We start from the raw sequence: 114,843 nt of genomic DNA on the forward strand, positions 1-114,843 counted from the left end.
CGGGGCACCGTGGTGGGCGTGACCGAATCCAGGAAGTCGGACAGCATCGCCGCCGCGGTGGAGCGGGAGTACGCGGACCTGTCGCCGCTTCAGGTGAGGATGGCCACCCACACGCAGTTCAGTGAGCGGCCGGACGATCCGGCCGGCCGGGTGATGCACCTGCTGGGCCTGCCCTCGGGGCGGTCGTTGGTCGATGTGGGCTGCGGCACCGGGTACTTCCTGCGGCTCCTGGCGGAGAACGGCCATCAGGGGCGGTTGATCGGGGTGGATCTCTCCCCTGCGGCCGTGGACGAAGTGGCCCGCATTCCGGGGGTGCAGGGGGTGCCGGGTAACGCTGAGCAGCTGCCGCTGCCCGCTGACGGCGTGCAGCTGTGCACTGCCCTCTACATGCTCTACCACGTGCCCGACCCGGTGGCTGCGCTACGCGAGTTCGCCCGGGTCACCGAGCCCGGCGGGCAGGTGGCGGTGTTGGTCAATCACCATCGAACGACGGCGCGCACGATGGACTGGGTGCGGGAGATCGCTGAGCGTCATGGCGCGGACCTCGCCGACTCCGGCCTGAACGGCGTCACTTCCGACACCCTGCCGGGTCTGATGGAAGAGGTCTTCGGGGAGGGTGCGGTCCGCACCACGCAGGTGGACAACGCGCTGGTCATCCCCCGGCCCGCAGCCGCTGATCGACTTCGCTGTGGCCGCTCTGACCTTCTGCGGTGTGTCGCCCAGCTTCCCCGGGCGCGAAGCGGTGATCCGGGACATAGCCGCGGAGGCCCACGCGTGGTTCTCAACTCCCGGCCGGGTGTGGCGCGACCCCAAGGGGTACGTGGTCTGCGTCGCGAACGTAGGCTGACGCCGCATGAGTGGAGAAGCGCTGCACTTCAACGCCTTCGTCTGGCCGAACGGCTATCACGAGTCGGCCTGGCGGGTGGTGCCGGACGAGGTGCGCGGGGTGCTGGGGCTGCCGTACTACGCCGACATCGCCACCACCGCCGAGCGCGGGCTGATGGACGCGGTGTTCCTGGCCGACAACCTGGCCATCGCCGAGTACCGGGTCACGCACCTGCCCCAGACCCAGTTCGACCCGGTCGCGGTGCTGTCGGCGCTGGCCGGGCTGACCTCTCGGATCGGGCTGATCGGCACCGGCTCGACCACCTACTCCCCGCCCTGGGAGCTGGCCCGGCGCTTCGCCACGCTCGATCATCTCAGCGCCGGCCGGGCCGGCTGGAACGTGGTCACCACCGTAACCCCGCTCGCCGCAGCGGCCTTCGGGGCCAGCAGCCATCCGGCGCCGGAAGAACGCTACCGCCGCGCCGACGAGTTCGTGCGGGTGGTGCAGCGGGTGTGGGACAGCTGGGCTGACGATGCGGTGGTGGGCGACCGGGAACGTGGGGTCTGGGCCGAGCGCGCCGCCCTGCGTGATCCGGCGTTCCACGGTGAGTTCTTCGACGTTGCAGGCATTCAGCCGTTTCCGCGCTCACCTCAGGGCCGTCCGGTGCTGGTGCAGGCCGGGCAGTCCGGCCCTGGGGTCGCTCTGGCCGCCCGGCACGCCGAGGTCGTGTTCTCCGGACCGCCGTCCTTGACTGCGGCCGTCGAGTTCCGCAGCAACCTCAGAGCCCAGGCGGTCGCGGCCGGGCGGGACCCGGGCCAGCTCCTGGTGCTGCCCGCCCTGATGATCACCCTGGGAAGTACCGAGGCCGAGGCACGCGGGCGGGCCGAACGGCTCGAAGAGCTGGCCAGTCCGGAGTTCCGCTGGCAGAACGCCCTTTACACGGCCGGTCTGGACCCCGACGGCTTCGACCCCGACCGCCCTCTGCTGAGCCAGCTGGATCCGGACGCACCGCCGCCCTCCAGCCGCGCCGAGAAGCTGATCGCCGAGGCGCATCGGCGCCCACAGGCGTCCTTAAGCGAGATCGCCCAGCAGGTCAGTGGGGGTGCCGGCCAGATGCACTTCGTCGGGACCCCGGAACAGCTGGCCGATCTGGCGATCGAGTGGCAGGACGCGGGGGCGGCCGACGGGTTCACCGTGATGGGCTCGACACTGCCCTACGAACTGCGCACGTTCGTCGACGAGGTCGTGCCCATCCTGCAGCAGCGCGGGCGCTACCGCGAGGCCTACACCGGCACCACCCTGCGGGAGCATCTCGGGCTGGCGCGGCCCTCGGACGTCTGAGGTGTCCTGACCGGCCGCTAGTCGGCTCCGCCGAACCGCTCCACCTTCTCGATCGTGCCGACCACCAGGATCAGGTCGCCGTAGGCAAGAACCGTGTCCGGGGTGGCGTAGGTGAACCCGGGGCCACTGCGCGGGCCGGGGTTCTCCGGCTTGACCGCGACCACCGTCACGCCCCAGCGGCTGCGCAGCTTGGACTCGCGCAGCGGCATACCGACCACGGCCCGCGGCGGCTTCATCTTGATCACCGCGAAGTCGGCGTCCAGCTCCACGTAGTCGAGCAGCCGCCCGGACAGCAGGTGGGCCACCCGCTCACCCATCTCGTGCTCGGGGAAGACCACGTGGTGGGCGCCGACCCGGGACAGGATGCTGGCGTGCTGCTGGTTGGTGGCCTTGGCCCAGATGTTCGGGATCTCCAGGTCGGCCAGCAGCGAGGTGGACAGGATGCTGGCCTGGATGTCGCTGCCGATCGCCACCACCGCGCTGGAAGTCGCCGATGCCGAGCTGCTCGAAGACCTCCGGGTCGGTGGTGTCGGCCGCGACCACGTGCGGCAGCCGGCCGGACAGGCTCTGCACGGTCTTCGGGTTGCGGTCGATCGCCAGCACCTCGGTGCCGCGTTCCACCAGCTCCAGGGCCAGGGCGGTACCGAAGCGGCCGAGGCCGATCACGACGACCGGCTCACCTGAGATGTCAGCCAACGATGGTCCTTTCCTCGGGCAGGTCGTAACGGCGGTTGCGCTCGCGCAGGGCCAGGGCCGAGGCGAGGGTGAGCGGGCCGATCCGGCCGGCGAACATCAGCACGACCAGCAGCACGTGGCCCTGCACGGGCAGGTCGGCGGTGATCCCGGTGGACAGGCCCACGGTGGCGAAGGCCGAGATCACCTCGAACAGCACCTCGTCCAGGGTGTAGGCGGTCATCAGCATCAGCGCGAAGGTGGCGCCGACCACCGCGCCGATGCTCAGCAGGGCGATCGCCAGGGCCTGGCGCTGGTTGGTGGCCGGGATGCGCCGGCGGCCGGCGTTGACGTGCGGTTCGCCGCGGATCTCCGACCACAGCATGTAGGCCAGCACCCCGAAGGTGGTCACCTTGATCCCACCCGCGGTGCCCGCGCTGCCGCCGCCGATGAACATCAGGATGTCGGTGATCAGCAGGCTCTCGGGGCGCAGGGCGCCGATGTCGACGCTGTTGAACCCGGACGAGCGGGCCATCGTGGCGGCGAAGAAGCCGTTGAGCACGCGGTCGCCCGGTGCCAGGGCGCCGAGCGTGCCGCGGTTGGTCCACTCGGTCGCGGTCAGGACGAGGGTGCCCAGCGCCAGCAGCACCGCCGACAGGTACACGGTGATCCGGGTCATCAGCGACCACCGGCTCGGCCGCCGCCAGTTCTTGGCCAGCTCGAACACCACCGGGAAGCCGAGCCCGCCGACGATCACCGCGGCCGCCACCGACAGGCAGACCACCGGGTCGGAGGAGTAGCGGGTCAGGCTGTCGGCGTGCAGGGCGAAGCCCGCGTTGTTGAAGGCCGAGACGGCGTGGAAGACGCCGCTGTACAGCGCCTCCAGCGGGGCCTGCCCGTGACTGAGGTACAGCCGCAGCGCCAGGACCAGGGCCACCAGGGTCTCGGTGGCCAGGCTGAACAGCACGATGCGGCGGATCAGGCCGCGCAGGTCCTGCAGGTTCAGGCTCTTGGTCTCGGCCTGGGCCAGGAACCGGGCGCGCAGCCGGAGCCGGCGCGACAGCAGCAGGGTGAGCACCGTGGCCATCGTCATGATGCCCAGGCCGCCGATCTGGATCAGGGCCAGGATGACCGTCTCACCGAAGGGCGACCAGTGGCCGGAGGTGTCGACCATGACCAGACCGGTCAGGCACACCGCGGAGGTGGCGGTGAACAGGGCATGGGTCAGCGTGGCGGGCGAGCCTTCCTCGGTGGCCCAGGGCAGGTACAGCAGCACCGTGCCCACCGCGACCGCCACTCCGAAGCCCACCGCGATGACCCGAGCCGGGTGCTGGAACCGGTCGGCGCCGCGCCACCTCGAACCCCGGGCCGGCCCGCCGGGCGTCGCGCCGATCACGGCGCGCCCCCGCCGACGGGCCGATCAAGCCGGGTCGTACTGGTCCCACCAGGGATCACGGACATTCCTCACCGACCCGACCTTCCGACAGAGCCCGGTGAGGTTACCAGCGAGAACCGTGCGCGGTTCGGTGCACCTGGAGGCAGACCCTCATTCGTACGAATAGAACCCCTGCCCGCTCTTGCGCCCGAGCAGCCCCGCCTCGACCATGCGCAGCAGCAGCGGGGGCGGCGCGTACAGCGGCTCCTTGAACTCCTCGTACAGCGACCGGGCGACCGCCGCCGTGGTGTCCAGCCCGATCAGGTCGGCCAGCCGCAACGGCCCCTGCGGGTGCGCCGCCCCGCGCACCAGCGCCTCGTCGATGTCCTCGGCGGAGGCGAAACCCGACTCGACCATCCGCACCGCGGAGAGCACGAACGGGATCAGCAGCGCGTTGACCACGAAGCCGGCCCGGTCGGCGCTGCGCACAGCGTGCTTGCCCAGCACGTCCTGGGCGAAGGCGGTGGCCCGCTGGACGGTCTCGTCCGCGGTACGCAGGCCGGGCACGATCTCGACCAGGGACAGCACCGGCACCGGGTTGAAGAAGTGCACGCCGACCACGCTCGCGGGCCGCTGGGTGGCGGCGGCCAGGCGGGTGATCGGAATTGAGGACGTGTTGCTCGCCAGGATCGCGTCGGTGGCCGTCACGATGCGGTCGAGCTGGGTGAAGAGCGCGGTCTTGAGCTCCTCGTCCTCCACGATCGCCTCGATCACGATCTCACGGTCGGCCAAAGCGCCGAGGTCGTCCACCACCTGGATGCGCCGAAGCACCTCGGCGGCGGAGTCGATCTTGCCCTTGGCCTCGGCCCTCTCCAGCGAGGCGCGCAGCCGGTCCAGCCCGGCCTGCACCCGGTGCTGGTCGGACTCCACCACGACCACGTCCTGGCCGGCCCGGGCCGACACCTCCGCGATCCCCGCCCCCATCAAGCCGCATCCGACCACACCGACGCGCATCCGACGTCCTCCCGTTCGTGTTCGCTGGTGCGCCCACCGTTCCAAACCGGAGGGCGGGCGTCCATGCCTGTTACTGGGACGGCCGTCACGAGTCTCGACAGGTACCCGGTGCCGGTCGTAGCCTGCTTGGGCATCCAATAGTTGGACGTCCAAGTTTATCCGGAGGCAGCGACGTGGTCGGTCTCAGCAGTCAGGGCACCCCGGTCCGCTTCGTCACCGCCGCCAGCCTGTTCGACGGGCACGACGCCTCGATCAACATCATGCGCCGCATCCTGCAGGCCCAGGGCTGCGAGGTCATCCACCTGGGGCACGACCGCTCGGTCGACTCGGTGGTGGCCGCGGCCGTGCAGGAGGACGTGCACGGCGTCGCGATCAGCTCGTACCAGGGCGGGCACCTGGAGTACTTCGGCTACCTGGTCGACCTGCTGGCCGAGCGGGGCGCGCCGGACGTGCGGGTGTTCGGGGGCGGCGGCGGGGTGATCGTGCCGGACGAGATCAAGCAGCTGCGCGAGAAGGGCGTGCTGATCTTCTCCCCCGAGGACGGGCAGCGTCTGGGCCTGGCCGGGATGATCAGCTCGGTGGTCGCGGCCGCCGACCGGGACCTCACCACCTCCGCGCCCGACCTGGCCTCGGTCCGCTCCGGCGACGACCAGGCCCTGGCCCGGGCCATCTCGGTGATCGAGGCGGGCAAGGCCGAGAGCACGTGGCTGAGCGCCGTGCGGGAGCACGGTGGAACCGCCCAGGTTCCGGTGCTGGGGATCACCGGCACCGGGGGCTCGGGCAAGTCGTCGCTCACCGACGAGCTGATCCGCCGCCTGCGCACCGACCAGCAGGACAAGCTCCGGATCGCGGTGATCGCCGTCGACCCCAGCCGGCGCCGCGGCGGAGGGGCCCTACTGGGTGACCGGATCCGGATGAACTCGCTGCAGCCGGGACGCACCTTCTTCCGCTCACTGGCCACACGCGGCGCCGGCGGCCAGGTGCCGCAGTACCTGCCCGACGTGGTGAACGCCTGCCAGGCAGCCGGTTACGACTTGGTGATCGTGGAGACGCCCGGGATCGGGCAGGGCGACTCCGGCATCGTGGACCTGGCCGACGTGTCGCTGTACGTGATGACACCGGAGTTCGGCGCCGCCTCGCAGCTCGAGAAGATCGACATGCTCGACTACGCCGATGTGGTGGCGATCAACAAGTTCGAGCGGCGCGGGGCGCAGGACGCCCTGCGGGACGTGTCGAAACAGGTTGCCCGTAATCGCGAGGCCTTCGGGGTGCCGTGGGAGCAGATGCCGGTGTTCGGCACCAGCGCCGCCCAGTTCAACGACGACGGGGTCACGGCGCTGTACCAGCATCTGCGGGGCCTGCTGGCCGAGCGCGGGCTGGCCGTGTCGGAGGGCGTGCTGCCCGCGGTCTCGGTCCGGATGTCGTCGCACTCGGCGGCCGTCGTGCCTGCCGATCGGGTGCGGTATCTGGCCGAGATCGCCGAGACGACGAGGAGGTACCGGCGGCAGACCAGCGAGATGGCTGCGGCCGCCCGCAAGGCCCAGCACCTCAGCACCGCCCTGGCCGAACTCGCCGAACTCGCCGAATCCGGCGAACCGCACGAAACTCTTCGAGCGCTCGCCGAGACCGCCGGGCAATCGGTGCCCACCGACGTCCGCAAGCAGTTGACCGAATGGCCCGAGACCGTCAAAGCCTACGCACAGGAACAGTTCACCACCGACGTCCGTGGCCGCCAGATCGTGACCGGGCTGCGCCGCACCACCTTGTCGGGCACCGGCGTCCGCCGCGTGTCCCTGCCCAGGACCACCGACCACGGCGACCTCGTGCACTACTTCCGCGAAGAAAACCTCCCCGGCGTCTTCCCCTTCACCGCAGGTGTTTTCCGCTTCAAGCGCGACGCCGAGTCGCCGGCCCGGATGTTCGCCGGCGAAGGCGACGCGATGCGCACCAACCGGCGCTTCCACCTGCTCGCCAAGGGCCAGCCCGCCACCCGCCTCTCCACCGCGTTCGACTCGGTCACGCTGTACGGCCGCAACCCCGACCTGCGCCCGGACATCTACGGCAAGGTCGGCACGTCGGGCGTGAGCATCGCCACGCTCGACGACATGAAGGACCTGTACGCAGGTTTCGACCTGTGCGCACCCACCACGTCGGTGTCGATGACCATCAACGGCCCGGCCCCGGCCATTCTGGCGATGTTCCTGAACACCGCGATCGACCAGCAGCTCCAGGCCCATCCGGACGAGGACCCGGCCGCAGTGAGGGCCCGGGTGCTGCAGACCGTGCGGGGCACCGTCCAGGCCGACATCCTGAAGGAGGACCAGGGGCAGAACACCTGCATCTTCAGCACCGAGTTCGCGCTGCGGGCGATGGCCGACGTGCAGGAGTGGTTCATCAGCAACCGGGTGCGCAACTTCTACTCCGTCTCGATCAGCGGCTACCACATCGCCGAGGCCGGGGCCAACCCGATCAGCCAGCTCGCCTTCACCCTGGCCAACGGATTCACCTACGTGGAGAGCTATCTCGCCCGCGGCATGGCGATCGACGACTTCGCCCCCAACCTGTCGTTCTTCTTCAGCAACGGCATGGACGCCGAGTACACCGTGCTCGGCCGGGTGGCCCGCCGGATCTGGGCGGTGGCGATGCGCGAACGCTACGGCGCGGGTGAGCGCAGCCAGAAGCTGAAGTACCACGTGCAGACCTCGGGCCGCTCGCTGCACGCCCAGGAGATGAACTTCAACGACATCCGGACCACCCTGCAGGCCCTGTGCGCGCTCTACGACAACGCGAACTCGCTGCACACCAACGCCTACGACGAGGCGGTGACCACCCCCACCGAGCAGTCGGTGCGCCGGGCCCTGGCGATCCAGCTGATCATCGACGCCGAGTGGGGCCTGTCGATGAACGAGAACCCGCTGCAGGGCTCCTACGTGGTGTCCGAACTGACCGACCTGGTGGAGGAGGCGGTGCTGGCCGAGTTCGAGCGGATCAGCGAACGCGGCGGGGTGCTGGGCGCGATGGAGACCGGTTACCAGCGCGGGAAGATCCAGGACGAGTCCATGCTGTACGAGCAGCGCAAGCACGACGGTTCGCTGCGGCTGATCGGGGTGAACACGTTCCTGCCGCCCGAGGACGAGGTCGCCGAGGTGGGCCCGGCCGGCCTGATCCGGGCCACCGAGGCCGAGAAACGCTCACAGCTGGAGCGGCTCAGCACCTTCCACGAGCGGCACCGCGAGCAGGCACCGGCCGCGCTGGAGCAGCTGCGCCGGACGGCGGCCGAGGGCGGCAACGTGTTCGAGGCCCTGATGCAGGCCGTACGCTGCTGCTCCCTCGGCCAGATCACCGAGGCCTTCTTCGAGGTCGGCGGCCAGTACCGCCGCAATGTGTAAGGGGTTACGAGGTTGGCCAAGCTGCCGTTCGATCCGATTGCCGAGGCCCGGCGCAACTGGGAAGAGCACGGCTGGCACCAGGCCGCGCCGGGGATGGCCGCCGTCACCTCGGTCGTGCGGGCCCAGCAGATCATGATGGCCCGGGTGGAGGAGACGCTGCGCCCGCACGACCTGACTTTCGCCCGCTACGAACTGCTGCAGCTACTGGCCTTCACCCGTACCGGCGCCCTGCCCCTTTCGCGCATCGGCGACCGGCTGCAGGTGCACCCCGCCAGCGTGACCAACGCCGTGGACCGGTGCGAACAGCGCGACCTGGTGCGGCGCGTCCGCCACCCCACCGACCGCCGCACCACGCTGGCCGAGATCACCGACGCCGGAAGGGAACTGGTGACGAAGGCCACCGACAGCCTGAACCGGGAGGTCTTCACCGCGCTGGGGCTGGCGGCCGAGGATCTCGACGTGCTCAACGACGTGCTGCGGCGGTTCCGGAAGGCGCACGGCGACTACGACGAAGCCTGAACGTGGTCTTGCCCGCCGTTGGCTCGAAGCCGGGGCCGTGCGGGCCGGTCCTTGATGTGTACAACGTGTACACATGGGACACAACGACTCCGGGTGCATTCGACATCCCTTGGCCGGCTGTCCGTCTGGCGCGCTACACTCGAACACATGTTCGAAGCCGGTCGTCCGCTGCTGCACGCCGATGCGGACTGCTTCTTCGCCTCGGTGGCCCTGCGCCGTCGGCCCGACCTGCGGGCCCGCCCGGTCGCGGTGGTCAATCACGTGTTCGTTGCCAGCGCCAACTACCCGGCGCGGGCGGGCGGCGTGCGCTCGGCCATGCTGGTTCAGGAGGCTCGGCACCGCTGCCCCGAACTGGTGGTGCTGGACGTTCCGTACGCCGAGGTCGAGGAGGTGGGCGATGCGCTCTTCGAGATCTTCCATCGCTTCGCCCCGGCCGTGGAGCCCGGCTCCGTGGAAGAGGCCTTTCTCGATGTCGGTGCCGAGGACTGGCCGGCGGCGCTGGACACGGCCCAGGCTTTACGTAAGCAGGTGCAGCAGGAACTGGGCATCACGGTCAGCGTCGGGGTCGGGCGTACCAAGCTGATGGCCAAGCTGGCCTCCCGCGCAGCCAAGCCCGATGGCCTGTATTCCATTGCGCTGCAGGACGAGCCGCAGCTGCGGGCGGATCTGCCGATCGGCCAGGTCTGGGGCGTGGGCCAGAAGACGTTCGCCCGCCTGGAGAATCTGGACGTGCAGCGCCTGGCCGATCTGGACCGCATCCCCCGCGCCCAGCTGCAGCAGGTCTGCGGCACCACCATGGCTCGCCGCCTGTGGCAGATCCGGGCCGGCACCGACGACGCCCGCGTGCGGCCGGTGCGGCACCGCGACTCACTCAGCGCCGAGTCGTCGATCGCCGGCTACGGGCGGCCCGACCACAGCCCCGAGCAGTTGCTGACGCTTTGTCTCGACCGGGTGCTGCACCGCGCTGAGAAGGCTGGGCTGGTGGCTGAGGGTCTGGCCCTCACGCTGCAGCCGGCCGGTGAGGAGTTGCCGTTGCGGCGAAAACAGTCCGGGTTCACGGCCACCGCCGACCGCTCGGCGTTGCGGTCCGCCGCCGACCGGTTGCTGCATGCGGGGCCGGTGCCGCCGCTGGCCGGGTTGCGGGTCACGCTCACCGGGCTGCTTCCGGCCGATCAGGTGCCGCAGACCTTGTTCTGAACGGCGACCATGCGCCGACGTAAATGCTGGCAGACCGGTGGGGGCACCGGTCTTGGCCGACGTAAATGCAGGGCTGTGACTGGCTGCGACACCGGGCAGGACCCGACAGCGACACAAGGCCTGGCCCCGAGGCCACACCCCAGCCGGGCCTACGGCGATGCAGAGCCGGACTATCGGTGACACTGGGCCGGACCATCGGCGACACTGGGCCGGACCATCGGCGACGCATGCCGGGCTCAGCGCCGGTCCCAGGCCGTGCTGCCGTGCTGCCGTGCTGCCGTGCTGCCGTGCTGCCGTGCTGCCGTGCTGCCGTGCTGCCGTGCTGCCTTACGTGTGCCCCCAGACGGATTTGAACCGCCGACCTTCTCGTTCGTAGCGAGACGCGCTCTCCAGCTGCGCCATGGGGGCCTGCCTTGCGCTTCCGGCCGAGGACTCGAACCTCGATCAACGGGTTCAGAGCCCGTCGTGCTGCCTGTTGCACCAGCCGGAAAGGGAAATCGCGTGCGGGCGGAGGGAGTCGAACCCCCACAGCCGAGGCGGCGGCTTTACAGGCCGTTGGGCTCAACCACATGCCCAGTGCGCCCGCTCGGTGAACATCTTGACGAGTCACCCGGCCGGCTTCCGCACTCCACGAGAAAGCGCCGCCGCCGGGCGATCCCGGCGACGGCGCTCTGCGTGCTCCTGATCTGTGCTCAGGACACGGAAAGGCCTCGTCGGGAACGGGTTCGACGATACGACCGGTAACGGTCGCGGCGCTGCCCGGACGGCTGGCGCACGGTCTGCTGCGACATCGTCCCGCTCCTCTCAGATCGTTCGAACTGGCCGGAACTCCCGGCGCTGGAACAGCATGGCATTCGATCCTTACTGCGCGCCAGGGATTATCCGCCCGGCGAGCTGCTGCACTCCCGGGCCGCGCAGATCTTCCAGGTAGGCCGCCCGCCCGGCCATCACCATGACCAGCGCCGTGGTCGAACCGGTCACCAGCGGCCCCTCCCCCACGGCGAACGCGCTGTCTTCGGCCTCCAGCCGCAACCCACGCCGCACGGTGGCCCCCTTCACCGTGAAATCCCGCGCGGCGTAACACCGGGCCACCTCGGCTGCCGCCGCCGGCGAGGGCATGGTGGTCAGCCCGAGCGGCCGGCGGATGTCCTGCGCGTGCACTATCACCTCGCCCAGCCACATGCCGGTCTCGCCCCAGGTGGACGTGGTGCTGTCGACCACCTGGCGGAACTGCGCCAGGGTGCTGGTCTCGTCCGGCCCCAGCCGTTCGGTCAGCCGGCGACGGTTGTGCAGGTCGAAGTCGAAGCGGGCCCCGAGCACGCTGGCCAGCCACCGCCAGGGACCGGTGCTGGCCGCGGCGGTCAGGTGCGCGACCGTCTCGCGGACCGTCCACTCCCCGCACAGCGACCGGGTGTTCCAGGCCGCCCGGTCGAGGGTGGCGAGATCAGCGGCGAGAGAACGGCGTTCAGCAGCGGCCAGGGCCCAGACGTCGATGCTGGAGAGCGGGGAGGTCGTCATACCGGTTCCGACTGCGGCCGAACGCCGAACTCATCGGCCGAGAACGTTTCGTTCCGGCCTGAAGTGTTCCGGCGGCATGCTGACTGCCATGCGAACCGTGCCCTCCGAGGTCCTCGACGACCCCCGCTTCACTGTTCCCAGCGCCTCGGCGGCCCAGGGCGTCGGATGGTTGCGCGCACACTCGCCCCGCTTCACCGACGGAGCCGCTCACCGACGTCCTCAAACAGCTGTTGCCCAGGTACTGAACACCCTTGGCCCCCTGCCGAACGCCCCCTCCCCCACGCATTCGTTGCTACGGGCCCTTGGTCTGCCCGACCGTTGGGAGACCGAAGTAAGGACGGTCGCGGCGGCCTGGCAGCCGCACTCGCCTCAGTCTGCGGAGGCCGATGCGGCGGCCGACCAATTGGTGGACGTGTGTGGTGGCCGCACTGAGGTAGGTGCGGCCACGGCTTGTCTGCTGGTTCAGGCGCACATCCCCACCGCCGAACTGGCCCGCAATCCGGAGTCGGCGCCGGTGCCGTTCACCCGGCGGGTGGGGCCGGACGGTGATGAGGTGCTGGTGGACCTGACGGATGCCTGGTTCGGCCGGGGGCCGCACGCCTGCCCCGGCGAACACCTCGCCCGCGCCCTGGCCGCCACCAGCGTCCCCGCATTCGCCGCCCTGCACCGCCCCGGGCAGCCATTCGTTCTGCCCAACGCCTGGGACGTTGCCTCGGCCGTATTACTGGCTCAGGCCGGATTCGCTGCCGTAGGAACGACCAGCCTCGGTATCGCCGCGGCCCACGGCCTGCCCGACGCCACCCGGGCCGGGAGAGAGCACACCCTGAGCCTGGCCCGGCAGATCACGACACTGGGCCTGACCATGCTGACCGTCGACCTGGAAGACGGTTTCACCGATGATCCGGCCGAGCTCGCCGACCTGGCCGCGGAACTGGCCGGGTTGGGCGTGCGCGGGATCAACCTGGAAGACGCCACGGCCGGTGAACTGGTCGATCCGCGACTCCATGCCGCCAAGATCGCCGCAGTGAAGGCCACAGCCCCGGACCTGTTCGTCAATGCCCGCACCGACACGTTCTGGCTGGGAATGGAACGTTCCTCCACCACGGCCCGACTGCAGGCGTATCAGGACGCCGGGGCCGACGGGGTGTTCGTGCCCGGCCCACTGACCGACGGCGACATTGCCGCCCTGGTGAAGGGCCAGCCGCTGAACGTACTGGCCTCGCCCCGGCACACCCGGACCCGCCTGGCCGAGCTCGGGGTTGCACGGATCAGCACCGGCTCGCTGCTGTACCGCCAGGCGCTGAGCGCGGCCCTCGACACGGCCCGCGATCTGGCCCAGGACCGGCCTGCGCCGGATGTTGCCATCGGCTATGGCCAGGTTGCGGATGTGATGAGCATTCAGCCGGGCGGGTAGGGCCTGACCGGCTCGGGGCGGGGCCGGGATAGTCTGCCGGGGCCAGAACGAGTCCGGGACCAGGTGCATGGAGGCTGAAGTGGGTGGCAGCGCCGAACCCGCTGACGAGCCGGCTACCGAACCGGCTAATGAACCGGCTGACGAGACGACGGCCGAGAAGGCCCTGAGGACCGCTGCCGGGCCCGGGGCGCTGCTCGACGCCGAGCGGATCGAGTTCTTCCGCCGGATGCGCGACGACTTCACCCGTTTCGAGATGGAGTACCGCTGGGCCGTGCAGGAGATCCTGACCAAGGTCTCGATCCTGCGCGAGGAGTTCCTGCAGCTGCACCGCTACAACCCGATCGAGCACGTCAACTCCCGGGTGAAGTCCCCGGCCAGCATCCTGGACAAGGCCGCCCGGCGCGGGGTGCCGCCCAGCCTGCCCGCGATCCGCAAGCACATCACCGACATCGCCGGCGTGCGGATCACCTGCAGCTTCCGGGCCGACACCTACCGCATGCTGGAGACCCTGACCTCGCAGGACGACGTGCGGCTGATCCAGGTGAAGGACTACATCGCCGAGCCGAAGCCGAACGGGTACAAGAGCCTGCACGCGATCGTCGAGATCCCGGTGTTCCTGTCCACCGGCCCGGTCCCGGTGATCGTCGAGCTGCAGCTGCGCACCATCGCGATGGACTTCTGGGCCAGCCTGGAGCACAAGATCTTCTACAAGTACGACCGGGAGGTGCCCGGCCACCTGCGGGACGACCTGAAGCAGGCCGCGGACGCGGCCGAGCAGCTCGATCTGCGGATGGAGCAGCTGCACCACGAGGTGCACGGCGTGCACGGCCGCTCCGACCTGCCGGTGGGCCCGGACATCGACAACGACCTGCTGGAGCGGCTCTGGCAGCTGTCGCTGGAGACCCGGCCCGAGACCGGCTGAAGCCCGCCGCTCCTGGTCGGAGGAACGACGGGCTCCGGTTTCGGGACCGCGTGGAGCAGGACCGCTCAGCGACCGTAGCCGGCCGGGTCGGCCACGTGGCGGTGGTCGACCTCGTCGTCGTCGCCCTCGACGTCCTGGGCGAACAGGGCCGAGCCGGCGGCCCAGATCACCGCGCCGATCAGGGCGACCCAGACGCCGTACTGCACCTCGAGGTTCTCACCCCGCTCGAGGGCGCCCATCGGGTCGATCGCGAAGGCCAGGGACTGCAGGGCGGCCGCGACGGCGACGGCCAGGGACACCAGGGTCAGACCGCGGTGCTGATTGCGGTGGGCCCGCTGGTAGGCCAGGCCGAGGGCGACGAGCAGGCCGATGCCCAGGTAGGCGATGAACGGGATCAGCGAGTCCGTCTCGTAACCGCTGTAAACCGTTGCATCGTCGGTGTTCTCGACCCAGTCGAGGAACGGCGACACGTTGAGCACGACGATGCCGAGCGCGGCCACGGCCAGACCGGTGGGCCGGGCCTTGCGGGTACGGAAGGTGGTGGGCAGGCCGGAATCCGAGGTCATGATGTGAGGGACCTTTCGAGCTGCAGGAACGGTCGGCCGGTAGAGGCGGTGACCGTTGTCTCCCCTTTGTTCGAGGTGAGGAAATCCTGTCAGTTCGTCCGGCGACCACCACTCGAAAGGGCCCCGTCCGGTCCGGAGTGCAGCGAAGCGGCCGGATCCGGGCAGTTCAGCCGACCGCGCAGAGCATCTGCAGCTTCTCGTAACTGTCGGTGCCGGGCGCGGCCGTGTACACCAGCAGCGTCTGGTGCTGCTCGGGGTCGACCAGGGTCTGGCACTGCAGGTCGAGCACGCCGAGTTGCGGGTGGGCGAAACGCTTTCCGTCGTAGCCCAGGCCCACCTCGTGATCAGCCCAGTACGCGGCGAACTCTGGGCTGCACTCCAGCAGCTCTTCGACGTATTCGGCCACCCGCGGCAACTTTCGCCCGTACAGCTCCCGCATACCCGCCGCATACGTACGGCTGTGCATTTCGTGGTCTTCCGGTGGATAGATGCGCCGGGCCTCGGGTTCGGTGAACCAGCGGTAGCCCAGGCTGCGGGCCTTGCCCACCCAGCGGGTGTCGTCGCCGATCAGGGCGATCGCGGGCCGGGTCTGCCGCAGCGTCTCGCCCAGGTGGTTCAGCACCTGGGCCGGAGTGTCCTCCAGCCGGTCGAGGATCCGCATCAGCCCGGGCGTGATGTGGTCGCCCCGCAGTTGGCGCTGCGGCACGGGATGCCCACCGACCTGGAACAGGTGGTCGCGCTCGGCCAGGGACAGGTGCAGGCCGCGGGCCAGCGCGGCGAGCATCTGGGCCGAGGGCTGAGGGCCGCGCTGCTGCTCGATCCGGCTGTAGTAGTCGGCCGAGATACCGCACAGCGCAGCCACTTCCTCACGACGCAGCCCGTCGGTGCGCCGGCGCTGGCCACGCGGCAGGCCGACATCTTCGGGTTGCAGGGCCTCCCGCCGTTTGCGCAGGAAGTCGGCCAACTGGGCGCGGTCCATGTCTGCCAGTCTCCTCGATCAGAGGCCGGCCTTCGAGACCGAGGGGAACGACACCCCGGCGAGCTGCTCGGAGACCTCCCAGATGCGAGCCGCCTCGGCCTCACTGCGCAGGGGACGGTAGAGCTTCTGCTCAGCCGGCGCCCCGGAGAGGTGACAGAGCCCTCGAGGCCCGTACATCCGTCCTCCATCGGATTCTGGGCCGACCGCCGCCATGAGGGCGGGCAGCCCGGCGGAGTCGATGGTGCCGACCAGCAGCCCTCGCTCGGACAGGGCCTGGATCATCCGCCCGCCGAAGGTGGCCTGCGGGCGGCCGATCTCCGGGCGGGCCTTGAGCAGGTTGGTCGGGGCGATGCCGGGGTGGGCGATGTTGCTGGTGATTCCCCAGCCCTGGGCCTGCGAGCGCCGGTGCAGCTCCAGCCCGAACAGGCCGAACGCGATCTTGGACTGCCCGTAGGAACGCTGCCCGTGGTACGAGCGCTCCCAGTTCAGGTCGTCCCAGTTGATCCGGCCCCGCTGCGCGGCGACGCTGGTCTGCGAGGTGACCCGGGCGTGTCCGGCCCGCAGCAGCGGCATCAGCCCGGCGACCAGGGCGAAGTGGCCCAGATGGTTGCTGCCGAACTGCAGTTCGAAGCCGTCGGCGGTGGTCTGCCGGTCGGGCGGGGTCATCACGCCGGCGTTGTTGATCAGGAGGTGGATCGGCCGGCCCTCCTGGTTCAGCCCGGCCGCGAGCGCGGCCACCGACTCCAGCGACGACAGGTCCAGGTCACGCAGACCGAGGACGGCTCGTGGCTGGGTCTTCCGGATCCGGGCGATCGCGGCCTCGCCCTTGCGTCGATTGCGGACGGGCATGAGGACTTCGGCTCCCGCGGCGGCCAGGCGGGTGGCCAGTCCCAGACCGACGCCGTCGCTGGCGCCGGTGACCACGGCGAGACGTCCGGAGAGGCTGGGGAGGGTGAGGTCGGGGCGGCTGCGGGCCATCAGGGGTTCCTCGCTTGTCGTCGGGCTGTTCGTGCTTGCCCTTCGAGTCTGCTGGCCCGCCCGGCCGGTTATCCACGGTCAGTCGATCCCTGTCTAGGGCCCACCTAGAGCACGACCGCTCCCACCAGCGCCGCGCCGATCACCACGGCCCAGGGCGGTGCGGCCCAGCGGGTCAGCAGCACGTAGGCGGCCACGGCCAGGGCCAGAGCCCGCACCGAGGTGATACCTTCGGTGAAGACCGGGTCGTACAGGGCGGCCGCGAGCAGGCCGACCACCCCGGCGTTCACGCCCATCAGGGCCGAGCGGGCGTTCGGAAGCCGGCGCAGCGACGTCCAGAACGGCAGGGCGCCGACCACGAGCAGGGCCGCGGGCAGGAAGATGGCCACGATGGCCACCAGCACGCCGGGCAGGCCGTCGGTGAGGGCGCCCAGGTAGGCTGCGAAGGTGAACAGCGGACCCGGAACGGCCTGCGCGGCACCGTATCCGGCGAGGAACTCGTCGTGCCCGACCAGCCCGGTGGGCACGAGCTCGGATTCCAGCAGCGGGAGCACCACGTGGCCGCCACCGAACACCAGAGCCCCGGCGCGGTAGAAGATCTCGGCCAGGCGCAGCAGGCCGCCGTTGGCCAGTAGGGGCAGCACGATCAGGAGCGCCCCGAAGAGGGCCAGGCAGGTCAGCGCGACCGGGCGGGAAACCTTCACTTCGAGCGCGTTCTCGTCGCCGGGCGAGACTTCGGCGGCCTCGCGCCGCAGCCAGGCCAGGCCCAGACCGGCGGCCACGGCGATGATGACGATCTGTGCCCAGGGGCCGGTGACCAGCAGGGCCGCGATGGTGGCGGCCCCGGCCACGGTGGCCCGCTTGCGGTCGGGGGCGAGCGAGCCGGCCATTCCCATCACCGCCTGGGCGACCACCGCCACGGCGGCCGCCTTCAGGCCCAGGATCCAGCCCGCGTCGGCCAGGTCGCCGAACTCGGTCACTGCGTAGGCGAAGACGGCCAGGACGAGCGCCGAGGGCAGGGTGAAGGCCACCCAGGCGGCTAGCATTCCGGCGTATCCGGCCCGCTGCAGGCCCAGCGCCATGCCGACCTGGCTGGAGGCGGGGCCGGGCAGGAACTGACACAGCGCCACCACGTCGGCGTAGGCCTGCTCGGTGAGCCACTTGCGGCGCACCACCAGCGCCTCACGGAAGTAGCCCAGGTGAGCTACCGGCCCGCCGAACGAGGTCAGGCCCAGCTGCAGGAAGGCGGCGAACACCTCGCCGGGAGTACCCGGATGCCTACGCAGCTCGGGCTCGATGGGCGGGTCGGACAGGTCGGGCCGGTCGGTCATGGCGTGCAGCTTGACCGCTGGAAATGGTTCAGTCAATCTTGAACCAATGTCCATCGAGCAAACATCACGGCAGCTCCGGGCCCGGCGCCACGCCGCCCTGGGCGATGTCACCCGCCTGTACATCGTCGACCTGCTGGCGGTGGGCGACCGGTCGGCCGGGCAGGTCCGGGCCGAGCTCGGCATCCCGGCCAACCTGCTCACCCACCACCTGAACGTGCTCGGTCAGGCCGGCCTGATCGGTGAGAACCGTTCTGAGGGCGATGGGCGGCGCAAGTACCTTCATCTGACCCCGGAGGCCCTGGAGGCCGGAGAGCTCCCCGCGCCGATCCGGGCCCGGCGCCTGCTGTTCGTGTGCACCGGCAACACCGCCCGCTCACCCCTGGCCGCCGCCCTCTGGCAACAGCTCAGCCCGGTTCCCGCCACCTCGGCCGGGGTCGTCCCGGCTCCCCGGGTGTCCGAGGACTTTCTGGCCGTGGCAGCCGGGCACGGGCTCAGCCTCGAGCAGCACCGGCCCCGGGCCATCGACGAGGTCACCGAAACCGGCGACCTCGTCGTGACCCTGTGCGACCGGGCCCACGAGAAGCTGGGGCTGCAGACCGGCCTGCACTGGTCGGTGCCCAACCCCAGCCCGGCCGGAACCCGCCAGGCCTACGAGACGGCCTACGCCGAGATCGACCGCCGCGTGCGGGTTCTGCTGCCGCACCTGCAGGCCGCCTGAGCGCTCAGGCCATGCTCACGAACTCGTCCCAGAAGCGGATCACCACCAGACAGAACACGGTGAGGTACCAGACCACCAAGGGCACGGCCGGCACCGTCGCGAGAGCCGAAACCCACGTGGACCGGCGATTTCCCGCTTTGCCGACCACCGACGTCCTCAAATTGTGCAGAGTGACGAACCAGAAGACGGGTGCGGTCACCGCCCACACCACCATGCAGTAGGGGCACAGGGCACCGATTTCGTAGAGCGTTTGATAGATCAGCCAGTGCACGAAGGCGAAACCGGCCGTGACTCCGGCCTGTAGGCCGATCCAGAACCAGGCCCGCACCTGGGCCCCGGCCAGAAGGGCCGCGCCGGTGGCGATCAGCAGCGGGAACCCGGCGATGCCGAGCAGGGGGTTGGGGAAGCCGAATGCGGCGGCCTGCTCGCTGGACATCACCGGCCCGCAGCTGAGCACCGCATTGACACTGCAACTGGGCACGTAGCCGGGATCGGTGAGCAGGTGCACCTTTTCCACCATCAGGGTGAAGGAGGCGGCCAGCCCGATCGATCCACCGACCAGGAGCAGCAGGGCCAGGTTCCGGGTCTCAGTTCGCATCGGCCAGGGCCTGGTCGATGGCGGCCCGGAAGGCCTCGATGCTGTCGGGCTCGAAGGGCTCACCGTTCAGGAAGAACGAGGGCGTGCCCTGGAGGCCGAGGTCCGTGCCGTCCTGCACGTCCTGGTCGATCCGCTTCTGGGTGGCCGGATCCTTGACCGCCGCGTCGTACTCGGCCAGGTCGAGGCCCAACTCGTCGGCATACGTGCGGAACAGCGGCGCCTGGTCCGCGGTGCCGTTGCCCCACTGCCCCTGGGTCTCGAAAAGCCGCTTGTACATGGCCTCGAACTGCCCCTGATCGGCCGCCGCCTCGGCTGCGCGGGCCGCGTTCTGGGCGTTGGCGTGCATGGGCAGGGGGAACTGGCGCACCACGAAGGTCACCTGTCCGGCGTAGGCCTGGCGCAGGTCTTCGATGTACGGGTGGAAGGCCCCGCAGGAGGGGCACTCGAAGTCGAGGAACTCGACCAGGGTCACCTCGGTCCGGCCGGGTTCGCCCAGTACATGCGAGGTGTCGCGGACGACCTGCCCCTGACCGGTGCTGGTGGCGGCCTGGGACGGCTCGCTGCGCGAGGCCGACCAGACGAAGGCGGAGACGACGAACAGAAGGACGACGGCGACCAGGGCACCGGAAAGCTTGAGGTTGCGGGACATGACTTTTCCTTCCGTACCCGGAATCCGGGCAGGACGAAGTTCGATGTGGCGAGAAGAGGAAAGACGGCTGCGTGAGCGGAAACGCGGTCTACAGACCGAGGGCCGGCGCCATCGGTGGACCGCGCCGCGGCGTGGAACGAACCAGCCTCTCCAGCGCCTGGGCCCGGCGGGCGCGGCACGAAACCAGCTGCCGCAGGCCGAAGATGCGCGACTGCACGCGCGGCGCGAGGGCGCAGACCACGAACCGCTCGAGCGCCTGCCGGGTCTGCCGCAGGGCGAGCACCACCAAGAGGGCGATCAGCACCCGCAGGCCGACCACCACGAGCCCGCGCCAGCCGAGATCACCGGCACAGCCGAGGATTCCGTCGGGTGCCGTACAGCCCCGGGGAAGCTGCACCCCGGCCCGGCCGAGCACCTCGAGCCCGTGGTGCAGCCCGTACTGGGCCGAGCCGAGCACCATGGCCTCGACCGCCAGCCAGGGGCCGCGCCGGTCGCTGATCAGCAGCAGCACGCAGACGCTGATCAGGCCCACGGCCAGGGAGGCGAACAGCGGGGAGGCCAGCGAGGCGCACAGATAGCCCACGGCCAGCAGTCCGAGCACGCCCGGGATCACGAAACGGGCAGGGCTGAGCGCGGCTCCAGGTCGGGCCCCGCTCTTCACAGCCGCATGATAGCCACGCCCCCTGTGAAAGAGGGGATCAACGGGAGGGGTAGCGGCGCAGGAAGGCCGCGCCCAGGCGGGCGTCCCGCTCGAGAATCACGGCGCTCACGACCATGAACACGATGAACAGAACAGTGAAGGTGATCCGTCGCGGACCGGGATCGTCGAAGGCACCGAACCCTTGCACTACAGCCAGAGGCAGGAAGTTGAGCACGAGACCGCGCTGCGATCTCAGCGTCATCGCCGCCAGCCGCAGTTCGCCCACCTCAGTCGCGTCCTCGCTCTTGCCGGGATCACGCAGCAGTGCCCGGATCCGGGCCTTCCGGGCTCGGTTCGGGGTCACGTCCCGGGTCTGCAGACCCAGAGCCAAGCGTTCGCGGTCGATCTCCCGGTTGCTCCGGGCCGCCCGGACTATGCCGTACACGGCCAGAGCCACTGCGGCGACCAGCACCACCGCATGGGCCGCGATCAGCAGACCCTCAGAGCTCACATTGCCGGGCAAACCGTCCATCTGCGTAGTTCACCGCAAGATCAACTGCCCGCAACCTGAGAAACAGCACAGGACGACAACTGTTGTTTATCGCCGCAGGTCAGGCGTGTGCGATCATGTGCGGTCACCCGTGCAGCAAACCGCGGGATCCACCACGACCTGCAGTAACCGCTCAGAGAGGACCGCCCCCACGTGGCGTCCCAAACCCGTTCCCGTGTCCCGGTCGTCCTGCTCGTCGAGGACGACCCCGGCGACGTACTGATGATCACCGAAGCTCTCGAACGCGCGAGCACCCCACCGGACCTGCACGTCGCCGGTGACGGGCAGGCCGCGCTGGAGTTCCTGCGGCGCGAGGGCCCGCACACCGGCGCCCCCCGGCCGGACCTGATCCTGCTGGACCTGAACATGCCCCGGCTCGACGGCCGTGAGGCTCTGACCGCGATCAAGGCCGAGGAACGCCTGCGGGCCATCCCGGTGGTCGTCTTCACCACCTCGGACGCCGAGTCCGACGTCCTGGCCAGCTACCACCGGCACGCGAGCGCGTTCGTGACCAAGCCGCTGGACCTGGACAAGCTGGAGGCCGTGGTCGAGCAGATCAACCACTTCTACACCGGCGTCTCCACCGTTCTGCCGCACGACCCCCGGCACGCCTGAGGCTGCGGGCCGGTGCCCCGACCTCACCGGCCCCCAGCCCGGCGGACCATCCGGACAACCAGATCGGCACCGAGCGCGTTTGAGGGAACACACACCGCCGTCGTAGTGGGGGTTCCCGATCATGGACGCACGTGCGCACCTACGCCGAACCGGTCTCGTTGTCATCCTGCTGGCACTGATCACCGGGGCGGGCCCGGCCTCGACCGCCGCCTCGCGCGGGGGCGACTGGGGGCAGACCGATCACGACGCCGCCCGCAGCCGCAGCAGCACCGCTCCCTCCCAGCTCACCCCCTCCACCGTCACCGGGGTACGGGCTCAGCAGAAGTTCACCGGTGGCCCGGTGGCCTGCGAGACGGAGAAGGGCTTCGAAGGCGCCCCCGTGGTCCGCGGCAACCGCCTCTACGCCCTGCGCACCCGGCAGATCTCCGGCACCGTCACCGTCTGGCTGACCGCCCGCAGTCTCCGCTCCGGCGCCCTGATCTGGCAGAAACAGGTAGACGCCACCGGCGACAACACCCATTGGGGCGAACTGACCGTCAGCGGCGACCGACTCCTGGCGGTCGGCCTGAACTGCCGCCCACCCATAGCCACGCAGGGCCGGGTGCACGCCTTCTCCACCAGTGACGGCCGCCGGCTCTGGCAGAGCAGCGAACCGGGCCCCTGGTCGTGGCTCTCGGTCTCCGGGCGGCACGTCGTGACTACCGGAAGCAGCGCGGAGGGCGGCTATTCGGCCGTCCTCGACGTGCGCGACGGCTCCACCTCATGGGCGAAGTTCAGCCCCGGCTGCGGAGCCGGCCTACCCGTGGTGGTCCGTTCCGCGCTGATCATGACGCACTGCCGCGCATCCGGCCCTCCCGCCGTGGCCTCCCGCCGGCTCAGCGACGGGCGGATCCTCTGGAAGAACACCGGCCGGGTGCCACTCGTCCCGATCCGGGCCGCAGCCGACGGTTCGGTCGTCGTCACCGGCGACAGCCGCTTCCTCCCGGTCACCGTGGCCGCCCTCAACGCCCGGACCGGCGCCCTCCGGTACCGGCTGAAGGCCGAGGCCGTGCTCGCGGTCGGTCCGGAACTGCTGTTCACCCGTTGTGGCAACGCGGTGTGCGCTCATGCCCGGCTCAGCGGCGAACGGGTCTGGCAGACCCGGCTACCCGCAGCGGCGAGCGAAGCAGCGGCCGTGGCCGCGGGCGTCCTCTATCTGGCCGACGGAACCGTGATCGACGCCGACAGCGGGGCGGTCCTGGGTGACCTGTGGAAGGGCACCGCCGACGAGCTCACGGTCGCCCGCGACCGGGTGGTGGTCACGACCGGCGCCACAATGACGGTGTACGGCCGGTGACCCGCGGCTAAAGGTCGCCTTCCTGGCTCCTTTTCCGGAAGGCGATCATGTTCATCCGGTTGCCGCAGCGCACACTGCAGAAGCGTTTGGAGCCGTTGCGCGAGAGGTCGAGCAGCAGCCCGGTGCAGTCTCCGGCCGCGCACACCCGCAGCCGGCCGCCTGCATCGGTCCGGATCACGTCGACGAAGGCCAGCGCCGCCTCCACCTGCATGCGCACGGCCAGGGGCGCCTGCGGGTCGACGCCGTGCAGGTGCCAGTCGGAACCGCCGTGGCGAACCAGTTGCGGTAGGGCCCCGGCCTCGCGCAGCAGCCGGTTGACCTCGGCGACAGCAGCGTCGCGTTCCAGCATCCAGAGCCGGCGCAGCTGCGTGCGGGTCTCGCGCACGGCCTGCAGCTCGGCCTCGTCGCGGTCGAAGCGGCCGGAGAACACGTAGCGCCCGAGGATCGCGGCCAGGTCGGCCACCGTGGCCAGTTCGTCGTGCCCGCTGCGGCTGGCGCCCGGATCGGTGTTGCCGAGCTCGACGAGGAACTCCAGCGCCTCCTCGGTGTCAGGGGCAAAATGCAAGTTGACTCCTTACCGGACGACTCCTAGCGTCATGAGCATAAGGCTCTTCGCTCCTGACCATCCCAGTCGAGCTCCGGTGAGGAGACTCCATGAAGTCCACGTCCTCCGGCCTGTTCTGCGCACTGCTGGCCGCCGCCGCGTTCGGCACCTCCGGCACCCTGGCCAAACCGCTGCTCGAGGCGGGCTGGTCGCCGGTCGCGGCGGTCACCGCGCGGGCCCTGACCGGCGGGCTCCTGCTGCTGCCGCTCGCCGTGCTCGCCCTGCGCGGGCGCTGGGCGGTGCTGTGGCAGGCCCGGGGGCGGGTGCTGATGATGGGCATGGCCGGGGTGGCCTGCACCCAGCTCGCCTACTACGCGGCGATCCAGACCATCCCGGTCTCGACGGCGCTGCTGATCGAGTTCCTGGCACCGCTGCTCCTGGTCGGTCACGCCTGGGCGCGAACCCGCAGGATCCCCGCCCCCACCGTGCTTTTCGGATCGGTGCTGGCGATCGCCGGCCTGCTGCTGGTGATCGGGCCGGGCGCCCTGCAGCCGGTCGACCCGGTCGGGCTGCTGTTCGCGTTCTGCGCCGCGGTCGGCTGCGCGGTGTATTTCCTGATCGCCGCCCGTACCGGTGACGGCCTGCCCCCGGTCGCCCTGGCCGCCTCCGGCCTGCTGGTCGGCGGCGTGACCCTGGCCGCGATCGGCGCCACCGGACTGCTTACCGTGACAACCAGTTTCGGCGAGCTCGACATGTTCGGCATCAACGCGCCCTGGTGGGTTCCCCTGCTCCTGCTCGCGGTGGTGGCCACCTCCCTGGCCTACGCGGTCGGAGTCACCGCCTCGGAGGCCCTGGGCTCGCGCCTGGCCTCGTTCGTCGGTCTGCTGGAGGTGGCCTTCGCCGCACTGTTCGCCTGGCTGCTGCTCGACGAGAAGCTCGGTGCACTGCAGATTCTGGGCGGCGTGTTCATTCTGGCCGGTATTGCCGCGGTCCGGGCCGAGAAGTCCGAGGTGCCCCCGCCCCAGCCGCTGGTCACTGATATTTCCGGGGAACCTGCCAGTGCCGTCCGAACTCAGTATTGAACGACTCGGGATCGAAAGGGCTGTCGCCCCCGGCCGGATAGCTGGTCAGCTCACCGAAAACAATGCGGTCGGGCAGGTGGTACAGGTCGACCCGCACGAAATCGGTCTCGCTGCCAAGCTTCTCGGCGATACCGATCATCTCGTCCAGCCGGGCCGGCGGGCCGGGCTCCGGATCGGCCCAGGCCGGCCCGCCACTTAGAGGCAGGTGCTTCCAGTCGGCGGTGAAGAAGTCGTGGGTACGCTCGGCGAAGCGCCCGGCGTCGACCTGCACGTACTGGCAGGTGCCGTGGAAGACGAAGAACTTGTAGTCGTCGGGGATGCCACCGTGCGCGTCGGTGAGCATCTCCTCCACGATCACCCGGGGCCGGATCTGACTGTAGGCCCATTCCCGGTTGGGGCCCTGGCCGTACAGCTTGCCCAGCCAGCCGCGCGCAATGGCGATCACCTCGCCCATCGGGGCGGCTTCGGGCCGCACGTGCCGGTACACCCAGCCCCACTGCGCCGACGGCAGGGTCGCCTCGGCCGGTGCCTGGGGTGAGACGACCAGCGCCACCCCGCTGCCGTGGGTGGGCTTGACCACGTAGCTCTCGGGCAGGTCGAGCCGCTCGAGATCCGCCGGGTCGTCGAGGATCCCGAACGATCCGGGCAGGTACTGCTCCCCCACGCGCGAGGCCACGTAGTCACGCACGGCCGCCTTGTCGGCGAAAGTGACCACCAGAGGACGATGGTCACGAAGCATCTTGTAACGCACCTTCTCGGTGAAGGTGGTTGGGCGGCGAGTGCGCAGCAGTCTCAGGCCGCGCACGAGAGTACTGCGTTCACGCCATTTCGGGCGTGCCGGAGCGGTCGTGGGCGCAGAGCCGAGAGAACTGCCGGTGCGGGTGGCGGATTCCACGCCCCCTGTTCTCCCACGCCCGCCGCGACCCGGCCACTCGCGGGGGCACCGGCTAACCCTCGGCGCGGTCCAGCAGTTCGGTGAGGGTGGTGAGCATGCCCTGCTCGGTGTTGGCCGGGGCGATCGCCGCGGCCCGGGCCAGCACCTCCGGGTGGGCGTTGGCCATCGCGAACGACCAGGTGGCGGTGTCGAGCATCTCCAGGTCGTTCAGGTAGTCGCCGAAGGCCACGGTCTGCTCGCGGGTGATGCCCAGGCGCTGCTGCAGCTGCTGCACCGCGGCGCCCTTGTTGGCACCCGAGGCCATGATGTCGACCCAGTGGTGGTTGGAGATCACGACCTGGCTGGCCTCGCGGAACCGGTCCAGCCGGGGCCCGGCCCCGGTCTCGGCGTCACCGAAGTCGAACACCGCGATCTTGAGCACCTCGTCGTCGGGCACCAGCAGGTCGTCGACGACCTCCAGCGCGGCGTAGTATTTGCGCACCTCCGACACGAACGGCTCGTCCGCCCGCTCGACATAGGCCGAGCGCTTGCCGCACAGCACCACGCCGAGCTCCAGCTCGGTGCGGCCCAGCTCCCGCAGGTAGGTGATGGCCTCCACCACGATCGCCCGCGCCAGCGTGGTCGAGGCCAGCTCGAGGCCGTCCTTGACCAGGTAGGTGCCGTTCTCGGCGACGTAGGGGGTGTCGGCCGGGGCGCGCTCGAACAGGCGGCTCAGGGTGGCGTACTGCCGCCCGCTGGCGGGTACGAAGACGATCCCCCGGCTGTGCATCCGCTCCAGCAGCGGCCAGAACCCCTCGGGGATGCGACCCTCGCCGTCCAGCAGGGTGCCGTCCATGTCCGCCACCACCAGCCGCGGGTCGAACTCTTCGCGGCCGGCCCGGACCTGCGGGGTGGTCGGGGCGGACTCGGCGGTGCTGGACAAACCTGGCTCCTTGCAGTGAGGGGACACAGCCAATCTAGTTGCTGCATCAACCACGGTCGCGGGCCCGAGTGCTCGGACGTGAGGCAGGTCACCGGATGCCTACCATGCCGGACATGACCGAGGTGAATGACGCAGTCGTGGCCGACCTGCCCGACCTGGTGCACCTGCGCACCCAGATGTTCGTCGCGATGGGCCCGACGGAGACGGTGCCGGGCTGGCCGGAGCACGCCGAGCGCTGGTTCGCCGCCCTGATCGGCAGCACCGAGCACTGCATCAAGGTGATCCGGGTCGAGGGACGGGTGGTCTCGGGTGCGCTGGGATCGCTGAGTCGGTCCCAGCCGAGCCCGTCCCGGCCCTTCGGCCAGGACCTCTACATCAGCAATGTGTGCACGCTGCCCGAGTTCCGGGGCCGCGGCTACGCCACTGCGGTGTTCGAAGCGGTGCTGGACTGGGGACGGCAGCTGCCACCCCCGGTGCGGGCGAGGCTGTTCGCCACGGCGGAGGGTCACGGGATGTACCAGCGGGCGGGATTCGTGCCGAACACCTGGCCCGTGCTCGGGGTCGATCTGTAGCTGTGAGGTGGCCCTCCTCTGCATCTCGGTGGGCATGTCGGCCGGGCGGGGGCGGTTGCCCCAGTGGTGAACTCCGATTCCCGTCTGCACGGTGAGTACAAGGTCTCCGGCGGCAAGCTGGTGGTGGCCGACCTGACGGTGCGTCAGGGCCGGCTGGCCGACGTGGTGCTGTCCGGCGACTTCTTCCTCGAGCCGGACGAGGCCCTGGGCCGCATCAGCGACGCCCTCGAGGGCGTCTCCGCCTCCGCCCCGCTGTCCACGCTGGTGGAGGCGGTGGAGTCCGGCCGGCAGGACGCGGTGATGGTCGGCTTCGACCCGCCCGCCGTGGGCCTGGCCGTGCTGCGGGCCCTCGGGCGCTCGACGGCCTGGCGCGACCACCGGTTCGAGCTGCTCGACACCGGCCGGCAGCACCCGCACATGCAGATGGCGCTGGACGAGGTGATCGCCCGCCAGGTCGGGGCCGGGGAGCGCCCGCCGACCCTGCGGGTGTGGGACTGGGCCTCGAACGCGGTGATCATCGGCTCGTTCCAGTCGCTGTCGAACGAGGTCGACCGGGAGGCCGCCGAACGGCACGAGGCCACCGTGGTGCGCCGCATCTCCGGCGGTGGGGCCATGTTCGTCGAGCCCGGTAACACCATCACCTACTCGCTCTACGTTCCGGCCACCCTGGTCGAGGGCCTGAGCTTCGCCGACTCGTACGCGTTCCTGGACGCCTGGGTGATCCGCGCCCTGCGCGAGCTCGGCGTGGACGCCAGTTACGTGCCGCTCAACGACATCGCCTCACCGGCCGGCAAGATCGGCGGCGCCGCGCAGAAGCGCCTGGCCTCGGGCGCGGTGCTGCACCACGTGACCATGTCCTACGACATCGACGCGGCCAAGATGCTCGACATCATCCGGATCGGCCGGGAGAAGCTGGCCGACAAGGGCATCCGCAGCGCGGTCAAGCGGGTCGACCCGATCCGCTCGCAGACCGGCCTGCCCCGCGAGAAGGTGATCGAGGCGATGCTGGAGCACTTCCGCACCAGCTACGGCCTGGAACCGGCCCAGCTGGACGGGGCCACCCGGGCCGAGGCCGAGCAGCTGGCCGAGAGCAAGTACCGCGACCCGGCCTGGCTGGCCCGCGTGCCCTGATGTCGCAAAGTGAGACGCCCGGCCCGTCCGGTCGCCCTGACACTGGCCCGGAGGCGGCCGCCGTCGGCCGCGCCCGGGCGAGAGAAGGAGCCGGCCATGAAGGCGTTCGTCTACCACAGCGCGGGGAACGGCACCTGGCAGGACGTTCCTGATCCGGTCCTGCTCGAACCCACCGACGCGGTCGTCCGGGTCGACACCACCACGATCTGCGGCACCGACCTGCACATCCTGCAGGGCGACGTGCCGGCCGTCACCGAGGGCCGGATCCTCGGGCACGAGGCGGTCGGCACGGTCACCGCGGTCGGCCCGGCCGTCGCCGGGTTCGCCGTGGGCGACCGGGTCCTGGTGCCGGCGGTCACCCGGTGCGGCCGCTGCGGCTACTGCCAGCAGGGCATGCCCTCGCACTGCCAGAGCGTCGGCGGCATCGGCTGGATCCTCGGCCACCTGATCGACGGCACCCAGGCCGAGTTCGTGCGGGTGCCCTACGCCGACACCTCGCTGTACGCCGTGCCGGAGTCGGTCAGTGACGAGCAGGCGATCTTCCTGGCCGACTCGCTGCCCACCGGGTACGAGGTCGGGGTGCTGGCCGGTGACGTGCGCCCGGGCGACACCGTGGCCGTGATCGGGGCCGGCGCCGTCGGGCTGGCGGCGGTGCTCACCACCGGCCTGTGGGGCGCCTCCCGGGTGATCGCGGTCGACTCCAACAAGTTCCGGCTGGAGAAGGCGCTGGAGTTCGGTGCCACCGACACGGTCGAGGCCGGGCCCGGCACGGTGGCCGAGATCCTGGCCCTGACCGACGGTCTCGGCGTCGACGTGGCGATCGAGGCGGTCGGCTACCCGCAGACGCTGCTGACCGCCGTCGCGGTGACCCGCCCCGGCGGCACGATCGCCAACGTGGGCGTGCACGGCGCGCCGGTCGAGCTGCCGGTGCAGGACCTGTGGATCCGCAACATCACGCTGCGGATGGGCCTGGTGGACACCGTCTCGATCCCCACCCTGCTGAGAATGGTCGCCAGTGGCCGGATCCCGGCCGAGAAGATGGGAACCCACCGCTTCCACCTCGGGCAGATGGCCGAGGCGTACCAGACCTTCGCCGACGCCGCCGCCCACCAGGCGCTGAAAGTCGTGATCCGGCCGAGCTGACCGGCTTCAGCGCCCCTGTTCGCCGAGCCAGTCCCAGGCCTCCCCCAGCGTGCCGTCGAGGTCGCTGCCCCGCAGTTCGTCGACCACCGCCTCGGGGATCGGATAGCGGGTGCCCTCGCTGCGGGAGGCCAGCAGGGCGGCGAACAGGGCGTTCTCGCCCAGCGCGCGGCGCAGCGCCGGCACCACCTCGTCGTACTGGTTGCGGGCCAGGTCCTCCAGGGCCTCCACCGCCCAGCGCTCCGAGGGACCGGTGGTCTCGATCGGGGCGTCGAAGGTGGCGTCGGCCCCGGCGTGCACGCCGATCCAGAACGGCTCGGCCCGCGGGAAGGCACCCACCAGGGCCGCGGCCGGGAACCGGTACTGCTCCTCGGACGCGCCCACCCCGAAGACCTGGTGGTGGAACAGCGACCGCAGCTTGTGCAGGGCCAGCACCGAGGCCACGCAGCGCACGTGCTCGACCTGGCTGCGCCGGCGCACCAGGCCCTTCTCGTCCAGCACCGACCACAGGAACACCAGCAGGTCGTCCTCCGGCCCGGCGTCCCAGGTGGGCGGCAGCTCGGGCAGCAGCTGCGCCAGCTCGCCGAGGACCTCCTGCTCGTCGAGAGGCTCGAAGTCGTCCTCCTCGTCCTGGTCCGGCAGGGCCAGCGAGGGCAGCTCGGGCGTCACCGCCTCGTCCGGGCCCAGGCGCAGGTAGGCCAGGCTGCGCGCGACCAGGATGTCGTGCACGTCCTCGTCCAGCCCGACGAAGTCGACGATCCGTCGCAGGGCCGGCATCCACCAGCCGGTCAGGCGCTCCCCCAGCTTGTCGGCGGTGAAGCCGACCGGCAGGGCACTGCGCACCACCGTGCTCAGTCCCGGGTCCTGCTTGTCGAGGAACGCGAACCAGTAGGGGAACTGGGCGTCCAGGTGCTGCAGGTAGGTGCGCACCTCGGCGATCTCCCACAGTTGGGCCGACCGGCCGCCGTAGCCCTCGACGCTCAGGGTCACCGACTCCACGCTGCGCCGGGCCAGCAGGGGGTTGGCCAGCAGCGGGGCGAGCAGGGCGAGCACCCCGGACACGTCCCGGGCCCGCACCTCCTCCGGGGAGACGGTCAGCTCCCAGCGGGTCTGCCCGGAGGCGAGCATGCGGGTGGCGGTGGCGTCGGAGGTCTCGAAGGGCACCAGGGTCTCGACGTCGTGCAGCGCCTCGTCGCAGGCGCGGACCACGGCGGTGCCGAGCGTCCGGGCGTCCTGGGCGCTGGTGGTGCGCAGCTCGATGAACCGCCCGTTGGCGCACTCCACGTCGGCGCGGTGACCTATCCCGTCCTGGGTCAGCTCGGCGCGCACCACCATCCGCACCTCGAACTGGGCGGCGACGGCCTGCTTGCGCCGGTCGAAGCTGATGCAGCGCTGCTGGGTGACCACGTGCAGGCGGCGCTGGGCGTGGTCCTCGGCCACGACGGCCCGGATCTTCTCACCGGCGCGCAGCATCGGCTGGATCAGGAGGGTGATGACTCCCGCCGCCATCGGGTCGAGCGTGGCCCCGGTGACCACGGCCGGGCCCGGGGGTGGCGTTTCGTCCCTTCCGCCCCCGTCGGACATGCCTTCGCGAACAATTTCCACACATGTGACCCTATGCAACGCGTGGGCCCGGAGAGGGGACCGCCCCGCCTACTTGCCCTTCGGGTCCTTCAATGGGTCGTGGCCCCAGTTCATCAGGGAGTAGCGCCAGGCGGTGTCGGTGACGTCGCCGGAGGGGCGCTGCGCCGAGTGCCGCCGTACGTAGCCGACCACCTTGGTCATGTGCTTGTCGTCGGCCTCGGTCAGGTCGGCCTGCTTCTTCTGCAGGATCGAGACGATGTGCCGGCCGGAGGAGTGCCCGGTGGACTCACCACCGTCCTTCTTCTGCCCCACCGACTTCGACTCCTCGGTGTCCAGCCACTTCTCCAGCTGCCTGGGCGTCATGTTCACGACTTCGCCGAACTCGCGACGGGTGTCTTCCGACTCACTCATGGTGACCAGTGATACCCCCGGGCGCCGGGCCGCGCAGTTCCGGACGGCAGCTCAGGACGGCAGTTCAGGTGCGCCGCAGCACCGAGACCACCTTGCCCAGGATCCGGGCCTGGTCGCCGTCGATGTCGGCGTACGCCGGGTTGCGGGGTTCCAGGACCACGTGCCCGTTGCGGCGGCGGAACACCTTGACGGTGGCCTCGTCGTCGATCAGGGCGGCGACGATCTCGCCGTTGTAGGCCTCCGGCTGCTGCTTGACCACCACGATGTCGCCGTCGCAGATGGCCGCGTCGATCATCGAGTCACCGCGCACCCGCAACCCGAACAGCGTGCCCTTGCCGACCAGGTCGCGGGGCAGGGGCAGGATCTCGTCGGAGATCTCCTGGGCCAGGATGGGCTGCCCTGCGGCGATGTCGCCGAGCACCGGCACACCGATGGTGCCTGGCCGTTCCGGTTCCGGCGCCGAGGGCTCGGCCAGGAACATCCGCACGTCGACCGGGCGGGTGGCCCGGCCCCGGCGCAGGAACCCCAGGTCCTCCAGGCGGCGCAGGTGCCGGCTGACCGTGGAGGCCGAGGCCAGCCCGGCCGCGTCGGCGATCTCGCGGGTGGTCGGCGAGTAGCCGTTGCGCAGCGCCGACTTCTGGATGATGCCCAGGATCTGCCGCTGCCGGTCGTTCAGGACTGATGTGTCCAAATCCTCCAGCACGCCGGGATTCTGTCAGACGTCGTTCGCCCTCAGTTCAGCAGTGTCGTGCTGGGGTGCACGCCGTACAGGCGCCGGTAGGCGGTGGCGAACCGGCCCGGGTTGCTGAACCCCCAGCGCCGGGCGATCTCGGTCACCGTGTCGCCGTAGGTGGGATCGGCCGCTCGCAGGTCCCGGTGCGCCTGTTCGAGCCGGATGCCCTGCAGGTACTTCATCGGGGTGCTGCCGTAGTGCCGGGTGAAGGCCTTCTGCAGGGCCCGGGAGCTGACCCCCGCGGCCTGGGCGATCTGGCCGAGGGTCAGGGGTTGGGCGCTGTAGGCGTACATGTGGGCCACCGCCCGCCGCAGCGTGGCCGGCCCGACGTGGCCGCCGTCGCTGAGGTACTGGCTGGTCATGATCGTGTTGGGGAACACGTTCAGGGCCGCGGTGGTCAGGGTGCGCACCAGGTGGGCCCGGATCAGCGGGCTGGCCAGGCAGGACTGCGCGGCCGTGGACTCCCGGTAGGTCATCCGCACGAGGTCGGCCCAGTAGCGGCCGGAGGCCCGGTCGAGCGGCACGTTGTCGAGGAACCGGACGTCGGTGGCCGGGGCGTCGGTCATCGAACCGGCGGCCTCGGCGATGCTGGCCAGCGGCAGGTGCAGGGTCATGAAGGTGGAGTGCGGCGTCCAGGTGGCGTGGGTGGCCTGCACGGTGTCGCTGCGCCACACCTCGCCCGGGCCGAGGGTGAGGTCCGGGCGGCCGGACCGGGCCTGGGTCATCGAGCCGTCGCCGACCAGGACGGTGGCGAAGGTGCTGAGCGGCTCGGACACCGAGCGCCCGGTGAACCCCCACCGCTGCACCCCGCAGGCCAGCTCACCGGTCTCGGCCCGCACCACCCGGAACTGGAACTCGCTGTCGACGGCGTCCAGGTCCAGCCGGGTGCGGGCGAAGATCCGCCCGATCAGCTGGGCCGCCACCTCCGGCCGGTCGGTCACCACCGACGAGGTCCGCACCGCGCCGCCCTCAGGATCCGCCATCGCAGCTTCCCCCGTCCTCCCGAGATCTAACTGCGCGTCACTGTATAGCTACGGACAGATGACGAAGCAGCCATTCCGAAAGCGAACTCCGGGCCGGCCGGACTGGGCGCCGAGCGGTCGCGGCCGGTAGGCAGTACGGGCCCGCTCCTCCCTGCGGGTCGTCATAACCTGCCGGGCCGCACCGCCCAGGACCCCCTCCACCGGAGTGGTGCGGCCTGGCAGTAGACCGCTAGATTTGATTCATTCAAATCTGGGGGTCTATTGTCGGGGGACGACCCGTTCGGTTGGGAGGTCCGATGAACGACCACGATCTCGTCGACACCGGCGAGATGTACCTGAAGGCCGTCCTCGAGCTCGAGGAGGAGGGTGTCGCCGCCCTGCGCGCCCGGCTGGTGGAGCGCTTCGGCCATTCCGGCCCCACGGTCAGCCAGACCGTCGACCGCCTGCGCCGCGACCAGCTGCTCGACCTGGGCGCCGACCGCCGCATCACGCTGACCGTCACCGGGCGCACCACGGCCGGCGCCGTGATGCGCAAGCACCGGCTCACCGAGGTGTTCCTGCAGCAGGTGGTCGGCCTGGAGTGGCCGCTGCTGCACACCGAGGCCTGCCGCTGGGAGCACGTGGTCAGCGACCACACCGAGAGCTTGATCGACAAGCTGCTCGGGCACCCGCGACTGTCGCCCTACGGCAACCCGATCGCCGCCGGGCAGGCCGGGCCGGTGGAGAACCTGGCCCGCCTCGCGGCCTCGGCCGGCCGGACCGGCAGTGAACACCCGGCCCGCACGATCGCCTGGATCGGCGAGCCCCTCCAGGCCGACCCGGACGCGCTGCAGGAACTGCTCGACCTCGGCCTGACTCCCGGCGCCGCGATCGCCGCCCCCCGGGCCCAGGCCGCCACCGTGACCCTGACCCGGGGCGACGAGCACGAGGTGAGCCTGCCCGAACGGCTGGCCCGGCACCTGTTCGTCAGCACCGAGGCCCCGGGCCACCCCGGTCCGGAGCCGCTCGGCGCCGAGCTGGCCGGGGCCGGTACGGCCGGGTGAGCCGCCCCGGGCAGCAGCCGCTCTACAGGTAGAACGGCTGCTGTTCGGCCGGGTCGGCCTTGACCACGTCGAGCCGGGGCTCGGCCAGGAGGTCCTGCAGGGCGGCCTCGCCCGCCCCCACCCCGATCCAGTGCTGGTCCACGTCCTTGGCCACGCACCAGGCCCGGTCGGCCGGCCAGACGAAGGCCGGCACCAGATCCGACTCCGGCGTCTGCGACGTTGCGGGCAGCTGCCACTGCCCGACCTCCCGCAGCGGGCCCTCGAACAGGTAGTACGCCCGGTGCGGGATGCGCACCATCGGCTTGAAGCCGGGGATGGGTGTGTCCCAGCCGTCCCACAGGCAGAAGAAGGCTTCTTCCGGGGTGCCGGTGTGAGCGGCCAGGATCTGTACCACCAGCCGCATCTGCTCACCGTCGCCGAGCGCCTCCGGCGACGGTGTCACGTCGTTCTCGCTCTGGAACGGCCGCTCGGGGTCGGGCAGGATCCGCACCCGCACGTACCCGGGCAGGCCGGCCGGGCCGAAACCGGCCAGCTGGGTCCAGTCCTCCTCGGCCTCGGTGATCCACGACGCGGCCGGTAGATAGGACGAGGTCTTCACAGTCACCGCGTCATCCTGGCATCCCCGGGCGAACCCGGCCTCAGTCGAGGTAGCGCCACAGCGGCTGGGCGGCGGTGCGCTCGCGGCGCGGGCGCAGCAGCAGCGGGCGCAAGGCCGCGGTGTCCAGCGCCACCTCGTCGGCGACCAGGATCAGCGGATGGGCCGCCGCCAGGGTGACGATCTCCTCGTGGGTGGCGTCCTCCCAGCAGGGGTCGTCGACCACCGACACGTCGACCGCGGCGCCGCCGGGCTCCGGCTGCAGGAGCACGCCGCACAGGTCCTCCCACCGCTGGGGCCGGGAGTAGTCGGTGCGGATCAGGATCGGGCCGGGGATTTCCGGTTCAGGCATGTGCGGGGACTCCTACAACCACAGGTCTGGTCATCGATGCTTGCGCTCCTTAGATGTCCGGACCGGCGGAAAAGGTCGCACAATTCTCGCGGCGGCTCTCAGCGGGCTCTCAGCCGGACCGGCCCTGAGCCCGTCGGGCCGCCCGGCGCTCCACGTAGCGGCGTGACTTCACGGCATTGCCGCAGTCGCCCATCGAGCACCAGCGGCGGCTGCCGTTGCGGCTGCGGTCGATGAAGACCCAGTGGCAGGCACCGCAGTGCTTGAGCCGCTCCAGGTCCGCCGGGTCAGCGGTGAGCAGCACGAACGCCCCGTGCGCGAGCGGCCAGAGCATGGCCTGCGCCGCCTCGGCGGGCCACCGCAGCCCGTGCCCGTGCAGCTCGGCGTGCTCGATGGCCTCGACCACGTAGGGCTGCAGCTGCGGCCAGGACCCGACGGGAGCCCCGGCGGTGACCGCGGTGAAGGTCTCGATCAGCACCTCGCGCAGTTCCTGAACGCGCTGCACCGCCCGCTGGGCCGCCGACGGGGAGACCGACCCGAGCAGAGCGTCCGTCTCGGCCTGGCTCAGCACGCCCACCCGCCGGGACCAGTCGAGGAGCTCGGGATACGTGGCCAGATGGTCGTACGGCGGGTGGCCGTCGGGCCGGTCCACCGTGTTCACCAGGTCGACGGCCGGGTGCCCACCCACGACAACCAGAGGACGGGGTGCTCGCCGGGGATTCTCAGCTGCGGTTTCCATCAAACGCGACTTTACCGGTTGAGCCTCGGGCCGGGCCATGGTTCAGTTACCGGTATGAGGCCGTTGAGTGGTAACACCAGGGCTGATCATCGCGGCGCGGCCGTCGCGGTGGTGTGCGCGGCCCAGTTCGCCGTGGTTCTCGACGTCACCATCGTCACCACCGCCCTGCCCGCCATCGGCGCCGACCTGGGCTTCTCCCCCGCCGCCCTGCCCTGGGTGTCCACCGCCTACGCCCTGGTGCTGGGCGGCCTGCTGGTGCCCGGCGGGCGGGTGGCCGACCTGCTCGGCCCCCGGCGCCTGTTCGGGCTCGGCACCGCCCTGTTCGCCCTGGCCTCGGTGGCCTGCGCGCTCGCCTGGTCGCCGGCCGTGCTCATCGCCGCCCGGATCGTGCAGGGCATCGGCTCGGCCCTGCTCTCGCCGGCCGCACTGTCGCTGCTCACCCAGGTCAGCGGGCCGGGAGCGGCGCGGCGGCGGGCCGTGGGGTGGTGGACGGCGGCCGCCGCCGGAGGCGGGGCCAGCGGGTGGGTGCTCGGCGGGGTACTGACCGAATACCTGGGCTGGCGCGCGGTTTTCGGGGCGGTCGCCGCGGTGGCGGCCGTGGTGCTGCTGGGCCTGGGCCGGGTGCCGGCCGGATCCCGGGTGCGGGACCGGGCCCTCGACGCACCGGGCGCCGTCCTGATCGCGACCGGGCTGGGCCTTCTGGGCTGGGGGCTGGCCCAGACCGGCGAGCACGGCCCCCTCCACCTCACCGCCGGGGCCCCGGTGCTGGCGGGCACGGCCGTGCTGGCCCTGTTCGCCCGCCACCTGCGCCGGGCGAAGGATCCCCTGATCCCACCGGGCCTGCTGCGCTCTCCCGGCACCGCGGGCGCCAACCTCACCGCCGTCGCCCTGACCGCCTCGACGTCACCGGCCATGTTCCTGGCCACCCTCTACGTGCAGCGGGTGCTCGGCCTCTCCCCCGGTCAGGCCGCCCTGCTGTTCCCCGTCTTCAACGTGGCCGTGATCGCAGGGTCGCTGGGTGGCCCGCCGCTGGTCCTGCGTCTGGGAGCCCGGCTCACGGCCCTGGCCGGATTCGCCGCCCTGGCGGCGGGCACCGCCGGAGCCACAGCGCTACCGGGTGGCGGTCGGCCGATCGTGCCCGTACTGCTGGTTTTCGCGCTGATGGGGGTGGGGCTGGGCGTCGCCTCGGTCGCCTCCACCCACACCGGCACCGAGGCAGCTGACCCGAAGACGCGCGGAGCCGCCTCGGGCGTCCTGAACTCCACCGCTCAGCTGGGCACCGCGCTCGGGCTCGCGGTGCTGACCCCCTTGGCGGTCTCCGCCCCGGCGGGCAGCATGACCGGCTACCGGCTGGGTTTCGCCGGCACCCTGCTGATCACCCTGGCCGGGGCGGCCGCCTGCCTGCTCATCCCGGCCCGGTCCGCACCCGCGCCGGTCGCCGCGACCGGAGGAACGATCAGCTCGGGACGCCGGTGGTGAGGTTGGCCCGCACCGGCAGGACCCGCCCGGTGCCGAGCTCGTAGGTCGCGGCCAGCACGCCAAGCCCCTTCTGCTGCACTGCGTCGCCGAGGATCTGCGAGCGCTGCTTCAGCAGCTGACTGGTGGAGTCGGCGTGCCACTGGGTCAGCTCGTCCAGGCCCACCAGGCCGGCGTTCTGGCCGTGGGCCATGTCGACGGTCAACCGGGCCACGACCTCGCGGATGTAGCCGCCGGGCACGGCGCCGGTCTCCAGCGTCTGGGCGGCCGCCTTGATCGCCCCGCACTTCTCGTGGCCGAGCACCAGGACCAGGTCCACGCCGAGCACCGCGACGGCGTACTCCAGCGAGCCCAGCACGGCGTCGTCGACCGCGTGCCCGGCCGTCCGGATCACGAACAGGTCGCCCAGGCCCTGGTCGAACAGGATCTCCGGGGGCACCCGGGAGTCGGAGCAGCTGAGCACGGCGGCGAACGGCGTCTGCCCGTCGACGAGCTCGGCCCGGCGGTGCGCGTCGCGCCCCGCCGCGGCACTGCTGCGGCCGCTGGACCAGCGCCGGTTGCCCTCCTGCAGGCGGGTCCAGGCCTCGCCGGAGCGGCTCGGGGCCGGCTTGCGCTGGCCGGGGATCCCCTTGAGGGTGAAGCGGGACGGCAGGGAAAGGCCGAAAAGATTGCTCACGGTGCTTCTTTCGTTGTCGGTGAACACGGGTTGCCTCAGCCGAGGACGGCGCGGGTGACGCCGGCCTGGTCGGCCAGCACGCCCTGGATCAGCTGCTGGGTCTGGTTGATCTCGTCGACCGCGTGCTGGATGCCGGCCAGCGAACCGGTGACCGCCTCGACCCGGCTCTGGATCGCGTTCACCCGGTCGCTGACGTCGGTGGTGGCCCGCTCGGTCTGCCCGGACAGCTGCTTGACCTCCTCGGCGACCACCGCGAAGCCCTTGCCCGACTCCCCGGCCCGGGCCGCCTCGATGGTCGCGTTGAGGGCCAGCAGCTTGGTCTGGGCGGCGATCGTCTGGATGTCCTGGACCACCTTGTTGATCTCCGAGCTGGCCTCGCCGAGCGCGGCGACCTGGGCGTTGGCCTCCGCGCTGAGCCGGCCCCCGCGGGAGGCCACGTCCGCGGCGGAGGTGACGTTGCGCTCGACCTCGCCGATCGAGTCCATCAGCTGTTCCCCGGCCTGGCGCAACGCCGCCCGGGAGCCCAGACGCTCCAGGGCCTGGCCGATCAGGAAAGCGGTGTTGCGCAGCGCCGACTCGCGGCTGCGGGACATCACCAGGGTGCGGGTGGCGAAGAAGTCGATGGTGCCGACGAAGCGCCCGTTCACGGTGATCGGCAGGCACACCCCCGACTTCACCCCGGCCCGCTGGGCGGCCGGGCGGCGCACGCAGTCGGTCAGCTCGCCCAGGTCCTCCACGAACACCAGGTCGTTGCGGGCCCAGGCCCGCCCGGACAGGCCGACGCCCCGGGCGAACGACGCCGAGAGGGTCACCTCGCGGAACTCGGGGTTCACGTCGCCGGACTCCTCGGCGAAGCGCAGCGCCCCGGCCGCCTCGTCCAGCCGCCAGAACGAGCCGTACTGCCAGTCGAAGTCGCGCCGGATCGTCTCCATCGCCAGCCGCAGCGCCTCGTCCTCGCTGCCGGCCGTGGTCAGTTCGCGGATCACGGTGGAGACCGCGTCCACGTCCTGCGCGGCCTTCTCCTGCCGGACCGTCTCGTGCAGCCGCTCCAGCGCCGAGGAGACCAGGACGCCGATCGCCCGCAGCACCGCCATCCGGTCGGCGGAGAGGGTCAGGACCTCGGTGGTGAAGAAGTCCATGGTCCCGATCACCTCGCCCTGCTCCAGGATCGGGAAGCAGATCCCGCTGCGCACGCCCTGCCGGGTCGCGACCGGGGCCCGCACGCAGTCGGTCACCGAGCCGATGTCCTCGACGAAGACCAGGTCGCGCTGCCGCCAGGCGCGGCCGGAGAGGCCCACCCCCTCGGCGAAGGTGGCCTCCAGGGTCACCGCCCGGAACTCCGGGCCGACGTCACCGCTGTCGACCCCGAACCGCAGCACGTCCTGCCCCCGGTCTCGCTCCCAGTAGGAGCCGTAGGCCCAGCCGAAGTGCTCACGCACCGACTCCAGCGACGCCTTCACCGCCTGCTCGATGCTGGTGGCCCGGCCGAGCTTGGCCACCACGTCGGTCACTGCGACCACGTCGGCGTGAGCGGCGGCCACCTGGTCCCGCACGGCCAGGTCCGGCTGGTTCCGTCGTCCGAACATCGATCACTCCACCTCGTCGGCCTGCACTGCCCGACCCTTCGGCGGCCGCAGCCCACGTGTGAGCGAAGAGTGACGTCTTCCCCCGGACGGTTGCCCGCCGTTCGGGAGGTCACGTCACTGCGCGCAGAGCGATGAGTTCTGGCCCCCGGCCCGGTCAGAGCCGGCATGTATGAGATTCCCGTGGCCTCCCGTCCCCCGCAGACCACGAAGTCGGCCGACGGCACCACCATCGCCTTCGACGTGTACGCACCCGAAAGTGCCGAGGGGCCGGTGGTGGTCGTGATCGGCGGCGCCACCGCGCAGCGGCTCGACGGCACCGGCCTGGCCCAGGCCCTGGCCGCCGAGGGCTGCCTGGGCGTGGTCTACGACCGGCGGGGCCGCGGCGACAGCACCGACACCGCGCCCTACGCCGTGCAGCGTGAGGTGGAGGACATCGAGGCGGTCATCGAGGCGGTGCGCCCGGGCGGCCGCGCCGTGCTGGCGGGCTTCTCCTCCGGGGCCGCGCTGGCCCTGCAGGCAGCGGCGGCGGGGGCGCCGGTCAGCGGCGTGGCACCCTTCGAACCGCCCTACCGGCTGGCCGACTCACCGCCCCTGCCCGCGGACTACACCACCACGCTGGAGCGCCTCACCGCGGCCGGCGACAACGACGGCGCCTTCGAGTACTTCCAGCTCAAGGCCGTGGGCCTGCCCCAGGAGACGGTCGAAGAGTTCCGGGCCAGCCCGATGTGGGCGCACTTCACCGCCGTGGCCCCCACCCTCGCCTACGACGGGCACTGCCTCGGCGGTGACGACCACTCGTTGCCGACCGACCTGATCGGGCGCATCGACGTGCCCCTCCTGGCCCTGGCCAGCACCGGCAGCCCGCCGTTCCTGCGCAAGCCCGCCGCGGCAGTGGCCGAGGCCGCCGCGCAGGGATCGTTCGAACTGCTCGAAGGCGAGTTCCACACCGCCCCCGACGCGACCATCGCGGCCCGGCTGGCCACGTTCGTCACCGGACTCCCCGGATAGGTCTCAGAACGGGAAGGGCCCGCGCGGCGTGTGGGTGCGGCAGATCAGCGCCCACTCGTCCAGGCCCAGCATGTAGACCGAGGTCACGAAGGCCTGGTAGCCGGGCAGCCACTCGGCGTCCAGGCCGACCTCGTAGTGGATCACCAGGTTGCCGCCCTCCATCAGGGTGAAGGCGGGCTCCGAGAGCGTCCAGGTGCGGATGGCCGGACGGTCCTTCCAGCCGCTGATCAGGTCGTCGCGGGAGGCCACCCGGTTCGGCAGCACGATGAACCCGTCCGACGCCATGTACTTGGCGAACCACCCCCGCACGTCACCGTTCGCCGAGTTCTCCCAGAACTCCTGCTCGATCTGCCAAGCGCGGTCCATCGATCGCCCATCGTCGTGGAAGACATCCGTCCTGTCCGGGGCATGCTAGCCAGATCGGGGCCTTCGGGACGCGAGTGTCCACGGCGGCCCCCGGCCCACCCCTCAGGCGACCCCGGTGAGCAGGAACGCCGGAGCCGACCAGTAGTCGTACAGCGCACGCACCTGCACGTCCCGGAAGCCGGCCGCCGAGACCTGCTCCTGCCAGCGTCCACTGCTCTGTTCCCAGGTGACCCGCGGCGCGCCCGGGCTCAGCTGCCCCACCAGCACCGGCATCAGGAAGCCCTGGGCCACCAGGTCGAACTGCTCGGCGTCGTGCGCGTACTCGGCCAACCCCTGCTCGTAGGTGCGGGCCAGGCGGGCCAGCTGCTCCGGGCCACCAGGAACCTCGTCCGGCACGTCGAACTCGACGATGGCCAGGCGGCCCACGCGGGTGCGGAGCCGGGCCAGCGCCTCCGAACGTTCGTCTGGAGGCAGCGTGTGCAGGGCGAACGTGGACTCGGCCAGCGACCACCGCACACCCTGGGGAAGGTCGGCGAGCGCGGCCTGGAGCGAACTGGGGTGGGTGTGCACCTCCACCGCGGCGGGCACCTGCGGCAGCACCTGCTCCAGCAGGGCCGCCGAGGGTTCCACCAGGTCCAGCCGGGCGGGCCGGTGCGAGGACTGCTGCAGCGCCGGGAGCAGGGCCCGGCCGTTGCCGCAGCCGATGTCCACCAGCGAGTCCGGCCGGTGCTGCTCGTACAGCCCGGCCAGAGCGGCACTGGTCTTCTCGTAGAGCGGGAGGTTGCCGCCGCCGGAGATGAAGGCCTCGAAGCCCGCCGGGGTGGCGTAGACCCCACCCTGTGCACCGCTCTCGAGGTAACGGGTCAGGGCGGGGCCGAGCAGGCTCCCGCCCTGGGCCGCCACCACCGCCCGGAAGGCCTCGACGGTCACGACTGCGAGCCCAGGAGTTCGGCCATGTCCGGCAGGTCGAAGAACTCGGCGATCTGCACCGCCGAGGGATCCCCGGCATGCGGGTCGGCCCCCGCCGCGAGCAGCGTCTGCACGATCGCCACTTCGCGGCGGAACGTGGCTGCGCCCAGCGCGGTCTGACCCCGGTCGTTCACCCGGGCCGGGTCGGCCCCACGCTCCAGCAACAGCTCCACCGTCGCCGGCTGCTTGTAGTAGGCAGCCAGGATCAGCAGGGTGTCGCCCGAGCCGTTGGTCAGGTTCACCGGCACTCCGGCCGCCAGCCGCTCGCCCAGGGCGCCGGTGTCGCCGCTGCGGGCCAGGTCGAAGGTCGCCTGCAGGAACTCCAGCTCGGCCTCGGTCAGGGCGCTGCCTACCGATGTCACGGGCTCACCTCCGTCGCGATGACGGGCCGGCCCCGTCCGGACCGACCGTAGCCAATCGCCGGAAGTTCGCACCGGCACCGGGCCACCCGATCCGGCCTACGCACTACACCTCGGCCCCCGACCGGCCGATGGGCAGGCACAGGAACCCGGGGGGAGCGTGCGGTGCCAGAGTCACGGGGGTGGCAGCGGTACACGGCGATCTGCGCCGTGGCCGCGCTCGTCTACCTGCTCATCCCCTGGCCGGTGGTGCAGGCCGTCTACTCCACCCTGCTGCACACCTCCGCGTTCGTCGCGATCGTCGTCGGCGTGCACCGCCACCGGCCGTCGGTGCGCTGGCCCTGGTACCTGCTGGCCGCCCGGGTGGGCCTGTTCGCAGCCGGTGACGTCGTGTACTGGGTGCAGACGGTCTGGTTCGAGGAGGACGTGTTCCCCTCGATCGCCGACGCCCTGTTCGTGCCCTCCAACCTGGCCATCATCGCCGCCCTGATCGGCTTCACGATGGCCCGGCACACCGGCTGGGACCGCCCCGGCATGCTCGACGCCGCCGTCCTGTCGATCGGCGCCGGCATGCTGTTCTGGCTCTACCTGATCGCTCCCTCCGCCGACGACTCCCTGTCCCTGTTCGCCCAGGTCGTCTCGCTGGCCTACCCCGTGCTGGACCTGCTGGCGCTGGCCGTGCTGGTGCGCCTGACCATCACCGCCGGCGACCGCTCGACCGCCTACCGCCTGCTGGTCGGCGGGGTCGCCTGCCTGCTGGTCACCGACGTCCTCTACACGTTCATGGAACTGGAGGGCATCTACCTGTCCGGCAGCCCGCTGGACGTCGGCTGGATGGCCAATCACGTGCTCCTGGCGGCCGCCGCCCTGCACCCCTCCATGCCCGCGATCTCCCAGTCCGCCGAGCCCGCCCGGGTCTCGGTGATCGGCCGTCGCCGCCTCTACGGCCTGGCCGCCGCCAGCCTGATGGCGCCGCTGGTCCTGCTGATCGAGTGGCTGCGCGGCGGCCCGATCGACGCCCCACTGATCGCCTTCGGCTGCATCGCCCTGTACCTGCTGGTCCTGGCCCGGCTGCAGGGAGTGGTGGGGCAGCTGGGCGAACTGCTGCAGACGGCCCAGTCGCAGGCCAACACCGACCAGCTCACCGGTCTGGCCAACCGCCGGCTCTTCCACAACCACTGGGAGAAGAACCTCACCGACCGCCCCGGACCGACCGCCCTGCTGTACGTCGACCTGGACGGCTTCAAGGCGATCAACGACACCCTCGGCCACGAGAGCGGCGACGCGGTGCTGCGCACCGTAGCCCAGCGGATCGTCGCGGTGGTGCGCTCCGGGGACGTGGTCGCCCGGCTCGGCGGCGACGAGTTCGCGGTGATCCTGCCGGGTGCCAGCGACGACCAGGCCGACGACATCGCGGCCCGCATCCTGGCCACGGTCAGCCGCCCGATCGACATCGACGGCAACCGGGTCGGGGTGGGCGCCAGCATCGGCGTGGTCCTGGCCCCGCAGGGCGCCGACCCCGAGCAGGAGATCAAACGCGCCGATACAGCCATGTACGCCGCCAAAACCGGCGGCCGGGGGCAGGTCCGACGGGTCTGAGAGGGGGTGTAGCCCGCCCCGGAGTGCTTACTTGCCAACCTTTGGCAATAAGGTGCGGCGGGTGACCTCGAGCCCGCCGATCCGCACCCCCACCCCGCTGGAGGGGCTGCGGCTGATGTGGCCCCTGGCCCGCCACGGCCGCCGCTACTTCCTCGCCTCGGCGGCACTCGCGCTGGCCGGCACGCTCTGCCAGCTGGTGCCCTACTGGGCCGTCTACCACGCGCTCGAGGCCGTGGTCGCCGGCACCACCGACTCCAGAGCAGTGCTTTTGGACGGGGTACTCGCCTTGGTCGGTGTCGTCGGGATGGCCGGGTTGCTGGGTGCGTCGACCTGGACCTCCCACCGGGCCGCCTTCGCCACCCTGGAGCACCTGCGCCTGAAGATCGGCGAGCGGCTGGGACAGGTGCCCCTGGGGCATCTCACCCGCCGCCGCTCCGGGGAGATCCAGCGCATCCTCAACGACGACGTGGAACGGCTGGAGTCCTACCTCGCCCACGCCGTACCCGACCTGATCTCCACCGCCGGCGTCCTGTTCGGCACCACGGCCTGGCTGCTGTGGGTGGACTGGCGGATGGGCCTGGTCTCCCTGTCGGTGGTGGTCGTCTCCCTGCCGCTGATGCTGCGCGGCGCTGCCCTGGGGGCCGAGCAGACCCAGGACTACGGCGCCGCGATGGCCACCATGAACGGCTCGATGGTCGAGTTCGTGCGGGGTCTGCCGGTGATCCGGACCTTCCACCGACGCGGCGACGACGCCGACCCGTTCGCCGAGACATCTGCCGCGATCCGGGCCGCCACCGGATTCCAGGCCGAGTGGGGACGCCGGCTGGTGCCCACCTACACGCTCTTCTACACGTTGCTGGCCAGCAACGTGGTGGTGATCCTGCCGGCCGGGCTGCTGCTGTGGCAGGGCGGCCGCCTGGGCACTGCCGACCTGCTGTTCTTCCTGGTGGTCGGGCTCGGCTACACCTCGTCGCTGATGAAGCTCATGCAGCTGACCACCCAGCTGGGCCGGCTCGGCCTGGGCGCCGCCCAGATCGTCGACCTGGGCCGCACGCCGGTGCTGCCGCAGCCGGAGCAGGACGCCGACCTGGGCGAGCCCTCGGTGCAGATGCACGACGTCCACTTCGCCCACACCGACCTGGACGGCCGCGCGCACCCGGCGCTCTCCGGCGTCTCGTTCCGCGCCCTTCCGGGAACGATGACCGCGGTCGTCGGCCCCTCCGGCGCCGGCAAGTCCACCCTGGCCTCGCTGATCTGCCGCTTCTGGGACGTGGACGAAGGACGCGTGGAGGTCGGCGGGGTGGACGTGCGCCGGATGCCCTTCCGGCAGCTGATGTCGCAGGTCGCCTTCGTCCTGCAGGACACCTTCCTGTTCGACGACACGATCGAGGCCAACCTGCGCCTGGCCCGCCCCGACGCCACCACCGAGGAACTGCACGCCGCCGCCCGCGCGGCCCGCGCCCACGAGTTCGTCAGCGCCCTGCCCGAGGGCTACCACACCCGCATCGGCACCCGCGGGGCCCGGCTGTCCGGCGGTGAGCAGCAGCGCCTGTCGATCGCCCGGGCCCTGCTGAAGAACGCCCCGATCATCGTGCTCGACGAGGCCACCGCCTACGTCGACCCGGAGAACGAGGCCGCCCTGCAGGACGCCCTGTCCAGCCTGGTGCGCGGGCGCACCCTGATCGTGGTCGCGCACCGGCTCTCCACCGTGGTCGGCGCCGACCAGATCCTGGTGCTCGACCAGGGCCGGATCGCCGAGCGCGGCCGGCACAGCGAACTCCTCGCCGCTGACGGGCTCTACGCCCGCCTCTGGACCGCCTTCGAAGGCGGGCCCGACCTGCCCTCGGCCGAACTCCAGGAGCAGGCCCGATGAGCGCCCTCGGCACCCACGAGCACCGCCACATCTCCCCCACGCCAGAGACTGCCGAGGCGCCCGGAGTCTCCCCGATCCGGGCCCTCTGGTCCGTCTTCGGTGACCGCCGGCGTCCATTGGTTCTGGCGGTCGTCCTGCGCGCCCTGGCCGCCGCCTGCATGGGTGTGCCGGTGGCGGTGATCGCCTGGAGCGTCGAGCAGATCCGCACCGAAAACCTCACCCAGAACGACGCACTCGGCGCGAGCGCGGTGGTGGTCGCCGCCGTGGCCGGGCAGTACCTGCTCTGGTTCGGGGCCAACCACCTGGCCTGGGTGAGCACCTTCCACGCGGTCGGCGAGGGCCGCATCGACGCCCTGCGCCACGTGGAGCGACTACCGGTCGGCACGGTGGCCGCCCGTGGCTCGGGCGACATCAGCGCGGTGCTGGGCGCCGACCACGAGCAGATCGCCCTGTTCGCCCACGCCGGCCTGATGAACCTGGTCGGCGGGGCCGCCCTGCCGGTGGCCACCCTGGCCGGGCTGGCCGTGGTCGACCCCCTGCTGGCCGGGGTGACGGCGCTCAGCATCGTCGCCGCCGCCCCGGTGTTCGTCCTGGTCAACCGCGCCTTCGCCGAGCAGTCGCTGAGCCGCGCCGACACCCTGGCCGAGGCCAACGGCCGGATCGTCAAGTACGTCCAGGGCATCGCCACCGCCCGCTCCTTCCACCAGGTCGGGCCCCGGCTGATCTGGTACCGCGAGGCGGTGGCCCGGATGCGCGCGGTCAACGACGCGCTCGCGGTGAGGATCACCCCGCTGGCCTACGTCTCGATCGGGGTGGTGTTCCTGGGCGTGCCGCTGGTCGTCGCCGGGTGCGGGTACGGCTTGCTCGGCGGTCAGGTGGACGCCTTCACCGCCGTGGTCTTCCTGGTCGTGGTGCTGCGCGTGTACACCCCGCTGGTGCAGGTGGCCGTGGAGGCCGAGGCCCTCCGGCTGACCGATGCCTCGCTGCAGCGCATCGCCCGGCTGCGATCCCTGGCCCCGCAGTCTTTTCCCGCCCGCGAGACGGCCTGGCCGGTGGGTCACGAACTGACCTTCGAAAAGGTGCGTTTCGGCTACCGCGCCGACCAGCCGGTGCTCAGCGACATCGATTTCGCCGCCGCTCCCGGCACCACCACGGCCCTGGTCGGGCCCTCCGGCGCCGGGAAGTCCACGCTGCTGGCCCTGGCCGCGCGGTTCCACGACCCGGACGCCGGCACCGTGCGCCTGGGCGGCGTACCGCTGACCGACCTCACCCAGGACCAGCTGTTCGACGCGGTCACCGTGGTGTTCCAGGACGTGTACCTGTTCCAGGGCACCATCCGCGACAACATCGCCCTGGGCCGGCCCGAGGCCACCGACGAGGAGGTTCAGGCGGCGGCCCGGGCGGCCCGCTGCCACGACTTCGTCAGCGCCCTGCCCGACGGCTACGCCACCCGGATCGGCGAAGGCGGGCAGACCCTTTCCGGCGGCGAACGTCAGCGTCTGTCGATCGCCCGGGCCATCCTCAAGAACGCGCCGGTGGTGCTGCTGGACGAGCCCACCTCCGCCCTGGACCCCCTGAACGAGCAGGCGATCCAGGCTGCGCTCGGTGAACTGACCGCCGGGCGAACGGTTCTGGTGGTGGCGCACCGGCTGAGCACGATCCGCGACGCGGACCAGATCCTGGTGCTCGACTCCGGCCGGATCGCCCAGCGCGGCCGCCACGAGCACCTGCTGAGCCGGCCGGGGATGTACCGGCGGTTGTGGAGCGAACGTGAGCGGGCAGCCAACTGGCGGCTGAACACCTAGGCCGAACTCAGTGTGAGCTCTCCGGGGTGCGCGCCGCCCGGGGGCCCGGCACCGTGGGTCCTTCCCCCGGCCTCTCGGCGGGCCCGAGCACGGTCTGGGCGTACTGTCCGGCGGTCAGCGGGCGCGAGAACAGGTACCCCTGGCCGTAGTGAATACCCAGCTCCAGCAACTGGTCCCGCTGATCGGGGGTCTCGATGCCCTCGGCCAGGATCTCCAGGTCCAGGGTGGCCGCCATCGCGCTGACCGCGGCCACCAGCTGCACCTGACCGCTGTCCAGCGAGGTCACCACCGAGCGGTCGAGCTTGAGCATGTGCACCGGGAAGCGGTGCAGGTAGTCCAGCGAGGTGTAGCCGGTGCCGTAGTCGTCCAGGTAGACCAGCACCCCGGCGGCGTCGAGCACCGCCAGCGTGTGCTGGGCCGGGGTCTCCGCCGAGAGCTGGTCGTGCTCGGTGATCTCCAGGCGCAGCGCGCTGGTGGGCAGGCCGAGCGCCGACAGGGCGGCCAGCACCCGGTCGGCCAGGCGCGGGTCCTCCAGGCTGTCGCGGGTCAGGTTCACGCTGATCGGCAGGATCGGCAGCCCCTGATCGCGCCAGCGGGCCAGCTGGGTGAGCACGTCGTGCAGCACCGCGGCGTCGAGTTCGGCGTCCAGGTTGTTGCTGTTCACCAGCCCCAGGAAGGCGTCCGGAGCCAGCAGCCCGTGGTCGGGGTGCTGCCAGCGCACCAGCGCCTCACCACCGACCATCTCCCCCGTGCGCAGGTCCACCAGCGGCTGGTACTTGATCTCCAGCCGTCCCACATCGGGGTTGTCGTTGCCCAGCAGCTGGCGGATCTGGCTGCTCAGGGTGAAGCACCGGGCCACCTCGATCCGCATCTGCGGATGGAACACCATGGCCCGGGAACCACCGGCGGCCTTGGCCGCGTACATCGCCACGTCGGCGTGGGTGAGCAGCTCGGCCAGGGGCATGTCCTCGCTCGCCTCGGCGATACCGACGCTGGCTCCGGTGCGCAGCACCAGACCCTCGACCACCACCGGGTCCTGCAGCGAGTTCAGGAACCGCTCGGCCACCCCGGCCGCCTCGGAGGCCGGCGCCAGCACCACGAACTCGTCCCCGCCCAGCCGGGCGGCCAGACCCGAGCTGCCGGTGGCCCGCACCAGCCGGTCGCGCAGCTGCAGCAGCAGCGCATCCCCTACGTCGTGCCCGTGGGTGTCGTTGACCTGCTTGAACTCGTCGATGTCGATCAGCAGCAGGCTCAGGTCGCGGCCGGCCGGCGTCTCCTCGAACGCCCGGGCCAGCCCGCGCCGGTTGGCCAGATCGGTCAGCGGATCGTGCTCGGCCAGGTACTCGCTGGAGCGCAGCGCATCACTGCCGCGCAGCAGGCACAGTCCCGCGATCACCGCCCCGGCCCCCGGCACCATCCACGGCGGCAGATTCTCCGCCCCGCTGGCGTCCGCCACCCAGGCCACGCCCGAGGGCACCAGCACGAGCGGCAGCAGACCCAGAAGAGCCGTCGAAGGACGTCGGCGGCGGGCGAACGTACCTGAGCCGAACGCGTCCACCATCGACGGGTGGAGCGCGGCCGCCCCGAACATGAGCATGAACACGACCGCCAGGATCTGGCTGGTCTCCCCGGGCAGGGCCACCCGCCGCCCCTGCACGGCCGAGCTCAGGTCGTAGACGATCGCGACGAACGCGGCCGCCAGCACCAGCAGACTGGCCGGGCCCATCACCCGGCGCGACACCGCGAACCGCACCAGCATGCTCATCAGCGCGACGTCGACGCTGGCCACCACCACCGTGGTCCAGTTCGTGCTCCCGATCGTCTCCGCCGCCACGATCTGCACGCCCACCAGCAGGCCCACCGTGGCGATCAGGACCCCGTCCAGCCACGCCGTCGACGACCGCCCGGTCTGCTTCTCCCCGGTCACCACCGCGTGCACGGTGACCGCGGCGGCAATGGCCTGACCGAACCACACCAGCGCCACCGCCGGTGTCTCGATGCGTCCCTGCGCGTAGACCAGGACCGCGCTCACCGTCCAGGCCGCGATCATCAGGGCCAGGAAGGGCCAGGCCAGGGCCTTCGGACGGTGCCAGGCCACCCCGAGCAGGATCGCGCCGACCGACAGCACCCCCGCGGTCACGGTCGCCACCGAACGCAGCTGCGGCTGCAGGGCCAGCACGACGGCGGTGGCCAGGGTGAGGGCCAGGAGCAGCCACGCCGCGCCCGTGCGGGATGCAACGGGGCCCGAGGTCACCCTTCTGAGTCGGCCGCCGCAGCGGCCTTCTTGAGCCGTGGCACTCGTCCACAATGGGCGGATGGTCACGCTGCCGGAAGAACTGCTGAAGACCGCTGCCAACGCTGACGAGAAGTTCCGGGCCTGGGCCCTGGACCTGCCGTCGGTGGTGGCCGGCTACGCGGCCCGGTGGGACCTGCGGCTGGGCGAGCCCTACCAGCCGGGTGGGGCGAACTCGTGGGTCGCGCCGGCCAGTGACCAGAACGACCGGGCGCTGGTGCTGAAGGTCAGCTGGCGGCACTACGAAGCAGAGGACGAGGCCGCGGCCCTGGGTGCCTGGGCGGGCCGTGGGGCGGTGCGCGTGTTTGCACACGACACCTCGGCCACCACCACCGCGCTCCTGCTCGAACGCTGCGACCCGGGCACCCCGCTACGGGAACTGCCCGAGCCCGAGCAGGACGAGGTGCTGACCGGGGTGCTGCGGCAGCTGTGGCAGATGCCCACCGGCGAGCACGAGTTCCGGCCTTTGAGCCAGATGTGCCAGGCCTGGACCGCCGGCAGCGAGGCCAAGTTCGCCCGGACGCCGGGCCTGCTCGACGCCGGACTGGTCCGGGACGGTCTGGCCCTTTTCCGCCAGTTGCCCGCCGAACCCGTCGAATCCGTCTTGCTGTGCACCGACCTGCACGCCGGCAACGTGCTGGCCGCGCAACGCCGGCCGTGGCTGGTGATCGACCCCAAGCCGTACCGGGGCGACCCCTGCTACGACGTGCTGCAGCACCTGCTCAACTGCGAACGGCTGTTCACCGACCCCCGCGAACTGGTCCGCCGGGTGGCCGGGTTGGCCGGGCTCGACGCCGACCGGGTACAGACCTGGTTGTTCGCCCGCTGCGTGCACGAAGCAGCCGAACAACCGGCCCTGCGCCCGGTCGCCGCCGAACTGGCGCCCTAGCCCTCCAGCGGGGGCAACTCACCGCTCTTGACCACCTGGCTGTACCACTGGCCGGAGTCCTTCACCGTGCGCACCTGCGTGTCGTAGTCGACGTGCACCAGCCCGAAACGCTTGCCGTAGCCGTAGGACCACTCGAAGTTGTCCATCAGCGACCAGGCGAAGTAGCCGCGCACGTTCGCCCCCGCGTCCAGGGCCCGGCCCACCGCCTCGAGGTGGGAGTGCAGGTACGCCGTGCGGCGCTCGTCGTGCACCGCACCGTCCGCGCTGACCACGTCGTCGATCGCCGCCCCGTTCTCGGTGATGTACAGCGGCAGGCCGGGCCGGCGCTGGTGGATCTCCAGCAGCAGGTCGGTCAGGCCCTGCGGGTCGACCAGCCAGCCCATCTCGGTGTACTCGCCCTCCGGCCGCACCCGCATCACGCCGTCGACCAGGGTGGGCTGGAACGGGTCGCGGTCCGGGTCGTTCCCGGCCCGCACGGTGGCGGTGGAGTAGTAGTTCAGGCCGAGCGCGTCGAGCGGGGCGCTGATGATCTCCAGGTCGCCGTCCTGCACGAACGACCAGTCGGTGAACGCGGCCGTGGCCTCGAACAGGCCCTCGGGGTAGGCGCCGTCGAGCTGCGGGCCGAGCAGGATCTCGTTGTTGACCAGGTCGAGCTTGTGCTTCACGGCGACGTCTTCGGGCGCGTCGGTGTACGCCTTGTTCACCTGGAGGTTGTGCGAGATGGCGACCTTCGCCTGGCTGCCGGCCTTCTCGCGGATCGCGGCCGCGCCCAGGCCGTGGGCCAGGTTGAGGGTGTGCACCGAGGCCAGGGCCTGGGCCGGGTCCTTGATGCCGGGGGCGTGCTCACCCGAGAGGTAGCCGAGGTAGGCCGCGCACCAGGTCTCGTTCAGGGTGATCCAGAGGTCGATCCGGTCGCCCAGGGCCTCGGCCACCAGCCCGGAGTACTCGGCGAAACGGTAGGCGGTGTCGCGGTTCGGCCAGCCCCCGGCGTCCTGCAGCGGCTGCGGCAGGTCCCAGTGGTAGAGCGTGAGCGCCGGGGCGATCCCGGCGTCGAGCAGCTGGTCGGTCAGGCGCTTGTAGAAGTCCAGACCGGCCTGGTTGGCCGGGCCCGAGCCGGTCGGCTGGATGCGGGGCCAGGCCACCGAGAACCGGTAGGCGTTCAGCCCCAGGCCGGCCATCAGCTTCACGTCGTCGGCGAGGCGGTTGTAGTGGTCGATCGCGACGTCGCCGTTCTCACCGTTCACCACGGCGCCGGGCACGCGGGAGAACGTGTCCCAGATGGACGGCCCGCGGCCGTCCGCGTCGACCGCCCCCTCGATCTGGTACGACGAAGTCGCGGCACCCCAGAGGAAGTCGGCGGGAAAGTTCCGGGTCATGAGTTCTCCTGAACAGCATCGGTCGGGGTAGCTGGTGTCGCTGGTGCAGCAGTCGGGTCGGTCGCGGGGTTGCCGCTCGGCCGGATCGGCGCGGCCGGCCGGACGCCCACCGCGCGAAGGTCGTTGGCCGAACGCAGCACTCGGGCGCTGGTCAGCTCGGCCGGGTCGAGCTCGGCCGTGGTGCTGACGAAGAAGCTGACCTGGGCGCCGGCGGGCAGGCTGACCACGCCGTCGTCCACCGTGGCGTCGGGCGCCAGGCGGTCGGGGTGCACCGTGACGTCGGCGGCGAAGCTGCGGGCCCGCACGTCGAGCCGGTAGCCCCCCTCGGTCTTCTCCACCGTTGCCTCCAGCGGAGCCGGGTCCAGCTGCAGGGCAACGTCTTCGGCGAAGGTGTGCACGGCCCTCAGCCCGTCGGACTCGGCCACCAGCACCTCGGCGGACGCGTCCTTGGCCGTGCTCAGGTCGGCCTCCAGCGGCACGACCTGGACCGACCGGGCGGGCACCTCGAGCGCCGGGGAGGACTCGGCGTAGCGCTCACCGGCGAAGGTCTCGCGGCGCACCTCAGCGGTGGCACCCCAGATCTCGTCGGTGTCGTTGACCGCGACCAGGCTGAGCACACCGTCTCGCGGGGCCAGGTACAGGGCCCGCGGAGCCGAGGCGCGGCGCAGGGCGAACCAGACCGGCTTGGGACGCTCGGCGTGGTCGACCAGGGCCCAGGAGACCACCGGCCAGCAGTCGTTCAGCTGCCAGACGATCCAGCCCGCGGTACGGGGCCACCAGGAGCGGTAGTGCTGCACGGCGTGGCGCACGGCCCGGGCCTGGTTGAGCTGGGCCGCCCAGTGCCAGTCCTCGAAGTCGCGGGGCACACCGGTGTGCGGCTCCATGCCGCGGTCGAGCTTGCCGGTGCCGTCGTCGGCCTTCTGGTGGATCAGGAAGACCGGGTCGGCGCAGGGCTCCTCGAGCGCGGTCAGCGGACCGCCGTCGGCCGCGTGCACGTGATCGGTCAGCGTGCGCCAGGCCGGCGGGCCCTGGAAGCCGAACTCCGAGCAGAACCGCGGGATCTCGTTGCTGTAGGCGCTCCAGTCGATCCGGTTCCACACGTCCCACTGGTGGTGGGTGCCGCGGTCGGCGTCGTTGGGGTGCGCCTGCTCGGGCGTGCGCCGGGGCGTGAACGGGCTGTTGGCCGAGTAGGGACGGGTGGGGTCGAGTTCGGCGACGATGTCGGCGAACAGCTTCTCGGCGTACTCCTGGCCCCAGGTGAGCTCGCCCAGCCGCTCCTTCCAGCCCCAGTCCTCGTGGCCCCAGAGGTTCTCGTTGCCGCCGTTCCACAGCACCAGCGACGGGTGCGTCATCAGCCGCACCACGTTCTCGCGGGCCTCGGCCTCGAACTCGGAGCGCAGCGGCTCCTCCTCGGCGTAGGCGGCGCAGGCCAGCAGGAAGTCCTGCCAGACCAGAAGGCCGCGCTCGTCGGCCAGTTCGTAGAAGTCGTCGGACTCGTAGATGCCGCCGCCCCAGACCCGCAACAGGTTCAGGTTCGCCCCGAGCGCCTGGTCGAACCGGCGCCCGAGCCGCTCGCGGGTGATCCGGGTGAGGAAGTGGTCGTCGGGGATCCAGTTCGCCCCCCGCACCTCGATCGGCCGGCCGTTGACCACGATCGTGAACTTGCTGCCGTGCTCGTCGTCGCCGGTGTCGATCTCGACGGTGCGGAAACCGATCCGGCGACTCCACCCGTCCAGAAGCTGTTCTTCGTGGCGCAGTTCCACGCTCAGCTCGGCCAGCGGCTGCTCGCCGTGCCCGACCGGCCACCACAGCGGGGCGTCGGGCACGCGCAGGGTGAGCACCGCGCCGTCCTCGTCCGCCGGAATGGTCGCCGTGCCTTCGACTCCCGACACCGAGACGCGAACCTGCACGGGGGTGGCGGACTCTCGGCCGGAGCGCTCGATGTTTACATGTACGGCAGCGGTTCCGGCGCCGTCGGCAGCCACCCCGACCAGAGGACGTACCTGGGCCAGCCGGGCGGTGGTCCAGCGCTCGATCCGCACCGGCTTCCACAGCCCGACGGTACGCAGGTCGGGACCCCAGTCCCAGCCGAACGAACAGGCCATCTTGCGAACGAAGTTGAACGGGCGCGGCGAGTAGGCGCCGGGCCGGTCGCCGAGCCGGTCGCGCAGGGCCTCGGCCCAGGTGGTGGCCGAGGTGAGGTCCACCGTCAACGGCAGCTCGGAGCCGGCGAGAAGGTCGGTGACGTCGAACCGGTAACCGCGGTGCATGTTCGCGGTCTCGCCCAGCAGCGTCTCGCCCAGCCGGATCGCGGCGACCGTGTCCACGCCCTCGAACACCAGGTCCACCCGCTCACCCGGCGCCGCCGGGTCAGCCTGGGCCGGGGTGATCGTGGTGGCGTAACGCCAGTCGGTGCGGTGGAACCACTCCAGAGCGCTCTCGTTGGCGTCATCGTACGGGTCGTCGATGGCGCCCACGGCCAGCAGATCCGTATGGACGCTTCCGGGCACCGTTGCGGCGAAGGTTCCCTGGGCGGTCACCGGCACCGAGCCGGCCGTCGCGGTGACCGTCCAGCCGGCGGTCACACTCTCGTGCTTCACAAAGCCCTCCCAGGCGTGATGGTTTGGTTCTCGCGCACGACCAGCACTCCCCCGGCGGGCACGGTCGCAGTCGGGCCGACCTTCTCGTCGGTCAGCAGGTCCACCCCGGCGGCCTCGACGTCTACCGCGTCGTCCCGGTGGTTGATCAGGAACAGGTACGACGCCTCAGGGCCGATGCGGCGCACGGCCTCCAGACCCGGCGGCGCCACAACGGTGCGCGGCAGCCCGGTCTCGTCGATCAGCCGGTCGACGATCGTCTCGATGCTGCTCTCCGGCAGGGCGGCCGACACGTACCAGGCCGCTCCGGAGCCCACCGCTCTCCGGGTCACGGCCGGGCCACCCGCCAGCGAACTGGTGGTGTAACTGAGCACCGTCTCGGCCCCGTCCAGAAACACCCGCTCCGTCCAGTCCCGAACGAGACCACCGTCGTCCAAAAGCACGTGTTCGTCGCTCTGGAGGGGGTAGAACTCGTCGGTCCAGGCGCCCAGGACGTCGCGGAAGGCGCCCGGGTAGCCACCGGTACGCACCCGCCCGGTCGGTTCACAGATGCCCGAGAGGTAGGTGACCAGCAGCGTGCCGCCCCGCGCGGGCACCGCCGAAAGGTGTTCGGCCACCTCGTCCTCGACCAGCATCAGCGTGGGCGCCAGCACCAGGTCGTACCCGTCCAGCTCGGCGTGCGGCGGAACCAGGTCGAGCAGCACCTGACGCTGCCACAGCGCCTTGTGCCAGGCCCGCAGCTCCCGCCCGTAACGCAGCCCCCGGTGCGGCTTCAGGCCGTGCTGCAGGTACCAGCCCGACTCGTCGTCCACCACCATCGCCGCCCGGGCCGGCTCCACCGGCGAGCCGGCCACCTCGCCCAGTGCCCTCAGGTGCCCACCGAGCTCGACCACTTCCCGCCAGATACGCGAACGCTTCCCGCTGTGCGGCAGCATCGCCGAGTGGAACTGCTCGGCCCCGGCGGTGGAGGCCCGCCACTGGAAGAACATCGCCCCGTCCGAACCCCGCGCCACGTGGGCCAGGGCGTTACGGGCGATCTCCCCCGGATCCTTGGCCCGGTTGCGCTGCTGCCAGCTCGGCCCGCCGGTGGAGTGCTCCATCAGCAGCCAGGGCCGGCGCCCGGCCGACATCCCGCGCATCCGGTCGCCCGCGCAGGCCAGCTCGATCGCCCGGTCCGGGTCGTCGACCAGGGTGTAGTGGTCGTTGGCGACGATGTCGGTGTGCGGGGCCCAGCGGGCGTAGTCGACGATCTGGGCGCCCGGCCCGACCATCAGGTTCGTGGTGACCGGGCGGTCCGAGAACTGCTGCACCACCTGACGTTCGGCCTGGTAGTGCTTCAGCAGGGCATCGGAGGAGTAGCGCTCGTAGTCGAGGAACAGGCCCGGGTTGGGTGCGCCGTGCTTGCCGCGCGGGGGCAGAATTTCAGCCCACTCGCCGAACCGGTGACCCCAGAAGGCGCTTCCCCACGCCTGGTTCACCGCCTCGACGGTGCCGTACCGCTCGGCCAGCCACTCCCGGAAGGCCTGGGCCGAGACGTCGCAGTAGCAGCGGGCATTGCCGCCACCCAGCTCGTTACCCACATGCCACAGCCGCACCGCCGGGTGCCGGCCGTAGCGCTGGGCCAGCTGCTCGGCGATGCGCAGGGCGTAGAAGCGGAACACCGGTGAGCTCGGGCACCAGGCGTTGCGCCCGCCGGGTGGCTCCTGGTAGAGGTCGGCCAGGCGCGGCAGGATCTCCGGGTGGGCGGTGTGCAGCCAGCTCGGCGGTGACGCGGTCGGGGTGGCCAGGTTGATCCCGATGCCGTTCTCGTGCAGCAGCCCGACGATCTCGTCGAGCCAGCCGAAGTCGAACACACCGTCGGCCGTCTCGATCAGCCCCCAGGAGAACACCCCGAGCGTGACCAGGTTGACCCCGGCCTCGCGCATGAGCTCCACGTCCTCGAGCCAGGTCTGGCGCGTCCACTGCTCGGGGTTGTAGTCACCCCCGTAGACCAGCCCTTCGGCCAGATTCATGCGGCCGCCTCCTGGGTGCCGGTGGGCACCCATTCGCCCAGATGGTGGTCGTAGCCCACCGAGTCGTCGATCGAGTCGCGGTCGGGGGCGGTGGAGCGCACCACCCCGCCCACCCGGTTGGGGTCGGGGGCGGACAGGGCGAGCAGCTTGGTGTAGTCGTGGTGCGGGTCGAGGATGACCGCGTCGGACGGACCGCGTTCCACCACCCGGCCGTGGTGCAGCACCAGGATCTCGTCGGAGAAGTGCCGGGCGGTGGCCAGGTCGTGGGTGATGTACAGCACGGCGAGCTGGCTTTCGCGCTGCAGCCGGCCCAGCAGGTTCAGCACGCCCAGCCGGATCGAGACGTCCAGCATGGAAACCGGTTCGTCGGCGATCAGCACCTGCGCCCCCGGAGCCAGGGCCCGGGCGATGGCCACCCGCTGGCGCTGACCGCCGGACAGCTCGTGCGGCCGGCGCTCGGCCATGTCCTCGGCCGGGGTGAGGTTGACCCGCTCGAGCATGGCCAGAACCTCGTTGTGCGTGGCCGCAGCGCCTTTCGTGCGGCGGTGCAGGCGCAACGGGCGGGCGATGTGATGGGCGACCGAGTGGAACGGGTTCAGCGAGGCGAACGGGTCCTGGAAGACCATCTGCACCTCGCGGCGGTAGGCCGAACCCTCGACCAGGTTCCCGTCGTCGGTACGCACCTCGATCCGGCCCGACGTCGGGCTCTCCAGCTTGTTGAGAAGCTTGGCGATGGTCGACTTCCCGGAGCCGGACTCGCCCACCAGGGCCACCGTGCGCCCCGGCGTCAGGTCGAAACTCACGTTGTTGACCGCCCGCAGCCGGCGCCGGCGCAGACCGTCGCGGATCAGGTAGTCCTTGGTCAGGTCGGTGACGTGCACGCTGCTCACGCGGCGCCCTCCTCGGTGCGGCCCATCCGGACGAAGTCGCTGCGCTCACCGGTCAGGCTCGGGAAGGAGCCGAGGAGCTTGCGCGTGTAGGGGTGCTGCGCGCCCTTGTGCACCTGCTCGGCGGTGTCCAGCTCGACGATCTCACCGCGGTACATCACCGCGATCCGGTCGGCGATCTCCAGCAGCAGCGGCAGGTCGTGGGTGATGAAGACGACGGCGAAGTCGAGTTCGTCGCGCAGCCGGACGATCTCGCGCAGGATCTCGCGCTGCACCACCACGTCCAGGGCGGTGGTCGGCTCATCCATGATCATGATCTGCGGCTGCAGCAGCATGGCCATCGCGATCATCACCCGCTGCCGCATACCGCCGGACAGCTCGTGCGGGTAGGAGCGCAGCCGCACCGGGTCGACCCCGACCCGGGTGAGCACCTCGGCCGAGCGCTCGCGGCGCCGGGCCTTCGACATCTTGGAATCGTGCGCCTTCAGCGTGTCGTCGAGCTGGTAGCCGATCGTGCGCACCGGGTTCAGCGAGTTCATCGCCCCCTGGAACACCATCGACAACTGCGACCAGCGGAACTGGCGCAGCTCCTCGTTCTGCAGGGCCAGCAGGTCGATGTCGCCGCCGTCGCGGTCGTGGAAGACCACCGAGCCCCCGGCGATCCGGGCCGGCGGCTGGTGCAGCCGGTTGATCGCGTAGGCCAGGGTGGTCTTGCCGCAGCCGGACTCGCCGGCCAGGCCGAGGATCTCGCCCCGGCCCAGCTGCAGCGAGGCGGAACGGACCGCGGTGACCGGCTGCTCGGTCTCGTAGACGACGGTCAGGTCGGTGACGGTGAGAACCGGACGCCGGTCGGTCGCCTTCGCGGCCGCCTGGTCGGCAGTGATCGTCATCAGGCTTCCTTCCTGAGCCGGGCGGCCGCCTTGCGGGCCCGCTTCCGGGCGGTGCGGGCGTTCTTCAGCCGGGGGTCGATGATCTCGTCGATCGAGAAGTTGATCAGCGACAGGCCCATCCCGAACAGGGCGATGATCAGGCCCGGCGGCACGAACCACCACCAGGCGCCGACCGGCAGCGCGAAACCGTTCTGGGCGTAGAACAACATGGTGCCCAGGGTGGAGGAGTTCGAGGCGCCCAGGCCGAGGAACGACAGGCCGGCCTCGCCCAGGATGGCGGCGATCACCGCGTAGACGAACTGCGAGGCCAGCACCGGCAGCAGGTTCGGCAGGATCTCCACCCCGATCACCCGCCAGGGCCGCTCCCCCGACAGCTGCGCGGCCGCCACGTAGTCGCGGTTGCGCACCGAGAGCGTCTGCGCCCGCAGCACCCGGGCCGAGGCGGCCCAGCTGGTCAGGGCCAGCACCAGGGCGATGGTCCACAGGCCCCGGCTCTCCGGCGGCACGAACCCGGAGATCACGATCACCAGCGGCAGGCCGGGGATGACCAGGAACACGTTGGACAGCAGGGAGAACGCCTCGTCGGCGAACCCGCCCAGATAGGCGCCGTAGATGCCGAAGAACGCCGACAGCACGGTGGCCAGGACCCCGACCAGCAGCCCGATCTGCAGCGAGCCGCGGGTGGCGTAGGCCAGCTGGGCCAGCACGTCCTGACCGGTCTGGGTGGTGCCCAGGAGGAAGTCGCCGGACGGGCCGGACAGGCCGATGTTGTTGATCGCGTCCGGGTCACCGACCAGGAACGGGCCGAACAACCCGAAAAGGCTGATCGCGGCGACCAGTCCGAGGCCCACCGCCAGCCAGGGGGTCATCGTCGGCAGCAGGGCCCGCCAGCCGCGACGGCGGGGCTGGGCGGCCGGGACGGCGGCCGGGGTGGGCGGCGGCGAGGCCAGCGGCCCGCCCGGGCCGGTGGCCGCGGCCGGCGCGGCGGGAGTCTCCTGGACGATCAGGGCCGCATCGGTGGTGGAACCCCCGGTGGGCCGGGCCTGCTCGGCCGGCGCCGGGGGCTGGACTCCTGCGGAGGCCGGGGTCTCGGAGTGCGAGGTACTCATCCGGTACTCCTCTCAGGCGTTCGCGCGGGTGCGCGGATCGATCAGGCCGTAGAGCAGGTCGACGACCAGGTTGGCGCCGAGCACGGCCAGGGTGATGTACAGGAAGATGCCCTGCATCAGGGCGTAGTCGTTGTTCTGCACCGCCGAGAGCAGTTTCGAGCCGATGCCCGGGTAGGAGAACACCTGCTCGGTGACCACCGAGCCGGAGACCACGAAGCCCAGCGAGATGGCGAAACCGGCGATCGAGGGCAGGACCGCGTTGCGGGCGGCGTAGTTGCGCAGGATCGTGCGCTCCGGCAGGCCCTTGGCCCGGGCGGTCAGCACGTAGTCCTCGGACAGCGTGGAGACCATCATGTTGCGCATCCCCAGCAGCCAGCCGCCGACCGAGGCCAGCACGATGGTCAGCGCCGGAACGAAGCCGTAGCGGATCGCCGACTCGATGAACGGGGCGTTGAAGCCGGGGTTGAGCACCACGTCGTAGCCGCCCTGGGAGGGGAACCAGCCCAGCACCCGGGCCAGGAAGTAGACCAGCACCAGGGCCAGCCAGAAGTACGGCACCGCGGCCAGGATGGTGGTGGCCGGAACGGCCGAGTCCAGCCAGGTCCCGGGCTTCCAGCCGACGATCGCGCCCAGCCCCACGCCGAGCACGGCCGCGATCACGGTGGCGATGCCGACCAGGGCGATGGTCCACGGCATCGAGGTGGAGATGACCTCGGTGACCGGCGCCGGGAAGTAGGTCACCGACGCCCCCAGGTCACCGTGCACCAGGTTGACCAGGTAGTCCCAGTACTGCACCAGCAGCGGGTCCTTGTTGTCGCCGCCGAGCAGGGCCACGAACGCGGCCCGCGACTCGGGGGTGACGGTGCCGCCCCGGGCCTGCAGCTTGTTCAGCAGGATGTCGACCGGGTTGCCGGGCAGCAGACGCGGGATCGCGAAGTTCAGGGTGATCGCGGCCCAGACTGCCACCGCGTAGAAGAGCAGCTTGCGCAGGACGTAGTTCATCTCGGAGGAACCGCCTTCCGGTGGACGAGGGGGGTCGCCCGGGCCCGGTGCTCAGGTCAGCACCGGGCCCGGGCCGCGAAAGGCGTTCTCAGGAGACCGGCTTGAGGTTCTTCAGGATGATGGTGAAGTCGTTGCGCGACCACACCGCCGGCACCGCGTACAGGTTGTCCTGGGTGGGCCAGCCGGTGAACTTCTTGACGTTCCACTCACTGGTGGTGCCACCGGTCAGGATCGGGATGTAGGGCATGTCCTCGACGATCGCCTTCTGGATCACGTCCAGGTGCGGCTGCCGGGCGGCCGTGTCGTCCAGGGCCAGACCGCGCAGGGCCTTGATCGCCTTGTCCACGTCCGGGTTCGAGAACCGGGAGACGTTGTTGCCCGCCATCTTCCCGACCTTGGCCGTGCCGGCCGAGTCGAAGAAGTTGTTGTACACGTAGTACGGGTCGGGCGCCGAGCCCTGGTAGAGCGAGTCGATGGCCAGCTGGAACTTGCCCTGGGCCTTCTTCTCGGTCCACTCGTTCCAGGACGACTGGGCCACCTTCAGGTCGATCCCGGCCGGCTTGAGCTGCTGGGCCATGGTCTGCACCGCGGTGATGTAGTCGGTCCAGCCGGTGACCACCTCGACCGTGACCGAGAGCTTGTCGCCACCCTTGGCGTAGATGCCGTCGCTGCCCTTGGCCCAGCCCGCACCCTCGAGCTCGGCGGAGGCGGCCGCCAGGTCCGGGGTGTTGGCGGTGACCGGCTCGGACACCGAGGAGGAGATCATCTCCTTCTGGTTGGTGGGCAGGGCGAAGGTCGGCGAGATCTCGCTGGCCGTGCCCTGGAACGCCAGCGCGTTCAGCTGCTCGCGGTCGAGGGCGCGGTAGATCGCCCGGCGCACGGCCGGGTCGGTCTGCGGCCCGGTGCACCCCAGCTCCTCGTTGGAGCAGGTGAGCAGCGCCATCTGGCTCTGGTTGACGGTGACCGCGTCGTAGCCGGGGTAGGTCTCGGGCACGTTCTGGATGTTCGGCACCGGGCCGGTCTGCCAGTCGATCGTGCCGGCCGAGATGCCGTCGGCGCCGGCCTGGTTGCCCGACAGCGACAGGAACCGGACGGTCTTGATCGCCGGGACCTCGCCCCAGTAGTCCTCGTTGGCGACGTAGGTGAACGCCTGGGCCTTGAACTCACCGAGCTTGTAGGGCCCGGTGCCGACCGGCTTCTCGTTGACGAAGGTCTCCGGGTCCACGTCGGCCCACAGGTGCTCGGGCACCATGTAGGTGTTGCCGAGGATGTCCGGGCCGAGGGTGAAGGCCGGCTCGGCGAAGGTGAACTTCACGGTGCCGTCGTCGACCGCCTCGGCCTCACCGTCGTAACCGATGTTGTTGTACGCGGTGGTCTTCTTCAGCAGGTCGAAGGTGAAGGCGACGTCCTTGGCCGTGAACGGCTTGCCGTCGGTCCACTTCACGTCGGTGCGGAGCTTGACGGTGAGCTCGGTGCCCTCGTCGTTCCACTCGTACTCGGTGCCCAGCAACGGTTCCGGATCACCGGAACCGGCCTTGTTGATGAAGAACAGCTGTTCGTAGACCGCCCCACCGCCGCCGATCTGCGAAGGCGAGAAGGGGTTGAAGTTGATCTGGTAGTCACCGGCCTGACCGGTGTAGGCGACCAGGGTAGTGGTTCCCCCGCCGCCCGATCCCTCGCTGCTGCCACTGCTGCCGGAGCAGCCCGCCACCAGCATCCCCAGGGCGACCATTCCGGCCGACACCTGCAGCACCCGGGCCCGCTTCGACTGAGAGCGAGCCCTTTTCGCCGTAAGGAACATCCTTGGTCCTTCCCGTTGACCGCCTGCCTGACCGGCGGCTCGTCTCCCGCAACTTTGCGGTGGCGCAATTCTTACGTTGCTAAATTTAGTGTGTCAATATAGTCCTGGGACATCGCGACGGTGCTTGTTCACAGGCCTGGCCGTGCTCCCTGACCTGCGCCTTTGAACTCACTGACTGCGAGGGAGCGCTTTGGCGACACCGACACTCGCCCTCGTCCTCGACCTGATCCGGACCGCCGGCCCGATCAGCCGGGTGGAGCTGGCGGCCCACACCGGGCTCACCCCCGCGACCATCACCAACACCGTGCGCGACCTGCTGGCCGGGGGTCTCGTACGGGAGACCGGGCGCCGACCGGTGGCGGTCGGCTCCCCCCGTCGGCTGCTGGATCTGGACCCGGACGCCTGGTACGCCGTGGGCGTCCAGCTGTCCCGTTCCGCCATCACCACGGTGGTCACCGACTTCACCGGCCGCCGTCTGGTCAGCGCCCAGTCGCCCGGGGTCGGCGACGGAACGCCCCAGGCCACCCTGACCACGCTGGCCGCGCACGTGGAGCACCTCCTGGCCTCGGCCGCCGTGCCCCGCGAGCGGGTGCTCGGCCTGGGCCTGGTCAGTCACGGGCCTCAGGACCGGGAACGCGGAATGATCCTCACCGCGCAACCGACCCCGGCCTGGCAACGTTTCCCCCTCACCTCCACCCTGGCCGAACTGCTGGCCCTGCCCGTGCTTCTGGAGAACGACGCCACTGCGGCGGCGGTCAGTGAGCAGTGGACAGGAGCGCTGGACGTGGACACGTTCGGCGTGGTCTGGGTGGGTGGGGGTATTGGCGGCGGCGTAGTGGTCGGCGGGGAGACCTTCGGCGGGCCGATCGCCAATCCCGTGGAGATCGGTCACGTGCCCCTCGACCCCGCCTCGACCGTGTGCGCCTGCGGAAATCGGGGCTGCGTGGAGGTGACCGCCGGGCCCGGCGCGGTGGTGGCCCAGGCCATGACCGAGCCGCTGGAGCGCGGGCGGCTGCGCCTCTCCGGCCGCCCTGAGGACACGCTGAACGACTTCGAGCGGCTGGCGGTGGCGGCCGACCGGGGCGACCGCTGGGCGAAAAGTCTGCTCGTAAGCTCGGCGGAGCGTCTGGCCGACGCGGTGGTGACCCTGATGAACCTGTTCGACCTGGACACCGTGGTGCTGTCCGGGCCGGCCATGGTGACCGCCGGGCCGCTCTACGCCGAAGCCGCCACCCGGGCCGCCGGGCGCGGGGCCCTGGCCCGATTACTGCGCCCGGTGCGGGTCCTGGTGTCTCCGGACGCCGGTACCGCCGCAGCCGTGGGCGGGGCGCTGGTCGTGCTGCGTTCCCCGTTGGCCCATGCGGAACCGGTCACCGCGGCCGGCACCAAGGTCGCACCCCTGACCGCCACCTGAACCCTGCCGCACCACCAGCCGAACCGCGGCATCGCCAGGCGAACCCGCGCGGCACCGCCAACCAAACCCGCAGCACCGCCAATCAAACCCGAGGCACCGCGAGCCGAACCCGCAGCACCACCAACCAATCCCGAAGCACCGCGAGCCCAACCCGCGGCACCGCCAACTAAACCCGCGGCGTCGCTGGCCGAACCCGCGGCACCGCTAGCTGAACCCCCGCTGCGCGCCGGCCCACCGAGCCGGCCGCACCCGACATCCCGTCAAGGAGCACCGTGGCTCTCTCACCCACCCGGCCCGCCGTCGAGACCGAGTTCGCCCCGGCGTCCGTGATCCGGCGCGACGGAGTCGCCGTCGTGGTGCGGCACCCCGCCGACGCACCGCCGATCGTGCAGCACTGGGGCGCCGACCTAGGTCCGCTCGACCCCGACGACCTGCTTGCCCTGACCGATGCCGACGAGCGCCAGACCCGGCCGGGCACCCTGGACGCCGCCTGGCGTCCAGGGGTGCTGCCGACCGAACCGGACGGCTGGCCGGGCCGCCCCGGTCTGCTGCTGGTGCGGGCCGGGGTGCCCCTGGTCCCCCGCTGGCAGGCGGTCGACGTCACCGTCACCGACCACGCAATGGTCTCGGAAGTGGCCGACGCCGAGGCCGGGCTGGTCCTGACCACCCGGCTGCACCTGGAACCCGGCGGCCTGCTGGGCGTGAAGCACACGCTCACGGCCGAGCACGAACCGGTCGAGGTGCACTGGCTGGAAGCCGTTCTCCCGGTACCCACCCGGGCCGACGACGTCACCACCTTCTCGGGCCGCTGGACCCGCGAGAAGGCGCCGCAGACCTCACCTCTGGGCCGCGGCTCCCTGGCCCGCCAGACCCGCCGCGGGCGGCCGGGCCACGACCAGCCCTGGCTGCTGGCGCTGTCCGAGGGCACCGCGAAGGCCCGCACGGGCGAGGTCTGGGCCGTTCACCTGGCCTGGAGCGCCGACGTCACCTACCGCACCGACCGCCTGCCGGACAATCCCACCCTGCTGGGAGCCGGGGAACTGCTGCGCCCGGGCGAGATCGTGCTGGGGGCAGGCGAGTCCTACTCCTCCCCGACCGCCTGGTTCGCCTGGTCCCCGGCCGGTCTGGACGGGGTGAGCGCAAAGTTCCACACCTACCTACGTTCCCGTCCCCACCATCCCGGCACCCCTCGTCCTCTGGTTCTGAACACTTGGGAGGCGGTCTACTTCAACCACGACCCGGCCACGGTGGAGCGCCTGGCCGAGCGGGCGGCCGCCATCGGGGTGGAGCGGTTCGTGCTCGACGACGGCTGGTTCCTGGCCCGGCGGGACGACACCCGGGGTCTGGGCGACTGGGAGGTGGACCGCAGCGTCTGGCCGGAGGGCCTGCAGCCGCTGGCCGAGCGGGTGCGCGCGCTGGGGATGCAGTTCGGCCTGTGGTTCGAGCCCGAAATGGTCAGCCTGGACTCCGATCTGGCCCGCGCCCACCCGGACTGGCTGCTGCACGACGCGGCCCAGGTGCCCTCTCCGGCCGACCTCTCCTGGCGCACCCAGTTCGTGCTCGACCTGGCCCGTCCCGGGGCGTACGAGCACGTGCTGAACCAGATGAGCACCCTCGTGGCGGATCTCGGCCTGGCCTTCATCAAGTGGGACCACAACCGTGACCTGGTCGACGCCCGGCACGAGGGCCGGCCGGGGGTCCACGCCCAGACCCTGGGCGCCCTGCGGCTGATGGCCGAGCTCAAGGCCCGCCATCCCGGGCTGGAGATCGAGTCCTGTTCCTCCGGCGGGGCCCGCAGCGACCTGGGCGTGCTCGAGGTGGCCGACCGGGTCTGGGCCAGCGACTCCAACGACGCCCTGGAACGGCAGGACATCCAGCGCTGGACCGAACTGCTGCTGCCGCCCGAGCTGATCGGCGCCCACGTGGGCCCGCCGACCGCGCACAGCTCGGGGCGCACCCTGGACCTGTCCTACCGTCTGGCCACGAGCCTGACCGGGTCGTCCGGATTCGAGTGGGACATCCTGCAGTGCGACGATCAGGAGACCGAGCAGTTGCGCCGGTTCGGCGAGCTCTACCGGGAACTGCGGGGCCTGCTGCATTCCGGCACGGTGGTGCACGGCGACGTGCGTGATCCGGCGTTGCGGGTGCGGGGCGTGGTGGCGAACGATCTGAGCGCCGGGGTGTGGACGGTGGCCACGGTGGCCTCGCTGGAAGACGCACGGCCCGAACCGGTCCGCCTGCAGGGTCTGGCTCCCGAGCGCCGTTACCGGGTGCGGGTGCGCGAGGAGGTGGGGCAGGCTCGCTGGGGCTGGATCACGCCGGGCTGGCTCTCCAAGGGCGAAGTTGTGCTGCCCGGAAAGGTTCTCGAGACGGTCGGGCTGCAGCTGCCCGCGCTCTGGCCGCAGCAGGCGCTGGTGCTGCACGCCACCGCGGTCTAACTGGTGGGTGAACTGGGCGAACTCAGCGCACCGAGGTGAGCGGGGGGCCGGTGGAGGCGCGGGCGACGACCTGGGCGCCGGGCGAGGTCTGCACCACCGGCTCTTCCCCCCGCACGGCCCGCAGCAGCACCCCGGCGGTGATCACGCCCAGCTCGTGCACGTCCCGGCTGACCACTGACAGGGGCGGGTGGCAGATCCGGCTGTTCGCCGAGTCGTCCCAGGCCAGGATCGAAAGGTCTTGTGGCACAGCCAGACCCTGCTCCTGGGCGGCGGCCAGGCCGGCCACCGCCATCAGGTCGTTGTCGTACACCAGGGCGGTGGGCCGGGGGTCGAGGGCGAGCAGCTCGACGGTCAGGCCGCTGCCGGAGGCCGCGCCGTAGTCGCCCTCGCGCCGCACCCCCTCTCCCCCGGCTGCGGTGACGGTTTCGGTGAACGCGCCGGCCCGGGCCTGGGTGTGGCGGTAACGGTCGGGCCCGGAGACCCAGCCGATGTGCTGATGGCCCAGCCGGGTGAGGTATTCCACGGCCGAGCGCATCGCTGCGGCGTTGTCGTAGTCGACCACCCACGCCCCCGAGCCGGCCTCACCGCCGATGTGCACGGCGGGCAGCCCGAGCTCGGCGCACACCGCCGGCCGCGGGTCGCCCTCCACCAGGTCGGAGACCACCACCACGTCGACCAGGCCCTCGGCCACCCAGCGCCGGTAGGCCAGGATCTCGGCCTCCAGGTCGGGCACGATCTGCAGGAACACGGTGCCGCCGAAGCGGTCCAGCTCCTCCTCCAGCCCGGCCAGCAGACTGGCGTAGAAGGGCTCCAGGCCACCACCGTCGTCCATCGACAGGAGAGCCATCCCGACCCGTGGGCCTCCGCGGGGCGCCACCGCTGCAGTCATACCGTCCGGCATCCCGCCAATATGGCACGCGCCGGAAACCGGTGCGTCGGTGGACCGGCCGCGTGCCATGCTTGCCTGCGTGCACGGAGCGGATGCGGGACCTGAGACGCAGAAACGAGCGCGCCGGGCCCTGCGCACGCCGACCCGGCGGCTGGTGCTCGACCTGATCCGGACCCGGGCCCCGATCAGCCGGGTCCAGCTCGCCGAGATCACCGGTCTCACTCCGGCCTCGATCACCCACGCGGTGCGTTCGCTGCTCGACGAGGGGCTGGTGCAGGAGAGCGGCCTGCGCGAGCAGACCGGCGGCAAACCCCGGGTGATGCTGACCATCTCGGCCCGGGCCCGGTGCACGGTGGGGGTCCAGCTGGGCGCCGACTGGATCGTGGTGGTCCTCACCGACGCCCGCGGAGCGGTGATCGGGCGGATCCGGGTGCGCGGCGCCCGGCAGGACGAGCCGGCCGAGGTGATCGGGGTGGTCGCCGTGCACGTCGGCACCCTGCTGCGGGCCACCGCGATCGGCCCCGACCAGCTGATCGGGGCCGGCCTGGCGGTGCCGGGAACGATAGATCCGGAACTGGGGACGATCCGGGTGTCGCCGTCCCTGCCCCGCTGGAGCGGTTTTCCGGTGCGCACGGCGTTGTCCGAGGCGTTGGGTGTGCCGGTGGTGATGGACACCGACGCCACTGCGGCCGCCGTGGGCGAGTACTGGAGCGGGCGCCTGGCCGGGGCCGACGCGCACTGCACCCTCTACATGGGGGCCGGCATCGGGGCCGGGTTCGTCCTGGCCGGGGTGGTGCACCGCGGCGCCGGTGGCAATCCCGGCCCGCTGGGGCGACTGCACCTGCACCGCACCGGAAGGGAGCCCGGTCCGGCCCTGGAAGACCTGGCCGCACCGCATGCGGTGGCCCGGCGGGCCCGGCGGGCCCTGGATGACGGACGGGTGTCGGCCATCGCGCTGACCGAGGACGAGGATCCCTTCCGGGACTTCGGGACGATCGCCTCGGCCGCCGTGCACGACGACCCCCTGGCGCTGGAACTGGTCGAGGAGTCGGCGCACTACCTCGCCGATGCCGTGGTCACGGTGGCCGACCTGCTCGACATCGACTCCCTGGCACTGGCCGGGCCGTCGTTCAGCACGGCCGGTGCTCTCTACGTGGCGGTGCTCGAGCAACGGCTGCAGCCCGGGCGCGACCGGGTGAACGTCACCCTGGCCGCGCACGTGGCCGATGCGGCCGCGGTCGGCGCGGCCGCCCTGGTCTTCCACGAAGACCCGGTGAGCGCTCCCCCGTCGGTGCCCACCGACGTCCGTAATGTGCCGTCGGTCTACCAGGTACCTACGTCCTGATCCCCGCAAGAGCCTGCGCGATGATCTGCGCCGCCTCGGGGAAGCGCTCCGGATCGGGACCGCAGTAGTTGAGTCGTACGTAGGCGCCGGACGGCTCGGCGGGAAACCACTCGTCCCCCGAAGCGATGACCACTCCCCGCACCTCGCACGCCCGCACCAGCTCGTTCGGATCAGTCCCGTCGGGCAGACGCAGCCACAGGGACAGTCCGCCCAGCGGCACCTGCTCGAGGTGGGCGTCCGGAATGTGTTTATGGACGACCGCGGCCAGCTGGTCACGCCGGTGCCGCAGTTGTTGGCGCATCTGCCGTAAATGAGTACGCCAGGAAGGCTGAGTCACCACGTCCAGGGCCGCGTTCTGCAGAAGCCCACTGACGTACATGGTTTCGGTTCCCCGGTCGGCCGTGATCCGACCGTAGGCAGGACCCCGGGCTATGAGCGCGGCCACCCGTAACGCCGGGGAGACGCTTTTGGTCAGCGAGCGCAGGTAGATGACGTGTCCCGCGTCGTCCTGGGCGACCAACGGGCTGGGGTCGGCGTCGATGGCCAGGTCATGGGCCCAGTCGTCCTCGATCAGGAAGGCGTTGTAGGTATGCATCAGCTCCAGCACCGTGCGGCGCAGTTCGCCGGACCACTGCCCGCCGGTGGGATTGGCGAACGTGGGCTGTGCATAGAAAGCCTTGGCACCCGTGCGTTGTAGCGCCTCCTCGATCTCCGCCGGGTCCGGACCGTGGGGACCGACGGCAACCGGTACCAACTGCACGCCGGTCTGGGCGGCAGCGACGATTGCCCCCCAGTAGGTCGGGGACTCGATCAGCATCGGCTCCCCCGTCCCCACCACCGCCCGGAAGATGGAGCTCAGGCCGCTCTGACTGCCGGGCAGGATCAGGACGTCACGCGCGCGGGGCGGCTGTACCCCGGGCGGGGTGTGCTGGGCCACCTCTCCCGCGAACCAGGCCTGAAGGGCGGGTTCTCCGTGCGCGTGCGAACGGGTGACCGCAGCCTCCGACCGGGCAGCACGGGTGATCGCCGCGCGCACCTGCCGTTCGGGGAGCAGTTCACGGTCGGGGTAGCCGGAATGCAGGATGATCGCGTCCGGGGCTGCCGCCCGCTGCGTCGACGACGTCAGCGGCAGACGGCGTTGCAGAGCACCAAGAGTGGACGTTTGCCAGCTGTAGTCGGCGGGTGGGTGTTCGCGTGCCATCCTCACGAACGTGCCTACCCCCGGGCGGCTCTCGATCAGCCCGGCCGAGGTCAGCGCGCGCATGGCCTTCTGCACCGTCAGGGGGCTGGCCGCATGCTGGGCACACAGGGCCCGGCTGGAGGGCACCCGGGTCCCCGGGGGCACGGTGGCGATCCATGCGCGCAGGTCGGCGACGATGCGCTCGCTGCTATCCTGACTCATGTCAGCAGACAGTAGCGTTATCGCTTCCCCGGCCCCGGTGCTATTGCCGGTGAGCGGCCTGCGGTGGGGGTTCGCCGGGGTGGTCGCGTTCTCCTTCACGGTGATCTTCACCCGGATAGCCGTGCGCGGGCTGCCGCCGCTGTTCATCGGGGCGGGCCGGGCCGTGGTCGCCGCCGTCCTGGCCGCCCTGGTCCTGTCCATCGCTACGCGTTACCAGCCCCGTTCCCAGTCTCGTTCCCGGCCACGTGGTCGGCAGTGGGCGCAGCTGGCGGTGGTCGCCGCCGGGGTGGTCCTGGGCTTCCCGGTACTCACCTCGTACGCGCTCAGCGAGGTCCCGGCCGGGCACGGAGCGGTGGTGATCGCGATCCTGCCGGCCGCCACCGCCGTGGCCGTGGTGGTGCGGACGGGTGAGCGGCCGGCCCGCTCGTTCTGGGTCTTCGCCCTGGTCGGGGCGGTCGCGGCGATCGGATTCGCCGCGCTGGGTTCCGGCGGGCTGGGCGAGCTGCACGGGGCCGACCTGCTGCTGTTCGGGGCGGTGGTGGCCGGAGCAGTCGGTTACGCCGAGGGCGGGCTGCTCTCGCGCCGGCTCGGCTCGTGGCAGACCATCTCGTGGGCCCTGGTGGTGGCGGCGCCGGTGATGCTCGCCCTGACCGGTCTGTCGATCGCCCAGCAGGACCCGCAGGCCCAGCAGATCACGCAGGCCACGGCCGGGCAGTGGGCGGCCTTTGGCTACCTCAGCGTGGTCAGCATGTTCCTGGGCTTCTTCGCCTGGTACCGGGGGCTCGCGATCGGGCCCATGGCGCAGGTCAGTCAGGTGCAGCTGGCGCAACCGGTGCTCACCCTGGCCTGGGCGGCCCTGCTGCTGGGCGAGACCCTGACCGCTCCGACCCTGGCCGGCGGCCTGGCCGTGGTGGGCTGTGCGGCGCTGGCCGTGCGCACCCGCCTTTCTCCCTCTTCCGGGTGACTGCGGCCGCAAGGTCTCGCCTGGTCCCGGCTCCGGCCGACAGCAGACGGGGTGCAGAAGCCGCCCACGTTGTGCCGGTGCGGCTCGAGAGACGGTTGACTGATGGTTGTCGGATGGGGGCTTCTGGCCACCGCGCTGTTGTTGTGCACGGCTCCCGTGCGCAGCAGTCGGGCGCGGCGGGAGGACTTCCAGCGCTGGCTCACGGCCGGCGCCGCCACGATCGTCGTCTCGGTCCTGCTCGCCTGTGTCCTCACCGGCCTGGTGGACTCCCGCCGGGCCGCGCTGGTGCTCTCGGTGGGCACCGGGCTGGCCTGCGGACTGCTGTACCAGGCGATGATCTCCTGGCTGCTGGCCCGCACCGGGATGCGGGCCAGCACCGAGAACGCCAACACGGCCGGCGCCCTGCTGGTGCTGATGGCGATCGGCAACCTTGTCCACGACCACCCCGCGGGGCCCTCGTCGCTGGCGTTCTGGCAGTTGCAGGCCGACATGTTCGCCGGCGGAACGGCCGTGACCGCCCTGGGCACGGCTCTGTGGATCGCCGTGCTGGCCCGTCTGGGCCGCGAGCGGCGGATGCGGCTCACGGTCTGGACCCTGACCTTCCTCAGCACCGTGAGCACCGTCAATCTGCTCTCGTCCGGCTTCGATCCGGTGCGGGCCGCGCCGGCCTGGCTGCTGGCCGCGGCCCTGCTCCTGATCGCCGCCCGGATGAAGGCCCCCGCCTGCTCGGCCGAGCCGGCCGTACCGCTGACCCGCTCCTCGATCTTCGGCTCGCTGATCGTGCTCTTCGCCGGAACCCTCACCCTGGCCGCGCAGATCGTGGTGGGCGGCGACGCCGGAGTGGCCGTGATCGTCCTCGTGGTCGGTGGCACCCTGCTGGCCGGGCAGCGCATGGTCGCGATGGTCGGCGAACTGACCGACCTCACCCGATCCCGCCACCAGGCCCTGACCGACGAGCTCACCGGCATCGCCAACCGGCGTTCGCTGCTGGCCGCGGTGGACGAGGCGGTCGAGCAGGGCGGCGCGGTGGCGCTGATGATCATCGACCTGGACCGGTTCAAGGAGGTGAACGACCGCTACGGGCACGCCACCGGCGACCAGGTCCTGCGGCACGCCACCCAGACCTTCGAACGCCGCCTGCCGCCGGAGGCGCTACTGGCCCGACTCGGAGGCGACGAGTTCGCGGTGCTCGTACCCGACACCCACCTGACCCCGGCCGTCGAGGTGGCCGAGCAGCTGCTCGCCGCGCTGACCCCGCTGCAGGACGACGGGCGACTGCTGGAGGTGGGCGCCAGCATCGGGGTGGCCCGCCTGGAGCCGGGCCTGATGAGCGGCGGAGAACTGCTGCGGCGGGCCGACGTGGCGATGTACCAGGCCAAGGTCTCGGGCCTGGGCGTGCGCGCCTACGACCGCGGGCTCGACGCCGCCGCCCGCGAGCGCCGCGAACTCCTGGAAGACCTGGGCGTGGCCCTGCGCGGCCCCGCCGACAACGGGCAGATCGTGCTGCACTTCCAGCCCCAGATGGACGTCTGGACGGGAGCGGTCGTCGGGGTCGAGGCCCTGGTGCGCTGGCAGCACCCCCGGCTCGGCCTGCTGTCACCGGACCGGTTCCTGGACATCGTCGAGAACAACGACCTCATGCCCGCCCTGACCGGCCGGGTGATGCGGATGGCGGTCGAGCACGGCCGTCACTGGCAGCAGGACGGCCGCCAGCTACGGATCTCGGTCAACCTCTCGGCCAGCTGCCTGACCGAGCCGGCCCTGCTGCCCACCGTCGACGAGATCCTCCTGGCCGGTCACGTCCGCCCCCAGGACCTGCTGATCGAGGTCACGGAGACCTCGCTGATGACCAACCGCGAGGACGCCCTGGCCGCCCTGCAGGCGATCAGCGCCCGCGGGGTGGGCCTGAGCATCGACGACTACGGCACCGGCTACTCCTCACTGAGCTACATGAACATCCTGCCCGCCACCGAACTCAAGATCGACCGCTCCTTCACCCGCAGGGTGGTCGAGGACGAGCGCACAGCGGCAATCGTCGCCGGCACCGCCGAACTGGCCCACCGCCTGGGCATGCGGCTGGTGGCCGAGGGTACGGAGGACGAGGCCGCACTGCGCCGGGTCCGGGAACTGGGCTGCGACATCAGCCAGGGCTACCTCCACAGCCGCCCCCTCCCACCAGAGGCCTTCGGCCAGTGGCTGACCGACCAGTCCAACCTCACCCAGGCCGCCGCCTACCCCAACGCAATAGCCCAGTAGCACGCTCGCACCAGCCACCAGCCACCAGCCACCAGCCACCAGCCACGAGCACCAGCGACGAGCACCCAGCCGCCAGCACCAGCCACCAGCACCAGCCACCAGCACCAGCACCAGCGACGAGCACCAGCGACAAGCCACGAGCCACGAGCCGAGCCACGAGCCGAGCCACGAGCTATCAGCCGACAAAACCGCCGACGTCGAAGCAGTCGCGACTCCCATGCTGCCCATTACGTTCTGCACCGAGGGTAATCCTGGGTGATCGCAGCCAAGACAACGGGAAGGCTTTGCGAGGGCGGTACGATCCGTAATGTGCAGTGGGGGATGTTTTATGGATCGTCCAGCCCAGCGCTAATGCTTGGCCCTTGCGATCCCGTGACCGGCACGATGAGCTTGCTCCGGCCCCGATCGGAGGTCTATCCGGGGTTCCGGGCGGCCGGGTCCTGGGCACTGCGCTTCGAGGCGTTCGATCACGTGCAGATCTGGGCCGTGGAGCGGGGCGAGTGCTGGCTGGAGTTCGAGGACGACCACGGGATCGCGCTCCTGAACGAGGGCGATGTCTTCCTGCTGGTCAACCCTCCGGCGTATCGGCTGTCCAGTTCTCTGACCGTGGAATCACTGCCGACGCAGGCTGTGTGGGAGAGCGCAGCGAACGGCCAGGTGTGTATCGGGTCCGAGGCGGATGTGGATTTCGGCCTGTTCGGTGGGCAGATCCGGTTCGACGAGGCCAATGCCGCAGTGCTGACCAACGTGCTGCCCCGACTGGTACACGTCCGGGCCGACGACGGGCGCAATGAGCAACTCGCCCAAGTGGCCGAGCTGTTCAGCACCGAAGTGAAGAACTGCAGCGTCGGTAGCCCTTTCCTGCTGGATCACTTGGTGCAGGTCCTCTTCGTGCACATGCTGCGCGCCCACGTCGGCCAGACCGAACATCCCCTCGGCTGGCTCGGAGCGCTCTGCGACGACGGCGTCGGTGCGGCCCTGCGCGCCCTGCACGGTGACGTGTCGCACCGCTGGTCCCTTCAGGAGCTGGCCGCCGTTGCCGGGATGTCCCGCTCCACGTTCGCGTCTGCTTTCAGGAAGCAGCTCGGCACAACGCCTTTGGATTACCTGATCCAGTGGCGCATGAACCTGGCCCGCGACGCCCTACGCCGCAACACCCACTCCATCTCCGAACTCGCCGTCGCCACCGGCTACGAGTCCGAGAGCGCCTTCAGTACGGCTTTCCGGCGGGTGGTCGGCTCCTCACCCAAGCAGTACCGCGATGCCGCGTCCCGCCGGGAACCCGCCGGCTCACGGGCGGCCGGTTCAGGATGAACAGCCGCCGCTGTTCGACAGTCTCGGCGGTCTCGGCCGTCGGCGGTCTCGGCCGTCGGCGGTCTCGGCCGTCGGCGGTCTCGGCCGTCGGCAGTCTCGGCCGTCGGCAGTCTCGGCCGTCTCGGTGGCCGGCCGTCTCGGTGGCAGGCAGTCTCGGCGTCTCCGTGGCCGGCAGTCTCGGCGGCCGGCAGTCATCGGTCATTGGTCGGCTGTCGGCTGTCGGGGACAACCGCTCGGCGGTCAGCTCAGGCTGAGCAGCCGCAGCCGCTCGGCGGACACGTCGTCGGCCGGGGAGATGAAGTTGACTCGCTGCCCGGCGCCGTCGGGCACCCGCAGGCTCTCGTCGTTCAGGGTAAGCCGGCCTACCACCGGGTGGTCGAGCACGTGGACGCCGGCGGCGCACTCGGCCACCGGGTGCCGGGCCCAGATCCGGACGAAGTCCGGGCTCTTGATACTGAGTTCGCCGATGATCGCCGCCAGGGCCGGGTCGTCCGGGTGCTCGCCGGTGGCCGTGCGCAGGTAGGAGGCCAACTCGGTGGCCGCGCGCTCCCAGTCCACGTGCAGGTCGCGCATCGCCGGGTCGAGGAACATCCGCAGCACGCCGTTGGTGCGCCGGTCCGGGCGGAGGCCAAAAAGGGCGTTCCAGAGCCGGTTGCCGCCCAGATTGTCGAGGTGGCGGCCGATGATGCCGACCGCCTGCTCGGTGTTGGCCTCGACCATCGCCCGCAACGAGTCGCGCACCGTCTCGGGGCCGGTCTCGGAATCCGGGTCGCGGCGGGTGAACTGGGAGGGCCAGGCCAGCCGCTCCAGGTGCCGGCGCTCCCCCTCGGCCAGGCGCAGGGCCCGGGCCAGGGCGTCCAGGACGGAGTCGGACATCTGGTGGCTCTCGCCCTGTTCCAGCCGCGTGTAGTAGTTCACGCTCACCCCGGCGAGCATGGCCACCTCCTCGCGGCGCAGCCCCGGCACCCGCCGAGGCGTGCCGTAGGTAGGCACACCCGTCTCTTCCGGGCTCAGGGATGCCCGCCGGGTACGCAGAAAGTCGCCGAGGTCGTTCCTGAGTTCCGCCACCCGACCAGTATCGGCCGCCCCGCGGGCCCCAGCCATCCTCAGCCATCCCCTGCTGTTGGTACCCACCGGCTGGTGAGGTACCACCCCTGGTCGAAGGCGCAGGCTCGTCACCGCACCCAGCAGGGCCAGCACAGCACGGCGCCGCACGGCCCGGCGCCGACGAGACCAGAGAAGAGCTGATCGAAGTGACCGACAAGAAGATCATTGCCGTGGTGGGGGCGACCGGGGCGCAGGGTGGGGGCCTGGCGCGGGCCGTCCTGGAGGCACCGGACGGGCCGTTCGTCCTTCGGGCGATCACCCGCAACCCCTCCTCGGCCAAGGCCCGGGCCCTGGCCGACGCGGGGGCCGAGGTGGTCATGGCCGACCTCGGTGACGAGGCGAGCCTGCGGGCGGCCTTCGAGGGGGCCTATGGTGCGTTCGTCGTGACCAACTACTGGGATCCGGACGTCGCTCCCGGCCAGTCCCGCTCCAAGCTCGAACTGGCGCAGGCCGCGAACGCGGCCCGGGCCGCCCGCGAGGCGGGGCTGAAGCACGTGGTCTGGTCGACCCTCGAGGACACCCGTCCCTATTTCCGGCACCTGGGGACCGACGTGCCGATACTCGAAGACGGTTACACGGTGCCCCACTTCGACGCCAAGGCCGAGGCGAACGCGTACTTCAACGAACAGGGCGTGCCCACCACGTTCCTGGAGACCACCTTCTTCTACGAGGCCTTCCTGTCTGGGCAGGGGCCGCAGCGCGGGCCGGACGGCCGGCTGGTGCTTGCGTTGGCCATGGACGAGGCCGCGCTGTCCGCGGTGGCCGCCGAGGACATCGGCCGCACCGCGTACGGCATCTTCGCCGCCGGCCAGCGCTACGTCGGCCGGACGGTCGGCCTGGCCGGCACCCACGCCACCGGTGCCGAGATCGCCGGGCTGCTGGCCAAGGTGATGGGTGAACCGGTGGACTACCGGCCGCTGGCCTTCGACCAGTTGCGCGCAGCCGGTTTTCCCGCTGCGGAGGAACTGGGCAACATGTTCCAGTTCTACGCCGAGGCGTCCGAGTCGTTCGTCGCGCACCGCGACCTGGAGCACCTGCGCACGCTCAACCCCCGGCTGCAGTCGCTGGAGGACTGGCTGCTGGCCCATCAGGAGGAACTCAGGGCCACGCTCTGACCTGGCCCCCGACCTGGCCCGTACGCCACAGCACGGGCCGCATGATCGGTTCGCGCAGCAGAGCCGGCGGCACCAGGGTGTCGGTCATGGTCAAGCCAACGGATTCCACGGACAGCACCGACCCCATCGACCCCACCGACACTGACGGGCAGGTGATCGACCCGGACAGCGACCCGGGCAACCTCAACCCGCGCGACACCCGGGACGAGGAGGCCTACGAGGGCGATCCCGACGGGGACCCGGGCAACCTCAATCCCCGCGACACCGGCGCCTGAGCGCTACCGCACGAAACGGCGATACAGGAACAGCCCTACGACGACCACGACGATCAGGATCAGAAGCATGCGCATGGGGGCACCCAACGTAGAAGGCTGACGTCCGACCATCGTCACGGGCGGCCCGTCCTTCGGCAAGACGGGCAGCCCGTGGCCGGATCGCGCGCCGATCAGTGCATGGGGGTGAAACCGGTGCGGTCGGCGTCGGTCACCGGCCGCAACACCCGGGCCGGGTTGCCGGCCACGATCGTCCGGGAGGGGACGTCCTTGGTCACCACCGCGGCGGCGGCCACCACGGCCCCGTCCCCGACGGTGACTCCGGGCAGAATCGTTGCGCCGCCGCCGATCCAGACCTCGTTCCCGATCGTGATCGGCCGCGCTGTGCACGCGCCCGCCCGCCGCTCGGCCGGGTCGAGGGCATGGTTGGAGGTGTAGAGACCGACCTTGGGGCCGAGCAGGACGTGGTCGCCGATCCGGATCGGGGCGCCGTCGAGCATCACGCAGTCGAAGTTGGCGAAGAAGTTCTGCCCGAGGTGGATGTTCCGGCCGAACTCGCAGCGGAACACCGGCTCGAAGTTCGCTCCCTCACCGACCGAGCCCACCACCGAACGCAACAGTTCCTCGCGCTCGGCGGGCAAACGTCCATAAGAATCGTTGTAGGCACTGGTCGCCCTCACCGCCTCGATCCGGGCCTGGATCAGCTCGGGGGTGAGGTCGTCGTAGACGGCGCCGGTGGCCATGTGGGCGAACTGCTGCTCCAGGTTCACGAGCGGTCATCCTAGGTGAAAGTCGAACTCTCCTCGGCCCCGGAATCGGCCACCTGGGAAGTCTCTTCGCTGCGCCGGGGCCACGGGATGCGGGCCACCGCCGGAAGCTCACCCCGGCCGTCCGCGACCACCCGATTACGACCGTCGGCCTTCGCCCGGTAGAGCGCCTCGTCCGCCCGCTGGACCACGGCCGCAGGTCTCTCACCAGCCTCGGCGCAGGCCACTCCCGCGCTGATCGTCATCACGTCGTAGGGGTCGTTGCCGGGGTGGGCCAGCCGCTCCTGTTCCAGCACCTGACGCAGCCGGTCCACCACGGCGTGCGCCTGAGTCACGTCCACCCCGCGCAACAACAGCAGCAGCTCTTCGCCGCCGTAACGGTAGATCCGGTCCTGCCCCCGGCTGTTGCCGTCCAGCAGCAGCGCCAGCGACTTCAGGGCCAGGTCACCGGCCTGGTGCCCGAGGCGGTCGTTGTAGACCTTGAACCGGTCCAGGTCGAACAGCGCCACCGCGTACGTCTCCTCCCCCGCCTCGGACCGTTCGAAGGCCTCGCGCAGGTCGTCCTCCATCTGCAGCCGGTTCGCGATGCCCATCAGGGGGTCGGTGCGCGAGTCGTGCCGCAGCTCGCTGTTGGCCCGGCGCAGCACCGCTTCCCGGATGCCCAGCAACCCACCCACGATCGCGACACCACCGCTGAGCATGGCCAGGCGCAGGTCGCCGCTGGTGCCGATGAACAGCACCACGGCCAGCATCAGCAGCGAGGCGGTGGGCAGCACGACGCCCCGGTTACGCACCCCGCCCAGGTCGGCCCGGGCCTGTACGGGACGGACCGCCCAGCTGCCGACCCCGATCATCAGCATGCCCACGGCCCAGAACGCGTCGAGAACGCTCTCGCCCGCGACATAGGTGTTGTCCAGCAACGGCGGGGCCCAGGCGATGAAGGCGGCGGCCTCCACCATCAGCCCGAGCATGAGCGCCCCCAGGCCCCAGTTGTGGCGCAGCCGCAGCGAACCAGAAACAACCGCCTGCAGCATCACCGCCGCGGTGGCGACGTAGATGATGGGATACGCCAGGGCCGCCGCGACGGCCGGAGGGGCGGAGGTCGAGGCCTCGATGTCGCGCCAGAACAGCACCGGCAGGAGCACGGCGATCGCGGTCCACAGCGGCGCCAGCTCGAGCCAGGAGAGATCACGCCGCCGGGTCCGGCCATGCCCCAGGCGGGTGATGCCCACCGCGGAGACGACCCCGGCGCTCAGCCAGCTGATGTCCGAGACGCTCGGCGAGGGCGGGTACGCGCCGGCCAGCGCGTCCTCGGAGTAGATCGTCACCGCCGCCAGCCAGAGCACGGCTCCGGCCAGCAGCAGTCGCCAGCCCTCACGATCAGAGGGACTGGTGGCGGCCGTGCACGCCAGCGCGGCGCCCGCCACCGCCACGATCCCCGAGGTCACCCAGTAGCCGCAGGTCACCCACACGTCCAGCCGCCCGGAGACCCAGACGTCAGCCGCCAGGAGGGCCACGCTCAGCAACAGGCACAGAACGAGGGCGGCCGAAATCGCACGCCGCCCCCGCGTGCTGTGCCCACGTGCCCCTGCGCTCACCCGCGCCCCCTCAGGCCGGCCGACTCCTGCCACAAGATCGGCGATCATCGCCCGCCCCTTGAGCCACTTGCCCGGCTCGGGGGGTTCTCACTTCTCCAGCCGGCGGGTACCGGCCAGGGCAGCCACCAGGGTCAGCCCCGCGCAGGTGGCCAGCACGGCCGAAAGCGCCACCCACGGGACGGTGAACGGCTGCTGGGCCACGTCGGCCGCGGTGGCACTGCGGATGGTCCAGCCCACCACCACGGTGATGGTGGCGCCGGCCAGCAGCGCTGCCGATCCGATCAGCCCTGCCTCCCAGATCACCATCCGGCGCAGCTGCGCCCGGGTGGCCCCGAGCAGCCCGGCCAGGCGGGTCTGCGCGCGACGCTGGGAGGCGCCCATCAGCACCGAGTTCACGATGGCGATCGCGGCGTACAGCCCGGCCGGGCCGAGCAGCACCCACAACGCCAGGTTGTTGTTGGCCCGGACCTCGGCGTCGAGTTCGGCCAGGTAGGCGTCGGAGGTGAGCACCCGGGCACCGGTGCCGGACAGCTCTGCGGACAGGTCGTGATCGCCCGGGTCGACGAACCACACTGCGGGCTCCACGTCGCGCTGGCGCGGCGGGACCAGGTCCTTGCCGATCATCACGTCGCTGTAGAGGCCGGGAGCCTCCTGCACCACCGCGACCACCCGGCCGCCGAGCAGCCGGTCTCCCAGGCCGATCCCGGCGTCGGCCGACCAGCCGTCGGTGACCACCACCGCCTTGTCCACCCTCTTCAGCGACCCCTTCAGCACCGGCAGACTCCGCGCCGCGGCGGTGGTTTCCGGGTCGATGACGTCGATCGGCTCCGGTTCACGTTCGAGCCCGACCGGCAGAACGACGGTGACCCGGGGATCGACCAGGGGCAGACCGTCCAATCGGGTGGAGATATCCTCTCCGGCAGCATTTTCCACAACGTACGGGGTGTTGAGCTGCTCGCCGTCCAACGCCGTCGTCCAGTCGGCGGTGAAGCTGAGGGTGACGATCAGCGAACCTGCGACGGCGGAGATGGCCAGGATCGGGGCGGCGATCGCGACGGGCGTGCGCACGGCGGTGCGGACGTGGTCGCGGGCCAGCCGGGCCGAGACGTCGCGTTCGGCGAATGGGCGGCCCAGCAGACCACTCAGAGCCGGAAACACCCACCCGCCGAAGCAGTACAGCCCCAGTACGATGATTTCGGGCAAGAGGACGCCCGCCACCAGCGCGAAGATCGGGTTCAGTTGGTGGGCGGCCAGCAGGGCGGCGGCCGAGCCGCCCAGGCAGGCCGTGCCGATCAGCAACTGCCAGACGGTGGGACGGCGCCGCTCGACCCCGGCCTCCTGAAAAACCGCCACCGGCGAAACCTTTGCGGCTCGGCGGGAGGAACGCCAGGCTCCCAGGAGAGCAACCGTCATCGCACACGGCACGGCGATCGCCCAGGGCTGCCAGAGAGCGGGCATCACCAGATCGACGGTCAGTACACCGCGCCACTTCAGCAGGGCCAGGAAGGCCGGGGTGGCGATCGATCCGAGCAGACCACCGAGAACCGCTGCGAGCAGGGCCACCACCGTCGACTCCCCCAGCACCATCAGCCGGACCTGCCGGGGAGTGGCCCCCACCAGGCGCAGCAGTCCGAGCTGGCGCTGACGGGTGGCCACCACGAAGCCGAAGGTGCTGCCCACCACGAACACGGCCATGAAGAGCGCCACCGCGGCCATGATCCCGAACAGCGTGGAGAGACCCGAGATCTGCTCCCGTTCGTCCGCTCTCAACTCCGCGAGCTGCGCCGTTCCCTCCACCGCGGATCCGACGGTCACCGCGACGACCAGCAGGGCCACACCGAAGGTGAGTGCCACCAGCGCTCCGACGTACGGGGGCCAGGACCGGCGAACCGTCTGCCGGCTGAGCGTCAGCATGGTCATCATCGCTCCAGCTCGCTCATCGTGGCGGCGATCTGGGTGGCGTCCGCGCGGTCGAGACGGCCGACCACCCGGCCGTCCCCGAGGAACAGCGTGGAATGGGCGTAGGAGGCCGCGAGCGGATCGTGGGTCACCATCACCACGGTCTGGCCCCGGGTGTCCGACGCCTCGCGGAGCAGCTCCAGCACCCGCCGGCCCGAGGCCCGGTCGAGCGCGCCGGTCGGCTCGTCGGCGAAAAGCACGTCGGGCCGCAGATGCAGGGCCCGGGCGATGGCCACCCGCTGCTGCTGGCCACCGGACAGCTCCGGCGGCCGGTGCCGGGCCTTCTCCTCCAGCCCGACCTCGCGCAGGGCCTCCAGCACGGCGCCCTTGTCCACCCGGCGCCCGGCCAGCCGGGCCGGCAGGGCGACGTTCTCGGTCGCGGTGAGCGCGTCGAGCAGGTTGTAGGCCTGGAAGACGAAGGCCATCGAGGTACGCCGCAGCTTGGTCAGCTGGGTCTGGCTGAGCCGGCCGATCGGCACCTCGCCGATCCTGACCTCGCCCTGGGTGGGCCGGTCCAGCCCGGCCGCGATCTGCAGCAGGGTGGACTTGCCGGAGCCGGAGGGCCCCATCACCGCGGTGAAGGTGCCGCGCAGGAACGTGTGGGTCACCCCGCGCAGGGCGTCTACTTGTCCGGCCCGGGACCGGTAGGTGCGGGAGATGCCGTCGAGGGTGACGGCGACCGGGGGCAACGGAGCCGGCTGGTTCACCGGGCTGGTGATCGGGATCGTCATGGTTCGATCCCACCGCTCGCGGCGGGCGTTTTCAGTGGCCCGCACGCGAGAACGGGGTAGCGCCGACGCTACCCCGCACCAATCGTCCAACCTCTATTCTCGGGATCATGACTGACGCGGGAACGGCGCTCCGCCGCCACCCTGCGCGCTTTCTCGGCTCGTCCTGGCCGTGGCGCTCGATCGCCTACCTGGCCACCACCGTGGTCGCCGGCCTCGCGGTCTGGCCCCTGCTGGTGGTTTCGGCGCTGCTCGGCGGGGTGCCGGCCACGCTGGCCGGGGCGGTGGAACGCAGCCGCCTGCGGCTGGTGCAGCAGCGTCCGCCCGAGCCGATCGGGCTGCGGGCCCGGCTGCGCGCGCGGCAGCGGATGCCGGTCGACTGGCTGGAGATCGCCTACCTGCTCCTGCTCGGCACCGTGCTGTGGCTGGTCAACACCGTCGCACTGCTGTTCGCAATCATCACCCCGGCAGCCATGCTGGCCGCACCCTGGCTCGCCACCCGGGAGCAGATACAGGTCATCGGCTGGCAGGTCAGTTCCGGGGGCGAGGCCTGGCTGGCCTCCGGGCTGGGTGTGCTGCTCGCGGCCGCGGCGGCCTACCTGCTCACCCTCCTCGCCGCCGGTCAGTCACGGCTGGCCCGGGCCCTGCTCGACTCCCGGGCCGGCGACCTGGCCGCGACCGTGGCCGACCTGCGGCGTTCCCGGGTGGACCTGGTCGACGCCTTCGAGACCGAACGGCGGCGGATCGAACGGGATCTGCACGACGGCGTCCAGCAGCGGCTGGTCGCGCTGACCATGACGCTGGGCCGGGCCGAGCTCGACGTGCCCGAGGGCCCGGGCCTGGAGGCGCTGCACGACGCCCAGCGTCAGGCCGAGGCCGCTCTCGCCGACCTGCGCAGCACGATCCGCGGTATCCACCCCCGGGTGCTGGTCGACCACGGTCTGGCCGCAGCCGTGCACGAGATCGCCGACCGCTCGCCGGTTCCGGCCACCGTCGACGTCCGGCTCGAGGGACGGCTGCCCCCACCGGTCGAGCAGGCGGCCTACTTCGTGGTCAGCGAGGCCCTGACCAACGTGGCCCGGCACTCCCGGGCCCGCCGGGTCGGGGTGCACGCCTGGCGGCAGGGCCAGACCTTCGTGCTGACGGTGGAGGACGACGGGGTGGGAGGAGCCACCGCCTCCGGCCCCGGCACCGGGCTGGCCGGGCTGCGGGTCCGGCTCGACGCCCTGGGTGGCACGCTGCGAGTGACCAGCCCGCCCGGCGGCCCTACGGAAGTGAGGATGGAATGCCCGGTCTGAGGATCGTGCTCGCCGAGGACGCGGCTCTGCTGCGCGAGGGCCTGGTCGGCATCCTCGAGCGCACCGGCCACGAGGTCGTCGCGGCCGTCGAGAACGCCGAGGCTCTGCTCGCTTTCACCGCCCGGCACCAGCCCGACCTGGTGATCACCGATATCCGGATGCCGCCCACGCACACCGACGAGGGCCTGCGCGCCGCCGGCCGGATCCGCGCCGAGCACCCCGGCATCGCGATCCTGGTGCTCTCGGCCTACGTGGCCGAGGCCTACGTGCCCGAACTGCTCGACGCCACCGCCGGGCGGGGCGCGGCCGGGGTCGGCTACCTGCTGAAAGACAGGGTGGGCCACGTCCGGGAGTTCCTCGCCGCCCTCGAGCGGGTGGCCGCCGGCGAGACGGTGGTCGACCCCGAGGTGGTGCGGCAACTCCTCGGCCGCCGCCGCGACGACGGCCCCCTCGCCTCCCTCACCGAACGCGAGCGCGAGGTCCTGGGCCTGATGGCCGAGGGCCGGACCAACGCCTCGATCGCCCAGGCGCTGGTGGTCAGCGAGGCCGCCGTGCGCAAACACGTCGGCGGCATCTTCGCCAAGCTGTCTTTCGACCCGGCCTCCGACCGCCGGGTCTCGGCCGTGCTGGCGTATCTGCGAGGCTGATCCCTTCTGAAACCGCTCAGGGCAGACCGGAGCGGATCAGTGAGTCGACAACGAAGTCGACGTGATGTGCGGTTCCCAGTTCATTCCAGCGGGAGGCGCCACCCGGTCCGTCGAAATGGCTTCTGGGATCGGCGATGCACTGGTCGGCCGGGCCGAGGTCGGAGCAGAACTCCGGATGGTCACCGATCTCCTGGCAGATGTCGAAGAACTGCCCATTCCGCCGGGGGTCGCCCTTCTGCCGGCCCCGGAGAACCAGCCAGCTCCCCGTCGTGGTGTACCGCAGCTGAGGCGACGGCCTCACCCACGGTGGCCGAGGCGGCCTGGGGCCGGGATGGCTGATGGCGTAGTCGCCGTAGACGGGCAGCCGACCCGGCTGCGTGGACTTCAGGCATTCCCAGACGGCCGCGTCCGCTCGCGGAAGCCGGGTCAGTGACCAGGACCGGACCCGGCCCAGATCGGCCGGAAAGGCACCGGCCACCAGAACGAGACGGCGGTAGCTGTCCAGGCCCACCAGCCCGCCCAGGGCGCGACTCAGACGACTGCCGGCCGAGTGCGCATCGGCGTCGGTGGCCACGTAGGCGAGGTCGATGATCAGATCTACCTCGTCGGGCCGGGCGCCGACATCGCCCAGAAGGGCGCGCAGGCGGCCGGACACTGCCCCGCCGCGGGTGTCCAGGTCGTCCAGGTCGGCGCGAGTGAGCATGATCCGGACGGCCAGTCCGTTGCCCTGCTCGGAGAGGGCCTGAGCCGCATCGGCCCGGACCGCAGCGTGCGCGTCGAGTCTGATGACCGGGACCATGACCCGGAACAGACCGCGGGCCTCCTGTACCAGAGCCCGTAACGCGGTCCGGCCGCCGGTCTCTCGGACCGAGAGATGGGCACCGTCCACCATCACCGGCTTCGGCCAGCATTGGTCGAGTTTCGCGAACCAGCGCATCAGCCCGCCCGGCTCGTGCAACCGGTATCCCTGGTCCGGCATGACTTCCAGGAGCGGGTAGCTACGTCTGCGCGCCTGCTGACTCATCCGGGCCAGGGCTGCGAGCTCACCTGCGTGCGCCTTCAGGACAGGAACGTAGACGGGTGGCGCCGGCCGGGCGCCCGGCGGGTCCTCGTCCAGGTCGAAAAATTCCACGCCACCTCCGGTGTCGGCACCGCACGACTTCCAGTGGGCGCCGAGGACGGGGTCGCGTCCAGCCCCTGTGCGACATCAAGACCGTGGTCGGCAACGATCCGTCTGTCAGGCTGAGGGCATGGAGGTGAACCGGGCAGCGGCGCGTGTGCAGATCGGGCTGATCGCCGTGGTCCAGGTGCTGGCCCTGGCGGTCTGGTTCTCCGCCACCGCTGTCGCCCCCACCCTGCGCGGTGAGTGGGGTCTGAGTTCGGCGGAGGCGGTGTGGCTGACCGCGACCGTGCAGATCGGGTTCGCGGTGGGCGCGGTGCTTTCCAGCGGGTTGGGCCTGGCCGACCGGTTCCCGCCCCAACTGCTTATGGCGGGCTCGGCGGTGGGGGCCGGGGCCTGCACGGCTCTGCTGGCGCTGACTGCGGACGGGCTGGCGCAGGCGGTGCCGTTGCGGGCGCTCACCGGGGTGTTCCTGGCCGGGGTGTATCCGGTGGGGATGAAGCTGACCGCCTCGTGGACGGCTCCAGCCGACCGGGGGCGGGCGTTCGGCATCCTGATCGGGGCACTCACCCTGGGCTCGGCCCTGCCCCAGGTCATTCTGGGCACCGCCACCCTGCCCTGGCGGGGCGTGATGCTGACTGCCGCGGCTCTGGCGCTGGTGGCGTCCGTAGTTGCCGCTCTGGCCGTGAAGCCGGGCCCGCTGTTGGCCGGCGGTTCCAGGCCGCAACTGCGGCATGTTTTCGACGGCTTCCGCCGGCCCCTGCCTCGTCTGGCCAATCTCGGCTACTTCGGGCACATGTGGGAGCTGTATGCGCTCTGGACGTGGCTGCCGACCTTCGTCCTGGCCAGTCAGGCCGCCCACGCCGGGCGGGAAACCCTGGGCTCGGTGCGCGATGTGGGCCTCACCTCGTTCGCGGCCATCGGCCTGGCCGGGGTGGTGGGCTGTCTGCTGGGCGGCTGGGCCTCGGACCGGTTCGGGCGGGCCACCGCGGCCGGTGCGGCTCTGGCGGTCAGTGGTCTGTGCTGTGTGCTCTCGCCCTTGGCCTTCGGGCGCTCACCGGCTCTGCTGCTGGTGTTCGTCTGTGTGTGGGGCGCTGCGGTGATTGCTGATTCGGGGGTCTTTTCCACTGCCCTGAGCGAGACGGCCGACCAGCGCTATGTCGGCACCTCGCTGACGGTGCAGACGGCCTGCGGCTTCTCGCTCACCGTGGTGACGATCCAGCTGGTGCCGGTGCTCGCCTCGGCCGTGGGCTGGCAGTACGCGCTGGCCGGGCTCGGCCTCGGTCCGCTCGTCGGGGTGGTGGCCATGGCCCGGTTCGGTCGGCTGCAGCAACCGAGCCGCTGACCCTGCGGCTCCGGCGCTCAGGACCCGACCCGGCGGCCCGCTTCCAGACGCACCACCAGATCGGCGGTCTCGATGGCCTCGTCGTCATGGGTGACGCAGGCCACCGCCGCCCCGCGGGCGGCCTCCTGCGCAAGCATGGCCCGGGTGCGGGCCCGGCTGGCGGCGTCGAGCCCGGCCGCGGGCTCGTCGAGCAGGAAGATGCGGGCCTGGCGGGCGATGCCCTGGGCCAGCAGCGCGCGCTGACGCTGCCCTCCGGAGAGGGCCGAGAAGGGCCGATCGGCGAGATCATTCAGGTGCACGCGGTGCAGGGCCTCCTCGACCCGGCCCCGCCGCTGCACCTGGCCCGGCCGCAGAGCCCGCGGTGTGCGTGTGTGCCAGGTGCCCATCGTGACCACCTCTCGCACGGTGAGCGGCAGCGCCTCGGGAGCGGCCGGGCGCTGCACCACCAGCGCCACCTGATCTGCGCGTTCGACCGAGCCTGAGCCGGGCCGGAGCACCCCGGCGAGGATCTCGACCAGCGTGGACTTGCCGGCCCCGTTGGGACCGGCGATCGCGGTGAGCACCCCCCAGGGCAGGTCGAGGTCGACACCTCGCAGGACCGGGGTGTCGTCGTAGGAGAAGTGCAGGCTGCGCGCGCGGACGGCGGGGTCGGTGGTCATCTCCCTCACTCTAACCGAGATTGAGAACGGTTATCATTCGTGTGTAGTGTGCGGATCGTGCACTGGTTGACCGATCCGTTCAGCGTGGGCTTCGTCCTGCGGGCCCTTCTGGGGGGCTCCCTCGTCGCAGTGATCTGCGGCGTGGTGGGCACCTGGGTGGTGATCCGCGGGATGGCCTTCCTGGGCGAGGCGGTCGGCCACGGCATGCTGCCCGGGGTGGCCCTGGCCACCGTGGCCGGGGCGCCGGTGATGCTGGGCGGCGCGATCAGCGCGATCACCATGAGCGCGCTGATCGGGGTGCTGCAACGGCGCGGCCGGCTCTCGTACGACACCAGCATCGGGCTGCTGTTCGTGGGCATGCTCTCGCTGGGCGTGATCATCGTCTCGCACTCACGCTCGTTCGCCACCGACGCCACCGCCATGCTGTTCGGCGACATCCTGGCCATCGACCAGGGCGACCTGATGGTCCTCCTGGTCTCCACCGCCCTCACCCTGGCGATCGCGACCGGCTTCCACCGCAGCTTCGTCGCGGCCGCCTTCGACCCCCGTATCGCCCAGACCCTGGGCCTGCGCCCCCAGCTGGCCCAGCTGGCCCTGGTCGGGCTCGTCACCCTCGCCGTGGTCTCCTCGTTCCAGGCCGTCGGCAGCCTCCTGGTGGTGGGCCTGCTCCTGGCCCCCGCCGTGGCCGCCGGCCCCTGGACCAGAACGATCCCCACTCGCATGGTCCTGGCCACCGCCTTCGGCGTCCTCGCCGTGGCCACCGGCCTGCTCTGCTCCTGGTACGCCGGCACCGCCGCCGGCGCCTCCATCGCCGCCGCGGCCATCGCCTTCGCCCCGATCTCCGGCGTCCTCGCCCAGCTCAGCCGCCGGCGCCGCCCGGCACCCGTCGCCGAGCCGGCGGCCCCCGCCGCCTTCGCTCTCGACTCCCCCTCCGGAAAGTGAACATGCACCGCCGAACTCGACCAGCACTGCTAGCCGTCCTGACCATCCTGGCTCTGGCCGCCTGCTCCAACGAAACTCCCCCCACACCCACACCCACACCCGAATCGAGTGAAGGGCACGGCACCGTCGCCGGCGCCGCCGAGGTGGCCGAACCGCAACTGCATCTCGTTGCGGTCGACGCCGAGGGCAAGAGCGCGATGCTCGATCTGCTCAACGGCACCGAAACCCCCCTCGACACCGTCGGCGCGGCCGAAACGGTCACCACCGAGGGCCGATACGTCTTCGCCGCCGACGAGTCCGGAATCAGCATCATCGACAGCGGCGTCTGGACGTGGGACCACGTGGACCACTTCCACTACTACCGAGCCGAACCACGCACCATCGGGAAGCTTTCCGGCCAGGGCGTGGCCACCGTCTCAACCGGCCCGCTCTCCACCGCCGGCACCACCGGTGTCTTCTTCCCCGACTCCGGCGAAGCCGTCCTCCTCGACAACAAGGCGCTCTCCGAGGGAAAGATCAGCAAATCCCTTCGTCTGAAGACCACCCCGCACGCCGGGCTCATCGCCCCACTCCCCGCGGGCGCACTGGTCAGCGAAGAGGCCACCCGACTGAACCTGATCGACCTCGAGGGCAAGAAGCTCGACTCGGTCGACTGCGAGAACCCGTCGGGCACCATCACCACTCGGGTGGGCCTGGTCGTGGGCTGCGCCGACGGCGCCGTCCTGGCCACCACCGAAGGCGAGAACACCGAACTGCAGCACATCCCCTACCCGTCCGGAGCAGCGGCTCCCGCCACCTCTTTCGAAGCCCGTAAGGGCCGCCCCACCGTGGCCGGGATCGGCGACGGTAAGGGGATCTGGTTGCTCGACACCCGTGAGAGCAGTTGGCAGTGGCTGAAGACCACCACCCCCGTGGTCGCCGCCGCTGCCGTGGATGACGCAGACCAGCACGTGGTGGCCGTGGGAGAGGACGGCACCGTGCAGGTGTACGACGCGGAGTCGGGTAAGCAGCTCGCCGTCACCGAGCCACTGCTGGCGAAGACCCTGGCCGACCCGGCCCTGTCCGGCAGCGTGCGGGTCACGGTCGACGGGCAGCGCGCCTACGTGAACGCCGCCGCCGGCGGTGTCGTGCACGAGATCGACTACGCCGACTCGGCCAGAGTTGCGCGATCCCTCGAACTTCCCGCCCAGCCGGTTCATCTCGTGGAGGTCGGCCGATGAGGCGCGGCGCACTGCTCACCCTGGCCCTGGCCTTCGCCCTGAGCGGGTGTTCCCAGGCCTCGGGCAGCGACCGGCCCCAGGTGGTGGTCACCACGAACATCCTCGGCGACGTGGTCGAGCAGGTGCTCGGCGACCAGGCCGAGGTGACCACCCTGATGCAGCCGAACGCCGACCCGCACTCGTTCGAGATCTCCGCCCGGCAGGCCGCCGAGATGGACCGGGCCGACCTGGTCGTCTCCAACGGCCTGGGCCTGGAAGAGGGCCTGCAGCAGCATCTCGACCGGGCGGCCGAGGCCGGCGCCCCCACCCTGGTGGCCGGAGACGTGATCGAGGTGGTCCCCTACGCCTCCGGGGAGGCGGCCGGCGCGCCCGACCCGCACTTCTGGACCGATCCGGCCACGATGACCGCCGTGGTCGACGCCCTGGAGTCGTCGGCCGCCGAGATCGACGGTATCGACTCCGAGAAGCTGGCCGCCTCGGCCGAGGCCTACCGCGCCGAACTGGCCGCGCTCGACGCGGAGATGACCGAGGCGTTCGCCGCGATCCCCGCCCAGAGGCGCGCCCTCGTCACCAATCACCATGTCTTCGGTTACCTGGCCGAGCGTTTCGGCTTCCGCCTGATCGGGGCGGTGATTCCGGGCGGCACCACCCTGGCCGCCCCCAGTGCGGCCGACCTACGCGATCTGAGCAGCGCGATCGAACAGGCCGCGGTGCCCACCATCTTCGCCGAGTCCTCCCAGCCCGACCGGCTGGTGCAGGTTCTCGCCAGCGAGGCGAAGGTCCAGGTCGACGTGGTCGAGCTGTTCACCGAGTCGCTGACCGCTCCCGGCGAGGGCGCCGACAGCTACCTGCAGATGATGCGCGCCAACACCCAGCGCATCGCCGACGGCCTGAACCCCTGATTTTCAAGCAGTTCCGACAGAAAGAAGATTCACGATGACTGCGCCCCGCAAACTGCGTCTCGGCGGCCTGGCCGCCCTGGTCGGCCTCACCCTGATCGCCACCGGCTGCGGCTCGGACGACTCGTCCGTCTCCGCCGCCGCGGAGACCTCACCGGCAAAGACCACGGGCACCGAAAAGGGACGGGTGGCCGTCTCGTACGAGGGTGGCATCGCCGTTCTCGACGCGACGTCGCTCGAGATCGTCGAGCAGTTCGAGACCGAGGAGTTCACCCGGCTGAACGCCGCCGGTGACGGCAAGCACGTCTTCGTCACCACCTCCAAGGGTTTCCAGCTGCTCGACACCGTCACCCCGGCGCTGACCGGCCTGACCTCCGAGGCCACCACGGCCGGCCACGTGGTGCGCCACGCCGGCAACACGGTGCTGTTCGACGACGGCACCGGCAAGACGTCGATCCTGAAGACCGACGAACTGGCCGCGGCCACCGACGCGTTGCCCGAGGCGCAGACCTACACAGCCGAGAAGCCGCACCACGGCGTCTCGATCGTGTTGGAAGACGGCACCCTGGTCACCACCGTCGGCGACGAGACCACGCGCACCGGCGCCGTCGCTCTCGAGGCCGACGGCGAGAACTGGAAAGAACTGGCCACCAGCGCCGAGTGCCCAGGCATCCACGGCGAGGGCACCGCGGCCGACGAGGCCGTGATCTTCGGCTGCGAGAACGGCGCCCTGCTGTTCCAGGACGGCAAGTTCGAGAAGTTCACCGCCCCCGACGAGTTCGGCCGGATGGGCAACGCCTTCGTCTCCGAGACCAGCCCGGTCGTGGTCGGCGACTACAAGGACGACCCGGACGCCGAGGGCTACCTGCTGAACTCGGTGGCGCTGATCGACACCGAGAAGCGCGACTACAAGGTCGTCGAGCTCCCGGAGAACGTGCAGTACACCTTCCGCGACGTGGCGCGCGGCCCGGGCGATCTGGCCTACATCCTGTCCACCGACGGCTCGATCCACGTGCTCGACCCGGAGACCGGCAAGATCGAGAAGGAGTTCCCGGTCGTCGACGCCTGGGAGGGCCCGGTGGAGTGGCAGGACGCGCACCCGGCGATCATCGCCAACGGTGACGTCGCCTACGTCACCGAGCCGGCCAAGAAGACGGTGCACGCGGTCGACCTGAACACCGGCGAGACCACCGCCTCGGTCACGCTGGAGGGCACCCCGAACGAGATCGCCGCCACCCTCGGCGCACACTGATCCGAGCCGAGAGGCCGCACCGCCCCTCGGGCGGTGCGGCCTCTCGGTCACAGACCCACGGACTGTGCCGCCGCATCGACCGCGGCCCGCTGGTGCGGCTGCAGGGCCTGCCCGCCGAACCCGCCGACCAGCTGAAGATAGGGGTCGGCGAGAGTGGTCCGGCCGGAGAGCTGCTCAAGGATGGCCAACCCGCAGAACGGCACGTAACCCGCCGCGTAGCCACCCTCGTGGACCATCGCGATCCGCCCTTCGCACAGCTGCTCCGCCACCTGCATGAGGGTGCTGGTCAGCTGACGGAAGCCAGCCGACGAGAGCATCTGACGGGCCAGTGGATCCATGGCGTTGGCGTCCAGACCGGAGGCCACCACGATGAGTTCGGGCCCGAACCGCTGCAGCGCGGGCATCACCGCCCGTTCCATGGCGTAGGCGTACCCGCCGTCTCCGGTGCCGGCCGGCAGCGGGACGTTGAGGATGCCCTCGGCGTTCTCGGCCAGGGATCCGCTGCCGGGCGGGAACACGTTGTCCTGGTGAAGCGAGATGGTCAGCACGTCGGGGTCGGCCGCGAACATGTGCTGAGCCCCGTTACCGTGGTGGGCGTCCCAGTCCACCACGGCGATCCGCGAGACCGCCCGGGTGCGCCTGACCTCGGTGATCGCGATCGCGATGTTGTTCAGATAGGCCATGCCCATCCCGGCGCCGGGCAGCGCGTGGTGACCCGAAGGCCGCACCAGCGCATACCCGTTCGTGACCCGCCCGGTGACCACCGCGTCCACTGTCGTGATCGCTGCCCCGGCCGCGCGCAGGAGGATGTCGAAGCCGCCCTTGCCCAGCGGCGAGATGCCGTCTCCGGCGTCGCCACCCGTGCCCGCACTGGCCGAGCGCAACCGCTCGAGGTAGGCCGGCTCGTGCACCCGCTCCACCTGAGCGAGGTCTGCGGGTTCGGAGGGCAGCCGGTGCAGATGGTCCACCAGGCCCGACACGACGATCAGCTCGTGGATGCGGCGTTTGGTGTCCGGCGAGTCGAGGTGCCCGAACGGCTGCAGGCCGGCTCCGGGGTCGGAGGGCAGCAGGGGTGCCGCGGTTCCGGTGTCGTGCCAGGCGAAGGCCTCGTGGTACAGGTACCCCGTGGTCATGCGTACGAACCTCCCAGAGGACGGCGCGGACAGGTAGCGCTCAGGACGGGTCGTCCTGGAACACGTCCGGCACGCCGTCCTGGTTCACGTCCACCCTCTCCTGTTCCGCCAGGCGGCGGTAGGTGCGGTTACGCAGCCGCAGCACCACCGCGGCGAGACCGGCGGCGATCAGCGAACCGGTGAGCACCCCGACCTTCACGTGCTCGTCCCGCACCGAACCGGCCCCGAACGCCAGCTCCCCGATCAGCAGCGACACGGTGAACCCGATGCCGCCCAGCAGGCACATCCCGAACACGTCCCACCAGGACAGGCTCTGGTCCAGTTCGGCCCGGGTGAACCGGGAGACGAGCGCGGTCGCGGCCAGGATGCCGACCGCCTTGCCCACGACCAGGCCGACGATGATGCCCAGGGCCACCCGGTCCTGCAGTGAGGTGGCCAGCCCGTCGAGCCCGCCCACGGTGACGCCGGCCGAGAAGAACGCGAACATCGGCACCGCGAACCCGGCCGAGAGCGGGCGCCACCGGTGCTCGAAGTGCTCGGCCAGCCCCGGCCCGGCCTCCGGGCCACCCTCGGCCGGCGACCGCAGCACCGGCACGGTGAAGCCGAGCAGCACCCCGGCGACCGTGGCGTGGATACCCGAGGCGTGCATCAGGGCCCAGGCCAGCACGGCCAGCGGGACCAGCAGCCAGCCGGAGCGCACACGCCGCTGCACCAGGGCCCCGAACACCGCAATCGCCCCGACGGAACCCAGCAGCGGCAGAACGGACAGGCCGCTGGTGTAGAAGAGCGCGATGACCACGATCGCCAGCAGGTCGTCGACCACCGCCAGGGTGAGCAGGAACGTCCTGAGCGCGGCCGGAAGATGGGTGCCGAGCACGGCCAGGACGGCCACCGCGAAGGCGATGTCGGTGGCGGTCGGGATGGCCCAGCCCTGCAGCGCACCGTCTCCGGTACCCAGATTGATCGCCACGAAGATCAGGGCCGGCACCACCATGCCCCCGACCGCGGCCACCACCGGCACCAGCGCCCGGCGCGGGTCCCGCAGGTCCCCGGCCACGAACTCCCGTTTGAGTTCCAGGCCGGCCAGGAAGAAGAAGATCGCCAGCAGACCGTCGGCGGCCCACTGGCCGAGGGAGAGGTCCAGGTGCAGGGCGTGCGGCCCGACCACCGTGTCGCGCAGCCCGGTGTAGGCCGCCGACCACGGAGAATTGGCCCAGACCAGGGCAATCACGGTGGCCACGAGCAGGAGGGCGCCGCCCACCGTCTCTTTGCGCAGCACCTGGGTGACGCGCTGGGTCTCGGGCCAGGAGCCCCGGCTGAACAGGCGGCGGGGCGGGACCGGAGAGCTGGTGTTCACGGGGATCTTCTTTCTGGTCGGGCGAATCAGGGGTCCCCGAAGGAACCGCCGACCAGACTTCCCGGCACACCAGGGGTCAATTTATCCGCTCGCCAGGTCTTCGGCAACAGCGGCCGCACCGGACCGGCGAAGCTCGGCCGTCACCTCGAGCACCTGGGCTCGGAACCACGCGTGCCCGGCGTCCCGCTCCCGGGAGGCGTGCCACCACATCGCCATCCGGGTGTTCATCGGACCACCCCACGGCGTGAGCACGCGGGCACCGCCCAGCGCGCCGAGACGCTCGGCGATGCGTCGTGGGATCAGCGCGACGTGCTGGGCGGAGCCGGCGAGAAGCATCGGCACCACGGCGTAACTGGGCAGCACGACCCGCACCCGGGGCTGGATGCCCCTGGCCTCCAGGGACGCGATCACCGAGGGGGCGTGGAACGAGCTGATCCAGTGCATCTCGCCGAGTCGCTGCGGCGTAGCATCTTCTGAGCTCAAGAACGTGTCATTGCCTGCCACGAGGACGATTTCGTCTTCCCAGAGATCGACTGCCGGATGCCCGGCCAGCTGCCCTCGGGGCATCAGGAGCACGTCGACGGCCCGCAGCGTGGCGTCGACGTCGTGCAGCGCGGCGTCGGTCAGCGCCACCAGCTCCAGGCCGAGGCCCGGAGTGTGCCCCAGCCGTGGGAGCAGCCGCTCGCCCAGCAGCACCATGGCTTCGTCGGCAGCCATCACGGTGAACACCCGGCGCGAGGTGGAAGGATGGAAAGTGCTGGCCAGAAGCACGGATTCGACAGCGGCCAAGGCCTCCTCCACTGCCGGCCGCAGGCCTGCGGCCAAGGGTGACAGCTCGTAGGCGGTGCCGTTGCGCACCAGCAGCGGATCGCCGAAGTGGGCCCGCAGACGACGCAGGGCCGCGCTGGCCCCGGACTGCCCCAGGGAGAGACGGGCCGCGGCCTGGGTGACGCTGCGCTCGCGCAGTAGGGCCCGCAGGGCGGTGAGCAGGTTGAGGTCGAGCGCGGCCAGTGCGTCGGGGCTTTCATCGCTGCCGGTGATGCCGCCATGCCCGGAATTCATGCCTTCTCCGTCCTTGCCGCATCGTCGCGGGCCCGCCTAACGTGCCTGCACCGGGCCCGCTTCCGCAAGAGGCCAGGAACGCCCTCGCACCCTATATGAAACGATTCACCCATCGTCTCTGGAGGATCCTCCGATGAGAGCGCGACAAAGACGTCAAGCGCCCGCCCGCCGCCGACTGGGCACGGCCGGTGCCCTGACGGCCAGCACGACCCTGGCGCTCGCCCTGTTCGGCCTTCCGGCCGAGGCCGCCGACCATCGTTCCCCCGCACATGATTTCGTGGCGGGCTTCAAGGCCGCCGACTCCTCCTACGGGGCGATGTTCCGCTGGTGGTGGCCCTCCTCGGTAGAGGCCTCGACCGCGGTCGAGCAACTGCGCGAGGTGGCCGAGGCCGGCTACAAGGGCGTCGAGATCGCCATGGTGATGGACGGCACCGACTACGTGGTCGACCCGGGTGAGCACGAGTACGGCGACGCGAACTGGCGGGCCGCCGTCCAGGCCGTGCTGACCGAGGCCCAGCGCCTCGACGTGCAGGTCGACCTCACCCTGGGCAGCCGCTGGCCGGCCGCGGTTCCCGGTCTGGACGTCTCCGACGACGCGGCCAGCCAGGAACTGGTCACCGGCAGCGCCGTGGTCGCGGCCGGCCAGGCCTACCGCACCGACCTGCCCCGACCCGCCGCCCGCACCTACGCCGAGCGCAGGGTCGAGAACGGCAAGGTCGTCACCACGACCAAGACCTCGGTGCCCACCTACGTCACGGCCACGGCCACCCGATGTGTCGCGTCCTGCACCGAGAAACAGCCCCAGCTGGACCTGACCACCGTCACCGACCTCAGCGGCTCGGTGAAGGCGGGCAAGGTCTCCTGGACCGCGCCGAAGTCCGGTACCTGGATGGTGACGAGCTACTGGAAGCGCGGTACCGCCCAGCGCAACGACGCCCCCTTCGGTGAGACCGTCTCGCCGCTGTCCGAGCCCGAGTCCCGGGTGGTCAACCACCTCGACAAGGCCGGCGCCGAGCAGTTCATCGCCTACTTCGACGGCCTGCTCGACCAGCGCACCCGCCAGCTCCTGAAGGCCAACGGCGGATCGATCTTCGAAGACTCCCTCGAGCTCAGCGGCGCCCAGTTGTGGACCCGCGACTTCCGCTCCGCCTTCCGCCGGGTCAGCGGCTACTCGCTGGACCCGTACCTGCCGGTGCTGGCCCGCACCGCCCCGGCCAGCCCGTTCGCCGCCCCCACCCCGGTGTACAGCTTCGCCAAGGGCCAGGACCAGGTCGGTGAGCGGCTGCAGCACGACATCGACGCCACCATCAGCGAGCTCTACCTGGGCAACCACGTCACCCCGATCCAGGCGTGGGCCAACCGGCTCGGCCTGAAGTTCCGGGCCCAGCCCTACGGTGAGCCGATCGACCTGGGCGACGCCGCCCAGAAGCTCGACATCACCGAGTGCGAGTCGCTGGGGTGCTCGGAGTCGCGGATGCGCACCTCGGCCAGCAGTGTCGCCCTGGCCGGGAAACGCGTGGTCAGCAGCGAGATGCTGCCCGGTGGCTTCGGCAACCTCTACGGACTCACCCAGGCCCAGATCGTCGCCCTGGCCAACCGCGAGTACGCGCTGGGCACCAACCAGATGGTGTTCCACGGCCTGCCCTACCCCACGATGCCGCCCAGCGCCGACGGTACGATCACCGACTCCGCCGCCTACTGGCCGGGTTTCCACGGTTTCGGCAGCAACATCGGTGAGGCGTTCGGCCCCCGTCAGCCCTCCTGGACGATGGAGAAGGAGCTCGCCGCCTACTACTCGCGCATGCAGCAGGTGCTGCAGACCGGCCGGGCCCGCTACGACATCGCCGTGCTGAACCAGACGTTCGGCGCCGACGAGCCCAGCCACGACGGCTCGTTCCTGGTCAAGGCCGGGTACACCTACGGCTACGTGACCCCCGGCGCCCTGGACCAACTGTCGGCCTCCGACGGCTACCGGGCCCTGGTGCTCGACGACTCGCCGATGTCGCTGGAGACCGCCGGCGAGGTGGCCCGGCTGGCCCGCTCCGGTCTGCCGGTGTTCTTCGTGGGCGGCACGCCCGAGCACACCGTCGGCTACGCCGCCTCGGCCGCGAAGGCGGCGAAGAACGACGCGGCTCTGCAAGCGGTGTTCGAGCGACTGGGCAACCGGGTGACGGTCGTCGCCGACGACGCCGCGGTGACCGCCGGACTGGCCAAGCGGAAGGTCAGGCCCTCCGCCGACATCGCCGACCGGGCCGTCCACTCGGTCCTGCGCACCGAGAAGGGCGTCAGCTACTACGTTCTGGTGAACACCGGCGACAAGGACGTCGAGACCACCGCCGATCTCGCCGGAACCGGCTCCCGCCGCTACGTCCTCGACCCCTGGACCGGTGAGGTCACGGCCGCGGGGAAGAAGATCGCACTCGACGCCGGAGCCGCCACCATCATCGTCCTCGCCGACCGCGACTGGGCCACCACTCGTCCTCGATCGACCCAGACCGAGGGCTCCGGGACCGAACTCGCGGACTGGACGCTCACCCTGGACGAATGGCTCCCCGGTGAGAGCGGCGACTCCTCAGCCACCACCCGCCACCGGGAACACGTCATCAAGAACGTGCCCCTGGTTTCGTGGACCCAGATCCCGGAGATCAAGGACGCCGTCGGCGTCGGCTCCTACACCACCACCTTCACTGCTCCCTCCACCGGAAAGGCCGATGGAGCCGTCCTTGATCTCGGCGCCGTCGCCGGCTCGTACCAGGTGTTCGTCAACGGGAAGCAGGCTCAGCCGGCCGACCAGCTGAGCTCCCGGATCGACCTCGGCAACGCCGTCCGTCCGGGTCAGAACACGCTGACCGTCAAGGTCGCCGTGCCGTTGCTCAACCAGCTGCGCGTGCACCGGCCGAAGGAGTTCGGCGAGCGCAAGCCCACCACCAACGGCCTCCTCGGGCCGGTGACGCTCCGCACCACCTCCTCCTGATCCACTGACTGCGGGCAGGTCCCCGGCGCCATCGGCCGGGGACCTGCCTGCAGGTTTGCCGGAACTCGGAATGCCCGTTTGGGTATGGGAGGGCAGATCCTCTGCCGACGAGTCCGAGGAGGACCACGACGTGACGTTCCGGGTGAGGCCGAGGCAGTCCAGGACGGCGGTGGCGATCGCCCTGGCCGCCCTGCTCGTGACCGGGTGCAGCGGCGAGAAGGGGGAGTCGGCCGCTCCGGCCCCCTCGGCCGGTGCGCCGAGCCCGGCCGCCGACCGGGCCCAGCTCGAACAGGCCGGCGAACAGGCCGGGGCCGAGGGCTTCGGCGCGCTGCTGTGCGAGTCGGTGCAGAGCGCGGTGCAGGCCGGCCAGGCCACCGGCGATGCGCTGAGCCCGGTGCTGAACAGCATCCTCACCGGCGCCGAGCGCAGCAGCGACAGCGTGAAGGACGCCGACATCGACGCGACCATGACCGCGCAGTGCCCGAAGGTCCGTACCGACGCCCTGGCCACGGCCGAGGTGGATAGCCTGAAAGACCTTGTGAACAGGTGAGTATCAACTGGCTCGCCTTCCTGCCCACGGTCCTGCTGATCTCCCTGATCCCGGGGGCCAGTCAGCTGCTCGGGCTGCGTAACGCACTGCGGCACGGGGCGACTCCCGCAGCCGCGGGTCTGGCCTCCCGCCTGACCGCGTTCGGGTTGCTCATCGCCCTCGTGGCCGCGGGTTTCGGGGCAGCAGTGGCCGCCTCGGCCACCGCGCTGGAGACGATCAAGTGGGTCGGCGTGGTCTATCTGGCCTGGCTCGGGGTGACGTCGCTGTGGCAGGCGCGGCGTGGTGGCGGGGCCACCGAGTTCGGCGCGCCCCGACCGGTCCCCAGCGGGTGGCGGCCGGTGGTCACCGGCGAGTTCCTGGTCGCCCTGACCAATCCCAAGGCGCTGCTGCTGTTCGCGGCGCTCCTGCCGCAGTTCACCGGCGGTCAGGCCGACCGCGCCCCGCTGCAGCTGGGCCTGCTCGGCCTGGCCTATCTGGTCATCGAGGGCCTGGTCGGGCTGCTGTACATCCTGGCCGGGCGAAGGCTTCGGGGCGGCGGCATCTCGGCCCGGGTCCAGCGCCGGGTGGACGCCGGCTCCGGGGTGCTCTTCCTGGGCCTGTCCGGGCTGCTCGCGGCCGAGGACGTGGCCTGAGCGGGGACACCTCACATTGCCCGGTATGCGCCGCGGCGTGAACATTGCCCGATCGGATGGGGTTCACGTCACCCGGAGGCGCGAAGATGAGCCAGGCGCACGAGAACCGGACCACGAGCACCGAGGCACCCGAGCGGCTCACCGGATCGGTGGTCGTGGTCGCCCTGGTGTCGGCCGTCTCCGGCCTGCTCTACGGCTACGACACCGGCATCATCTCCGGGGCCCTGCTGCAGATCGGTGAGGACTTCGACATCGGCTCCGGCTGGGAGCAGGTGATCGCCGCGTCGATCCTGGTGGGCGCGGTGATCGGCGCGCTGAGCTGCAGCTGGCTGGCCGAGCGGCGCGGTCGCCGGGGCACCCTGCTGCTGGTCGGCGTCGTGTTCGTGGTGGGGGCGGTGGCCGCATCTCTGGCCCCCACCCCGTTCCTGCTCTCGATCAGCCGTCTGGTGCTGGGTTTCGCGGTCGGCGGGGCCACCCAGACCGCCCCGGTCTACGTGGCCGAACTGGCCCCCACCGCCTACCGCGGGCGGCTGGTGCTGTTCTTCCAGATCGCCATCGGCGTGGGCATCGTCATCGCCACCGTGGTCGGGGCCAGCGAGAGCGTGCCGTGGCGGCTGTCCATCGGGGTCGCGGCCGTCCCGGCGGCCCTGATGTTCCTGCTCATGCTCCGCCTGCCGGAGAGCCCGCGCTGGCTGTTGCGCAGCGGCGACGCCGATGCGGCCCGGGCCGCGCTGGCCAGTGTCCGGCCCCCGGAACGCGATCTGGAGCGTGAGTTCGGCGAGATCCGCGAGAACGTGGAGGCGGAACGGGACGCCGGCACCCGCGGCTGGTCGGGCCTGCGGGCGGCCTGGGTGCGACCGGCCCTGGTGGTCGGGTGCGGGCTGGCGGTGTTCACCCAGCTGTCCGGGATCGAGATGATCGTCTACTACTCCCCCACGATCCTGACCGACAACGGCTTCTCCGACTCCACCGCCCTGCGCGTCTCGGTCGCCCTGGGCCTGACCTACCTGATCGCCCAGCTGATCGGCCTGGCCGTCATCGACCGGGTGGGCCGTCGCCGCCTCACCCTGATCACCCTGCCCGGGGCCGCGGCCGCCCTGTTCGTGCTCGGCGCCTTCTTCGCCACCGGCAACGACGGCAAGTCGATGATCCCGTGGATCGTCGGCACCCTGATCACCTTCATGGCCTTCACCGCCGGCGGCATCCAGCTGATGGGCTGGCTCACCGGCTCGGAGATCTACCCGCTGGCCACCCGGGCGGCCGGGGCCGCGGCCCAGTCGGCCGCCCTCTGGGGCACCAACGTCCTGATCACCCTGACCCTGCTCAGCATCATGCGCACGATCGGCACCGGGCCCACCTTCTGGATGTACGGCCTGTTCAACGTGGCCGCCTTCGTCTTCCTCTACCGCACCATGCCGGAGATGACCGGTCACAGCCTGGAGGAGATCGAGACCCGGCTGGAGGAGGGCCGGTTCACTCCAGCCGGTTTCGCCCGGTAGGACCTACGAACCGGGCGCCACGACAGCGACGAAGACACTGCTCGCGCTGATCCCGGCCACCGTGCGGCGTACCGCCTCACCGGCGGCCGCGGCCCCCCACTCGCCCTTCTGCAGCTCCTCCCCTCGCCGGTAGACCGGGCCGGACCACGGGATGTCCCGGTTCAGCTCGGGCAGGCTGCCGCTGGCGAACAACAGGGCCCCCAGCGCGGCGGTACGGGCGTCCGGCTCGGCCCCGTCGACCAGGCCGGCCCGGACCGGGGCGAGCACGGCGGCCCGGCGCGCGGTGGGCCCTTCGGTGAGCGACGAGGTGGGCAGGATGCCCAGCACCCGGCGGCGCTCGCGGGTGATGTCACCGCGCTCGAGGACCCGCTCGAGGACCTGGCTGCGCAGGCCGGGCCCGAACTCGTTGATCAGCAGATGGACGTCGGTGGGCCGGTCGGCGACACGGTCCCACACCGGGCGCAGCAGCGGGTCGGCCGGCGGCTCGTCGCCGGCCGGGTGCACCTGCTGCCCCTTGAGCGTGGTCCGCCCGTCGATCTCGATCCGCTCCTGAACGGCGAGATCCACCAGCACTGCCCCGGCGAGCACGTGGAACAGCTTCTGCCCCTCCCCGGCGAAGGTGCCCGAGCGAGGGTCGAACAGCAGGAGCAACAGGTCCTCGGCGAGCGCGGGCGAAGTGGGCAGGCTCATCCGGTCGACCTCCGGTAGGCGGGACAACGTGGTCAAATCTGCCGGATGTGCCGCCGTCCGCACGTCCACAGACCGACAACTGATCGTTTAGCCTGCTGATCGGGAAAACTTTGGAAAACCGACTGCCGGAGGAGCCGCGCCAAACCGTTGCCAGCGCCGTCAGCCCGCCTATAAGCTGGCCAAAGTTACCCTGAAACGTTTCACCCGCTGGGCTCAAAGGAGAGTCGCGTGCAACCTGTTCAGTCCTCGCGCCCGGCCCCGCCCAGCGCGTCCGGTCACTGCTCCACCTCAGGCACCCTGCCACCCACCGGTGGCCCGCCCGAGCAGCAGTACCTTCCCCTCCCCCGCCGGCGAACCACGCTGTCCGCCGGGGAGCCATGCGTACCGGTAAGCCCGACCCGCCGGATTCGCGTAGTTGGCAGAAAGCCGCCGACGTCACGATCAGCCCGACCGGGGCCGACCGGGCGACCCGGGCCACATTCGGGCCCGCTCCCCCTGCACACGCGCGCAGCATAGGCGCGCGCCGCCCGCCGACGGTTGCCATTTCGTGACCGAACCCGTTGTCACACAGCTCTTTTCGCAGTACCGGCGAGGGAACCGCGTGCTATACAACAGATTCGGCGAATCCCGGCCCGCCACCCCCGCCCGCCGAACGATGCAAACCGTTGCTTGACAGCGGTTCACCCCGACCCTACTTTCAGCATTTGAATCCTTTCAACGAGGCAAGGTGCTCATGGACAGCCCATCGCAGGCCGCCCTGCAGTTAACGGAAGTGTCGAAGTCCTTCGGCCCCGTGGTCGCTCTGCGGTCCGGCAGCCTGAAGGTCGACGCCGGCTCGATCCACGCCCTGGTCGGCGAGAACGGCGCCGGCAAGTCCACTCTCGTCAAGATCGTGGCCGGCGTGCACCGCCGCGACGGCGGCGAGTTCCTGCTCGACGGCCGCCCCGCGGACTTCACCTCCACCGCCGAGTCCAAGGCGGCCGGCGTGGCGGTCATCTACCAGGAACCCACCCTGTTCCCCGACCTGTCGGTCACCGAGAACATCTTCATGGGCCGGCAGATCCTCGGCCGGATGCGGCGGATCGACAAGGCCGCGATGTACGCCGAGGCCGAGCGGCTGTTCCGGGGCCTGGGCGTGAACATCGACCCGCGCCGGCCCGCCCTCGGCCTCTCGATCGCCGACCAGCAGATCATCGAGATCGCCAAGGCGATCTCGCTGGACGCCAAGGTCCTGATCATGGACGAGCCGACGGCCGCCCTCTCCGGGGTGGAGGTCGAGCGGCTGTTCACCGTCGCCCGGCAGCTGCGCGACGAGGGCCGGGCCCTGGTGTTCATCTCGCACCGCTTCGACGAGGTGTTCGAGCTGTGCGACACCGTCACGGTGATGCGCGACGGCTCCTACATCGGCACCCGCCCGATCGCGGGGACGACGGTCGCCGAGATGGTCAACCTGATGGTCGGCCGCGAGGTCGCCGAGCTCTTCCCCAAGCAGGAGACCGAGATCGGCGAAGAGGTGCTGAAGGTCGAGAACCTGCAGTCCGCCGGGGTCTTCCACGACATCTCGTTCTCCGTGCGCCGGGGCGAGATCGTCGGCCTGGCCGGCCTGGTCGGGGCCGGGCGCAGCGAGATCGCCCGGGCCGTCTTCGGGGTCGACCGCTACGACAGCGGCACGGTCACGATGAAGGGCGAGGCGGTCGCCCCGAAGAACCCGCGGGCGGCGATCCGCTCCGGCATGGCCTTCATCCCGGAGGACCGCCGCAAGCAGGGCCTGGTCACCGAGGCCTCGGTGGCCGAGAACGTCGCCGGGGTCATCCGGCGCAACCTGGCCAAGGCCGGCCTGCTCACCCGGGCCGCCGAGAACAAGGCCGTCGGCCCCTGGGCCGCCCGCCTCGAGGTCAAGACCAACGCCCTGGACGCCCCCGCCCGCACCATGAGCGGCGGCAACCAGCAGAAGGTGGTCATCGCCAAGTGGCTGGCCACGAATCCCGACCTGCTGATCATCGACGAGCCCACCCGGGGCATCGACGTCGGCACCAAGTCCGAGGTGCACCGGCTGCTCTCCGAGCTGGCCGGGCAGGGCATGGCGATCCTGATGATCTCGTCGGAACTGCCCGAGGTGCTGGGCATGGCCGACCGGGTCCTGGTGATCAGCGAGGGCCGGCTCACCGCCGACCTGCCCCGCACCGAGGCGACCCCCGAACGCGTGATGCACGCCGCCACGTCCGGCGCCACGTCCGATGCCGCCAGCCAGGAGATGGCCTCATGAGCCCCACCACCTCCGAGCACACGGAGACCACGACGCTGCTCGTGGAGCCCAGCTCGATGTCCCACCGGGACCGGCTGATCCGCACGATCCTGCGCTCCCGGGAACTGTCGGTCGCGATCGTCCTGCTGCTGGTCGTCGCCGCTGCGGCGATCAAGAGCCCGGACTTCGTGTTCAGCTCCACCGGCTGGCGCGACCTGCTGCTGACCCCGTCGATCATGCTGCTGCTGGCGGCCGGGCAGACGGTCGTCATCATCACCCGCAACGTCGACCTGTCGGTCGGCTCGATCCTGGGCCTGACCGCCTGGCTGACCGGTGACCTGTTCATGTCCTACCCGGGCATGTCACCGGTGCTGGCCTTCCTGGTCGGCACCGCCGCCGGCGCCGGCCTGGGCCTGGTCAACGGCGTGCTGGTGGGCTACGGCAAGGTGCCCGCCCTGGTGATCACCCTGGGCACCCAGTACATCTTCCGCGGAATCGTGCTCACCTGGGCCGGTTCCAAGCTGATCAGCGCCTCGCAGATGCCCAAGGGCTTCCTCGACCTGGGCACGGCCCAGATCCTCACCATCCCGGTGCTGTTCATCGTGGCCATGGTGATCGTGGTGGCGGTGGGCTACTACCTGCAGACCGCCAAGTCCGGCCGCGAGCTCTACGCGGTCGGTTCCGACCCCGAGGCCGCGGTCCTCTACGGTCTGGCCGTGCGCCGCCGGGTGATCGGCGCGTTCGTGCTCAGCGGCGCCCTGGCCGGCCTGGCCGGCGTCATCTTCGCCGCCCGCTACGGCACGGTCAGCTCCAGCGCCGGCACCGGCATCGAGTTCCAGGCCGTGGCCGCCGCGGTGGTCGGCGGCGTGGCCATCTTCGGTGGCTCCGGCACCGCCTGGGGCGCCGGCATCGGCGCGGTGCTGCTGGTGACCATCAACAGCGCCCTGCCCATGGTCGGCATCTCCGAGTTCTGGCAGCAGGCCCTGGTCGGTGCCCTGATCATCGCCGCCATCGTGCTGGACCGGGTGCTCGCGGCCCGGCAGGCGCGCAAACTGATCGAAGCGAGGGACGAGGCATGAGCACCGCAGCTCCGGAAACCGCTCAGCGGACGTACCCCGCCTACTCGCAACCCCTCTGGCGCCGCCTGCTGGCGAGCCGGGAGGCCGCCGTCGTCGCGATGGTGCTGATCGTCTACTTCTACGGCTACAGCAACATCCCGTACTTCGGCGACACCCTGACCCTGACGTACATCCTGATCGACATGACCACCATCCTGCTCATCGCCCTGCCGATGACCCTGGTGATCATCACCGGCGAGATCGACCTGTCGATCGCGTCCGTGGTCGGCCTGTCCAGCGCCGTTCTCGGGCTCCTGGTCCAGGACGGGGCCCCGATGGGCCTGGCGGTGCTCGTCGCCCTGCTCGTCGGGGTGGTGTGCGGGGTGTTCAACGGGTTCCTGGTGGCCTACGTCGGGCTGCCCTCGCTGGCCGTCACGATCGGCACGCTGGCCCTGTACCGTGGCATCGCGGTCGGCCTGCTCGGCACCGAGGCGGTCACCGACTTCCCCGCGAACTGGACCGAGCAGACGTCCAAGGTCCTGGGTTCCACCGGGATCCCCACGTTCATGCTGGTGTTCGCCGTCCTGGCCGCGATCTTCGTGGCGCTGCTGCACTTCTCGCCGTTCGGCCGGGGCATCTACGACATCGGGCTCAGCCCCGAGGCCGCGGAGTTCTCCGGGGTGAACGTGCAGCGCACCAAGCTGATCCTGTTCGTCCTGACCGGTACCGTGGCCGCCCTGGCCGGCATCTTCTTCACCCTGCGCTTCGGCAGCGCCCGCGGCGACAACGCCACCGGGCTGGAACTGCAGGTCATCGCCGCGGTCCTGCTCGGCGGGGTGTCGATCTTCGGCGGCCGGGGCAAGCTGGCCGGCGTGATCGCCGGGGTGCTCCTGATCGGCGTCATCTCCAGCGCCCTGCGCCTGGAGGGCATCACCGTGAACGTCATCAACATCATCATCGGGCTGCTGCTCGTGCTGTCCGTGCTCTCCCCCAGTCTCCTGGCGTGGGTCTCCTCCGTGAGCAACCAGCGTTCCAGGCGCAACAGCTCCACCGGTCCCTCCCCTGCTCCCGCTTCACCCGCTTCACCCAATTCACACTGACGTGAAAGGAACCACCACCATGAGCACCCTCACCCGTCGTAGCACCCTGCTCGGTGCGATCGGCCTCACCTTCGCCATCGCGGTCACCGGCTGCGGCAAGGCCGACACCGGCGAGAGCGATTCCGGCAGCGGCGGTTCCGGCTCCGGCGAGAAGGCGCTGAACATCGTCTTCCTGCCGAAGAACCTGGGCAACCCGTACTTCGACGCCAGCGACGCCGGCGGCAAGGCCGCGGTCGAGGCCCTGGGCGGCAAGTTCTCCGAGGTCGGCCCGCAGACCGCCAGCCCGGACGCGCAGGTGCAGTACATCAACACCGCCGCGCAGCAGAAGGCCAGCGCGATCGTGATCTCGGCGAACGACCCGAAGGCGGTGGGCTCGGCGCTGACCCAGGCCCGCGACGGCGGCACCAAGGTCGTCACCTTCGACTCCGACACCGAGCCGCAGTACCGCGACCTGTTCATCAACCAGGCCTCGCCCGAGGGCATCGCCAAGGCCCAGGTCGACGGTCTGGCCGAGCAGATCGGCGACAAGGGTGAGATCGCGATCCTGTCGGCGGCGGCCAACGCCACCAACCAGAACGCCTGGATCAAGCTCATGGAGGAGGAGCTGAAGGCCAACCACCCCGACATCAAGCTGGTCGACACCGTCTACGGCAACGACGACGACCAGACCTCCTTCGACAAGACCGCGGCCCTGCTGCAGACCCACCCGAACCTGAAGGGCATCATCTCCCCCACCACGGTCGGCATCGCGGCGGCGGCCCGCTACCTGTCCACCTCCGAGGCCAAGGGCAAGGTCGCGCTGACCGGCCTGGGCACGCCGAACCAGATGCGCTCGTTCGTCGAGGACGGCACGGTCACCGAGTTCTACCTGTGGAACCCGACCGACCTGGGCACCCTGGCCGCCTATGCCGCGGCCGCGCTGGCCAACGGCGAGATCACCGGCAAGGAGGGTGACAAGTTCACCGCCGGCGACCTCGGCGAGTACACCGTGGGCGCGAACGGTGAGGTCCTGCTGGGCGAGCCGACCGGCTTCAACAAGGACAACATCGGCGACTTCGACTTCTGATCGTCGTCTGACCACCCCGGCCCGGGACCGTCGGTCCCGGGCCGGGGTATTTTGCGGGCCGTCCCCCGACGGTTGTCCGGAATCCGCCGCTACTGCGCCGAGAACCCTGATATACCGGGCAAAGAGGGGTAGTCGACCGGGCGGGGGCTGGGCGCATGAATTTACGGACGTTCGTGGCGACGATCGCGGTCGCGCTCACGTTGGGCGGGTTGTCGGGTGGGGTGGCCCAGGCCGACCCGACGCCGCCCGGAGTCTCGGCCGCGCCCGAGGTCTCGGGCCGCACGGCCGGGGCCGACTGGTCGGTGACCCGGCGCGGGCAGGGCGACACCTACACAGTGAGACTGCGCCTGGCCCAGCCGGTGGCCATCCGCGCGGCGCTGCCCCAGATCGCCGTGGACGGGCGCGTGGTCGGGGTGGCCGCCCGGGCTGCGGACGGGCACACGCTCACGTTGCGTACCTCGGACGCCCGGGTGGCCAAGGCCCGCAAGGTGCAGCTGGCCTGGAACGGCAAGGTCGCCGGACAGGCTTCCTCCCGCACCTATGGCGCTGCTCCTGAGGCCGAGGCGCCGACCGGCGAGTTGCTCGCTGAAGACCCGGCTGCCCCCGGCCCGTATACGGTCGAGCGGGCCGACTACGACCTGGGCGACAGCGCGGTACGTCTGCCCGGGCTCGGCGGTCAGGCCGTCGAGATGCGGGCCGCCGCCTACCTTCCGAAGGGGGCCGAGGGCGCCCGGCCGGTGGTGATCTTCCTGCACGGCATGCACGGCTGGTGCTACGGCGAGCCGAAGGGCAACCCCGCCTTCACCTGGCCCTGCACCAAGGGCCTGAAGCCGGTGCCGAGCTACCGGGGGTACGACGCGCCGGCCAAGGCCCTGGCCTCCAACGGCTATGCGGTGTTCTCGATCAGCGCCAACGGGATCAACGCGGCCCTGAACGAGTCGGCGCCCGATGCGGGGGCGCAGGCCCGCGGTGATCTCGTGCTGGCCCACCTCGACCGGTTACGACGGTGGACGTCCGACGAGGGCAACGCGTTCAGTGGTCGCCTCGATCTGTCGAACGTCGGGCTGATGGGCCACTCCCGAGGTGGTGAGGGCGTGGTGGCCGCGGCGCTGGCCAACGCGGCCCGGCCCTCGCCCTACGGCATCCGCGCGGTGCTGCCCCTGGCCCCGACCGACTTCACCCGCGCCACCCTGCCCGGCGCGGCGATGGCGGTGATCCTGCCCTACTGCGACGGCGACGTCTCCGACCTGCAGGGGCAGCGTTACTACGACGACACCCGCTACTCGGGGCCGGACGACGTGCTGCGCACGTCCCTGGTGATGATGGGCGCGAACCACAACTTCTTCAACACCGAATGGACGCCCTCCACCTCGAAGGGGGGTGCGGTGGACGACTGGTTCGATCGGGAAGATCCGCTGTGCGGGAGCAAGGCGCCGGGCCGCCTATCGCCCCGGCAGCAGCGCGCCGCCGGTGCGGCCTACATGGCCGGTTTCTTCCGGCTCAACCTGGGCGATGAGCAGCAGTTCCTGCCCCTGTTCGACGGCACGGACGGCCGCGCGAAGTCGGCCGGGCCGGCGGTCGTGCACACCCAGGCCCAGCAGCCCTCCTCGGCCCGCACCGACCTGGCCACCTTCTCCGTGGCCAAGCGGTCGGTCACCACGTCGGGAGCGGCCACCTACTGCACCGGTACCGGCGAAATGCCCGCCGGCTCCAAGAAGACCCCGACCTGCTCGAACGCCAGCGAATACTCCGCCTACCAACCACACTGGGTCTCCGCCTACTTCGCCCCCGACGTCCCCACCACATCCGTGTTGCGCCTGAGGTGGACGTCCAAGACCAAAGCCGACCCCCTCGCGTCCGTGAACACCAAACCGTCAACTGCCCATGAGGCACTCACCTTTCGCGCCGCCACCCAGAGCGGCAAGGCCGACCTCAAGGTCACGGTCAGCGACCGGGACGGCACGAAGGCGACCGTCAACGTGGCCAACTACAGCAACGCCCTGAAACCCTGGCCGAAGCTGCAGGGTTCGGCCCGTGTCGTCATGCGCACCGTGCGCATCCCGCTGGAGGAGTTCGACGGCATCGACCCGGCCGCGATCACCCGGGTCTCCTTCGCCCGGGCCTCCGTGCGCGGCGACGTGGTCCTGTCCGACCTGGCCCTCGACACCCCCACCAGCGTCCTGGGTGGGCCCACCGACCTGCCCTCGGCCAGCGTCGGCGACCAGATCGCCTACGAGTACGACCGCACGCAACGCGTCCGGGTGCCGGTCACCTTGTCCGAGCCGGCGCCGGTGCCGGTGGTCGTGAACATCAACACCGACGTGGCCGACACCGACGCCCGGGTGCCGACCCGGTGGATCAAGGTGGTCGTCCCGGCCGGAAAGACCAGGACGGTGGCCGAGTTCCGGATGCGGGGCAACCAGAAGGGCGAGCCCCTGGCCCGTCTTGACATCACCCTCTCGGCGCCCAAGAACGCCGTGGTGGGCGACGGGTGGGGTGTGTTCACCGTCTACGACGACGACGAGGGCTGAGCGGTAGAGCTGGACTCGAGCTGGTCGCCGATCCGCAGGGCGGCGACCAGTTCGGCGTACAGCGGGCTGTCGCGCAGCAGTTCCTCGTGGGTGCCGCGGGCCACCACCCGGGAGGCCTGCATGACCACGATCTGGTCGGCGTCGAGCACGGTCGAAAGGCGGTGGGCGATGGTCACCACCGCCCCTTCCCGGGCCTGCTGGCGCACCGCGTCGTGGATGGCTGCCTCGGTGATCCCGTCGACCTGGGCCGTGGCCTCGTCGAGCAGCAGCACCGCGGGCCGGGCCAGCAGTGCGCGGGCCAGCGCGATCCGCTGCCGCTGACCGCCCGAGACGGTGGAGTCGCCGAGCCGGGTGTCCAGGCCGTCGGGGAGTTCGTCGATCTTGTCCTGCAGGCGAATGCGTTTGAGGACGTCGGTGACCTCCGAGTCGGTGGCGTCCGGGTTCGCGTAGAGCAGGTTCTCGCGGATCGTGCCGGGCACCACCGGAGTCTCCTGCTCGACGTAGGCCAGGTGCCGGCGCACCTCGGCGGGCCGGATCTGCTCGTAGGGAACACCGTTCAGCCGGAGCTGCCCGTGCTCGGGCTCCAGGAAACGCAGGATCAGCGAGAACACCGTGGTCTTGCCTGCACCGGACGGCCCGACCAGGGCGATGTGCCCGCGCGCCGGGATCACCAGGTCGAGCTCTCGCACCGCGGGAGCCACGCCCGGGGCGTAACGAGCCGTCACTCCGGCCAGTTCGACCACCGGGGCCCCTGCGTCCGGGCTCCTGGTCGGCCCGGCCTGCTCGAATTGCTGCTCCACCTCCAGGGACTCCACCTCACTGATCCGCCCGGCCGCGGCGAGCCCGGTCTGCAGCGTGGTGGCGTTCTGGCTGATCTCCATCACCGGGCCGATCAGGCCGAAGGCGTAGAGCAGGAAGGCGATCAGCGTGGGCACGTCCATCGCGCCCTGGTCGACCCGCCAGGCCCCCACGCCGAGGATGACCAGGATCGCCGTCTCCACCCCGGTCCAGGCGATGGTCCAGACCAGCGCCTCCCGCCGCACCGCGGTCAGGCTCTGGATGCGGGCCTGCTGGGCGTGCTCCAGCAGCCGCTGCACCTGACGCGGTTCAGCGCCTGCCGCCTTGACCGTCTTGATCGCCCGCAGCGTGCCGTCGAGCTCACCCCCGAGCTCTCCCAGCGCGGCCTGCGACCGCTCCTGGGCCACCCCGATCGCCGGCATCAGCATCACGAACAGCACGGTGACCACCGCGATCGACCCAACGGTGGCCAGGGCCAGCACCAGGTCGAGCACGGCCATCAGCACCAGCGTGCCGATCAGCAGGACGAAGGCGTTGATCAGCCCGATCACACTGGAGGAGGCGGCCTCGCGCAGCAGCACCGAGTCGGAGGTGACCCGGGTGACCAGCTCGCCGCTGGGCCGGGCCAGCAGCGGCAGGACCTTCGCCTGCAGGTAGCGGCGGATCATGCCTTCACGCACGTCGTAGACCACGTGCTCGGCCATCGCGCCCAGCACCCGCCACTGCCACCAGCTCATCCCGGCCCCGACCACGATCAGGGCCAGGAGCAGCAGGATCGGGTCGGACAGGGACTCGCCGCTGCCCAGGGCCCCGAGCACCTCACGGGTGGCCAGCGGACTGACCAGCCCCGAGGCGGACACCCCGAGCCCCAGCACACCGGCCAGCACGAGGGACCGGGCCCGGGGGCGGGCGTACCGCCAGAGCAGGGCGAACCGGTCCCGCTGCCCAGGCCCGGTGCCGGTGTCGGTGCCGGTGTCCGTGGCAGTGTCGGTGGCGGTCATGACTTTCCCTTCGGTCGGATCACCGGCCGACCGCAGGGCCCGAAGACGGTCAGGTGCCTGCGACTGGGCCGAGCGTGCGCTGGGCTGAACGCTCGGGACCCACCGATGGTTCGATCACGATCGGGACTGACCGGTGGCGACCCCGGTCATCGGTCCGGCGAAGCAGAAACTGTTCCGCGGGAGAGCCTTTGAGCAGGCCACCCTGACGGCTCCCGCCCCTTCCCGAGCGACCGCTCACAGGTGGTCATCCTTAGGGATGACTGTGGCCCGCTCCGACGAAAAGCTGACGCCCCTTTCGTCACTTATTCGTAAGTTCTCCTGCAGCGAAACCGCCGCAACCGCGCGGCGAACACCCGCCGACAAGGGTTGCGGCGAGGTTCCTCTCGCACGCAGCAGGAGAAAGGACTCTGATGAGGTTCACACGCGCCGGATCGCTCGTGGCGGCCCTGGCCATGGCTGCCTCAGGGACGGTGGCACTGGCCGCCCCCTCGGCCAGTGCCACCACCAGATCGACAGCACGCAGCGTGGGCGAGCCGGACCGGACGTCCGCGGCCGAGGCCCGGCGGATGGACCGGATCAAGACCCCCGAACTGGACTGGTACTCCTGCTACGCCCCGAACCTGCAGTGCGCCACCGCGAAGGTGCCACTGGACTACGACCAGCCCAAGGGCGCCAAGACCGAGATCGCGTTGCTGCGTTCGCGGGCCACCGAGCCGAAGAAGCGGATCGGCAGCCTGTTCGTCAACCCCGGCGGGCCCAGCGGCTCCGCCACCGACGTGGCCGCCAACGCCGCCGAGTTCTTCGATCCCGCCCTGCAGGAACGGTTCGACATCATCGGCGTCGACCCGCGCGGTGTCGGGGCCAGCGCCCGGGTCAAGTGCTTCACCAGCAACAAGGCCCAGAGCAACGGGCTGGAGGGCCTGAAGGCGGCCAACTACTACCCCGAGACCAAGAAGGAACAGCAGGCGATGATCGCCTCAGCCGAGCAGCTGGGGCAGAAGTGTTCCACCACCGGCAAGAAGCTGGCCGGGTCGATGTCCACCGTGCAGGTGGCCCGGGACATGGAACTCATGCGGCGCGCGGTGGGCGACAAGAAGCTGACCTACATCGGCTTCTCCTACGGCACGTTCCTGGGTGAGGTGTACGCCAACCTCTACCCCGATCGGGTCCGCGCCATCGCGATCGACGGCGTCCTCGACCCGATCTCCTGGACCGGCACCAAGAAGACCGGAAAGCTCAACCAGGACCAGCGTCTGCACTCTGCCGAGGGGGCCGACAAGGCGCTGCGCGAACTGCTGGTGCGCTGCGGCAAGGCCGGTGTCGAAGCGTGCCCCTTCGCCGCCGGCGGCAAGACCGTGGCCAAGTTCGACACCCTGACCAAGCGGCTGAAGAAGAAGCCCGTCGTCTTCCCGGACGGCTCCCGCTACGACTTCAGCAACCTGATCGACGACAGCCTCACCGGGCTCTACGACGTCTTCGGCGTCATGCTGCTGCCCCCGCTCCTGCAGAGCACGTGGGAGGCCACCGACCCGGGCGCCACCAAGGCTCAGCGCACCGCGGCGACCAAGCGACTGCGCAAGTCCCGCAACGCCACGCACGCGGCGGTGAAGCCGGCCCCCGGCCCCCGGCGCGGTTTCCCCTACGACAATCCGGACGAGGCGTTCTCCGCTGTCACCTGCACCGACGCCCGTCACCCGGCCAAGGCCTCGAGCTGGCCGGCCCAGGCCCGAGCGGCGGACAAGCGGGCCCAGTACTTCGGCGCCAAGTGGGCCTGGACCACCGTGCAGTGCGCCACCCAGACCTGGACGGTCAAGGACGAGGACGCCTACCGCGGCCCCTTCACCCGCAGGACCGCCGCCCCTGTCCTGGTCATCGGCAACACCTACGACCCGGCCACCAACCACGCCGAAGCCGTCTCCACCGCCCAGCTGATGCCCAACAGCCGCCTGATCAGCAGCGACAGCTGGGGCCACACCGCCTACAACTCCTCCGCCTGCGTCAACGAAGCGGTCTCGGCCTACCTGCTGACCGGGAAGGCCCCGGCCAAGAACCTCAGGTGCGTAGGGGATTTCCAGCCCTTCGTCACCGCGGACGAGCCGAGCGCCCAATCCACCCTGGCCGCCCGACCCAGCATCGTCTCGCCCCCGCCCAGCGTCTTCTCCCCCGAAGACTGATCCCTCAACCGGCCCTGACGGCCCGCCCGGTCGGCGCACCTCGCGTCCGGCCAGGTGGGCCGTCCGGCTGCCGTCTCCCGGATCGCCCGGCCCGCGCCTGGTCGAGCAGTTCCGGGTCCCGGCCCGGCCACGGCACCATCAGGGTTCTTCGTGTGGGATTCCCAGCGACTCGTCCACCGCCTCCTGGGGCCAGGTGTCGATCGGACCCAGGTTCTCCCAGACGAACTTCCGGTCCTTCTTCGACAGTTCGGTGCGCACTCCCCCGCTCCAGGCGATGCGGCAGGGACCGTCGTGCAAAAGGTCCGCGCCGCAGATCGCCGCGCCCACCACGTCCTGCAGGGCTATCGCCTGCTCCTCGGTGGCCAGGATCTCGAACCTCAGTTCCAGTGGCTTGCGCGGATCGTCCTTGGGCACGATGCGAACCTAGCCAGCCGTCGCCCGGCCCGAAACTGGTTTTCGAACGCTCCCCGACACCGAAGGGGACGTCTGTGGCCACGGTGCCCACAGACGTCCCCAAATTCTGTGACTAACTGACTTAGCTGCTGTACTCCTTCAGGAAGGCGAGCAGGTCGTCGCCGAGGCGCTCCTTGTGGGTGTCGGTGATGCCGTGCGGGCCGTCGGGGTAGACCAGCAGGCGGGCGTCCTTGACCAGGGCGGCCGAGGCCTGACCGCCGACCTCGATCGGCACCACCTGGTCGGCGTCGCCGTGCACGACCAGCGTCGGCACGTCGATCCGGGCCAGGTCCTCACGGAAGTCGGTGGCCGAGAACGCGGCGATCGACTCGTAGGCGTTGCGGTGCCCGGCGGCCATGCCCTGCGCCCAGAACGAGTCCCGGGCCCCGGCCGAGACCGGCTTCGTGGGGTGGTTGAAGAACGGGCCGTCGGCCAGGTCCTGGTACAGCTGCGAGCGGTCGGCCAGCGAGCCGGCCCGCAGACCGTCGAACACCTCGATGGGCAGCCCACCCGGGTTGTCCTCGCGGCGCAGCATCAGCGGGGGAACCGCGGAGACCAGCACCGCCTGGGCCACCCGGGCAGTGCCGTGACGGCCCATGTAGCGGGTGATCTCACCGCCGCCGGTGGAGAAGCCCACCAGGGTGACCTCCTGCAGGTCCAGGTGCTCGATCACGGCGGCCAGGTCGTCGGCGTAGGTGTTCATCTCGTTGCCGGTCCAGCTCTGGGTGGAACGGCCGTGACCGCGCCGGTCGTGCGCGACGACCCGGTAGCCGTTCTCGGCCAGGAACAGCTGCTGGGCCTCCCAGCTGTCGGAGTTCAGCGGCCAGCCGTGGGAGAGAACGACGGGACGGCCGGTTCCCCAGTCCTTGTAGAAGATCTGGGTGCCGTCGGAGGTGGTCACGAAACTCATGGGTCTGCACTTTCGATATGGGACGTGCTGTGGGCGCCGTCGACGCTAGGGCCCGTCCCGCTCGGATCGCGTACGTCGAACTACGTACTCGGCAGAACCCGGCCGAGTTCCGAGCGGGAGCGGATGCCGAGCTTGCGGTAGATCCGCGAGAGGTGGGTGGAGACGGTGCGTGGTGACAGGAACAGGCGCTCGGCGATCTCCCGGGTGCTGAGCCCTTCGG

97 protein-coding genes, 2 tRNA genes and 2 pseudogenes (1 of these 101 running past the window's edge) are annotated in these 114,843 nt (G+C 71.0%); 46 read left to right on the forward strand and 55 right to left on the reverse strand.

The features are described 5' to 3' along the window. Positions 1-153 precede the first annotated feature (153 nt). Both QSK18_RS35930 and QSK18_RS11735 read left to right on the forward strand, forming a co-directional pair. A pseudogene (locus QSK18_RS35930) lies at positions 154-510 on the forward strand (class I SAM-dependent methyltransferase); the annotation flags it as partial. A gap of 343 nt (positions 511-853) precedes the next feature. Next, positions 854-2,167, forward strand: coding sequence for an NtaA/DmoA family FMN-dependent monooxygenase (locus QSK18_RS11735; protein ID WP_285618736.1), 1,314 nt, complete (start codon positions 854-856; stop codon positions 2,165-2,167). Positions 2,168-2,184: 17 nt separating this feature from the next. Here QSK18_RS11735 and QSK18_RS11740 read toward each other — a convergent pair. The 3 genes and pseudogenes from QSK18_RS11740 to QSK18_RS11755 form a co-directional block, all read right to left on the reverse strand. Further along, positions 2,185-2,863, reverse strand: a pseudogene (locus QSK18_RS11740) (potassium channel family protein). Beyond that, the gene (locus QSK18_RS11750; protein WP_285618742.1) at positions 2,856-4,235 is read right to left on the reverse strand and encodes a TrkH family potassium uptake protein; all 1,380 of its coding nucleotides are present in this window, start codon (positions 4,233-4,235) and stop codon (positions 2,856-2,858) included. Before QSK18_RS11750 ends, QSK18_RS11740 begins: the two are co-directional and overlap by 8 nt. Positions 4,236-4,385: 150 nt before the next feature. Next, complete coding sequence (locus tag QSK18_RS11755) at positions 4,386-5,228, reverse strand: 3-hydroxybutyryl-CoA dehydrogenase (protein WP_285618745.1); 843 nt, start codon at positions 5,226-5,228, stop codon at positions 4,386-4,388. A 173-nt stretch (positions 5,229-5,401) separates the two neighbouring features. Here QSK18_RS11755 and icmF point away from each other — a divergent pair, with 173 nt between their 5' ends. The 3 genes from icmF (at position 5,402) to QSK18_RS11770 (ending at position 10,333) form a co-directional block, all read left to right on the forward strand. After that, positions 5,402-8,617 (forward strand): fused isobutyryl-CoA mutase/GTPase IcmF, encoded by a 3,216-nt coding sequence (gene icmF, locus QSK18_RS11760; protein ID WP_285618747.1) that lies wholly within the window; start codon positions 5,402-5,404, stop codon positions 8,615-8,617. A 12-nt stretch (positions 8,618-8,629) separates the two neighbouring features. Next, positions 8,630-9,136: a MarR family winged helix-turn-helix transcriptional regulator gene (locus tag QSK18_RS11765; protein WP_232811027.1), complete on the forward strand. Its 507-nt coding sequence runs from the start codon at positions 8,630-8,632 to the stop codon at positions 9,134-9,136. A 147-nt stretch (positions 9,137-9,283) separates the two neighbouring features. Continuing rightward, complete coding sequence (locus tag QSK18_RS11770; protein ID WP_285618749.1) at positions 9,284-10,333, forward strand: Y-family DNA polymerase; 1,050 nt, start codon at positions 9,284-9,286, stop codon at positions 10,331-10,333. A 334-nt stretch (positions 10,334-10,667) separates the two neighbouring features. Here QSK18_RS11770 and QSK18_RS11775 read toward each other — a convergent pair. The 3 genes from QSK18_RS11775 to QSK18_RS11785 form a co-directional block, all read right to left on the reverse strand. Beyond that, a tRNA-Arg gene (locus tag QSK18_RS11775) sits at positions 10,668-10,741 on the reverse strand. Positions 10,742-10,751: 10 nt separating this feature from the next. Then, positions 10,752-10,823 (reverse strand) — tRNA-Gln (locus QSK18_RS11780). Between the two features lie 371 nt (positions 10,824-11,194). Then, on the reverse strand, positions 11,195-11,851 hold the full coding sequence (locus QSK18_RS11785; protein ID WP_285618750.1) for a maleylpyruvate isomerase family mycothiol-dependent enzyme: 657 nt from the start codon (positions 11,849-11,851) through the stop codon (positions 11,195-11,197). An 88-nt stretch (positions 11,852-11,939) separates the two neighbouring features. On the opposite strand from QSK18_RS11785, the gene QSK18_RS11790 reads away from it, so the two are divergent. Both QSK18_RS11790 and QSK18_RS11795 read left to right on the forward strand, forming a co-directional pair. After that, the gene (locus QSK18_RS11790) at positions 11,940-13,265 is read left to right on the forward strand and encodes an isocitrate lyase/PEP mutase family protein (protein WP_285618752.1); all 1,326 of its coding nucleotides are present in this window, start codon (positions 11,940-11,942) and stop codon (positions 13,263-13,265) included. 226 nt (positions 13,266-13,491) lie between these two features. Further along, positions 13,492-14,187, forward strand: coding sequence for a GTP pyrophosphokinase (locus QSK18_RS11795; protein WP_352396531.1), 696 nt, complete (start codon positions 13,492-13,494; stop codon positions 14,185-14,187). A 65-nt stretch (positions 14,188-14,252) separates the two neighbouring features. Here the strand turns inward: QSK18_RS11795 and QSK18_RS11800 are convergent, their stop codons facing one another. From QSK18_RS11800 to chrA, 4 genes are all read right to left on the reverse strand, one after another. Next, the gene (locus QSK18_RS11800; protein WP_285618756.1) at positions 14,253-14,753 is read right to left on the reverse strand and encodes a hypothetical protein; all 501 of its coding nucleotides are present in this window, start codon (positions 14,751-14,753) and stop codon (positions 14,253-14,255) included. Between the two features lie 166 nt (positions 14,754-14,919). After that, positions 14,920-15,732, reverse strand: coding sequence for a helix-turn-helix transcriptional regulator (locus tag QSK18_RS11805; protein WP_285618758.1), 813 nt, complete (start codon positions 15,730-15,732; stop codon positions 14,920-14,922). A gap of 18 nt (positions 15,733-15,750) precedes the next feature. Further along, complete coding sequence (locus QSK18_RS11810) at positions 15,751-16,710, reverse strand: SDR family oxidoreductase (protein ID WP_285618760.1); 960 nt, start codon at positions 16,708-16,710, stop codon at positions 15,751-15,753. Positions 16,711-16,814: 104 nt separating this feature from the next. Next, positions 16,815-18,038, reverse strand: coding sequence for a chromate efflux transporter (gene chrA / locus QSK18_RS11815; protein WP_285618763.1), 1,224 nt, complete (start codon positions 18,036-18,038; stop codon positions 16,815-16,817). 46 nt (positions 18,039-18,084) lie between these two features. Between chrA and QSK18_RS11820 the strand changes: the two genes are divergently transcribed. Then, a complete protein-coding gene (locus QSK18_RS11820) occupies positions 18,085-18,756 on the forward strand; it encodes an arsenate reductase/protein-tyrosine-phosphatase family protein (protein WP_232811005.1) in 672 nt (223 codons plus the stop codon). Between the two features lie 4 nt (positions 18,757-18,760). Here the strand turns inward: QSK18_RS11820 and QSK18_RS11825 are convergent, their stop codons facing one another. The 4 genes from QSK18_RS11825 to QSK18_RS11840 form a co-directional block, all read right to left on the reverse strand. After that, complete coding sequence (locus tag QSK18_RS11825; protein ID WP_285618766.1) at positions 18,761-19,354, reverse strand: vitamin K epoxide reductase family protein; 594 nt, start codon at positions 19,352-19,354, stop codon at positions 18,761-18,763. Further along, positions 19,344-20,003 carry a DsbA family protein gene (locus QSK18_RS11830; protein WP_285618768.1) on the reverse strand — a complete coding sequence of 220 codons (660 nt, stop codon included), beginning with the start codon at positions 20,001-20,003 and terminating at the stop codon, positions 19,344-19,346. The genes QSK18_RS11825 and QSK18_RS11830 overlap by 11 nt, the downstream gene beginning before the upstream one ends. Positions 20,004-20,091: 88 nt before the next feature. Next, on the reverse strand, positions 20,092-20,664 hold the full coding sequence (locus QSK18_RS11835; RefSeq protein WP_232810998.1) for a hypothetical protein: 573 nt from the start codon (positions 20,662-20,664) through the stop codon (positions 20,092-20,094). A 37-nt stretch (positions 20,665-20,701) separates the two neighbouring features. Further along, positions 20,702-21,175, reverse strand: coding sequence for a hypothetical protein (locus QSK18_RS11840; protein ID WP_285618771.1), 474 nt, complete (start codon positions 21,173-21,175; stop codon positions 20,702-20,704). 171 nt (positions 21,176-21,346) lie between these two features. On the opposite strand from QSK18_RS11840, the gene QSK18_RS11845 reads away from it, so the two are divergent. Then, entirely contained in the window at positions 21,347-21,808 is a 462-nt protein-coding gene (locus QSK18_RS11845; protein ID WP_285618773.1) for a response regulator, read from the forward strand. Positions 21,809-21,929: 121 nt separating this feature from the next. Then, positions 21,930-23,144, forward strand: coding sequence for an outer membrane protein assembly factor BamB family protein (locus QSK18_RS11850; RefSeq protein ID WP_285618775.1), 1,215 nt, complete (start codon positions 21,930-21,932; stop codon positions 23,142-23,144). 7 nt (positions 23,145-23,151) lie between these two features. Here QSK18_RS11850 and QSK18_RS11855 read toward each other — a convergent pair whose 3' ends face one another. Continuing rightward, entirely contained in the window at positions 23,152-23,709 is a 558-nt protein-coding gene (locus tag QSK18_RS11855) for a CGNR zinc finger domain-containing protein (protein ID WP_232810991.1), read from the reverse strand. An 89-nt stretch (positions 23,710-23,798) separates the two neighbouring features. Between QSK18_RS11855 and QSK18_RS11860 the strand changes: the two genes are divergently transcribed. Then, positions 23,799-24,770 carry an EamA family transporter gene (locus QSK18_RS11860; protein ID WP_232810989.1) on the forward strand — a complete coding sequence of 324 codons (972 nt, stop codon included), beginning with the start codon at positions 23,799-23,801 and terminating at the stop codon, positions 24,768-24,770. Here QSK18_RS11860 and QSK18_RS11865 read toward each other — a convergent pair. Next, positions 24,721-25,575: an ATP-grasp fold amidoligase family protein gene (locus QSK18_RS11865; protein ID WP_232810988.1), complete on the reverse strand. Its 855-nt coding sequence runs from the start codon at positions 25,573-25,575 to the stop codon at positions 24,721-24,723. The two genes, QSK18_RS11860 and QSK18_RS11865, sit on opposite strands and share 50 nt — an antisense overlap. Before the next feature lie 142 nt (positions 25,576-25,717). Then, entirely contained in the window at positions 25,718-26,587 is an 870-nt protein-coding gene (locus QSK18_RS11870; protein WP_285618781.1) for a Cof-type HAD-IIB family hydrolase, read from the reverse strand. A 113-nt stretch (positions 26,588-26,700) separates the two neighbouring features. Here QSK18_RS11870 and QSK18_RS11875 point away from each other — a divergent pair, with 113 nt between their 5' ends. From QSK18_RS11875 to QSK18_RS11885, 3 genes are all read left to right on the forward strand, one after another. Further along, positions 26,701-27,159 carry a GNAT family N-acetyltransferase gene (locus QSK18_RS11875; RefSeq protein WP_232810984.1) on the forward strand — a complete coding sequence of 153 codons (459 nt, stop codon included), beginning with the start codon at positions 26,701-26,703 and terminating at the stop codon, positions 27,157-27,159. Positions 27,160-27,243: 84 nt separating this feature from the next. Further along, positions 27,244-28,290: a lipoate-protein ligase small subunit gene (lplB, locus tag QSK18_RS11880; RefSeq protein WP_352396532.1), complete on the forward strand. Its 1,047-nt coding sequence runs from the start codon at positions 27,244-27,246 to the stop codon at positions 28,288-28,290. A 96-nt stretch (positions 28,291-28,386) separates the two neighbouring features. Beyond that, entirely contained in the window at positions 28,387-29,433 is a 1,047-nt protein-coding gene (locus QSK18_RS11885) for a zinc-binding dehydrogenase (RefSeq protein WP_232810981.1), read from the forward strand. A gap of 6 nt (positions 29,434-29,439) precedes the next feature. On the opposite strand, the gene QSK18_RS11890 is transcribed toward QSK18_RS11885, so the two are convergent. The 4 genes from QSK18_RS11890 to QSK18_RS11905 all read right to left on the reverse strand — a co-directional run bounded on the left by QSK18_RS11890 (position 29,440) and on the right by QSK18_RS11905 (position 33,141). Then, a complete protein-coding gene (locus QSK18_RS11890) occupies positions 29,440-31,035 on the reverse strand; it encodes a hypothetical protein (protein WP_232810979.1) in 1,596 nt (531 codons plus the stop codon). A gap of 48 nt (positions 31,036-31,083) precedes the next feature. After that, positions 31,084-31,425 (reverse strand): DUF3140 domain-containing protein, encoded by a 342-nt coding sequence (locus QSK18_RS11895; RefSeq protein WP_232810977.1) that lies wholly within the window; start codon positions 31,423-31,425, stop codon positions 31,084-31,086. Positions 31,426-31,489: 64 nt separating this feature from the next. Next, complete coding sequence (gene lexA, locus QSK18_RS11900) at positions 31,490-32,128, reverse strand: transcriptional repressor LexA (protein WP_232810976.1); 639 nt, start codon at positions 32,126-32,128, stop codon at positions 31,490-31,492. A gap of 29 nt (positions 32,129-32,157) precedes the next feature. Continuing rightward, positions 32,158-33,141, reverse strand: a complete 984-nt coding sequence (locus tag QSK18_RS11905; RefSeq protein WP_232810974.1) for an AraC family transcriptional regulator — start codon at positions 33,139-33,141, stop codon at positions 32,158-32,160. Between the two features lie 296 nt (positions 33,142-33,437). Here QSK18_RS11905 and QSK18_RS11910 point away from each other — a divergent pair, with 296 nt between their 5' ends. Next, positions 33,438-34,184, forward strand: coding sequence for a metal-dependent transcriptional regulator (locus tag QSK18_RS11910; protein ID WP_285618794.1), 747 nt, complete (start codon positions 33,438-33,440; stop codon positions 34,182-34,184). A 22-nt stretch (positions 34,185-34,206) separates the two neighbouring features. Here the strand turns inward: QSK18_RS11910 and QSK18_RS11915 are convergent, their stop codons facing one another. From QSK18_RS11915 to QSK18_RS11925, 3 genes are all read right to left on the reverse strand, one after another. After that, a complete protein-coding gene (locus QSK18_RS11915) occupies positions 34,207-34,788 on the reverse strand; it encodes a hypothetical protein (protein ID WP_285618796.1) in 582 nt (193 codons plus the stop codon). Positions 34,789-34,822: 34 nt separating this feature from the next. Then, positions 34,823-35,131 carry a DUF6924 domain-containing protein gene (locus tag QSK18_RS11920; protein WP_232810970.1) on the reverse strand — a complete coding sequence of 103 codons (309 nt, stop codon included), beginning with the start codon at positions 35,129-35,131 and terminating at the stop codon, positions 34,823-34,825. 109 nt (positions 35,132-35,240) lie between these two features. Beyond that, on the reverse strand, positions 35,241-35,867 hold the full coding sequence (locus tag QSK18_RS11925; RefSeq protein ID WP_232810968.1) for a CGNR zinc finger domain-containing protein: 627 nt from the start codon (positions 35,865-35,867) through the stop codon (positions 35,241-35,243). Between the two features lie 63 nt (positions 35,868-35,930). Here QSK18_RS11925 and QSK18_RS11930 point away from each other — a divergent pair, with 63 nt between their 5' ends. Next, positions 35,931-37,346, forward strand: a complete 1,416-nt coding sequence (locus QSK18_RS11930; protein WP_232810966.1) for an MFS transporter — start codon at positions 35,931-35,933, stop codon at positions 37,344-37,346. Here QSK18_RS11930 and QSK18_RS11935 read toward each other — a convergent pair. Both QSK18_RS11935 and QSK18_RS11940 read right to left on the reverse strand, forming a co-directional pair. Next, positions 37,324-37,968: a carbonic anhydrase gene (locus QSK18_RS11935; protein ID WP_352396533.1), complete on the reverse strand. Its 645-nt coding sequence runs from the start codon at positions 37,966-37,968 to the stop codon at positions 37,324-37,326. The genes QSK18_RS11930 and QSK18_RS11935 overlap by 23 nt on opposite strands. A gap of 86 nt (positions 37,969-38,054) precedes the next feature. Then, the gene (locus QSK18_RS11940) at positions 38,055-39,605 is read right to left on the reverse strand and encodes a GAF domain-containing protein (RefSeq protein WP_232810962.1); all 1,551 of its coding nucleotides are present in this window, start codon (positions 39,603-39,605) and stop codon (positions 38,055-38,057) included. 165 nt (positions 39,606-39,770) lie between these two features. Between QSK18_RS11940 and QSK18_RS11945 the strand changes: the two genes are divergently transcribed. Beyond that, positions 39,771-40,613 carry an alpha/beta fold hydrolase gene (locus QSK18_RS11945; RefSeq protein WP_285618802.1) on the forward strand — a complete coding sequence of 281 codons (843 nt, stop codon included), beginning with the start codon at positions 39,771-39,773 and terminating at the stop codon, positions 40,611-40,613. Positions 40,614-40,616: 3 nt separating this feature from the next. Here the strand turns inward: QSK18_RS11945 and QSK18_RS11950 are convergent, their stop codons facing one another. The 3 genes from QSK18_RS11950 to QSK18_RS11960 all read right to left on the reverse strand — a co-directional run bounded on the left by QSK18_RS11950 (position 40,617) and on the right by QSK18_RS11960 (position 42,310). Beyond that, the gene (locus QSK18_RS11950; protein WP_232810958.1) at positions 40,617-40,979 is read right to left on the reverse strand and encodes a hypothetical protein; all 363 of its coding nucleotides are present in this window, start codon (positions 40,977-40,979) and stop codon (positions 40,617-40,619) included. 102 nt (positions 40,980-41,081) lie between these two features. Continuing rightward, positions 41,082-41,909 (reverse strand): class I SAM-dependent methyltransferase, encoded by an 828-nt coding sequence (locus QSK18_RS11955; RefSeq protein ID WP_285618804.1) that lies wholly within the window; start codon positions 41,907-41,909, stop codon positions 41,082-41,084. Further along, complete coding sequence (locus QSK18_RS11960; RefSeq protein ID WP_232810954.1) at positions 41,906-42,310, reverse strand: ankyrin repeat domain-containing protein; 405 nt, start codon at positions 42,308-42,310, stop codon at positions 41,906-41,908. Before QSK18_RS11960 ends, QSK18_RS11955 begins: the two co-directional genes overlap by 4 nt. A 162-nt stretch (positions 42,311-42,472) precedes the next feature. Between QSK18_RS11960 and QSK18_RS11965 the strand changes: the two genes are divergently transcribed. The 3 genes from QSK18_RS11965 to QSK18_RS11975 all read left to right on the forward strand — a co-directional run bounded on the left by QSK18_RS11965 (position 42,473) and on the right by QSK18_RS11975 (position 47,584). Next, the gene (locus QSK18_RS11965; RefSeq protein ID WP_232810952.1) at positions 42,473-43,906 is read left to right on the forward strand and encodes a GGDEF domain-containing protein; all 1,434 of its coding nucleotides are present in this window, start codon (positions 42,473-42,475) and stop codon (positions 43,904-43,906) included. A gap of 61 nt (positions 43,907-43,967) precedes the next feature. Next, on the forward strand, positions 43,968-45,779 hold the full coding sequence (locus tag QSK18_RS11970; RefSeq protein WP_285618808.1) for an ABC transporter ATP-binding protein: 1,812 nt from the start codon (positions 43,968-43,970) through the stop codon (positions 45,777-45,779). Next, on the forward strand, positions 45,776-47,584 hold the full coding sequence (locus tag QSK18_RS11975; RefSeq protein WP_285618813.1) for an ABC transporter ATP-binding protein: 1,809 nt from the start codon (positions 45,776-45,778) through the stop codon (positions 47,582-47,584). Before QSK18_RS11970 ends, QSK18_RS11975 begins: the two co-directional genes overlap by 4 nt. A gap of 7 nt (positions 47,585-47,591) precedes the next feature. Here the strand turns inward: QSK18_RS11975 and QSK18_RS11980 are convergent, their stop codons facing one another. Continuing rightward, complete coding sequence (locus tag QSK18_RS11980; protein WP_232810947.1) at positions 47,592-49,838, reverse strand: putative bifunctional diguanylate cyclase/phosphodiesterase; 2,247 nt, start codon at positions 49,836-49,838, stop codon at positions 47,592-47,594. A 61-nt stretch (positions 49,839-49,899) separates the two neighbouring features. On the opposite strand from QSK18_RS11980, the gene QSK18_RS11985 reads away from it, so the two are divergent. Next, on the forward strand, positions 49,900-50,766 hold the full coding sequence (locus tag QSK18_RS11985; protein ID WP_232810945.1) for an aminoglycoside phosphotransferase family protein: 867 nt from the start codon (positions 49,900-49,902) through the stop codon (positions 50,764-50,766). Here QSK18_RS11985 and QSK18_RS11990 read toward each other — a convergent pair. From QSK18_RS11990 to QSK18_RS12025, 8 genes are all read right to left on the reverse strand, one after another. Continuing rightward, on the reverse strand, positions 50,763-52,142 hold the full coding sequence (locus tag QSK18_RS11990; protein WP_232810944.1) for a GH1 family beta-glucosidase: 1,380 nt from the start codon (positions 52,140-52,142) through the stop codon (positions 50,763-50,765). The genes QSK18_RS11985 and QSK18_RS11990 overlap by 4 nt on opposite strands. Beyond that, positions 52,139-54,742 (reverse strand): glycoside hydrolase family 2 protein, encoded by a 2,604-nt coding sequence (locus QSK18_RS11995; RefSeq protein ID WP_285618817.1) that lies wholly within the window; start codon positions 54,740-54,742, stop codon positions 52,139-52,141. The genes QSK18_RS11990 and QSK18_RS11995 overlap by 4 nt, the downstream gene beginning before the upstream one ends. After that, positions 54,739-56,751, reverse strand: a complete 2,013-nt coding sequence (locus QSK18_RS12000) for a beta-galactosidase (protein ID WP_232810940.1) — start codon at positions 56,749-56,751, stop codon at positions 54,739-54,741. The genes QSK18_RS11995 and QSK18_RS12000 overlap by 4 nt, the downstream gene beginning before the upstream one ends. Continuing rightward, positions 56,748-57,641, reverse strand: a complete 894-nt coding sequence (locus QSK18_RS12005) for an ABC transporter ATP-binding protein (protein WP_232810939.1) — start codon at positions 57,639-57,641, stop codon at positions 56,748-56,750. The genes QSK18_RS12000 and QSK18_RS12005 overlap by 4 nt, the downstream gene beginning before the upstream one ends. Continuing rightward, a complete protein-coding gene (locus QSK18_RS12010; protein ID WP_232810938.1) occupies positions 57,638-58,528 on the reverse strand; it encodes an ABC transporter ATP-binding protein in 891 nt (296 codons plus the stop codon). The genes QSK18_RS12005 and QSK18_RS12010 overlap by 4 nt, the downstream gene beginning before the upstream one ends. After that, positions 58,528-59,637, reverse strand: a complete 1,110-nt coding sequence (locus tag QSK18_RS12015) for an ABC transporter permease (protein WP_232810935.1) — start codon at positions 59,635-59,637, stop codon at positions 58,528-58,530. Before QSK18_RS12015 ends, QSK18_RS12010 begins: the two co-directional genes overlap by 1 nt. Before the next feature lie 12 nt (positions 59,638-59,649). Continuing rightward, positions 59,650-60,639 carry an ABC transporter permease gene (locus QSK18_RS12020; RefSeq protein WP_232810934.1) on the reverse strand — a complete coding sequence of 330 codons (990 nt, stop codon included), beginning with the start codon at positions 60,637-60,639 and terminating at the stop codon, positions 59,650-59,652. Between the two features lie 88 nt (positions 60,640-60,727). Next, positions 60,728-62,440: an ABC transporter substrate-binding protein gene (locus QSK18_RS12025; protein WP_232810932.1), complete on the reverse strand. Its 1,713-nt coding sequence runs from the start codon at positions 62,438-62,440 to the stop codon at positions 60,728-60,730. Between the two features lie 190 nt (positions 62,441-62,630). Between QSK18_RS12025 and QSK18_RS12030 the strand changes: the two genes are divergently transcribed. Together QSK18_RS12030 and QSK18_RS12035 are read left to right on the forward strand one after the other, a co-directional pair. Then, entirely contained in the window at positions 62,631-63,854 is a 1,224-nt protein-coding gene (locus QSK18_RS12030; RefSeq protein ID WP_232810929.1) for an ROK family transcriptional regulator, read from the forward strand. Between the two features lie 272 nt (positions 63,855-64,126). Beyond that, positions 64,127-66,292 (forward strand): alpha-galactosidase, encoded by a 2,166-nt coding sequence (locus QSK18_RS12035; protein WP_285618824.1) that lies wholly within the window; start codon positions 64,127-64,129, stop codon positions 66,290-66,292. A 22-nt stretch (positions 66,293-66,314) separates the two neighbouring features. On the opposite strand, the gene QSK18_RS12040 is transcribed toward QSK18_RS12035, so the two are convergent. Continuing rightward, the gene (locus tag QSK18_RS12040) at positions 66,315-67,193 is read right to left on the reverse strand and encodes a LacI family DNA-binding transcriptional regulator (RefSeq protein ID WP_232810926.1); all 879 of its coding nucleotides are present in this window, start codon (positions 67,191-67,193) and stop codon (positions 66,315-66,317) included. A gap of 67 nt (positions 67,194-67,260) precedes the next feature. Here QSK18_RS12040 and QSK18_RS12045 point away from each other — a divergent pair, with 67 nt between their 5' ends. After that, a complete protein-coding gene (locus QSK18_RS12045) occupies positions 67,261-68,526 on the forward strand; it encodes an ROK family transcriptional regulator (protein ID WP_232810924.1) in 1,266 nt (421 codons plus the stop codon). Here the strand turns inward: QSK18_RS12045 and QSK18_RS12050 are convergent. Beyond that, the gene (locus tag QSK18_RS12050) at positions 68,516-69,928 is read right to left on the reverse strand and encodes an aminotransferase-like domain-containing protein (protein ID WP_285618828.1); all 1,413 of its coding nucleotides are present in this window, start codon (positions 69,926-69,928) and stop codon (positions 68,516-68,518) included. The genes QSK18_RS12045 and QSK18_RS12050 overlap by 11 nt on opposite strands. Here QSK18_RS12050 and QSK18_RS12055 point away from each other — a divergent pair. From QSK18_RS12055 to QSK18_RS12065, 3 genes are all read left to right on the forward strand, one after another. Beyond that, positions 69,927-70,892: a DMT family transporter gene (locus QSK18_RS12055; protein WP_352396517.1), complete on the forward strand. Its 966-nt coding sequence runs from the start codon at positions 69,927-69,929 to the stop codon at positions 70,890-70,892. The genes QSK18_RS12050 and QSK18_RS12055 overlap by 2 nt on opposite strands. A 102-nt stretch (positions 70,893-70,994) precedes the next feature. Beyond that, entirely contained in the window at positions 70,995-73,148 is a 2,154-nt protein-coding gene (locus tag QSK18_RS12060; RefSeq protein WP_285618830.1) for a putative bifunctional diguanylate cyclase/phosphodiesterase, read from the forward strand. A gap of 255 nt (positions 73,149-73,403) precedes the next feature. After that, positions 73,404-74,462: an AraC family transcriptional regulator gene (locus QSK18_RS12065; protein ID WP_285618832.1), complete on the forward strand. Its 1,059-nt coding sequence runs from the start codon at positions 73,404-73,406 to the stop codon at positions 74,460-74,462. Between the two features lie 240 nt (positions 74,463-74,702). Here the strand turns inward: QSK18_RS12065 and QSK18_RS12070 are convergent, their stop codons facing one another. Beyond that, positions 74,703-75,530, reverse strand: a complete 828-nt coding sequence (locus QSK18_RS12070) for a helix-turn-helix domain-containing protein (RefSeq protein WP_232810915.1) — start codon at positions 75,528-75,530, stop codon at positions 74,703-74,705. Positions 75,531-75,715: 185 nt separating this feature from the next. On the opposite strand from QSK18_RS12070, the gene QSK18_RS12075 reads away from it, so the two are divergent. Beyond that, positions 75,716-76,684 (forward strand): NmrA/HSCARG family protein, encoded by a 969-nt coding sequence (locus QSK18_RS12075; protein WP_285618834.1) that lies wholly within the window; start codon positions 75,716-75,718, stop codon positions 76,682-76,684. Positions 76,685-76,770: 86 nt separating this feature from the next. Continuing rightward, positions 76,771-76,959, forward strand: coding sequence for a hypothetical protein (locus tag QSK18_RS12080; RefSeq protein ID WP_285618836.1), 189 nt, complete (start codon positions 76,771-76,773; stop codon positions 76,957-76,959). Between the two features lie 170 nt (positions 76,960-77,129). Here QSK18_RS12080 and QSK18_RS12085 read toward each other — a convergent pair whose 3' ends face one another. From QSK18_RS12085 to QSK18_RS12100, 4 genes are all read right to left on the reverse strand, one after another. Then, positions 77,130-77,726 carry a sugar O-acetyltransferase gene (locus QSK18_RS12085; protein ID WP_285618838.1) on the reverse strand — a complete coding sequence of 199 codons (597 nt, stop codon included), beginning with the start codon at positions 77,724-77,726 and terminating at the stop codon, positions 77,130-77,132. An 11-nt stretch (positions 77,727-77,737) separates the two neighbouring features. Next, a complete protein-coding gene (locus tag QSK18_RS12090; RefSeq protein ID WP_285618840.1) occupies positions 77,738-79,321 on the reverse strand; it encodes a GGDEF domain-containing protein in 1,584 nt (527 codons plus the stop codon). 87 nt (positions 79,322-79,408) lie between these two features. Further along, on the reverse strand, positions 79,409-81,241 hold the full coding sequence (locus QSK18_RS12095) for an FtsX-like permease family protein (RefSeq protein ID WP_285618842.1): 1,833 nt from the start codon (positions 81,239-81,241) through the stop codon (positions 79,409-79,411). Further along, on the reverse strand, positions 81,241-82,011 hold the full coding sequence (locus tag QSK18_RS12100; protein WP_285618844.1) for an ABC transporter ATP-binding protein: 771 nt from the start codon (positions 82,009-82,011) through the stop codon (positions 81,241-81,243). The genes QSK18_RS12095 and QSK18_RS12100 overlap by 1 nt, the downstream gene beginning before the upstream one ends. Before the next feature lie 107 nt (positions 82,012-82,118). Here QSK18_RS12100 and QSK18_RS12105 point away from each other — a divergent pair, with 107 nt between their 5' ends. Both QSK18_RS12105 and QSK18_RS12110 read left to right on the forward strand, forming a co-directional pair. After that, on the forward strand, positions 82,119-83,306 hold the full coding sequence (locus QSK18_RS12105; RefSeq protein WP_285618846.1) for a sensor histidine kinase: 1,188 nt from the start codon (positions 82,119-82,121) through the stop codon (positions 83,304-83,306). Continuing rightward, positions 83,294-83,953 (forward strand): response regulator, encoded by a 660-nt coding sequence (locus QSK18_RS12110; protein ID WP_269810069.1) that lies wholly within the window; start codon positions 83,294-83,296, stop codon positions 83,951-83,953. The genes QSK18_RS12105 and QSK18_RS12110 overlap by 13 nt, the downstream gene beginning before the upstream one ends. A gap of 16 nt (positions 83,954-83,969) precedes the next feature. Here the strand turns inward: QSK18_RS12110 and QSK18_RS12115 are convergent, their stop codons facing one another. Continuing rightward, positions 83,970-85,085, reverse strand: coding sequence for a beta family protein (locus tag QSK18_RS12115; protein ID WP_285618850.1), 1,116 nt, complete (start codon positions 85,083-85,085; stop codon positions 83,970-83,972). Between the two features lie 118 nt (positions 85,086-85,203). Here QSK18_RS12115 and QSK18_RS12120 point away from each other — a divergent pair, with 118 nt between their 5' ends. Next, entirely contained in the window at positions 85,204-86,418 is a 1,215-nt protein-coding gene (locus QSK18_RS12120) for an MFS transporter (RefSeq protein ID WP_285618852.1), read from the forward strand. A 17-nt stretch (positions 86,419-86,435) separates the two neighbouring features. On the opposite strand, the gene aztA is transcribed toward QSK18_RS12120, so the two are convergent. After that, positions 86,436-87,077, reverse strand: coding sequence for a zinc ABC transporter ATP-binding protein AztA (aztA, locus tag QSK18_RS12125; RefSeq protein ID WP_232810898.1), 642 nt, complete (start codon positions 87,075-87,077; stop codon positions 86,436-86,438). 57 nt (positions 87,078-87,134) lie between these two features. Between aztA and aztB the strand changes: the two genes are divergently transcribed. Genes aztB through aztD form a run of 4 tightly spaced genes read left to right on the forward strand, consistent with a single transcriptional unit; the run spans position 87,135 to position 91,390 of the window. After that, positions 87,135-88,019: a zinc ABC transporter permease AztB gene (aztB, locus tag QSK18_RS12130; protein ID WP_232810896.1), complete on the forward strand. Its 885-nt coding sequence runs from the start codon at positions 87,135-87,137 to the stop codon at positions 88,017-88,019. A gap of 2 nt (positions 88,020-88,021) precedes the next feature. After that, positions 88,022-89,239, forward strand: coding sequence for a YncE family protein (locus tag QSK18_RS12135; RefSeq protein WP_285618857.1), 1,218 nt, complete (start codon positions 88,022-88,024; stop codon positions 89,237-89,239). After that, entirely contained in the window at positions 89,236-90,141 is a 906-nt protein-coding gene (aztC, locus tag QSK18_RS12140) for a zinc ABC transporter substrate-binding protein AztC (RefSeq protein WP_285618859.1), read from the forward strand. Before QSK18_RS12135 ends, aztC begins: the two co-directional genes overlap by 4 nt. 34 nt (positions 90,142-90,175) lie before the next feature. Next, on the forward strand, positions 90,176-91,390 hold the full coding sequence (aztD, locus tag QSK18_RS12145) for a zinc metallochaperone AztD (protein WP_232810891.1): 1,215 nt from the start codon (positions 90,176-90,178) through the stop codon (positions 91,388-91,390). Between the two features lie 47 nt (positions 91,391-91,437). On the opposite strand, the gene QSK18_RS12150 is transcribed toward aztD, so the two are convergent. The 3 genes from QSK18_RS12150 to QSK18_RS12160 form a co-directional block, all read right to left on the reverse strand. Continuing rightward, complete coding sequence (locus QSK18_RS12150) at positions 91,438-92,523, reverse strand: histone deacetylase-like amidohydrolase (RefSeq protein WP_232810889.1); 1,086 nt, start codon at positions 92,521-92,523, stop codon at positions 91,438-91,440. A gap of 40 nt (positions 92,524-92,563) precedes the next feature. Beyond that, a complete protein-coding gene (nhaA, locus tag QSK18_RS12155; protein WP_232810888.1) occupies positions 92,564-93,880 on the reverse strand; it encodes a Na+/H+ antiporter NhaA in 1,317 nt (438 codons plus the stop codon). 81 nt (positions 93,881-93,961) lie between these two features. After that, entirely contained in the window at positions 93,962-94,942 is a 981-nt protein-coding gene (locus tag QSK18_RS12160) for a LysR family transcriptional regulator (protein ID WP_232810887.1), read from the reverse strand. Positions 94,943-95,075: 133 nt separating this feature from the next. Here QSK18_RS12160 and QSK18_RS12165 point away from each other — a divergent pair, with 133 nt between their 5' ends. The 4 genes from QSK18_RS12165 (at position 95,076) to QSK18_RS12180 (ending at position 100,597) form a co-directional block, all read left to right on the forward strand. Further along, entirely contained in the window at positions 95,076-97,916 is a 2,841-nt protein-coding gene (locus QSK18_RS12165) for a glycosyl hydrolase (RefSeq protein ID WP_285618864.1), read from the forward strand. Positions 97,917-98,046: 130 nt separating this feature from the next. Beyond that, positions 98,047-98,466 (forward strand): hypothetical protein, encoded by a 420-nt coding sequence (locus QSK18_RS12170; protein ID WP_285618866.1) that lies wholly within the window; start codon positions 98,047-98,049, stop codon positions 98,464-98,466. Next, positions 98,463-99,098 carry a LysE family translocator gene (locus QSK18_RS12175; RefSeq protein ID WP_232810881.1) on the forward strand — a complete coding sequence of 212 codons (636 nt, stop codon included), beginning with the start codon at positions 98,463-98,465 and terminating at the stop codon, positions 99,096-99,098. The genes QSK18_RS12170 and QSK18_RS12175 overlap by 4 nt, the downstream gene beginning before the upstream one ends. Before the next feature lie 86 nt (positions 99,099-99,184). After that, the gene (locus QSK18_RS12180; RefSeq protein WP_285618870.1) at positions 99,185-100,597 is read left to right on the forward strand and encodes a sugar porter family MFS transporter; all 1,413 of its coding nucleotides are present in this window, start codon (positions 99,185-99,187) and stop codon (positions 100,595-100,597) included. Positions 100,598-100,600: 3 nt separating this feature from the next. On the opposite strand, the gene QSK18_RS12185 is transcribed toward QSK18_RS12180, so the two are convergent. After that, a complete protein-coding gene (locus tag QSK18_RS12185) occupies positions 100,601-101,287 on the reverse strand; it encodes a GOLPH3/VPS74 family protein (RefSeq protein WP_285618874.1) in 687 nt (228 codons plus the stop codon). A 733-nt stretch (positions 101,288-102,020) separates the two neighbouring features. On the opposite strand from QSK18_RS12185, the gene QSK18_RS12190 reads away from it, so the two are divergent. The 5 genes from QSK18_RS12190 to QSK18_RS12210 all read left to right on the forward strand — a co-directional run bounded on the left by QSK18_RS12190 (position 102,021) and on the right by QSK18_RS12210 (position 109,287). Beyond that, entirely contained in the window at positions 102,021-103,553 is a 1,533-nt protein-coding gene (locus tag QSK18_RS12190; RefSeq protein WP_232810874.1) for a sugar ABC transporter ATP-binding protein, read from the forward strand. After that, entirely contained in the window at positions 103,550-104,611 is a 1,062-nt protein-coding gene (locus QSK18_RS12195) for an ABC transporter permease (RefSeq protein ID WP_232810872.1), read from the forward strand. The genes QSK18_RS12190 and QSK18_RS12195 overlap by 4 nt, the downstream gene beginning before the upstream one ends. Then, positions 104,608-105,690: an ABC transporter permease gene (locus QSK18_RS12200; protein ID WP_232810870.1), complete on the forward strand. Its 1,083-nt coding sequence runs from the start codon at positions 104,608-104,610 to the stop codon at positions 105,688-105,690. Before QSK18_RS12195 ends, QSK18_RS12200 begins: the two co-directional genes overlap by 4 nt. Positions 105,691-105,709: 19 nt before the next feature. Beyond that, positions 105,710-106,756, forward strand: coding sequence for a rhamnose ABC transporter substrate-binding protein (rhaS, locus tag QSK18_RS12205; protein WP_232810868.1), 1,047 nt, complete (start codon positions 105,710-105,712; stop codon positions 106,754-106,756). A 155-nt stretch (positions 106,757-106,911) separates the two neighbouring features. Further along, positions 106,912-109,287, forward strand: a complete 2,376-nt coding sequence (locus QSK18_RS12210; protein ID WP_232810866.1) for an alpha/beta hydrolase — start codon at positions 106,912-106,914, stop codon at positions 109,285-109,287. Here the strand turns inward: QSK18_RS12210 and QSK18_RS12215 are convergent. Next, entirely contained in the window at positions 109,266-111,086 is a 1,821-nt protein-coding gene (locus tag QSK18_RS12215) for an ABC transporter ATP-binding protein (RefSeq protein WP_285618879.1), read from the reverse strand. The two genes, QSK18_RS12210 and QSK18_RS12215, sit on opposite strands and share 22 nt — an antisense overlap. A 410-nt stretch (positions 111,087-111,496) precedes the next feature. Here QSK18_RS12215 and QSK18_RS12220 point away from each other — a divergent pair, with 410 nt between their 5' ends. After that, entirely contained in the window at positions 111,497-113,260 is a 1,764-nt protein-coding gene (locus tag QSK18_RS12220; protein WP_285618881.1) for an alpha/beta hydrolase, read from the forward strand. 138 nt (positions 113,261-113,398) lie between these two features. On the opposite strand, the gene QSK18_RS12225 is transcribed toward QSK18_RS12220, so the two are convergent. The 3 genes from QSK18_RS12225 to QSK18_RS12235 form a co-directional block, all read right to left on the reverse strand. Continuing rightward, positions 113,399-113,674, reverse strand: a complete 276-nt coding sequence (locus QSK18_RS12225) for a hypothetical protein (RefSeq protein WP_232810861.1) — start codon at positions 113,672-113,674, stop codon at positions 113,399-113,401. Between the two features lie 121 nt (positions 113,675-113,795). Next, on the reverse strand, positions 113,796-114,623 hold the full coding sequence (locus QSK18_RS12230) for an alpha/beta fold hydrolase (protein WP_232810859.1): 828 nt from the start codon (positions 114,621-114,623) through the stop codon (positions 113,796-113,798). A gap of 80 nt (positions 114,624-114,703) precedes the next feature. Next, positions 114,704-114,843, reverse strand: partial view of an AAA family ATPase gene (locus QSK18_RS12235; RefSeq protein ID WP_232810857.1) — the final stretch only. Its footprint extends 2,548 nt past the window's final position; the window shows 140 of its 2,688 coding nt (coding positions 2,549-2,688); the start codon falls outside the window, past its right edge; the stop codon is at positions 114,704-114,706.

The organism is Kineosporia sp. NBRC 101677 (assembly GCF_030269265.1).
Classification (GTDB): domain Bacteria; phylum Actinomycetota; class Actinomycetes; order Actinomycetales; family Kineosporiaceae; genus Kineosporia; species Kineosporia rhizophila.

What these genes read in the sequence shown, in the direction of transcription:
- QSK18_RS11920 (WP_232810970.1), bottom strand. Translation starts at nt 35,131, where the DNA reads ATGCCTGAACCGGAAATCCCCGGCCCGATCCTGATCCGCACCGACTAC.
- QSK18_RS12190 (WP_232810874.1), top strand. Translation starts at nt 102,021, where the DNA reads ATGGACAGCCCATCGCAGGCCGCCCTGCAGTTAACGGAAGTGTCGAAG.
- QSK18_RS11860 (WP_232810989.1), top strand. Translation starts at nt 23,799, where the DNA reads ATGAAGTCCACGTCCTCCGGCCTGTTCTGCGCACTGCTGGCCGCCGCC.
- QSK18_RS12120 (WP_285618852.1), top strand. Translation starts at nt 85,204, where the DNA reads ATGGAGGTGAACCGGGCAGCGGCGCGTGTGCAGATCGGGCTGATCGCC.
- QSK18_RS12180 (WP_285618870.1), top strand. Translation starts at nt 99,185, where the DNA reads ATGAGCCAGGCGCACGAGAACCGGACCACGAGCACCGAGGCACCCGAG.
- QSK18_RS11840 (WP_285618771.1), bottom strand. Translation starts at nt 21,175, where the DNA reads ATGGACGGTTTGCCCGGCAATGTGAGCTCTGAGGGTCTGCTGATCGCG.
- QSK18_RS11805 (WP_285618758.1), bottom strand. Translation starts at nt 15,732, where the DNA reads ATGGACCGCGCCCAGTTGGCCGACTTCCTGCGCAAACGGCGGGAGGCC.
- QSK18_RS12095 (WP_285618842.1), bottom strand. Translation starts at nt 81,241, where the DNA reads ATGACCATGCTGACGCTCAGCCGGCAGACGGTTCGCCGGTCCTGGCCC.
- QSK18_RS12110 (WP_269810069.1), top strand. Translation starts at nt 83,294, where the DNA reads ATGCCCGGTCTGAGGATCGTGCTCGCCGAGGACGCGGCTCTGCTGCGC.
- rhaS (WP_232810868.1), top strand. Translation starts at nt 105,710, where the DNA reads ATGAGCACCCTCACCCGTCGTAGCACCCTGCTCGGTGCGATCGGCCTC.
- QSK18_RS12060 (WP_285618830.1), top strand. Translation starts at nt 70,995, where the DNA reads ATGGTTGTCGGATGGGGGCTTCTGGCCACCGCGCTGTTGTTGTGCACG.
- QSK18_RS12100 (WP_285618844.1), bottom strand. Translation starts at nt 82,011, where the DNA reads ATGACGATCCCGATCACCAGCCCGGTGAACCAGCCGGCTCCGTTGCCC.
- QSK18_RS11830 (WP_285618768.1), bottom strand. Translation starts at nt 20,003, where the DNA reads ATGTCCCGCAACCTCAAGCTTTCCGGTGCCCTGGTCGCCGTCGTCCTT.
- QSK18_RS11885 (WP_232810981.1), top strand. Translation starts at nt 28,387, where the DNA reads ATGAAGGCGTTCGTCTACCACAGCGCGGGGAACGGCACCTGGCAGGAC.
- QSK18_RS12185 (WP_285618874.1), bottom strand. Translation starts at nt 101,287, where the DNA reads ATGAGCCTGCCCACTTCGCCCGCGCTCGCCGAGGACCTGTTGCTCCTG.
- QSK18_RS12025 (WP_232810932.1), bottom strand. Translation starts at nt 62,440, where the DNA reads ATGTTCCTTACGGCGAAAAGGGCTCGCTCTCAGTCGAAGCGGGCCCGG.
- chrA (WP_285618763.1), bottom strand. Translation starts at nt 18,038, where the DNA reads ATGACCGACCGGCCCGACCTGTCCGACCCGCCCATCGAGCCCGAGCTG.
- QSK18_RS11925 (WP_232810968.1), bottom strand. Translation starts at nt 35,867, where the DNA reads ATGGAAACCGCAGCTGAGAATCCCCGGCGAGCACCCCGTCCTCTGGTT.
- QSK18_RS11820 (WP_232811005.1), top strand. Translation starts at nt 18,085, where the DNA reads ATGTCCATCGAGCAAACATCACGGCAGCTCCGGGCCCGGCGCCACGCC.
- QSK18_RS11785 (WP_285618750.1), bottom strand. Translation starts at nt 11,851, where the DNA reads ATGACGACCTCCCCGCTCTCCAGCATCGACGTCTGGGCCCTGGCCGCT.
- aztA (WP_232810898.1), bottom strand. Translation starts at nt 87,077, where the DNA reads ATGACCACCGACCCCGCCGTCCGCGCGCGCAGCCTGCACTTCTCCTAC.
- QSK18_RS12195 (WP_232810872.1), top strand. Translation starts at nt 103,550, where the DNA reads ATGAGCCCCACCACCTCCGAGCACACGGAGACCACGACGCTGCTCGTG.
- QSK18_RS12105 (WP_285618846.1), top strand. Translation starts at nt 82,119, where the DNA reads ATGACTGACGCGGGAACGGCGCTCCGCCGCCACCCTGCGCGCTTTCTC.
- QSK18_RS12200 (WP_232810870.1), top strand. Translation starts at nt 104,608, where the DNA reads ATGAGCACCGCAGCTCCGGAAACCGCTCAGCGGACGTACCCCGCCTAC.
- QSK18_RS12080 (WP_285618836.1), top strand. Translation starts at nt 76,771, where the DNA reads ATGGTCAAGCCAACGGATTCCACGGACAGCACCGACCCCATCGACCCC.
- QSK18_RS11945 (WP_285618802.1), top strand. Translation starts at nt 39,771, where the DNA reads ATGTATGAGATTCCCGTGGCCTCCCGTCCCCCGCAGACCACGAAGTCG.
- QSK18_RS11975 (WP_285618813.1), top strand. Translation starts at nt 45,776, where the DNA reads ATGAGCGCCCTCGGCACCCACGAGCACCGCCACATCTCCCCCACGCCA.
- QSK18_RS12040 (WP_232810926.1), bottom strand. Translation starts at nt 67,193, where the DNA reads ATGCCGGACGGTATGACTGCAGCGGTGGCGCCCCGCGGAGGCCCACGG.
- QSK18_RS12220 (WP_285618881.1), top strand. Translation starts at nt 111,497, where the DNA reads ATGAGGTTCACACGCGCCGGATCGCTCGTGGCGGCCCTGGCCATGGCT.
- QSK18_RS11735 (WP_285618736.1), top strand. Translation starts at nt 854, where the DNA reads ATGAGTGGAGAAGCGCTGCACTTCAACGCCTTCGTCTGGCCGAACGGC.
- QSK18_RS12165 (WP_285618864.1), top strand. Translation starts at nt 95,076, where the DNA reads ATGAGAGCGCGACAAAGACGTCAAGCGCCCGCCCGCCGCCGACTGGGC.
- QSK18_RS11810 (WP_285618760.1), bottom strand. Translation starts at nt 16,710, where the DNA reads ATGGCCCGCAGCCGCCCCGACCTCACCCTCCCCAGCCTCTCCGGACGT.
- QSK18_RS11910 (WP_285618794.1), top strand. Translation starts at nt 33,438, where the DNA reads ATGAACGACCACGATCTCGTCGACACCGGCGAGATGTACCTGAAGGCC.
- QSK18_RS11940 (WP_232810962.1), bottom strand. Translation starts at nt 39,605, where the DNA reads ATGTTCGGACGACGGAACCAGCCGGACCTGGCCGTGCGGGACCAGGTG.
- QSK18_RS12020 (WP_232810934.1), bottom strand. Translation starts at nt 60,639, where the DNA reads ATGAACTACGTCCTGCGCAAGCTGCTCTTCTACGCGGTGGCAGTCTGG.
- QSK18_RS12055 (WP_352396517.1), top strand. Translation starts at nt 69,927, where the DNA reads ATGTCAGCAGACAGTAGCGTTATCGCTTCCCCGGCCCCGGTGCTATTG.
- QSK18_RS12000 (WP_232810940.1), bottom strand. Translation starts at nt 56,751, where the DNA reads ATGAATCTGGCCGAAGGGCTGGTCTACGGGGGTGACTACAACCCCGAG.
- QSK18_RS12230 (WP_232810859.1), bottom strand. Translation starts at nt 114,623, where the DNA reads ATGAGTTTCGTGACCACCTCCGACGGCACCCAGATCTTCTACAAGGAC.
- QSK18_RS11950 (WP_232810958.1), bottom strand. Translation starts at nt 40,979, where the DNA reads ATGGACCGCGCTTGGCAGATCGAGCAGGAGTTCTGGGAGAACTCGGCG.
- QSK18_RS11790 (WP_285618752.1), top strand. Translation starts at nt 11,940, where the DNA reads ATGCGAACCGTGCCCTCCGAGGTCCTCGACGACCCCCGCTTCACTGTT.
- QSK18_RS11825 (WP_285618766.1), bottom strand. Translation starts at nt 19,354, where the DNA reads ATGCGAACTGAGACCCGGAACCTGGCCCTGCTGCTCCTGGTCGGTGGA.
- QSK18_RS11795 (WP_352396531.1), top strand. Translation starts at nt 13,492, where the DNA reads ATGCGCGACGACTTCACCCGTTTCGAGATGGAGTACCGCTGGGCCGTG.
- aztD (WP_232810891.1), top strand. Translation starts at nt 90,176, where the DNA reads ATGACTGCGCCCCGCAAACTGCGTCTCGGCGGCCTGGCCGCCCTGGTC.
- QSK18_RS12215 (WP_285618879.1), bottom strand. Translation starts at nt 111,086, where the DNA reads ATGACCGCCACCGACACTGCCACGGACACCGGCACCGACACCGGCACC.
- QSK18_RS11770 (WP_285618749.1), top strand. Translation starts at nt 9,284, where the DNA reads ATGTTCGAAGCCGGTCGTCCGCTGCTGCACGCCGATGCGGACTGCTTC.
- QSK18_RS12015 (WP_232810935.1), bottom strand. Translation starts at nt 59,637, where the DNA reads ATGAGTACCTCGCACTCCGAGACCCCGGCCTCCGCAGGAGTCCAGCCC.
- QSK18_RS11990 (WP_232810944.1), bottom strand. Translation starts at nt 52,142, where the DNA reads ATGACCCGGAACTTTCCCGCCGACTTCCTCTGGGGTGCCGCGACTTCG.
- QSK18_RS11985 (WP_232810945.1), top strand. Translation starts at nt 49,900, where the DNA reads ATGGTCACGCTGCCGGAAGAACTGCTGAAGACCGCTGCCAACGCTGAC.
- QSK18_RS12150 (WP_232810889.1), bottom strand. Translation starts at nt 92,523, where the DNA reads ATGACCACGGGGTACCTGTACCACGAGGCCTTCGCCTGGCACGACACC.
- QSK18_RS12160 (WP_232810887.1), bottom strand. Translation starts at nt 94,942, where the DNA reads ATGAATTCCGGGCATGGCGGCATCACCGGCAGCGATGAAAGCCCCGAC.
- QSK18_RS12135 (WP_285618857.1), top strand. Translation starts at nt 88,022, where the DNA reads ATGCACCGCCGAACTCGACCAGCACTGCTAGCCGTCCTGACCATCCTG.
- QSK18_RS11895 (WP_232810977.1), bottom strand. Translation starts at nt 31,425, where the DNA reads ATGAGTGAGTCGGAAGACACCCGTCGCGAGTTCGGCGAAGTCGTGAAC.
- QSK18_RS12010 (WP_232810938.1), bottom strand. Translation starts at nt 58,528, where the DNA reads ATGACGATCACTGCCGACCAGGCGGCCGCGAAGGCGACCGACCGGCGT.
- QSK18_RS12050 (WP_285618828.1), bottom strand. Translation starts at nt 69,928, where the DNA reads ATGAGTCAGGATAGCAGCGAGCGCATCGTCGCCGACCTGCGCGCATGG.
- aztC (WP_285618859.1), top strand. Translation starts at nt 89,236, where the DNA reads ATGAGGCGCGGCGCACTGCTCACCCTGGCCCTGGCCTTCGCCCTGAGC.
- QSK18_RS11755 (WP_285618745.1), bottom strand. Translation starts at nt 5,228, where the DNA reads ATGCGCGTCGGTGTGGTCGGATGCGGCTTGATGGGGGCGGGGATCGCG.
- QSK18_RS11850 (WP_285618775.1), top strand. Translation starts at nt 21,930, where the DNA reads ATGGACGCACGTGCGCACCTACGCCGAACCGGTCTCGTTGTCATCCTG.
- QSK18_RS12210 (WP_232810866.1), top strand. Translation starts at nt 106,912, where the DNA reads ATGAATTTACGGACGTTCGTGGCGACGATCGCGGTCGCGCTCACGTTG.
- QSK18_RS11875 (WP_232810984.1), top strand. Translation starts at nt 26,701, where the DNA reads ATGACCGAGGTGAATGACGCAGTCGTGGCCGACCTGCCCGACCTGGTG.
- QSK18_RS11800 (WP_285618756.1), bottom strand. Translation starts at nt 14,753, where the DNA reads ATGACCTCGGATTCCGGCCTGCCCACCACCTTCCGTACCCGCAAGGCC.
- QSK18_RS11905 (WP_232810974.1), bottom strand. Translation starts at nt 33,141, where the DNA reads ATGGCGGATCCTGAGGGCGGCGCGGTGCGGACCTCGTCGGTGGTGACC.